Source organism: Flavobacterium akiainvivens (assembly GCF_001278115.1).
GTDB lineage: Bacteria > Bacteroidota > Bacteroidia > Flavobacteriales > Flavobacteriaceae > Flavobacterium > Flavobacterium akiainvivens.
Genome location: NZ_LIYD01000005.1, coordinates 1,118,222 through 1,233,564, shown reverse-complemented (window position 1 = coordinate 1,233,564; position 115,343 = coordinate 1,118,222). Strand labels below are relative to the sequence as shown.

Below are 115,343 nucleotides of genomic sequence, written 5' to 3'. Positions count from 1 at the left end.
GACGTTAACGAGGCCTATACGGTTTCGCTAATAGAAGGCCTTACTAATGCCGGTTATAAAATAGACCAGGACCTGGTAACGGCTTACACCCCTTATGTAAAAGAGGTAGTGGCTAAAGAAATGAAGCGCCGCGAAGAAAACGGCGGCTTGCTTGCCGTGCCGCAACGCCTTATAGAAATGCACCTTGATGCCGGTATGGTTGCCCAAAAAGCTAAGACTGATGCCGCTGCCATTATTACCATAGGCAGGAACTCCGGCGAAAATGAAGACCGCCATATAGAAAATGACTTTTACCTGGGACAGGATGAGATACAGATGATCAACTCGGTATCTGAGGCGTTTCATGCCGAAGGTAAAAAGGTTATTGTTATTATGAACATAGGTGGTGTAATAGAAACCTTTAGTTGGAAAGATAAGGTAGATGCCATACTACTGGCGTGGCAGCCCGGCCAGGAGGGTGGTAACTCGGTTGCTGATGTGCTGAGTGGTAAAACCAACCCATCGGGCAAGCTTACCATGACATTCCCGGTAGATTACAACAACCATGCATCGGCAGATAACTGGCTTGGCCTTCCTGCAAATAACCCTACAGATGTATATTACAAAGAGGGTATTTATGTGGGCTACCGTTACTTTAATACATTTAAAGTTAAGCCGTCTTATGAGTTTGGTTTTGGCCAGTCTTACACCACGTTTGAATTCAGCAACCTTAACCTGAGCGCTACTACCTTTAAAGACGAGGTAAAGGTTACCGTAACGGTTAAAAATACAGGCAAGGTAGCCGGTAAAGAGGTAGCCCAGTTATACCTTACTGCCCCTGCACAGCTTGAAGATAAGCCGGCCCTTGAGCTTAAAGGCTTTGCCAAGACAAAGGCCCTTAAACCGGGCGAGCAGCAAACCCTCACGTTTGTACTTAAGGCAAAAGACCTGGCATCGTTTATAGATGCACAAAGTGCATGGGTGGCCGAAAAAGGTACCTATACGGTTAAAGTAGGTGCTTCATCTGAAGATATAAAGCTTACCAAAGACTTTACTGTGGCAACCGATATTGTTGCCGAAAAAGTGCACGATACCTTTAAGACCGAAGAGGGTTTTAAAGACCTTGAAAATAAATAATTGTTTCTTGTTTTTTTACAGATCCAGCCCTCTTTATGAGGGCTGTTTTTTTTAAGGGAGGTGGCAGGTTTTAATGCACCGACAGTTTTTTGAGCATTTCGGTGGAAATAGGGTCGGCATAGGTGCCAAAGGCGTTTACCATAACCCCTTTAATATTGTACGTGTCAGACTTAATGGCATAGACAATGTTTTCATCGCCGGGGTCGGTATCGCCCTCAAAGCGAAAGAAATATTCGATATTAAAGTCACCGGGAGACAAGGCCTGCCTGCCGCTGTTGTAGCGAATACAATCGTTATCAAGGTTAAAATCATAGTTAAACCCCTGTGTGTTGAGCCAGCTAAGGGCTTCGGTAACGGTGTCGAATGACGGCTGGATGTTTTGCATAATTTATAGTTTGTAATTATGCCTGCCTGATTTTTAAGGCAGGCATAATTGGTTGAAATTGTGGTGGTTATTTAAGCAAAAAGATACTTTTTAAGTTCGGCCGCAGCGTGTACAAAAAGTGATTTTGTTTGTGGCAGGTGTGCCAGCGGGTTCAGCAGGCCAAAGTCGTGTATCATGCCGTTGTAGCGTATGGTTGTGGCTTCAACACCCGCTTCGTCGAGTTTGCGTCCGAAAGCCTCGCCCTCTTCGCGCAGTACATCGGCTTCAGCCACCTGTATAAGTGTGGGTGGGAACTGTTTAAGCAGGTCGGCACCGGCGTTTATGGGCGATGCATATATTTCTTCGCGCTCAGCCAGGTTAGAGGTGTAGTGGTTGTACATCCACTTCATAAGCGGGATGGTAAGAAAACGGTCCTGGCCGTACTGCTGGTAGGTAGCGGTTTCAAAATCAGCGGCTACAATAGGCCAGAACATAATAATGTTCTTAAGTTTAGGGCCGTTATTTTCTATTGATTTTAAAGTGGTTACAGCCGTCATATTACCGCCCACGCTGTTGCCTACTATAGATAGCCTTGAACCGTCTACGTTGATTTCGGCACCGTTTTGGGCCACCCATTTGGTAGCGGCATAAATTTCGTTAACGGCCTGCGGATAATGCGCTTCCGGCGATGGGGTGTAGTTTACAAACACAGCTGCCGCGCCGCTTAGCACTACAAGGTCGCGCACCATGCGCCTGTGGGTGGGGTAGTCGCCCAGTACCCAGCCGCCACCGTGTATAAAGATGAAAACGGGCAGGGTTTCGGTGCTGCCTTGTGGCTTTACAATGTTCAGTTTTACGGTATAGCCGTCCTGGGTTATGGTTTTTTCAGATTCATCGATACCTGAGTAATCTACCGATACTGAGTTTTGAGCGCCTACAAGCACCAGGCGGGCATCTTCGGGCGACATGGTTTCAAGCGGGTCGCCACCGCCTGAATTAAGCGCAGCAAGAAACTGCTTGGTTTGCAGTGAAATGGCAGGGTCAATAGCTACAGGTACAATTTGTGGGATAAGGGTGGATGTGTTCATAAAGATTAAATTATAATGATTAATAGTTATGAACTATAAGCCAAGAAATGCGCCTTTTTTGTAACTGACTTATTTTTAGAAACTTGACTAATTGTGCCAAAAAAAAATTCACGATATATCGTGAATTTTACAAGGTGGTTTTATTTTATTTGGAGTTGAAGCCTTTTTTAATGCCCAGTTTCTGCATTCGTGAAGTTAGTGTTCCGGGCGGTATGCCCAGTTGTGCCGCCGCGCCATAAGTGCCCGATATGCGTCCGCCACACAGCCTTATTACATTTAGTATGTGGTCTTTTTCTACCTCCTCCAGGGTTTTAATGTGCTGTACAGGTGTGGGCTGGGGCTGCGCAAGCGCAGGTAAATGCTCTTCGGTAATGGTTTTAGAGGCCAGCAGCACGGCACGTTCCAGGGTGTGTTTCAGTTCGCGCACGTTGCCCGGCCAGGGGTATAATTCCATAAAATGCAATGCCTTGGCCGACAGTACCGGTGCTTTTTTGTTTTCTTTTTCGCAATAAGAAGTGATAAAGTGCTGGGCAAGTTCGGGCAGGTCGGCAATGCGTTCGCGCAAAGCAGGCAGCGTTATGGGGAAGATGTTAAGGCGGTAAAATAGGTCGGCCCTAAAGCGGCCTTCAGCAACTTCGGTATTGAGGTTCAGGTTGCTAGCGGCAATAATGCGCACGTTTACTTTTATGGTTTTGCTGCCGCCAATGCGCTCCAGCTCGCTTTCCTGGAGTACGCGCAATAGCTTTGTTTGCAGGTTGAGGGGCAGTTCGCCAATTTCATCAAGAAAGAGGGTACTGTTATTGGCCTGTTCAAATTTACCAATGCGGCGTGTTACGGCACCGGTAAAGCTGCCCTTTTCGTGGCCAAACAGCTCGCTTTCTATAAGGTTGGCAGGTATGGCAGCGCAGTTTACACGAATCATATCCTTACCACTGCGCGCGGAATTATTGTGTATAGCACCGGCAATAACCTCTTTGCCGGTACCGCTTTCGCCAAGGAGCAGCACGCCGGTATCTGACGGGGCTACCTGCTTAACCAAATTTATCACACTTTGCATGGCGGGGCTTTGGCCAATGATGGCAGCGTAACCGTTTGCAGTGTTTTGAGGTGTAGGGATGGCAGGATGCGATTGCGGAATGGCGTTGCCGTATTGGGCTATCTTTTCGGTAACCAGAATGTTAGATACCGTTAGCGCCAGCTGCATGGTGAGGCCACGCAGTAATTTCCTGGCATCGGGTGTAAAGCCGCGTGGGTTTTTAAAAAACAGGAACAGTACCGACGGATTGTTTTTATGGTAGTGCAATGGCAGGGCAACTGCCTCGCGCATCGCCGACTGCTTTTCGCGCAGCATAAACACCGGCAGGTTTTTGGCTGTGGCGCTAACCAGGTTAAATGCAATGGGTTCGGCAGATTGAAGGGTGGTGTTAAAATAACCGTCTTCCACTTTGTGGATGGCGCCTTTTAAATCGCCCTGTGCTTTGGGGTTATCGTGAAAAAAAATAGCGTAGTCTTTTTCGGCGGCATTGGTAGTGCAAATGGCAAAGGCATCAAAGCCAATGTGTTGTTTAAGCTGCTGTATTACGGGTTGTAAACTGTTGCGGTCAGTAACCTGAGATAAGGCTGTACACAAAGACAGTTGCAGCAGTTGCGCCCGTTCCCGTTCCTGCATGGCTTTTACAAGGGCATCGGCTTCGGGGTTTTTGTGCTGCATACAAATGGATTTTAAGGCACTGCAATTTCGTAAATTTAGTAACGAAATGCACTAATTCTTACAAATTATATTGCTGATTCAACAGCGTGTTTTTCAAGCTTTCCTGACGATATTGCCCAGTACACCCACAAACAAACGCACAGGCCAAGTGCCACCGCAGGATAGCCAAATGACAACCCGAACGCCACTACATAAACCGGAAGGCCGTACAGGTAGTTTAGCGTGATTTTTTTAATGGCACGGCTGCTTATGCCCGGGCGCAGCAGGGTTTTGTCTTTACCGGCAACATACCACAACCATAAGTAAGACAGGTTAATAAGTATAAAAAGCCCGGTGTAAAGTGCCACCACTACGTTAGCCGACGGCGTATTGAAAAAACGCGCCAGCAACCCGGTAGGATAGGAAACCGCCGAGGCAAAAAACAGTATGAGCCCGTTTATAAAGGTAATGGCGGTGTTGCGGCTGTAAATTTGCTTAAAAATTTTGTGGTGGTTTACCCACATTATAAAAATGCTGAAAAACGAAACCGTAAAGGCCAGGTAAGACGGCCATTGCGCCTTTAGGTATGCGGTAAGGGCATTGGCATCGGCAAGTTGCTCTTTTTCGGGTATGTGCAGGTCCAGCACCAGCAGCGTTATGGCAATGGCAAAAATGGCATCGCTAAAGCCCTCCATCCTTACGGTTTCCTTTTCCATTTTTAGTTGATTTACAGTGTAATAAATATCGATTTACGGGTTTTATGCTCCAGGTTACGGGTTTTGTGGCCCTTGCCTGTAGTGTCTTCCACCAGCAGTATATGGCCGGTGCCGAAGGTACGTTTTTCGCCCAAAGAGGTTTCAATTTCCACGCCGCCATCCAGCAATATAATGTATTGCCGCTGTGGTGCGTTATGAAAATCATAGTCATAACCCGGTGTTACTTCCCTGAAAATAATGCCTTTTACGGGTTCTTCATCCGACAGGAAACCTATATCGCCGTTGCTTTTTAGAGGGACAACACTATCTTCAAAATGGCTGTCGCCATGGGCATCGGCATAAACGCGGGTTATGTTGAATATACTTTCGGTATTCATTTTAAGCTTCTTTTAGCCAGATATCGGCAAATTCTTCCGGATGCCTTGTAAACTGGGCGTGCACATACGGGCATAGCGCCCTTACCTTAAGGTTGTTGTTACGGGCATAAGCCACCATGTTGTCCAGCAATTGTTTTGCATAGCCCTTGCCACCCTGGTTTTCATCGACCCCGGTGTGGTATACGGTTAGCAAATCGGGCTTAATGCTCACGGTCATTTCGCCAATTTTTGTACCCTCATCATACAGGTTAAAAGCGCCGTGGTTTTTTTCGTCGAGTTCTAATTTAATATCAGCCATAGTATTGTTTTTTAGCGGTTTAAGAATCTATCAGTCAGTAATATTCCTGCTGTATGCCCAGTTTTTTCATTTTGGCATACAGGGTAGTGGGGGGCATTTTAAGCAGTTCGGCAGCGCCACCGGGGCCAAACACCTTGCCGCCGCATTGCTTAAGCGCCTCCATTATATGCCCGCGCTCCATATCTTCCATAGAACGCAGCGGGCCACCTGCTGTTTCCTGCGTGGGTGCAGTTGTAGCAACCGTTTCCGCAATATCAAAACGCTCAATGTGGCTGCCCGGTGCCAGCAGCACGTTGCGCTCTATAAGGTGTTCCAGCTCGCGTATGTTGCCCGGCCAGCTGTAATCCTGCAATTGTTTAAGCGCCTGCGGGGCAATTCCGATAACGTCTTTTCGCGCCCTGGCGGCATATTTTGTAAGGAAGTGGCAGGCCAGTGCCTCAATATCTTCTTTGCGCTCCCTAAGTGGCGGCAGCGCTACGGGGAACACGTTGAGCCTGTAGTACAGGTCGAGCCTGAAACGCCCTTCTGCCACTTCTTTTTCCAGCGAACGGTTGGTGGCGGCAACTACGCGCACATTGATTTTAATAATGCCGTTGCCGCCTATGCGCTCTACCTCTTTTTCCTGTAATACGCGCAGCAGCTTAACCTGTGCTTCAAGCGGCAGTTCGCCTATTTCATCAAGAAAAATAGTGCCGTTGTGTGCCTGTTCAAACTTACCGGCGCGGGCGCTGTTAGCCCCTGTAAATGCCCCGCGCTCATAGCCAAACAGCTCGCTTTCTACAAGCGATTCGGGCAGGGCGGCGCAGTTTACCGTTATAAAAGCGTTGTCTTTGTGCTGCGAAAGCTCGTGCAGGGCATGGGCTATGCGCTCTTTGCCGGTGCCGCTTTCGCCCAGTATAAGTACCGATGTTTCGGTTGGGGCTACCACCTTAACCTTGTCTAAAACGCTTTGCAGCTTAGGGCTTTGGCCCACAATGCCGTCTATGCTTTTTGATGCGGGCTCTTTGCCCGAAATGCCTTTTTCTATACCGTAGCGGTAGCGGGCAATATCGAGCATTACCAGCAAATCCTTCTCCCTGAAGGGTTTTACCATAAAGCCGTAGGGCTGGGTTTCTTTTACGGCCTCCAGCGTGCTTTGATTGGTATTGGCCGATATGTATAAAAACGGTAGCTTTTGCTCAATCAGCTCCCATGCCAGGTCTATGCCGGTAAGGTCGCCTTTAAGCATAATATCCAACAGTACCCAGTCGGGCTTTTTATCGGCAATGCTTTTGCGTGCCTGCACTACGCTGGCGGCAATGCCCGTAACCTGGTAGCCCGCCCGTGTAAGCATAATTTTCAGGTCGTTAGCTACAATAAATTCATCTTCAACAATTAGTATCTTCTCTTTCATTTTGATGGATTCTTTCAAATTATGCTGCGGTATCAGGCAGTTGCTGTTTAGGTGTAAAGGTTATTATTACGGCCAGGCCGTTGTTGTTTTCAAGTTTAAAATCGCCATCGAGCTGGCCGGTAAGCCCCATCATGAGGTTCATGCCCAGGCTTTCGCGCTCCTGGTCTTCAAAACCATCGGGCACACCCACACCGTTATCGGCAATAATAAGGCGGTAGCAGTCGTTGCCCAGGTTTTTGAGCGATATGCTAACCTTGCCTTTTTCCCTGCCGGGGAAAGCATATTTTATGGCATTGCTTATGGCCTCGTTAAGGATAAGCCCCAGCGGAACGGCCTGTGCCACATCGAGCTCAACCCTATCTGTATCAAGCTTGAATTTAATCTTCCGCTCGTGATCAAAGCTTTCCTTAAGGTAGTTGACCAGCTCAAAAATGTACCACGACATATCTATGGTACTCAGGTTCTCAGTCTGGTACAGCTTCTGGTGGATGAGCGACATGGCCTGCATACGGTGCTGGCTGTTTTGTATGGCCAGCAGGGCATCTTCGTTATCAAGGTAGGCGCTTTGGGTATTGAGCAGGCTTATAACAATTTGCAGGTTGTTTTTAACCCGGTGGTGAATTTCTTTAAGCAGCCATTCTTTTTCTTCTACAAGGTGCTGTAAAACCGTGTTCTTGCGGTTAATCTCGGCCTGTTGCGCCTCGAGTATGCGGTTGTTGCGCTGTTTGGTGCAATACCTGCTGTACAGCAACCCAAGTATAATAAACAGTATTACAAGGCTGGCAATAAACACATAGCGCACAATTACCTCGTTATTAATGCGCTCGTTTTGCAGCTCGCTCTGCTTTTTAAGCAGCTTTATGTTTTTGTCTTTCTTTTCGGTTTCATACTTAAGCTGCAAATCGCCTAATTCTTTAGCACTGTTAATGTTAAAGAGTGAATCGTTTAGGTTTTTAAACTCTTTTAAATGTGCTATGGCACCCATGTAATTTCCTGTAGCCGAATCGGCCTGATAATGCGTCATTTCGAGTTCGGCCAGGTTGTACAGGTCGTTGTGTGTGCCAGACAGTTTATGCAATTCGTCAAGGTAGGTATAGGTTTTATCGGCCTGACCGGTTTGTATAAGGTACTGTATAATGGCATAGTACACCTTTTCTTTTTCGATGTGGTTTTTGCGCTTGCCGGTACTGCATTTAAGCAGCTGGTCATAATACGGTTTTGCCCTGTTGAACTGCTTTAGTTTGCAATAGGTTAATACATACATAGAGAGGTACTCTACATTACAGTCGTTACCCGGGGTGTATTTAGGGCCGTTGTTTAGTATATCCAGGGCTTCTTTAGCTTTACCCCTTTCGAGCAGGCCCCTTGCCGTGTTTATTTTAATAGCGTAAACGCCTTCAGTATCGTTGCTTTTTTGGGCCTGTTCAATGGCCTTTTTGTAGTATTCTATCGATTTATCATGATAATTAAGCTCAGAATATATGGTGCCGATAAGGTTGTACAAAATGCCCAGCCACACCTGGTTTACATCTTCAGAGTCGGCTGTTTTTTCAGCGCCAAGGGCATAGCCAAGGGCTTCTTTATACTTGCCCTGAACCCTTAAATTAAGCCCGAGCATGGTATACTCATTAAACAGGTTGTTGTATTTAACCCTTTTCTTGATGGAAACCGCCTGCCGTGCATAGTCAATAGACACATCTATACTGTCTACACTATTATAAATTACCGATAGTTCGCACAGGGTTTGTGCATACTCTATGCTGTCTCCCACTTTTTTGTACAGCGACGCCGCCTTTTGAAAATAGCCCACTTTTTTTGGAAATGCTTCAAAAGGTTCGTTTAGCCCCAGTGTTTTATACGATTCTGCCTGCTGCTTTATGCGTGCAGCTTCTTGTTTGCCTAAGTTTTGGCTAAGGCAGGTTGCTGTAAAAAGCAGGGAGGCAAGCAGGATGTAAAACTTCATATACCGGTTTAATTAAACTTGTTTTTTAGACAGGGCATAGCACACAATCATGCATACACCGGCTGCCAGTACGGCTGCCAGGCCAAACTCGCGCCCTAAAAAGCCCCCTGCAAAACAGCCCGCCAGGAACCCCAATATGGTAACCGACTGCCTTTTGAGGCTTGATGCGGCTTCGGCCTTGTTATCGCCCACTAAAACGGCACGCAGGTCGAGTGATGCCTGGGTTACGTTGCCCGTCATCATGGTGGTGGGGCCGTGGGTGGCTTTTGCATATACCTTACCAAAGGCATTTTGCAGCCCCATGGCAAACACAATTATAAGCACTATTATGTACATAACCAGCGAATCCTGGTTTTGCAGGTGCAGGGCAAATGCCACTACGCCGGCTATGGTAAGCAGCACAGCCTCAATTAACAGCAGGTTGCTTTGGCCTGTTTTTTTAGACAGCCACCCGCCGCACATTACTGCCGCAATAAATACCGGAAAGGTAATCAATTTTATCCATGCATCTATGCTGGCGCCGGTTACAATCTGGTAGGCAAAAACAATAAAGTTGCCTGTAACGTGTGCCGAAAATATGTTGTGTGCCGCCACAAAGGTAACGGTATCGGCATAGCCTGCCACTATGGCCAGCACAAGGGTTATGGTGTTAATGTTCTTTTGGTCCATAGCTGTTATTTTAGGTGCGCGCGGAGCATCCACGCCATTTTTTCGTGGGTTTCCATAAGGCCGGTTATGTAATCGCTGGTGCCCAGGTCTTTAAGCGTTGCAGCATAACGGTTAATGTTTTCGCGCAGGTGAATCATAATACTCTCGTGGTCGGCCAGGAGCTGCCGGATGTAGCTCAGGCTGTCGTTTTTTTCGGGCGATGTTTCCGAAAGGTGGGTGAGCTCTAAATACTCTTTAAGCGTGCCGGGGGCGTAGTGGCCCAGCATCCTGATGCGTTCGGCAACGGTGTCTACAATATCGTCAAGCTGGGTGTACTGCTGCTCAAAGAACAGGTGCTTGTTGTAAAAATCAGGGCCTTCTACATTCCAGTGGGCTTTTTTGGTTTTGGTGTAGAGTACAAATTCATCGGCCAGGAGCTGGCTTAGCGAATGCGCCACAGCGGCCAGGTGTTCTGAATTAATTCCTATTTTGGGTTGCATGGTTGTGTTATAAAAGGGTTAGTATGTAAGTATCCAATGAATACGTACCCCCGCCAAGGGCCAGCATGAGCAGCAGGCATAGGGTGTACATAAAGGGCACGTCGCGCACTTCGGGGCTGTCGTGGCGGTGTACCACAAAGTAGCCTATGGCCGTTACGCCAATGGTGGGCAGTATGGCAAGGCGGGTACACAGCCCCAGCGCCAGGAATACCGGCACTACGGTATCTGAAAACGAGGCCACGCAGTTGTTTAGGGCATCGGGCAGGTGGAGGGGGTTGGGCACGTGCTCTTTTTCGCCGTTTTGCAGCCTGAACTTTTTAAGCCCGTGCACACGGAACAGCTCAAAGGCCAGCAGTACCCTGAAGGCCAGCAGCGCGGCGTTGTTAAACGGGCTGCCGGCATCTGAAGCTAATAACAGGTTTATAATATCCATAGGTTTATGTTTTAAAAGGCAAAGCACGAGCAGCCCAGTGCGCCCCAAAATGCCGTGTAGTTATTAACAGGAACGTTGCTAAGGCGGGCGGTATCGTGATTGTGGGCGTGCACATCGCAACTGCCGGAGCAGCTGTGCACCTGTGCCGTAATGCCTTTTTTGGCCTCGCTTTTAAACAGGTTGTGGCTGTGGTTGTGCCCACCGTGCGTTGCCGCGTTATAATAGCCGTTGTAGCTTTTAGTGGGCGACCAATCAGGCAATATGGGGATGTGTGGCGGTGAGTATGACTCAAAGTCGCCTTTGGCATATACAATCTTGCCGTCTACTACCGTCAGCTCAGCCTCAATGTTTTTAATGGCTTCGTCGCTTACGCTGAAGAAATCACGGTTTAGCACGGCAAGGTCGGCCAGCATGCCGGGCAGTATGTCGCCCTTTTTGTTTTGCTCCTGGCTGAACCACGCACTGCCGCGGGTGTAGAGCTCCAGTGCGGTTTCGCGGCTCAGGCGGGTATCGGTATACAGTTGCAGGCCGCCCACGGTTTTGCCCACGGTAAGCCAGTACATGCTTACCCACGGGTTGTAGCTGCTTACACGGGTAGCATCGCTGCCACCGCCTACGGGCACGCCCATTTCCAGCATTTTTTTAATGGGTGGCGTGCTTTCTGCGGCAGCGGCACCATAACGGTCAGTAAAATATTCGCCCTGGTAAGCCATGCGGCTTTGCACGGCTATGCCTCCGCCAAGGGCTTTTACACGCTCTATATTGCGCTCGTCAATGGTTTCGGCGTGGTCAAAAATCCACGGCAGGCCGTTGAACGGAACCTCCCTGTTTATCTTTTCAAACACATTTAAAAAACGGGTAATGCTCTCGTTATAGGTAGCGTGCAGGCGGAACGGCCAGCGGTTTTCTACCAGCAACCTGACTACCTTTTCAAGGTCGGCCTCCATGTTTTCGGGCAAATCGGGCCTTGGCTGTAAAAAATCTTCAAAGTCGGCTGCCGAAAACACCAGCATTTCGCCCGCACCGTTGTGGCGGTACATATCATCGCCCTGGTACAGTTTTACCGAATCTATCCATTCGCTAAAGTCTTCAAACTCGTTCTTGGGGCGTTGGGTAAAAAGGTTGTAGGCAATGCGCACGGTAAGCTGCTTTTTTTCGTTCAGCTCGTTTACCACCTGGTAATCATCCGGAAAGTTCTGAAAACCACCGCCTGCGTCTATCACGCTGGTAATGCCAAAACGGTTGAGTTCCTTCATATAATGGCGGGTAGAGTTAACTTGGTGCTCGTAAGACAGTTTAGGCCCTTTAGCCAGAGTTGAATACAGTATCATGGCATTGGGCGATGCAACAAGCAGGCCTGTAGGGTTGCCGTTGCTGTCGCGCTCTATATAGCCGCCCGGAGGGGCAGGGGTATCTTTAGTATAACCCACAGCCCTTAGCGCCGCTGCGTTTAGCAACGCCCTGTCATACAGGTGCAGGATAAACACGGGGGTATCGGGTGCTATGGCGTTTATTTCCTGCAGGGTAGGCATGCGCCTTTCGGCAAACTGAAACTCGCTCCAGCCGCCCACCACGCGCACCCATTGGGGTGCGGGGGTTATGTCTACCTGTTCTTTTAGCATGCGCATGGCATCTGCAAGAGAAGGTACGCCGTCCCACCGCAGCTCAAGGTTGTAGTTAAGCCCTCCCCGGATAAGGTGTATGTGAGAATCGTTTATGCCGGGCACCACACGCTTTTGCCTGAGGTCTATTATTTTGGTTGATGCTGTGCTAAAGGTCATGATATCGCTATCTGCACCTACAGCTATAAATTTGCCGTCTTTAATGGCCACAGCGGTAGCGCCCCTGTTTTCGGCCGCATGGGTGTGTATTTTTCCGTTGTACAGTATTAGGTCTGCTTTCATGGCGGTAGTTATTTAAGGTTGGTAATGGCTTGTTGTATGCCCTGCCCGGCTACCTCAAAAAAGGCAGGCCCGGCCAGCAGTGTTATTTTGTTAAGGGGCTTGCTGCTGCTCATGCCTTTATCCTTCAGCCACAAGTCAGTACGGTATGCCTCAATGGCACCTTTGGTAACATTTTCGGCCACAAGCGCTGTGGGCGAATCGATACCCGCATCTTTAATATCGCTGGCAAAAGAATAGCTGTCTACGCCCAGGCGCAGTGCCTCGCGGGTGGCAATGGCACCTATGCCCACCATTAGTTCTGCATTAAAAGTGTTGCGGTTGCCCAGGCCTATAAGCAGCAGCTGCCTGCCGCCAAGGGTGCCTGCGGGTGGGGTAATAAGCAGGGTTTCATAAGCGTGGCCTTCAAATTTGCCGCTTTTGCGGATATCTGTAATCAGGCCTTTAAGGGCTTCGTCAAGGTGTACCATGCCGTTTAGTGCGGCAGGCAGGGCAGGGGCGTTGTAAATATCACCCTCGGTATATTCAAACACGCAGGCTACCTGCAGGGGTGTGATTTGTGCAGAAGGGCCCTGCACCATGCCTTCTATGGCTATGCCGTTTACCGTGCCCCACACGGTGTGGGTGCCCAGGGCTGTGGTTTTAGTAGCGGTTTGTGCCAATGATGCAGCGGGCAACGTGAATGCTACCAGCGTACTAAGCAGCAGGCTGCGGAAAAGGTGTTGTAGTTGTTTCATAATTTTATAGTTTTTTGGTTAGAACATAAAGCCAAGCTGGATGTTAAAAAACACGCCGTCTTTAGCATTTGGGATGACATTATTTATAAAAGCGCCGGTTTTAAAATACTGTATACCGGTGTTGAGCGATGTAAAGCGGTTAACGCTGTAAGACAGGCTGGCAAGGTAGGCGGTGCCTATATAACGCTGTCGTGATGCTGAGCCTGGCAGGTTAAAATTGCCGCTGGGGCGGTACAGGCCATCGTTAAGCGAATAGCGCATGTTAAACACCACATCTGCCTGAAACTGCAACTGCGGCAACAGGTTAAGGGTGGCATAAGGGTGCAGGTCTATAAGGTTAACCGGCCCCACCTGCGGGCTAAAGCCAAAGTAGCCGCCGCGGGGGTAAAGCGGGTTAAAGGTTTGCAGGTTGTTATCTCCTGCATTGCGGTCGCCCGAAATGTAGTCGTTGCGCAGGTTGATGGTGGGGCTTAGGGGTGCATCTTCAAAAGAATAGCCCACATCTGCCGAGGCGGTCCAGGCGCTGATGCTGCCGCTGCCAAAGGTGCCAAACTGGTAGGCGGCCTCGAGGTTGTAAATAAAACCCCCGCCGTTTTTCCAGTAGCGGAACCCCAGGGTATGGCGCACCTCGCGGGCGGTGCCTTCTTCAAACTGTGCATTGCTGCGGTTTATGCCCAGGTAATACAAATCAAGGTTGCCCTGCCGGGGAATAATAATGGTGGCATAGCTGCCCCAAAGGTTAATGCTGCGGGTAGGCTTGTTATCAAAAGTGCCGGGGTTAATGGCATCGGCCATCATAACAAAGGCATCGGCCATAAAACGGGGGCTTTTATAAAACAGCTTGCCGCCGGTAAAGTACAGCCGTGCGTTAGGGCCTTCGCCAACCGATATAAGGCGGCCCGACCCATAGTTTATTTCCTGCCTGCCCAGCCTGAGCGTGAGGCTTTTGTCTTCTTTATGAAACAAAACCCCGTCTACAAACAGGTTTTGCAGGTTAAGGTGGTCTTCGTCTACCGGGCTTGAGCCGGTGCTGCTGCCGTCTTGCAGGGCACTCCTGAACTGGGTAAAAACCCGGAGCCTGTTGCCCAGGTGTACATCAAAATGCAGGTCATAACGTTGCAGTGCAAAGCTGTTGTGGCCCACGTTGTTTGCGCCCCAGTCTTCGTTATTAAAAGCAACAAACTCATAGCGCGCCTCGCCACCGGCTGAGGCATATAGGGCCTTGCTTGCCGAAAGCGGTATGTATTTTACCCCTTCATAAAAAGACCGTGCAGAATCGGCCAGGTAACCGTAATTTTCATCATAGCGCATCAGCCGGAAGCTTTGGGCATACAGGCAGTTGCAGGCAAACGCAATGATGGCTATGATGAATATTTTTTTCACGGTCAAAAAGGTTGATTTACTGGTGGTTTAGCAATGTGTGTGCATACTGTATGCCCAGGCCGTAAGCGCCGCCATATTTTTTCATAAGGTTGGTTACCGGCACATAGGTTTCCTGGCGTGCCCAGTCGCGTTGCAGCTCTAAAAGGTACTGTACGGCAGTTACCGGCTTAACACCTTCGTGAACCATGCGCTGCACGGCACGCTCGTGGGCTTCGGTACTTACATCGCCACAGGCATCGGTAATGACATAAACCTCATAGCCTTCAGACAGCGCCGAAAGGGCAGGGCCTACAATACATACGCTGGTCCACAGGCCTGCAAGTACAATTTTTTTCTTGCCGGTAGCCACAATGGCTTTGTAGGCAGCTTCGTCTTCCCAGGTGTTCATGGAGGTGCGGTCTATGTAGCCCGATGTAGCCTGCGGGTAAAATTCTTCGATTTCAGGGAACACAGGGCCTGAGAAGCTTTCTTCGGCAACGGTGGTAACAATAGTAGGCACGTTAAAGATTTTTGACGCCCCGGCAGTAATGGCCGTGTTAATGCGCAGGTCGTTAGTTGAGATGCTCTTGGTGGCAAATGCCATCTGGCCTTCAAAATCGATTAGTACCAGGGTGTGGTTGTCCGGAGACAGCAAGTTTGGAGATGGTTTCATAATTAATAGGTTTTTTAAAATTTATAATTGATGAAGCCAAAAAAGTGCCTTTTTGTTAAGTTGTTTGTTTTTAGTGTTTTATGTTTTTGTGCCAAAAAAAAATTCACGATATATCGTGAATTTACCGTTGCATTTCGGTAACATTGAAAATTTGGAGGTGTTTACCGCGGGTAAAATGGGTTTGCCAGACCTCCTCAAGCCGGTTTTTTAGCTTTTTGATGTATGCCAATTAGCGAGCAGCTAAAAATATGGTGTAAAAAAATGTGCAGACAGTAAAATGAAAGGGCGTTTCACACCGTGAAAATGAAATCCAAAAGTGAAAAATTAGCGCAGGAATTATCTAAATTAAGATTATTAATTGTGTATTGCCGTATTGATATATTTATCGGGATATTGGTGTGGGTTTTTGAGTAAAACGCCGTGATTTAGAATAATTGTTAGTTAATTGGCTTTAAAAAAATACATTATTGAAAAATATTTAATTAAAATTATTTAGTAAATAATTTATTTGGAGATATAATTGCTAATTTACTATATTTATGCAAAAATAATATATATGCAGATTTTAGCGTGCCCAAAATGCGGCGATAACCATATAGTAAAGAGTGGCATTGTTAACGAAAAGCAGCGCTACCTGTGCAAAAAGTGCCGGTACTATTTTACTGTTAACAAAATAGGAAAGAAGATTGATAACTATTATGTTACCAAGGCATTGCAGCTTTACCTTGAAGGCCTTAGCTACAGGGAGATTGAGCGTATTTTAGGGGTTAGCCACGTTACGGTTAGCAACTGGGTAAAGGAGTTTAAGGTTAAGAAGCCCTCGCACGGCGACTACCACCCCACTTACAAAATTTACAGCCATGCAGAGGTGGTAGAGCACCTTAAGAACAAAGATAACCTAAAGGGCGCAGGCATGATTATTACTGAGCTTGGCGATAAGTTTATGCTAATAAAATGGGAGCGTTTTAAAGATTAGCTATACCGGTTTACAGTTGTATATACTGTTATTTTTTCTATTCGTTTGGTTTTAAGAATTTGGCTGTTGTAAAACACTGACAATCAAAACAAACCATGCTCTATGAAACGAATTTCCTTACTGGCAGGTATCTTACTGCTATCGCTTAAGGGCTTTTCGCAAGGCTCTACGGAATACGGTTCGGGGTTAAAATTTAACCTAAACGAAGACGGTTCAAAGTATATGCGGGTTATTGCCTGGAACCAGATATGGCTGAGATCCAGCGAGATGAACCCCGGTACAATGATTAACGGCGAAGAAGCCACCACCAGTACTGATATTGGCAACCGCAGGCTCAGGGTACTGCTGTATGCCCAGATATCTAAGCGCTACATGGTGTTGACCCACTTTGGTATCAATAACCAGACCTTTGCTAATGGTGGTGCTGTAAGTACTACGGGTACAGGTGGTTATGGTGCCGGTAAAAAGCCGGGTATGTTCTTTCACGATGCCTGGAATGAATATGCTGTGGTGTTGCCTGGAGAGGCTAAGAACTTCAGCCTCAGCCTTGGAGGTGGCCTGCACTACTACATGGGGCTATCGCGCATTACCATGGCATCAACCCTTAATTTCCTGACTATTGACTCTCCCATACTAAGCTGGCCGCTTATTGAAAACTCTGACCAGTTTGCCCGCCAAATGGGTATTTTCGCTAAGGGTAAGTACGGTAAGCTGGAGTACAGGTTTAGCTATAACAAGCCATTTGCAACAAATATTACCCCGGCAGATGCGCTATCTCCGGATGCTGCTGTGGCTGTAGACAACAACGGAAACACCAAGTGGAGCAAGGCCGGATATCTTGAATATCAGTTTCTTGACCAGGAATCTAACCTGCTGCCGTATAAAGTGGGCAGCTATCTGGGCACCAAGAAAGTATTTAACGTAGGTGCCGGTTTTTACTTAGCTCCCGATGGTACACGAACCTCGGTTAACGGAGAGGTTGCAAAACACGACATTAACCTGTTTTCGGTAGACGTTTTTGCCGATATGCCTATTGGCAAGCCCGAAAACAAGATGGCGGTAACCGCATACAGCGTATTTTACAACTACGATTTTGGCCCTAACTACCTTAGAAACCTGGGTATTATGAACGTGGGTGTAGGTAACCCTGATTTTACCGGAAGCCCTGCAATGGCGGGTGCCGGTAACGCACAGCCTACTATAGGTTCGGGCAATATATGGTACACTCAGGCCGGTTTGCTGCTGCCCAATGCTAACGAAAAGCCTGTGGTGCGCATACAGCCGTTTGGGGCCTTTACCTACAAAAACTTTGAGGCACTTGAAAAAGCCAGTACCCAGTTTGATATAGGTGCCAACTTCTTTTTAGATGGGCACCATGCCAAAATTACCACCCAATACTCTACAAGGCCTGTGTATACAGCGCCTGACACCAAAACAAGCAAGGGCGAATTTATCCTTCAACTACAAGTATATCTATAACAAACACTTTACGCTAAAAACATTATGAGTGAAAAATCAACTAAAGGAATCTGGAAGGTTATAACAGCCTCATCCTTAGGAACATTGATAGAGTGGTACGACTTCTACATTTTCGGAAGCCTTGCCGTGGTTATCTCTACTAAATTCTTCCCATCAGATAACCCTACGGCGGCGTTTTTATCAACGCTGGCAACCTTTGCCGCAGGTTTTGTGGTAAGGCCTTTCGGGGCGCTGTTTTTTGGACGCCTGGGAGATATAATAGGCCGTAAGTACACCTTTATGGTTACGCTGCTACTTATGGGAGGTGCTACGTTTTTAATAGGCTGTATACCCAGTTATGAAACTATAGGCTTTATGGCACCGCTGTTGGTGCTGTTACTAAGGCTTTTACAAGGGCTTGCATTAGGTGGCGAATATGGTGGTGCCGCCACCTATGTAGCTGAACACGCACCAAAAGGCGAAAGGGGCTACTGGACATCGTGGATACAAACCACCGCTACATTCGGGCTTTTTATTTCGCTTATGGTAATCCTTATTACAAGGGGTTCGCTAAGTGAGGAAGCCTTTGACGAGTGGGGTTGGAGGGTGCCGTTCTGGATTTCGATACTAATGGTTATCGTGTCGTATATCATCAGGAAAAACATGCACGAATCGCCTGTATTTGCTAAGGCTAAGGCCGAAGGTAAAACCACTACCAACCCGCTAAAGGAGAGTTTTGGCAACAAATACAACCTTAAGTTTGTGCTTCTTGCCTTGTTTGGAGCCGCTATGGGCCAGGGTGTTGTGTGGTATACGGGGCAGTTTTATGCCATGAGTTTCCTTAAAACGGTAATGAATGTAGATTCTTCTCAGGTAGATGGCCTGTTGGGGCTTGCGCTGTTGTTTGGCACGCCGTTCTTTGTGGTGTTTGGCTGGCTAAGCGACAAAATAGGCAGGAAAACCATTATGATGCTGGGCATGCTTGCCGCTATATTGTTATACAGGCCTATATATGATGCCATGTACACCACTACCGATGTAGCACACAAAACAGAAATTACAGAGAAAACGGTTATCAACAAATCGGTAAAAGACCTGGGCGAAGGGAAAAGTGATTCAATCTATGATATTTCGAAGGAATATACCGACGGTACTAAGTTTAAACAGCTAAAAACCGTACATTTAGATAAAGGCCAGCCTGTTATGGTTGATGGTAAGGCTAAAACCGATGTAAAAACCACTGTTGAAATCAATGACTCTGACAAATGGATGCTGATATTCCTGGTGTTTATACAGGTGATTTTTGTAACCATGGTATATGGCCCTATTGCAGCGTTTCTTGTAGAGATGTTCCCTGTAAAAATACGTTATACATCTATGTCGCTGCCGTATCACGTGGGTAACGGTATTTTTGGTGGATTGCTCCCGGCAATATCAACCTACCTGGCTACAAATGCCAAGAATGCCGGAGATACTAAGTTTTATCTTGAAGGGCTATGGTATCCTATAATAATTGCCGCCATAAGCTTTGTAATAGGCATGGTGTATCTTAAGAGAAAAAATAATATTGACCACGATTAATTTACCTGAATATGAAAGCATTAAAAAGAATACTTGGCCTTGTATGGCTGGCCCTTGCCGCCGCTGCCGCATATTTTTGCATTATTGAGTTTGGTTTGCCTAAGTTTTCAACCGGCAAGCAGGACGACCTTGTGTTTGGCATAATCATACTGTTTGTGCTTACCCCACTTATTGTGCTTGGGCTGGGCACTTTTGGCCTCTACGCGCTTAAAGGCGAATATGATGATGTTTAATTAATTTATTTTCCATACTTTTCCATAGCCTCCTGCAAGGGGGCTATGGCATTTATATCTACATGAAAAAAAGGCACGAACAAAAACTTATCATACTGGCAATACTGCTGCTTATGGCGTTTAATATGCCACTGCTTCTTATTTTTGACAGCTCGCAGGCTGTTGGGGGCATACCGGTTATTTATGTATACCTGTTTTCGGTATGGCTTATTGGTATATTGTTGAGCCTTATAATAGTAAAAAGATATTATGAGTAGTGCTGTATTATTGCTAATCCTGTCGCTGTACCTGGCACTGCTGTTTTATGTGGCGCATTGGGCCGAGAAGAAAAATAACTCGCGGTGGACAAACAACCCTTATGTGTACACGCTTTCGTTAGCCGTATACTGCTCTGCATGGACGTACTATGGCAGTATAGGCGTGGCGGCTACTTCGGGGCTTAATTACCTGCCTACCTACATTGGCCCCATTATAGGCATACCGGCGTGGATTATCATCCTGCGCAAAATAATCAGGATATCGCGTATCAATAAAATATCCAGCATTGCCGATTTTATATCGCTCCGATACGGTAACAGCCGTTTTTTGGGCGCATTGGTTACACTAACCTGCCTTTTTGGAATAATACCTTATATATCGCTACAGCTTAAGGCTATTTCAGAAACTTTTCACGTGGTAACGCGTACCTCTGTACACTCAGATATTTTTAGTGATACCACCACCTATGTGGCTATAGCCCTGGCGCTTTTTGCATCATATTACGGCACACGTTATGTAGATGCTTCCGAGAAAAGGAAAGGTATAGTAACGGCTGTGGCGCTCGAAAGCCTTTTAAAACTGTTCTTTTTTGTGCTGGTAGGGCTGTATGTAACCTTTTTTGTTTTTGATGGGTTTGATGATATTTACAGCAAGGCATCTGTTTTAGAAGGATTTGCAGAGAAGAATACCATAGGCGGGTTGCCCCAGGCCATAAACTGGTTCTTTTTATGCATGACATCGTTGTTTGCTATTTTCCTGCTGCCCAGGCAGTTTCAAATGGGGGTGGTAGAAAACAACCGCGAAAACCATGTAAAGGTGGCGCTATGGCTTTTTCCGCTTTACCTGCTGTTAATCAACATATTTGTGTTTCCTATAGCGTGGGGCGGCAATATACTTTTTGAAGACACAACTGCCAATCCTGATACCTATTCGCTGCTTATACCCCAGTTTTTTGACAATACTACCATAACCGTACTGGTGTTTTTAGGAGGATTCTCGGCAGCTATATCCATGATTGTGGTAGCGTCAATCAGTCTTTCTACAATGCTGAGTAACAACATAATAATACCCTACGGATTTTGGGTACGTTGCGTTCGGGCAACCCGCAGGATAACACCAAGCGTATTGTAAACATCCGTAAGGTGGGCATTTTCAGCCTTATTATCATATCTTACTTTATTTACCGTATGGTAGCGTTAGACTACGGTTTGGTATCTATAGGGCTTGTGGCATTTGTAATTATATCGCAGCTGGCGCCGTCGTTTTTTGGGGCACTGTTCTGGAGGCGGGCATCAAGGTTAGGTGCTATATGGGGTATTATTATTGGTTTTACCGTGTGTACCTACACCATGCTTATACCCTATGTAACCGGTGCAGCAAACCCTAACGACCAGTTTGTAACCAAGGGCCTTTTTGGTATAGCCTTTTTAAAGCCGTTCGCACTATTTGGGCTTGATTACCTTAGCCCCATTGCACACGCCTTTTTTTGGAGTATGCTGGCCAATGTATTTACCTATATGGCGGTTTCGGTTAGTTTTAAGGGTAACTACCGCGAACGCAATTATGCCGAAATGTTTATAGATGTAGACAAGTACATCACCATGCATGAAAATGCCTTTATATGGAAAGGAACGGCTTATACATCAGATATTGTAAAGGTACTGAAACGCTTTTTGGGAGAAGAGCGAACGGGCAGGGCACTCAAGCTTTTTAATCAGAAATATGGGGTGGAAAACGACCAGGAACTGGCCGACGCCCGCCTTATTAAGTTTGCCGAAAACCTGCTTACCGGGCATATAGGTACGGCATCGGCTAAGATACTGATATCGAGTGTGGTTAAGGAAGAAAAGATTACCCTGCCCGAAGTACTGCGCATACTGGAAGAATCGCAGGAGAATATTAGCATAAACAAAAAACTTACCGAGACCTCAAGAGAGCTTAAGGCCGCCACAAACCAGCTGCAAATGGCCAATGAAAAGCTGGTGTGGAAAGACCGCCAGAAAGATGAGTTTCTGGATACCGTTACGCACGAGCTGCGCACACCCATAACCGCGATTAAGGCTGCCGGGGAAATACTGTATGACGACGATGATATTCCGGATGATATGAGGCGGCAGTTCCTTCAAAATATTATATCAGAGTCAGACAGGCTTAACCGTTTGATTGACAAGATTCTCGATCTTGAAAAATTTGAAACCGGCAAGCAAAAGATAAACATTGGCCTGTACAACCTTACCAATACTATAGTTAAAGCACTCGTGCCTTTGCAGCAGCTCATCCGGAACAAAAACATTACAGTAATTTTTGATGACAACAGCAGGGCAGAGGCAGAGTATGACGAAGACCGCCTGATACAGGTTATTACCAACCTGATTTCTAACGCCATTAAATTTTGCCCGGAAACAGAGGGCAGGATAAGTATTTCATTAGAAAATGATACTGAAGTTATTACAGCCACAATAAGTGATAACGGCAGGGGCATAAAGCCCGAAGATATAGAGAATATATTTGACAAGTTTTACCAGTCTACCAACCAGAATATTAAAAAACCTGTAGGCAGTGGGCTCGGACTGGCCATTACCCGGCAGATTGTAGAATACCACAAAGGTAAAATTTGGGCTGAAAACAGGGCTGAAGGCGGCGCAAGTATTATATTTACATTGCCTAAGCAGCAAAATGAAAAAGAATGAAAAAGATATTAATTGTAGACGATGAACCCAACATTGTAATGTCGCTTGAATATACATTCAGGAAAAATGGCTATGAGGTGTTTATTGCACGCGATGGGCAGGAGGCTTTAGACCTGTTGCAAAATAAAATACCCGACCTTATTATGCTTGATGTTATGATGCCTATGGTAGATGGTTTTGCTACTATTGAGGCTGTTAAGCAGGATGAAAGGTTAAACGGGTGTAAAGTTATTTTCCTGTCGGCTAAAAACAAGGAAAACGATATTGAAAAAGGCCTTTCACTTGGTGCTAACCTTTACATTACCAAGCCTTTCTCGCTTAAAAAACTGGTAGAGCAGGTTAACGGCCTGCTTGCAGAATAGTATATAGTATTTTAGCATAAATATATAGTATTATGATGGTAAAGCTTGTTATATTTACAATTCTATAACAAACAAAACAAACTGACAATGAGCTATTACCAGGTTAAAAACTTTGAAGAATACTTTAAGCACTACAATAAATCAATACGCGAGCCACGCAAATTTTGGGACAAGATTGCCGATGAAAATTTTACCTGGTACCAGCAGTGGGATAAGGTACTTGAATTTGATATGCAGGAAGCCGATTTTAAATGGTTTAGTGGTGCCAAGGTTAACATTGTAAAGAACTGCATAGACCGTCACCTGGCAAAAAGGGGAAACAAAACAGCCATTATTTTTGAGCCTAATAACCCTGATGAAGAAGCCCAGCACATAACCTACACGCAGCTTTATGAGCGTGTGTCTAAAATGGCTAATGTGCTTAGAGAACAAGGTATTAAGAAAGGCGACAGGGTATGTATTTACCTTCCTATGATACCCGAACTTGCCGTTGTGGTACTGGCCTGTGCAAGGATAGGCGCCATACACTCGGTGGTTTTCGCAGGCTTTTCGGCATCTGCAGTAGCGGCAAGGATAATTGATTGCGGCTGTAAAATGGTAATAACTTCAGACGGCGGATACCGCGGCAATAAAACCATAGACCTTAAAGGTATTGTAGATGAGGCACTTAAAACCTGCCCAACGGTAGAAAAAGTACTTGTTGCCAAGCGCACCAATGCTGATATAAAAATGCAGGAAGGACGCGACCAGTGGCTTCAACCACTTCTTGATGAGGCTGTTGCTAATAACGTGGCAGAGATTATGGATGCCGAAGACCCGTTGTTTATTCTGTATACTTCAGGTTCTACCGGTAAGCCTAAAGGTATGCTGCACACTACAGCAGGATACATGGTATATACGGCTTATACCTTTAAAAACATATTTGCTTATGAAGAAAATGATGTGTATTGGTGTACGGCCGATATAGGTTGGATTACCGGGCACTCCTATATACTGTACGGCCCGCTGCTAAACGGCGCTACTACGGTTATTTTTGAAGGAATACCATCGTATCCTGATTTTGGGCGTTTTTGGGAAGTGATTGACAAGCATAAGGTTACACAGTTCTATACTGCTCCTACAGCCATACGCTCACTGGCTAAAGAAGACTGGAAATGGGTAGATAAGCACGACCTTACATCATTAAAAGTAATAGGTTCGGTAGGCGAACCTATTAACGAAGAGGCATGGCACTGGTATAACGACCACGTAGGCAAAAAGAAATCGCCTATAGTTGATACCTGGTGGCAAACCGAAACAGGTGGTATCATGATATCGCCATTGCCTTTTGTAACCCCTACCAAGCCTACTTATGCCACCCTGCCATTACCGGGCATACAGCCGGTGCTTATGGATGAGCTGCGCAATGAGATTGAAGGCAACCAGGTGGTGGGTAGCCTGTGCATAAAATTTCCGTGGCCGGGTATGGCGCGCACCATTTGGGGCGACCACCAAAGGTTTAAGGAAACATATTTTTCGGCTTATCCCGGCAAGTATTTTACAGGAGATGGTGCTTTAAGGGATGAAGTGGGATATTACAGGATAACAGGCCGTGTAGACGATGTGGTTATTGTAAGTGGCCACAACTTGGGCACAGCGCCTATTGAAGATGCCATTAATGAGCACCCATCGGTGGCAGAATCAGCCATTGTGGGCTTCCCGCACGATGTTAAGGGCAATGCGCTTTACGGGTTTATCATACTTAAAGAAGCCGGTGCATGGCGTAACCAGGACAACCTTGTAAAAGAAATAAACGAACACATTTCCAGCCATATTGGCCCTATTGCCAAGCTCGATAAAATTCAGTTTGTGTCAGGGTTGCCTAAAACGCGCTCGGGTAAAATTATGAGGCGTATACTGCGCAAAATTGCCGAGGGCGACTTTAGCAACTTTGGCGATACAAGCACGCTGCTTAACCCTGAAATTGTTGAGGAAATCAAGAACGGTAAGGTGTAAATACAATACTATATTTTTTATGAATTGCCCTCAAAAAGTCTGACATAACTTGGGGGCATTTTCTATTTCTGTAAATCCTCATCATTAATTGTAAAGACAATAGTTCTATAACTATTTGATATATAATTTTTTAATCTGATATTTAAAATTCAACTTAAATAATAGTATTTAAATCAGGCGATATACTAATGTAGGTTCATTATCATTAATTATAATTTATATCAAAGGTTGGGTTTAATTCACGGTAGTGAGTTTTTATTATTTAATGCATAAAATGTTATAATCTTTTCTTAAAACAACCATAGCCAGTAAAATAAGTCGTACATTCGGTACATGGAATTAGGTTTAATTTAACAAGTATTCCGCTAACCAGTAAAATGACTTACAAACCGGCTTCTGCAATACCAAAAAACGATTACGAAAGGCTTGAAAAGCTTAAGGACTACCAAATCCTTGACACACACAGCGAAGACACTTTTGATAAGATTGCCCTTATGGCACTCCAGGTGTTTAATGCTGCCGGTGCGTTAATTACTTTTGTAGATAAAGACCGCGTTTTTGTAAAGTCTAACCTTAGCCCTATAAGCGTTAACGAACTGCCGCGAGAGCAGAGCATTTGTGCCCAGGCCGTGCTTGAAGATACTGTTACGGTTATTAATGATACACAATCGCTTATACTACCTGACGGAGAAAACCTGCTTGCCCTTGAAGAGGGGATACGTTTTTATGTGGGTGCACCGCTAAAATCGCCTGAAGGGTTTAATGTTGGCGCCCTTTGCGTGATTGATTTTGAACCGCGCGAGGAAGTAGCCGAACATCAGGTTGAAATGCTCAAGACGCTGTCTACCATTATAATAGATAAGCTTGAAAACCGCCTGCGCTACCGCAAATCGCTTGAGTCGCACATTAACCTTATGAATATAGTGCTGCATGAAATCAAGAACCCGCTGGCTTCTATAAAGCTGGCTAACGAGATTATCAGCAAAAACCCGGCTTCGTCTGAAAGGATGACCGAGAATATAAACTCTGCCGTTGTGCGCATACAGGCTAAGCTGGGCGACCTGCTCAAGCAGCAGGAGCTTGAAGATAAAGACCTTACGCTAAATATTGAAGAAGTAGACCTTACTGAAATGTTTAACCGCCTGGTTAACAATTTTGAGCTGCTGGCCAACCGTAAAAAACAGGTTATTGAGCTGTATGTAGATGAACGTCTGCCACTTATTGAGGCTGATAGGGTCAAAATTCTTGATATACTGCATAACTTGCTTAGCAATGCCCTTAAATATTCTTACCAGGGCAGTTGCATAAAAGTTTCGGCGCGCGAGGCCGGTAACTATGTGCATATTGAGGTAAAAGACGAAGGGCAGGGGCTTAACTTTAGCGATATGCAAAAACTGTTTACCAAGTTTGCCAAACTGAGCTCTAAACCTACGGGTAAAGAAACCTCTCACGGGTTGGGGCTGTCTATAACAAAATCGTTTGTAGAGCTGCATAAGGGTAATATTTATGCCATGAGCCCGGGTAAAGATAAGGGTACTACCTTTATTGTTTCGCTGCCATTTAAGCATAAAATGGAAGAAGAGGCAGAAGACTCTGAAAAATAACTCGCAGAATTTTATCAATCCGGCAAAAATCATTAATTTACAACGATTAAGTTAATGACCATGCAAACGCAAAAAGCCTTACTGAATGCCCCACAGCTTACAGGGGAAAAATCGCTGAAAACGCTTGTTGAAAACCGCACTATATATTCTCTTGAAAATTGTGAACTCAACCTGTTTGAAACCTATCAGGAGAGTGTTTTAGTCCCCCTTAAGTTTAACGACCTGGTAGTAACCAGTATGCTGCGTGGCAAAAAGGTAATGCACCTGTTTGATGACCCAGAGTTTGTATACCTTCCCGGTGAAACGGTTATTGTGCCCGGTAATGTAGAAATGAAGATCGATTTTCCGGAGGCTTCGCACCAAAACCCTACACAATGCCTGGCACTTGCCATTGATCATGATAAAATAGCCGAAACACTTAACTTTCTTAATGAGCGTTACCCAAAAGAAGGAAGCGACAGCTGGTACCTTAACCACGAAAATTACTTTTTTTATAACAATACAGAGTTGGCCGCCACGCTTAATAAACTCATTCGTGAGTGTATGGGCACATCGGTTACTAAAGATGCCCTTGCCGATCTTGCCTTACAGGAGCTTTTAGTGCGCATTGTGCAAACACAAACTGTACACGCTGCCCATGAGGGTAAGACTGACACCAACAGCGCCATTTATGCCATTGCCGAATTTATAAAAGAGAATATTACACAGCCCGTAAACCTTAAGGCTTTAAGCGAAAAGGCATGTATGAGTACCACTACTTTTTACCGCTACTTTAAGCGTGAATTAGGTATGAGCCCCATAGAATTTATACTTAACGAGAAAATTAAGCATGCCAAACGCCTGCTTAAAAACCCGGGCATACAGGTAAACGAAGTGTGTTTTATGGCAGGTTTTGATGATTGTAACTACTTTATCCGCCTGTTTAAAAAGCATGAAGGTATTACGCCAAAACAGTACCAGCTGCTTAATGCGGGATAATTTTCTATTCTTAATCGTAGATTTGGTAATTCGGTAATTTGTACCGATAGTCCCAACGAATGACCAAATTACCAAATAACCGAATCCCCTATTCAGCCAAATATGTGAGCGGCTCCAAATCCTTTGTTTCTTCTTCGGTAAATAGCCTTGATTCAATTAAAAAGCGTTTACCATAAGGTATTTCAAGCGAAAAGCTTGCACCCCGGCCATTTACCACATTTAAAGTAAGGTGTGTGTGCTGCCAGTATTCAAACTGGTCTTTACTCATCCAGAATTCACAGCCTTCTACAATGCCCAGGCACACATCGCTATACCCAAGCTTAAAGTCACCTTTTTCAAAGCACATGGGCTGGCTGCCGTCGCAGCAACCGCCACTCTGGTGAAACATGAGCTCGCCGTGGCGCTCTTTAAGCTGTGCAATCAAAGCTGCGGCTTCATCTGTTACATCAATCCTTTTATACATAGTTAAAAATTTAGCCGCCATAGCTATGCCATGGCGGCAGGTTTGCTATCCGTTTATATCTACAAGTATTTTAACCTGCGATGGGTTAGATACAAGTGCCTCAAAACCATCGGTTACAATATTGTCCAGCGTTATTTTCTGGGTTACAAGTTTTTCAACCGGCATACGGCCGCTATCAATAAGGCTTATAACCTGCGGGAATATATTTCTATAAGCAATAATTCCTTTAATGGTAATTTCGCGCACTACCTGTGCAAAAGCATCATGAGTTACGGTTTTGCCAAAGAGGGCCACCAGTACTGCTGTACCGCCGTTGCGCAGGCTTTGTATGCCACCGTCAAAACTGGCCTGTACACCTGCGGCATCAAGAAACACATCGGCACCTCCGTTAGTCAGTTCTTTAACCTTTGCAGGAACATCAGTATCCTTACCGTTTATAATATGGGTAGCACCTACCTCTTTAGCTTTTTCAAGGCGTTTTTCGGCAATATCTACCACAATAACGTTAGATGAACCGGCAGCTATTGCGGCCTGAACACATAACAGCCCAATAGGCCCTGCACCGTATATAATACATGATTGTCCTAAGGATAACCCACTTTGCAGCACGGCATAAACCGCTACGGCGGCAGGCTCTACAAGCGCTCCCTGTTCAAAACTCATGGTATCAGGAATTTTATGCACCATGTAGTCTTCTACTACTGTGTATTTAGCAAAACCTCCGTTAGATGTAAGACCCACAAAGCCCAGCGGCTCGCTAAGGTTGTATTCGCCATTGGCAATAAACGGGCTGTCAGGATTTTTGAAAAGAGGTTCTATTACTACCCTGTCGCCTGCTTTTACATTGGTAACGCCTTCGCCCACCTCGGCTACAATTCCTGAAAATTCGTGACCTAATGTAGTAACGCCCTGATGGCCGTTAAGCGAATAAGGTTTTTCTACAGGAATAAGCATTGGCCCGTGGGTATATTCATGCAGGTCTGAGCCGCAAATACCGGCAAACTGCACCTCTATTTTTACCTGTTTTTTACCTGTTACAGGAATTTCTGCCTGCTCAATCCTAATATCCTTTGCAGCATGCCATCGGGCAGCTTTCATTGTTTGTGTCATAATCTGTATAAAATTTAGTTATATGGCATAAAAAAGCAGGCCGCTCAAACTAAGCGGCCCGCACACGCTAAACAATATAATTAGAAAAACCCGAGTTTCTTTTTGTCGTATGATATAAGCATGTTCTTTGTTTCCCTGTAGTGTTCCAGCATCATAAGATGGTTTTCGCGGCCAAAGCCCGATTTTTTATAACCTCCAAATGGCGCGTGGGCAGGATAGGCGTGGTAGTTGTTTACCCACACACGCCCGGCTTTAATGGCGCGTGGCACCTGGTACAGCTCGTGTGCATCGCGTGTCCAAACGCCAGCACCAAGTCCATACAGCGTATCGTTTGCAATTTCAATAGCTTCTTCGGTAGTTTTAAAGGTGGTAACACATACTACAGGGCCAAATATCTCTTCCTGGAAAATGCGCATTTTGTTATGGCCTTTAAATATAGTGGGCTGAATGTAGTACCCACCTGCAAGGTCGCCCTCAAGCTTGTTTGCTTCACCACCTGTAAGTAGCTCTGCACCTTCTTCTTTGCCTATTTTTAGGTAAGACTGTATTTTTTCATACTGGTCGTTACTGGCCTGTGCGCCCATCATAACGGTAGTATCAAGCGGATGCCCGGTTTTAATAGCTTCAGTACGGGCAATAACGCGCTCTATAAATTTGTCGTAAATGTCTTCGTGTACCAGTATACGGCTTGGGCAGGTACATACCTCGCCCTGGTTAAGGGCAAATAATACAGCGCCTTCTATGGCTTTATCAAAGAAATCATCATCGGCATCGGCTACCGATTTAAAGAAAATGTTGGGCGACTTACCACCAAGTTCCATAGTGCTTGGTATAATGTTTTCGGCGGCATATTGCATAATAAGACGGCCTGTAGTGGTTTCGCCTGTAAATGATACCTTAGAGATACGTGGTGATGTAGCAAGTGGCTTACCGGCTTCTACGCCAAAACCATTTACAATGTTTACTACACCGGCAGGTATTACATCTTGAAGCAGTTCCATTAATACTATGATAGAAGTAGGGGTTTGCTCGGCGGCTTTAACCACGGTGCAGCAGCCTGCGGCAATGGCCGGTGCAATTTTCCAGGTAGCCATAAGCAGCGGGAAATTCCACGGGATAATCTGGCCTACAACGCCAATAGGCTCATGCAGTACAATACTAACTGTGTTTTCATCGTGCTCGCTTATGGTGCCTTCCTCAGCACGTATAACACTTGCAAAGTACCTGAAATGGTCTACACACAGCGGTAGGTCAGCCGCAAGTGTTTCGCGTATGGCTTTGCCGTTATCTACGGTTTCAACGGCAGCAAGGTACTCAAGGTTAGCCTCAATGGTATCGGCAATTTTATTAAGGATGTTGCTGCGGTAAGCGGGAGATGTTTTGCCCCAGGCTTTAAATGCCTCGTGTGCGGCATCGAGTGCAAGGTCTATATCTTCTTTGGTAGAACGTGCTGCTTTGGCAATAAAACTGCCGTCTATGGGCGATGTGTTATCAAAATATTCTCCTTTTACAGGGGGTACAAATTTACCGCCAATAAAATTATCATACTTATCTTTAAACTCCGGCCTGTTAGTTAACGTGCTCATAATTTTGAAAATGTTTTTTGTTTGTTTCTCAAAGTTATTACACTACATCGTTTTAGGAATAGCACAAATATTCCATTCAATAGCATTTTTTTGCCATATTGGTATAAAACAAAAATGCCTGCTTAATAATTTGAGCAGGCATTTTTTATTGTATGTATCTTTTATAAGAACAGCGAAAGTATATAGTAAACAAGTGCCGCCAATACAGCAGATACCGGTATGGTTAATATCCATGCCCACAGCAGGTTAACCGTTACACCCCAACGCACGGCGCTTACACGTTTTGTAAGGCCTACACCAATAATTGAACCGGTAATGGTGTGTGTTGTACTTACAGGTATTTTAAGGTGTTCTGTAAAGTAAAGCGTTAAGGCTCCGGCAGTTTCGGCAGCAACACCTTCAAAAGAGGTTACTTTGGTAATCTTAGAGCCCATGGTTTTTACAATTTTCCAGCCACCGCTAAGGGTTCCCATGGCAATGGCAGAGTAGCACGCCAGCGGAATCCACCCTGGCATCTGTCCTTCAACACCATCTTTTGGCAATACTACATTAAGCCATGAAGGCATGCTTTCCTGTGTTAGGCCGCTTGTATGTATATAAACCGCTACCGCAGCAGCAATAATACCCATAACTTTTTGTGAGTCGTTACCACCGTGACCAAGGCTAAATGATGCCGATGATAACAGCTGCATCCTCTTCAACCAGGTTTCAGCTTTGCTTAGGGTTAAACTGCTGAAAAACAAACAGAATGTACCAATTGTTAGTATAATAAAGGCTACAAGAAGCCATTTAATATTCTCAGGGTGAAGGGCTACAGCCCAAAAGTGCGACTGAAAACGCGGTTCTTTTATTTCTTCAAAACCTTCAAGCTTACAGGCTACAAAAATAATGGTGCCCAGCATAAGTGCACCTGTAAATAGCTTAGGGTAAATGCTTTTCTTAGAAGAGTTTAGAAGCCATATAGAGATAATATAAGAAGCAAGTGCACCTAAAAGCGGAGCCAGTACAATAAAGGCTACAATAATCAGTACACCCGATGGTAGGTGGCCGTCTTTACCGGGTGTATACCAGTTAACTACATCAAAACCGGCATGGGCAATGGCAGCGCCCGCAAAGCCGCCTATAAGCGTGTGCGATGAACTTGAAGGTATGCCCAGCCACCATGTAAGCAGGTTCCAGCAAATGGCTGCAATTACACCGGCAAGTATCACTACAAGGTTAATATCCATGGTGCTGGCGGTTTTGGCAACGGTATCGGCAACGCCAAAACCAAAAACCCAATAGGCCAGGAAGTTAAAGAATGCGGCCCATAAAACCGCCTGAAATGGTGTTAGCACCTTGGTAGCCACAACGGTAGCAATAGCATTTGCCGCATCGTGAAAACCGTTGATATAGTCAAATATCAGCGCCAGCACTATAATTACTATAAGAAGTGTAAACATAATAAAGTTGCTAAGGTTGTATTAAGAGTGCTTAACTACTATCGATTCAAGCACGTTAGCTACACCCTTGCATTTATCTGAAGCCGATTCAAGGGCAGAAAGCACCTCTTTGTACTTGATTATGTTTTTTGCATCAGTCTCATTTTCAAATATATCGGCAACAGCTTTGTCAAAAACGTTGTCTGATTTGTTTTCAAGCTTGTTGAGCCTCTTGCATATTTCGCCTATGCCTTTAAGGTTTTTCATACCCTCAAGGTCAGATATGGCAGCTTCAATAAGCTGGGCGCTTTCAAGGGTAATTTCGGTCATCTTGCGGATAGACTTGGTAATCTTTTCTACCTGATACAGCCTCATCCTGTTAGCCGCACCATACAGATAATCAGCTACATTGTCTATGGCTGTTATAAGCGCGTGCACGTCTTCGCGGTCAAACGGGGTAATAAAATTGCGGCTAAGCTCAAGGTTGGTCTTGTGGGCAATTTCTTCAATTATGCCTTCCAGTTCTTCAATTTTCCTGTAGTAAGGCTCCCTTTCGGCCTTTGGTACATTTACGGCTTCGTGAAGCGTTTGTGCCAGAACTACAAGGTTTTGAGCTGCCTGCTCAAATAATGGGAAGAATTTCTTATCTTTTGGTACAAGAAACTGAAAGATACTGTTTATAGACATTATATGTATATTTTGGTGCTGCAAATGTATGGGGCTAATGTTAAGAAATCATTAACTAATTATAAACTTGAGGTTACTAATGTTAAGGGCAGCTCTAATATTTTTTTAGTATCTATTTAAAAAAAATATCAAATTACAAAGAATTTCATATTTTAGCATAGCCAAAATTAGTGTAAATTTAAAATTATACAATCAAAATGGATATTAACTTCAATAAAAATGAAGACCATAATAAACTGCTGCTGTCTGACCTTAAGCAAAAATTTGCTAAGGTAAAGCTGGGCGGTGGCGAAAAACGCATTGAAAAACTGCACGCCGAAGGCAAGTTAACCGCACGCGAACGTATTGATTACCTGTTAGATAAAGATTCTAAGAGTATTGAGATAGCGGCCTTTGCCGGAGACGGTATGTATGCCGAACACGGTGGCTGCCCAAGCGGCGGGGTAGTGGTGGTTATAGGTTATGTGTCAGGTAAACAGTGTGTTGTGGTGGCTAACGATGCCACAGTTAAGGCCGGGGCGTGGTTCCCAATAACCGGTAAAAAGAACCTGCGCGCCCAGGAAATAGCCATGGAAAACCGCCTGCCCATTATCTATCTTGTTGATAGTGCGGGAGTTTACCTGCCCATGCAGGATGAGATATTCCCTGATAAAGAGCACTTTGGCCGTATTTTCCGTAACAATGCCATTATGAGTAGCATGGGTATTACCCAAATTGCTGCCGTTATGGGCAGTTGCGTGGCGGGTGGGGCTTACCTGCCCATTATGAGCGATGAAGCCCTGATTGTAGATAAAACCGGCAGTATTTTCCTGGCTGGCAGCTATTTAGTTAAGGCGGCTATTGGCGAAAGCATTGATAACGAAACACTTGGGGGTGCTACTACACACTGCGAAATCAGTGGTGTGACTGACTATAAAGCCAAAGACGACCGCGATGCCCTTGACACCATACGCAATATAGTTGATAAGATAGGTGCTTATGAAACAGCGGGTTACAGCCGTACTGAAGCCTTAAAACCTGCCCTTGAAGAAAAGGATATTTACGGAATACTGCCCAAAGCACGAAACGAGCAGTATGACATGATGGAAATCATCAAACGCCTTGTGGATAACTCTGATTTTGAGGAGTATAAGGCCGGTTATGGGCAAACTATTATTACCGGGTATGCCCGTATAGACGGCTGGGCTGTGGGCATTGTGGCCAACCAGCGCAAGGTGGTAAAAAGCAAGAAGGGCGAAATGCAGTTTGGTGGCGTAATCTACTCAGACAGTGCAGATAAGGCCACCCGGTTTATAGCAAATTGCAATCAAAAGAAGATTCCGCTGGTGTTTTTACAGGATGTTACAGGCTTTATGGTGGGCTCTAAATCAGAGCATGGCGGCATTATTAAGGATGGCGCCAAAATGGTCAACGCCGTGAGCAATTCAGTAGTGCCAAAGTTTACTATTGTGGTTGGAAACTCCTATGGTGCAGGTAATTACGCTATGTGTGGCAAAGCGTATGACCCCCGCCTGATTGCCGCCTGGCCCAGTGCTGAGCTCGCTGTTATGGGTGGTGCACAAGCCGCCAAGGTACTCCTGCAAATTGAAGCCAGCAGCCTGAAAGCCAAGGGGGAAGAGCTGACCCCGGACAAAGAAACCGAGCTGTTTGACCGCATTAAGGCTAAGTATGATGCCCAGGTTTCGCCGTATTATGCGGCTGCCAGGTTGTGGACCGACGCTATTATCGACCCGCTTGATACCCGTAAATGGATTTCTATGGGCATTGAAGCAGCCAACCATGCGCCGATTACAAAACCCTTCAATCTGGGTGTAATCCAGGTGTAAAAGTGCTTAATTTTTCACTTTTGGAGTTCAACATTCAGTTTGAAAGTCGAAGGTCAAAAGTCATAAAGTAGGGTTTTGGGACGTGAAAATCATAACGCAAAATAAAACCCCGGGATTTTGGTTCCGGGGTTTGTTGTTTTTTATGTTTTGGGTGCCGCTTTGAAATTTCAAAAAGTTGCTTTCGGGGTAAAATTCACGATATATCGTGAATTTTTTTTCGATGCCTGTCTAAATTGGTAACCCGTTTTTTGTCTTTTTTTATAAAAGTTGCCTCTGAAAAAATTCACGATATATCGTGAATTTGATATATGCAAATAATTGTCAGGCTTTTTTAGAACTTTTTTTAGTAACTGCTTTAGCTTCCTCTTTTCGCGACTTTATAAAATCACTTATTTCTTTAGCTTCTCTTTTTGTCAGGGGGGTACTTTCTATCACAAAATCTACTCCCTCCGGTTCTTTTATGTATCCCATCGAATTACTTTAAATTTGTTCAATTCCATAAATTGCTTGAGTTAAAATGACTTTAAGAGGCTGTAAGTTACCGTCAATTTCAGCTGAGCTTAATGCATTAAAATATCTACTACGATCTTCAATAATGATTTGATAATTAATTTTTAAAAGTTCCGCTACTTGCTGAGATAATAAAAATCTTGCTATTCTACCATTTCCATCGAGAAATGGATGAATAGTTAAGAAACTATAATGAAAATCTGTTATAGCATCAATGATAGTGCTTTTTTCGGAATCTTTAATTGAGTTATAATTATTATTCCATTTAGTTAAGAGATCTTGTAAATCTTTGGATATTTCTGAAGCTTTAGTAGCGACAAATCTCGCTTCAGACATTTTATTTCCTCCTATCCAAACGTCAACGGTTCTGAGTTGGCCAATGTGTGTAGATTTAGTCTCAAATAAAATTGCTTTATGAAAGAAACGTAAGTCATTAATAGTTAACTTGTCTGTTATAAAGTTGATAGTTGGGAATCTTAACTCTTTTTTATTTGATCGTTCATTATGTCCATTTAAGAACGAAAATGTACTCATTGTGGCCTCATAAATATTTTGGACCATTTTAAATGCTTTCTCTGATGGCTCCTTCCAAGCTTCAATTTTTTTTCCAATTGAATCAATAATGTAATCACTATTGTCTTTTAAAAGATCTTTAAGGTAAGTTCTTTGGTCAGAAAAAAAACTTAACTGTTCCTCCTTTGACATACTAATTCCTAAGTATTCTAATCGCAACCCAAATCCTATAGGAGAATCGAGAATAACTCTTATTCTTTCTACATGATAAATTATGGCGTTGCAAGATTCGTTGCCAGCTATAGATATTAATGTTTCTCTTTGAATGGGGGTTATTTTTTGATTAGTTAAAAAAATAATTCCATCAACTTTGTTTTTTTTAAAGCCTTCCAAGTCTGTCTTGAACTTCTTTTTTATGGCATTAAAATTATTTGGGGTGGTAGGAAAATATGTGGCACCAATATATTTCCATCCGTTCAATTCACAAATTATGTCTTTAGTACCATCTGGGCCGCCTAATGGGCTTTGTGGGTCGATAGAACTATAACCTTCTAAGCTTAGAAGATTAGCACAAAGCCTTTCAGCTTTTGTTTGTCCCTCTCTCCAATTACTTAGCATTATTTCTGTACTCATTGAAATTTTGATAAGAATATAAATATACAAAAAAACCTGCAACTTATCAGCTACAGGTTTCAATATCAAATAGAAAATCGTTAATCCTAATTCTCCTCCTCCTTCTGTCCCATCATCATCAGGTACGCCTTCAGGAACTCGTCAATGTTGCCGTTCATCACGCCATCGGTATCGCTGGTTTCGTAAGCAGTACGCACATCTTTAACCAGCTTGTAGGGGTGCAGCACATAGTTGCGAATTTGCGAACCCCACTCAATCTTCATCTTGTTGGCTTCAATCTCATCGCGCATGGCCTGGCGTTTCTTAAGCTCAATTTCATATAGCTGTGATTTAAGTAACTGCATGGCCTTGATTTTGTTATCAAGCTGCGAGCGGGTCTCCGAGTTTTCAATAATAATACCGGTAGGGTGGTGGCGCAGGCGCACCGCAGTCTCTACCTTGTTAACGTTCTGGCCTCCCGCACCGCTGCTTCGCATGGTTTCCCAGCTAATGTCAGATGGGCTTATCTCAATCTCAATAGTATCATCTGCCAGCGGGTACACGTACACCGATGCAAACGAGGTATGGCGCTTGGCGTTACTGTCAAACGGAGAAATGCGCACCAGCCTGTGCACGCCGTTTTCGCCCTTAAGCCAGCCAAAGCTGTAATCGCCTTCAAACTCAAGCGTCACGGTTTTAATACCGGCAACCTCGCCCTCCTGGTAGTTAAGCTCCTTCACCTTGTAGCCCTCTTTTTCGCCCCACATAATGTACATACGCATCAGCATACTGGCCCAGTCGCAGCTTTCGGTCCCACCGGCCCCGGCAGTAATCTGCAATACGGCGCTCATGCTGTCGCCTTCGTCGCTCAGCATGTTTTTAAACTCAAGGTTTTCTATGTGGGTAACGGTAAGGGTGTACTGGTTGTCAAGCTCTTCCTCACTAACGTCGCCTTCTTTATAAAAGTCATACATTATCTGGAGCTCTTCGGCCAGGTCGTTCGCTTTATTATAATCTTCCACCCATTTCTTCTTGCTGCGCAGCACCCGCACAATGGCTTCGGCCTGCTTGGCATTGTTCCAGAAATCAGGGGCAAAAGTCTTCTCTTCCTCGTTGGTTATCTCTATTAACTTCCTGTCAATGTCAAAGATACCTCCTCAGCGCACCAAGGCGCTCTATAATACCTTTTATTTGTTCGGTATTTGTCATAAAAACTGTAGTTTTGTATTAAGGTATCGCAAAAATAAGCGATATTTTTTAGTATATGGAAATTAATTTAGTCAGCGACACAGTTACAAAACCCTCGCACGAAATGCTACAGCAAATGTTCAGGGCAAAGGTGGGCGACGATGTATATAAACAAGACCCGACGGTTAATGAGCTTGAGGAAGCTGTAGCGGGCCTTTTCGGTATGGAAGCCGCGCTTTTCTTCCCCAGCGGCACCATGGCTAACCAGGCAGCTATAAAGCTGCACACCCAGCCCGGCGACGAACTTATTTGCGACAAATGGGCGCACGTATACAATTATGAGGCCGGCGGCCCGGCGTTTAACAGCGGCGTGTCGTGCAGGCTGATTGACGGCCACCGTGGCATGATAACCGCACAGCAGGTGCAGGATGCCATAAACCCGCCCGACTTTTACCACAGTCCGTTAACAACCCTGGTGTGTATAGAGAATACCACCAACAAGGGTGGGGGGGCGACTTATGATATCGAAACCCTGAAGCAAATTAAGCAGGTGTGTACCGATAATAACCTGAAATACCACCTTGACGGCGCCCGCCTGTGGAACGCCCTTGTGGCGCGCAAACAGCACCCCAAGCATTATGGCGAACTGTTCGATACCATTTCGGTGTGCCTTAGCAAGGGCCTTGGTGCTCCTGTAGGTTCGGTTTTGGTAGGCTCTAAGCCCGATATGAACCGTGCACTGCGCATCCGTAAGATTTTTGGTGGCGGCATGCGCCAGGCCGGTTATCTTGCCGCTGCGGGCCTCTATGCACTTCAAAACAACGTGGGCAGGCTGGAAGAAGACCACCGCCGTGCAAAACAGCTGGCGCAGGTGCTACAACACCTGCCATGGGTACAAAGTATAGAGCCTGTTGAAACCAATATATTGATATTCTCTGTACAGCCGCAATACAGCGAAGCCGCCATTATGGAAAAGCTGAAACAGAAAGGCATTTTTATCAGTTCGCTGGGCAAAAACAAGCTACGCATTGTTACGCACCTTGATTATAAAGAGGTTATGCACCAGTATGTGGTGGATACGTTGAGCAAGTTTACGTTGTAGTTTCAGGTTTAAGAAATTAGAAATTAGAATTCAGAAATTAGAATGAGCTTCACTCAGCTATAGTGAAACGCGGATTGGCCTTCGACAAGCTCAGGCTGACAATACGGATTTAGTTTGTTTTTTTTATTATATAACAGCAACCGTGGCATTCCCCTCCGAAGGAGGGGAATCCTCACTCAAACCCATCAACATGAAAAATATAGTAATAGCTACCGGTTTGCTTCTTTTTGCTTCCTGCTCAAAAACAAATGAAGAAATAATCACCACCCACCAGTGGAAGCACGGCGGCGGCTACCCGGCAGCGGGCGACTGGATTGATTTTTCGCGCGAAGCTGTTACTTTTTCTAACGATACGGTTTATCATAACAACACACCTGTAGCGGTGGCAGACAGTATTTCTACCCATTATGGCGAATACCGTTTGCACCTAAAATCGTTATCAGGCAAGGGTAGTGGCACTTATGTAGAAAAAGGGGAGAAGTAGTTAATTAGATGCTTTAGTGTATTTAATAAGTGTTGCTAACAACTCATCTTTAGAGGTAATCTTTTCTTTATGCCGGGTTTTAACAAGCGTTATTGTTACAGTAGCCTTAAAACTGTCATCTTCAGGCTCAATCCTCACTACCTCTTTATTGTTTGAATAAAAAGTAACCCGCTTTATCTCGCTGATTAACTGCATTTCATCAATACTCCCCTTCTGAAAAAAATAGGGTTCCGTGTACGATTCAAAAACGGTTTCCTGGGTTTTGTATCCTGATCCTTTGTACCTGCTTAATGTATATTGGTACAGTATCCTTTTATCTTCTTTAAAAAATGTAATTCGCTTTTTCTTTTTCCATCTAAGCGTTTGGTTTATAGTTCCGGTAGAGTTATAAATCATAAATCCTGAAGATGTTTCATGCAGGCTTAATTTTCCGTCATTATAATATTCGTTATGCTCAAACCCATTAATGTTTCCTGTGTAGGATTTAATAGTTCCGTTAGTATAATATTCTGTTTTAGACCATTTCTTTTTGTGCTTAAAATGCATTTCCTGTAGCTTTCCCAAGTTAGAATACATTTTGAGGAACCCATCTAACTGGCCGTTTTTAAATGTGCCTGTCTGCCGTATTGTACCATTAAAGTAATAATCGGTTACAAGTCCGTTCGCTTTTTCGCCACACGAAAAATATTCAGAAAATGGAGGGTTAGAAATATAAATCGATAAATTTAGTTTGGTCGTATAAAAAGTGTCCGTCCTTATTTCCGTATCATTAAATTTAATCGAAACGGGTGCCTCTTTAAAATCGTGATGCATTTGATACACTCCCGGTTCAGGTAGAGTTATGGTATCGTTATCTGTATTGGTATAGGTTTCACCTTTCCAGTCAGTGAGTTGAAAATATTCGTAGTCCTTATTGCCTGTGCATTGGTTTATCATAACCGGTACATACTTAATCTGGCTATAACCGGCGCTGCTTATAAGTAAGGAGAGGAGTATTTTTTTAAGCATTGTGAGAGGATATTTTTAAGCTGTTAAAGTAATAAAAAAGCAGATGTTTCCATCTGCCTTACTACATTCGAGTGAAGCTCATTCTAAATTCTAATTTCTGAATTCTGAATTTCCGTCAGAGTGAAGCTCAAAATCTGAAATCTAAAATCTTAATTCTGAAATTTAAAACATCCCCGGAATATTCGGCATGCCGTCTTTGGCAACAGCCGCAAGCTCGGTTTCGTTAACGTTTGTAGCTTTTTCAATAGCCTTGTTCAGTACTAATATAAGGTAGTCTCCCAGCTGTTCTTTATCTTCCAGCAGGCTGTCGTCTATGCTCAGGCTTTTTATGGCGCGGTTAGCCGTAAGGGTTACCTTTAGCAGGCCGTCGCTGCTTTGTTCATCAACTAAAACAGTATCAAGCCTTTTTTTGGTTTCTTCAATCTTTTTCTGGGTTTCCTGAAGTTTACCCATCATTCCCATTAAATCTCCAAACATTTTTATTAGGTTTAGTGTTAAATATTATTGCAAATGTATTAAATTGGCGTGTTATTTACCAACCCTTAAAAGAATGAAAAAGTGCTTACTTTTAAGTACAGTTTGTGTTACTTTTGCCGCACACGCTCAAAACAGCAAAACAGCAATGACTGAAAACATAGTTCCGCCGGTTGCAGCCATAAAGGCAAAGCAGCTGGAAAAACACGGAGACATCCGCACAGATAACTACTACTGGCTAAACGAAAGGGAAAACCCCGAAGTTATAGACTACCTTAATAAAGAAAACGAATATTACCAGAAAAGCACCGCCCACACCAAGCAGCTCCAGGAAGAACTATTCCAGGAAATGAAGGGCAGGATTAAGGAAGACGACTCGTCTGTACCTTATTTTTACAATGGCTACTGGTACATTACCCGTTTTGAAACCGGAAAAGACTACCCCATACACACACGCCGCAAAGGCAGCATGGATGCCAAAGAAGAAGTTTTGTTCGACTGTAACGAAATGGCCAAGGGGCACAGCTACTTTAACCTGGGCGGGCTAAACATTAGCGAAGACAACAAATGGGCGGCTTTTGGCGTAGATACCGTGTCGCGCAGGCAGTACACCATTCAGGTTAAAAACCTTGAAACCGGCGAGATACTGCCATTTAAGATTGAAAACACTACCGGCGGCTCTACCTGGGCAGGCGATAACAAAACGCTGTTTTACACCCGTAAAGACGAGGTAACCCTGCGCAGCGATAAAATTTACAAGCACAAACTGGGCGAAGACCCTGCCAAAGATGCCGTTATCTATCACGAGAAAGACGATACCTACAGCACCTTTATATATAAGGAGAAATCTAAAAAATATCTTGTAATAGGTTCAAGCAGCACCCTAACGAGCGAATACCGCATTTTGGATGCTAAAAAGCCCGATGGCGAGTTTAAAGTATTCCAAAAACGTACCCGCGGGCTTGAGTATGGCATTAGCCATTATGGCGATAAGTGGTACATTGTTACCAATAAAGACAAGGCTACCAACTTTAAGCTAATGACTACGCCCGAGGGCAAAACCGAAAAAGAAAACTGGGTAGACCTTATAGGCCACCGCAAAGATGTGCTGCTGGAAGACATTGATATCTTTAAAGACTACCTTGTAATAAGCGAGCGCAGCAACGGCCTTAACAAAATACGCATCCGCCCTTGGAAAGGCGAGGAATACTACCTGCCGTTTGATATAGAAACCTACACCTGCGGCACGGGCACCAACCCTGATTTTGATACTGATATACTGCGCTACAGCTACCAGAGTATGGCCACGCCTTCTTCGGTAATTGACTTCAATATGAAGACGAAAGAGAAGAAAGTGCTTAAGGAGCAGGAAATACTGGGTGGCAAGTTTGATAAAAACAACTATACCGAAGAGCGCATCTGGGCCACCGCACAAGATGGTACCAAAGTGCCTATTTCTATCGTATACCGCAAGGGAATCAAAAAAGACGGCAGCAACCCGTTCCTGCTGTATGCTTACGGTTCTTACGGCTATAGTATGGACCCATACTTTAGCAGTATACGCCTTAGCCTTTTAGACAGGGGCTTTGTATATGCCATTGCCCACATCCGCGGAGGCGAAGACCTGGGCCGTGAGTGGTATGACAACGGCAAGCTGCTTCAAAAGAAAAACACGTTTACTGATTTTATAGACTGTTCTAAATATGTAATAGCCCAGGGCTATACCTCGCCGCAGCATTTATATGCACAGGGAGGCTCTGCCGGGGGGCTTTTAATGGGTGCAATTGTTAATATGGCGCCACAACTGTACCACGGCGTTATTGCCCAGGTGCCGTTTGTAGACGTTATTACCACCATGCTCGATGACAGTATTCCGCTTACAACAGGGGAGTATGACGAGTGGGGCAACCCTAACGATAAGGAATATTATGACTATATGAAATCCTACTCGCCTTATGATAATGTAACCGCACAGGTATATCCTAATATGCTGGTAACTACCGGCCTGCACGACAGCCAGGTGCAGTACTGGGAGCCGGCCAAGTGGGTTGCGCTGCTGCGTGTTGTTAAAAAAGGTAATAACCAGCTGTACCTTGATACTAATATGGAGGCAGGCCACGGAGGCGCTTCCGGCCGATTTGAAGCCCTTAAGGAAGATGCCAAGGAGTTCAGTTTTTTACTAGATTTGGAAGGAATTAAAAACTAATTAAATTTTTTTTGTTAGCTTTGCAGGGTTTTAAGGTAGCTAAAAACCATAAGCAGGGCTACTTTGCTAACTTATTTTTTTTATGAAAGAAGAAATAAAAGCCTATAATAACGTATTGGAACTGATAGGGAATACACCCCTGATCAAAATCAATAAGGTTACCGAAGGGTTGAAAGGAAATTTTTATGCTAAAGTAGAAGCTTTTAACCCCGGACACTCCACTAAAGACAGGATTGCCCTTTATATAATTGAAGAAGCCGAAAAGCGCGGCATCCTAAAACCGGGAGATACCATTATTGAAACCACCAGCGGAAATACAGGCTTTAGCGTGGCTATGGTTAGCATAATTAAAGGTTATGACTGTGTACTTGCCGTAAGCTCTAAATCTTCTAAAGACAAGATTGATATGCTGCGCGCCATGGGTGCCAAGGTATATGTTTGCCCTGCAAACGTATCGGCAGATGACCCAAGGTCTTACTACAGCGTGGCCAAAAGGCTGCACGAAGAAACTAAAGGCTCTGTATACATTAACCAGTATTTTAACGACCTTAACGTAGACGCACACTACACTACCACCGGCCCCGAATTATGGGAGCAGACCAATGGTAAAATAACCCACCTTATTGCCTGTAGCGGTACTGGCGGAACCATTAGCGGTACAGCGCGTTTCCTTAAAGAAAAGAACCCTAACATCAAGATTTTAGGTGTTGATGCTTATGGCTCTGTACTTAAAAAATACCACGAAACCCGTGAGTTCGACAGCGAGGAAATTTATCCATACCGCATAGAAGGCCTTGGTAAAAACCTTATCCCTACGGCTACCGACTTTGATGTTATAGACAAGTTTATAAAAGTAAACGACGAAGACAGCGCCCACGCTGCACGCCACATAGCCAAGACCGAAGGCCTTTTTGTAGGCTACACCAGCGGTGCAACACTACAGGCTGCACGCCAGTATGATGAGGCAGGTGAGTTTGACGAAAACAGCAATGTGGTACTTATTTTCCCTGACCACGGTTCGCGCTACATGAGCAAAGTATTTAGCGATGACTGGATGAACGAGCAGGGATTTTTTGACAGCGTTAACCTTGAAGAAGCGCAGAAAATAGAATTTATAAAGTAATCGTACTTTATTAAAATATAAAACTCCGGGACACACAACCCGGAGTTTTTTTGTTTGTTGTTTTATGTAGGGGATAGGTAAAAAAATAGCCCCGGCAGAACGCCGGGGCTATTTGCATGAACGCTACATGCTTGACTACTACTTTGCCCCCAAAGACATTACAAATGTATGCCCATTATTAAAATTATAAAATACCTAATAATGGGTATTTTTCAATTAAAAAGCCACCCTGCTTGCACAAGATGGCCTTTTTTTAAACAACGTGTATGAAATTTTGGGCTACAGCATGGTAAATTCACCCTGTCCGCTGCGCATAAGGTCTTTAATTTTAGGGGTACCGCTAAAAACAATATTTCCGCTGCCGTTTATACGCCCGGTAAGCGCATGCCTGCAATTGGCTTCTATTGTGCCCGAACCTGATACACACGCTTTTACATCCTGTGCCGTAAGGTCATAAGCCATAATGTGGCCACAGCCAATAATTTTTGCGGTAAAGTTTGTGGCATTGCCGGTTACTTTTATTTCGCCCTGGCCCAGCAGGCAGGCCTCAACGTTTTCAGTGCTTGTTTTAAGCTTTATACTGCCGCAACCGTCTATAGATACCCTTACGTCATTTTTAATGGCTTTATCGGCCTCTATATGCCCCGTGCCCACAAGGTCTATGCGGTTAAGGGTAGTAAAAGGTACTTTTATTTCTACTTTCTGGGTTTGGGGCAGGGTTTTGCCTTCTGCAAGTTCAATAACAAGGGTGCCGTCTGTTACGGTAGTGGTAATTAGCGCCAGCATTTCGTTTTCACCGCTAAGGCTTAATGTGCCGGGTGTCCCTGTGGTAAGGATAACTTTAAAAGGGCCGTTTACCTTAAGGTTTTCATAAGTGCCCACCTGCCTTTCGATTTTGGTTTTGGTGGGGTTGCCCAATGTGCGGGCCGTTGCGGGCAGGGCAATGCATACCCATGCCGCTAACAAAAGTGCTGCTTTTTTCATAATGTCCGTTTTTTGATTTGATGATTAAATGATGATTGATGATTGGGTAGTGTTATGCCATAGCCAGGTGTTTGGTTTGTATTACAGACGTTTAAATCAGGCAAAAGGTTGCACAGGGTTGATTAAGCCCCTTACAGCCTTGTAAGGCTAATATCGCCATAGGCAGAATCTACTGTTAGCTTTGCCGACCCACTGCTGCGGTGGTAGCCCTTAAAGTAGCTGCTGGTGCTGGCCTGTTTCTTTTCCTGTATGGTAAAGTTTTGTGTGCCGTTAACATCGCCATAGGTAACTTTAGCGCTAAAATCAAACGCCCAGGCGGCATCATACCTAACATTAATATCGCTATACCCACCGGATATGGTTACCTGTTTAGCCTCTTTGGTTATACGGTCCACTTTAATATCGCCGTAGCTGGTGCTGTAGTTTAGCATCTCGGTAAGGGTGCCTATTTTTACATCGCTGTAAGTGGCCCTGCCGATAATTTCCTGTGCACTATCTATCTTAATATCGCCGTAAGATGTTTTAAGGTCAAGCCTTTTTACACTGCCCAGCTTAACCTCGCTGTATTCGCCGCTTAAAATAAGTTCATCGCCTACAGTTTGTATTTTAAGGTTGCTGTATTGTGCGTTTATTTTGGTAAGGCCTATATAGTCTATGCTTACGGCATCGCTATATTGCAGGTTAATTTCATTTTTGCTTCCGTTGAGGCGGTCTATGTTCAGGTTGCCATACTGCACTTTTAACACAGCCCTGCCGTCCATCTTGCCCAGTATAACGTTGCCATACTGGTTGGTAATATCAGTAGTGCCCTTACGCGGAATTTTAATGGTATAGTTAATCTCCATACTCACCTTGCCCGAAAAGTTGCCTATCTGGGTTTTTGCGGCTACTTTGGCGGTGGTGGCTTCAAAATTAACATCAATGCTGTTAAGCCTTTTGTCTATCTGGTCCTGTTTATCGCCGCTTACCTTTATAACAACGTCTATAGCGGTTTGGTTTTGGTCCCAGGTGGTTACATACACTGCGCCGTATTTATTGGCAACATCCAGCGCGGCTGTGGCGCTTACGTTAAAGCTTTTGCTTATTTTTTTCTCTTTGGTATACTTGCCTTTATGTTTGCCATCAGCCAGCGCCACCATAGGGGCAAGTAGTAACAGCAGGGTGATTTTAAGTATTGTTCTCATTGTAGTTTTCCTTTATTTTTTTGATGTTTTCAATCCTGTTCAGCACCTGTTCTAAAAACGAGATGCGCGTTTGCAAATTGGTAATCATGGCATGCAGCAGCTGCTTGCTTTCGCCTTTCATTTGCAGCTCTTTTAAAAGCTTGTCATAATCGGCTTCCAGCTGGTTCATGCGTTGCAGGGCATCCTGCACCAGCTTCTTGGTTTCTGGGCTGTCTTCCTTTTCTACCCTGGCCAGTTCTTTTTCTATAATAGATGCAAAATACATCTGGGCCTCTTTAGCCTTAGGCGACATTTTATTTAACGCCATATCTTCTTTGGGCTGCGCCGGCAGCATAAAGAAGATAGTACCCGCAATAAGTACAACAGCTGCCGCTACAGACATTGCAATCCTTAATGGGAAACGTTTTTTCTTTTTGCGCTCCAGGCGGTTTAAAAAGCGGTCTTCGTGGCCGTCGTGGGGTTCTGCAGTATCCCACTGACCGTTTAGCCCGTTAAAAAGCTCATCTAAATTGTTCTCGTTCTTCATGCTTCACTCAGTTTTTTAAGCAGGGCATCTTTGGCCCGGCTTATGGTGGTGCGGCAGTTACCTGCGGTAATGCCTAAAATTTCAGATATTTCTTCCTGGTCATAGCCTTCTATGTACAGCAGGGTAAGCACTACCCGGTAGCTTTCGCGGAGGCTTTGTATGGCCGCCAGCGCCTGTTGTGCCTTAACCTGCTGAAAGTCTATAACCGCTTCCTGCTTGTAATTATCGTCTTCTGTTTTGTACAGTACAGTATCAATCGCATCCATGTCGTTGCGGTTTTGTTTTTTGTACTGGTCTATGCTGTGGTTTAACACAATTTTTTTGAGCCAGGCCCCAAAGGTTACCTCACCCTTAAACATATCCAGCTTGGTAAACGCTTTTAGGAATGCTTCCTGCATTACATCTTCTGCCCAGTGGCTGTCTTTAACAATACGCAGTGCTGTGTTAAACAGCGGCTTATAATAGCGGTTATAAACCTCAAACTGCGCGTTGCGGCTGCCCTGTTTGCAGAGTGCAATTAGTGTATCGATATCCTGTGTTGCGTTTGCCAATTGGTTATTTGGTTTGATATAATGACGGGGGAAGTTAGGGAATGTTACAGTTGCCGGGGAAGAATTTAAGATTTTTGATTTCAGATTTCAGATTGAACTTCACCCAAACTTCTATTTAAGGTATTAAATTATTGATTTTTAATTTTTTATGAAGCAAATAAAAAAAGACCATCCTTTCGGATGGCCTTGATATTTTTAAGCATGAGTGAAGTTCATTCTAATTTATTCCTGAGTGAAGTTCAATCTGAAATCTAAAATCTGAAATGGATTACTCTTCGCTCTCCTGCATAGTGTGGTACACGTTCATTACGTCGTCGTCTTCCTCAATTTTTTCAAGAAGTTTTTCAACATCGGCTACCTGCTCAGCAGTAAGTTCTTTAGTAACCTGTGGAATCCTTTCAAAACCAGACGACAGGATTTCTATGCCTCGGGCTTCAAGTTCTTTTTGTATGGCGCCAAAGCTTTCAAAAGGGGCATACATTAATATACCGTCTTCATCGGCAAAAATTTCCTCAACGCCAAAGTCTATCATTTCCAGCTCCAGTTCTTCTACATCCTGGCCCTCAGCCGGTATACGGAAGTTACAGGTGTGGTCAAACATAAACTCTACCGAGCCCTGTGTGCCCAGTGCACCGTTGCACTTATTAAAATAACTGCGTATGTTAGCCACCGTACGGTTGTTGTTGTCTGTAGCTGTTTCGATAAGAATGGCAATACCGTGTGGTGCATAGCCTTCAAACAAAACCTCCTTAAAGTTGGCCGTGTCTTTGTCTGATGCTTTTTTAATGGCACGCTCTACGTTATCTTTAGGCATGTTGGCTGCCTTGGCGTTTTGTATAACCGCCCTTAGCCTTGAGTTGGTCTCAGCATTAGGGCCACCCTCTTTAACGGCCATTACTATATCTTTGCCTATGCGCGTAAAGGTTTTGGCCATAGCCGACCAACGCTTCATTTTTCTGGCTTTCCTGAATTCAAACGCTCTTCCCATAATTGTTTTTATGTTTGCGGCAACAAAAATATAACTATTCGTTGTTTTTGCAAAACATGGCGGCCTTTAGTTTGATTTATAATTATTGATATCGTTAAGCACTTTAAGGCTCTCAAAAATATACGGGTCCTGGCGTATGGTTTTTATCTTGGCATCGTTCATGCTTTTGTAAAAAGCATCTTGGTTTTGAGTATCCTGCGTGCCAATAGTGTTGTTTACATTAAAGCTGTTTTCGGCCTGAAGCTTATCGGTTATTTCTTTCCAAAGCTTGTCCATGGTGTGGGCATTATCATACACGGTTTGAAAGTTAATGGCTACGGGCTTGCGTTCGCGTTTGTAAAGCTCGTCTACACGTTTGTTTACATCGGCAATGCCGGTTAAAACGGGGTTGCTGCCAAGGCGGTTTTCGCTCAGGGTTACGGCCTGCTTAAGGGCTTCATCGGGCAGTTTGGCATAACGCAGCTTAATATCTATGCTGTCGTTTTTAATGGCCATGGGCATATCTTTTTCGCGCATTAAAAGGCTGTTTAGGGCAAACGGCAGCTCAATATCAGGAATAATGCCGCTGTACTGGCTGCTTTTACCGGTAACGCGGTAAAACTTATCTATGGTAACTTTTACAAAATCAGTCTGCTCCTCATTAAGCGGAAGTATGGTTTGCATGGTGGCCTTGCCCACAGTAGGGCTGCCCACAATCACGGCGCGGTTATAATCCTGCATTACGCCGGCAAAAAACTCGCTGGCGCTGGCGGTGTAGCCGTTTACCAGTACCACCATGGGGCCGTCATACAGCATACCACGGTTATAGTCGCGCACGGTGTTGTAGGTTTTGGTACGGTCTGTCATTACAGATATGGGCCCGAAGTTAATAAACATACCCGCCATGCGGATAACCTCATCCATACTGCCGCCGCCGTTGTATTGCAGGTCTACAATAAGCCCCGATATTCCTGCTTTTCTAAGCTTTGCCAGCTCTTTTGCCACGTCATCGGCACAACCGTCACCTTCTTCGCCATTATCAAAAGCGGTGTAAAAGCTGGGTATTTTTATGTAGCCGGTTTTTTCTTTTCCTTCGCCCAAAACATAGCTGTACACACTGTGGTCGTCAGCCTTCATTACTTTTTTCTCAAGGGTAACGTCATACTGTGTGCCGTCGTTTTTGCGCAGGGTAAGGCTAACCGTTTTATAGGTATCGCTGTATATTATGTTGCCAATGGTTTCCATCGAGGCGCATGATACCGTATATTCCGTTCCGCCCGATTCGAGCTTTATAATCTTATCGCCCTTGGCTACTTTTTGGGTGTCATAAGCCGGGCCGCCGGGCACAACCTCATCTACTACCACTTCTTCGCTGTCGTTTTGGCTTACATACAGGCCAAGCGACAGGTTGCTGGTAGAGATAGTGCTTACAAACGATGCCTTTTCGTTATAGTTGAAATAGGTGGAATGTGGGTCGAAATACGAACAAAACGCCGAATAGAAGCGGTTATACATGGCATTTTCAAACCCTTCAGATGGGGTAAGCAGTGTATTAACACGGCACAGGTAGCTGTCTATCACCTTGTTTTTTGATGTGGGGAAGAGTTTATCAACCAGCTTTTGAAGCGAGTCTTTATTAGTACCCATACGTGCTATGTCTTCCAGCACATCATAAGTAATGCGTTTGCGTAGGAACCCCTTTATGCGCTCTGCGTCTTTAATGTAAGGAAATGCTTTTTTGGAGTAGTACAGGCTGTCTTTACCGGCATAGGGCATAGGGGCAGCGGCTATTTCTTCAACCAGGATTTTATTGCGTTCAAGCGCCTTTTTGTAGGTAACTACAAAGTCGTTAAAAAACGAGCAGTCGTTATTAAGTATGTAATTGTCAATGCTGTATTTGTGTTTGGCAAGTACCTCGGCCTCTTCCTGCAGGAACAGCACGTGGTTTTCGTCAAGCTGGTCCATAACGGCATTATAAATGTAAACCGAAAGGCTGTCGTCTACCGCTTTGGGCTGGTAGTGGCGCTCCTGCATAACCTGGTTAATGCGGCTAAAAGTGGTACAGGCCTTTGTGGCATCCTGCGCCTGGAGGGTAAGTGAACATAACAGGATAAAGGCAAGGAGCTTTTTCATATAGCAATGCGTAATTTTTGACACAAATTACAGCTATTGCCGCGAATTATCAAGTTAATGCCTCGTGAAAATTAATGGTATGTTATAAAAAAGCCACGAATTACACTAATTGCACAAATCCTGATTTAAAATTTGTGATAATTAATGTAATTCGTGGCAAATATTCTTGCTGAAAGCTAACTGCTAATCGCTGAAAGCTTTGCTTACTTCTTATAAAACGGCAGCTTTACCACCTGTGCGGCTACGTCGTTTTTACGGATGCGGATAAATATATCACTGCCTTCGCCTGCAAGGGCGGCAGGAACATAGCCCAGGCCAATGCCTTTGTTTAGCGATGGCGCCATAGTACCCGAAGTTACTATACCAATAATATTTCCTTCAGCATCTACAATTTCATATCCGTGGCGTGGAATACCCCTTTCGGTAAGCTCAAAGCCTACCAGTTTGCGGGTTACACCGGCTTCTTTCTGTTGCTTAAGTGCTTCAGAATTGGTAAAGTCTTTTGTGAATTTGGTAATCCAGCCCAAACCGGCTTCAAGCGGCGAAGTTGAGTCGTCTATATCATTACCATAAAGGCAGAAGCCCATTTCAAGGCGCAGGGTATCGCGGGCGGCAAGGCCAATAGGCTTAATGCCATAAGCGGCACCGGCTTCAAACACCCTGTTCCAAACCTGCTCCACATCGGCATTTTTAACGTAAATTTCAAAACCACCGCTGCCGGTATAGCCCGTAGCTGAAATAATAACATCCTTAACACCGGCAAATTCGCCAATTTCAAAATGGTAGTATTTAATAGCGGCAAGGTCTACCGGGGTAATGGCCTGCATGGCCTCCATAGCCATAGGGCCCTGTATGGCAAGCAGTGAGTATTCTTCTGAAGCATTGTGCATTTCGGCACCCACAGTATTAAACTGCGATATCCATGCCCAGTCTTTTTCTATGTTGCTGGCGTTTACAACCAGCAGGTATTTTTCGTCGTTTACTTTGTATACAATAAGGTCGTCTACAATACCGCCCATTTCGTTAGGCAGGCAGCTGTACTGCGCACGGCCATTAGTCAGGGTAGCAGCATCGTTACTGGTTACCTTTTGTATAAGCGCCAGTGCATTGGGGCCTGTAATAAAGAACTCACCCATGTGCGAAACATCAAACACACCCACGCCATTGCGAACGGTTTCGTGCTCTATGTTAACGCCTTCATATTGAACCGGCATATTATACCCGGCAAAAGGAACCATCTTGGCACCAAGGCCTTCGTGTATGTGCGTAAGCGCAGTATTTTTCATTTTTGGCTGAAATTTAGTTTTCAGGCGCTAAATTATTGAAAAAAATGTAAACAAGGAGTGGGTATTTTGTGAATTAGTTTTATATATCAAAAGGTGTGTTGCTTAATGTATGATCAATCAGAAAATCATTTTGTTGCTGGTACCATGCTAAAGCTACAGGGAAATTTAGACCTCTCCTTGTAATTTTTCCTAATGGAATCTCAAGTATAAAATCTTTTGGCGTAGAAATATTCATTATACTAAAGAATTGAGGCCTTGGCCAAAAATCATCATCTCTAACTGATGAAATAAGTATGTCATAACTACCTCCATTAGAGTCAAAAAACACTTTAAAATCATTTATTATAATATCCGTGTCAGTTGGGGAATTAATTATAATTTTTATTTTTTTTCCATATTTATTTGATCCTTCCAATACAACCCTGAAGTCTGAAAATGGTATTGGTAATGTTCCTGCAATTATTCCGAATCCGGCCCTTATTAATCTTTGGGCTAAACGATAAATTGTCTCACTTTTTCCTACCGACTGTGCGCCGCCTATAAGTAAACATTCCATAATTTCTAACTGTTTGCCTTCATACTCGCCATTAATCCCCTTACAAACCGTGTACCGCCAAAAAGTATGGCACCCCAGGCTACAACATATTTGCCACCGCCGCTGGCTGCACTATAGGTAGCTGCGGTAACAATAATGCCACCCACACACCACACGGCGCCCCAAAGCATGTCTTTATTGGCTTTTGCCTTATAAGCATTGGCAACTTCAGTTTCTACAGATTCTGCCATAATAGCGGCCTCGCTTTCGGGCATGCCAAGATTCATCAGGGCTGTTGTTACCTCATAGCGGTTTTTATCCTGGTTAATCATAAGGTTGGCAGCAAAATTATAACACTGGTCATAATTCATTAGGGTCGCCATTACCTGAGGTTCAAGAGGGGCAGACTGCACATTGGGTGTTTGAGGAGTGTTTTCCATACTATTGGTTTATTGGTTGTTGGGGTTAAAAATAATAAAAAATTAGTACTATTTTAGGGTTGCCACGAATTTCACGAATTCTCACAAATTATTAATGTACATTCGTGAAATTCGTGGCAAAATACTACCCAAACAAAAACGCTTTCAGTTCTTCATAACTGCTAATGGTATCCGCTTTTTTCTCGCCATACAGCACCGCCTGTATTTGTTCCGGAATTTCAATCTCAATACCTAAATTATCGGTAATACTATCCGCAAACTTAACCGGGTGCGCCGTTTCAAGGAACACGCCCGTGTAGCCGGGATTTGCCTCCATAAATTGTTTCAGGCCCAGGTAACCCACAGCCCCGTGCGGGTCGGCCATGTAGTTGTTTTCGGTGTACAGCTTTTTAAGGGTTTCAATGGTTTGGGCATCGGTAAACGGGTAGGAGGTAAGTTCGTTATCTAAAGCGCCAAACTCATTGCCAAACAGCTCAAGTATGCGCACAAAGTTGCTCGGGTTGCTCACGTCCATAGCGTTGCTCAGGGTTTCGATGGTTTTGTGGGGCTCATAGGTTTGCGAACCCATATAGCGGGGAACAGTGTCGTTAGCATTGGTAGATGCCACAAAGTGTGCTATAGGCAGGCCAATTTTCTTAGCCATCATACCTGCACAAATGTTACCAAAGTTACCGCTGGGCACGCTTACCACTACGGGCTTGCCGTGTTTGCCCAGCTCTTTATAAGCAAAGAAGTAGTAAAACATCTGCGGCAGCCAACGCGCAATGTTTATTGAGTTGGCTGAAGTAAGGTTCACGCCCTTAAGCCCCTCGTCAAGAAAGGCCTGCTTTACCATGTCCTGGCAATCGTCAAACGTGCCCTTTACTTCCAGCGCGCGAATGTTTTGACCCAGAGTAGTGAGCTGTTTTTCCTGAACGTCGCTTACCTTTCCACTCGGGTAGAGTATGACCACATCTATGCCTTCAACACCCAAAAAGCCACTGGCAACCGCCCCGCCGGTATCGCCGCTTGTGGCGACCAGAATGGTGATTTTCTTGTCTTCGCCCTGCGTGAAATAATTCAGGCAGCGCGACATAAACCGTGCGCCCACGTCTTTAAACGCCATGGTAGGCCCATGAAACAACTCAAGGGAATACACATCATCATCCGCCTTTACAACAGGGAAAGGAAACGACAGGGTTTCGGCCACAATGCCGCGGATTACGCTTTCAGGAATCTCATCGCCCACAAACGGCGCAATGGCACGGTAGGCTATTTCTTCGTTACTAAAACTATCCAGGTTATTGATAAAATCGGCGTCAAGCTGCGGAATGCTTTCCGGGAAGTACAGGCCCTTATCGGGCGCTATGCCGGTTATGGCGGCTTCTTTAAACGTGGTTTTTATATGGTGGTTGTTAAGGCTGTAGTATTTCATAATATCTTAATTCCTGTTGGGTTAATGGGTGATACATGCACGTCAAACGGCACGCTGGTCTGGAGCATTATGGCGCTCATGGCATCGGCGGCTTTAGCGGCGGTTTCTTTGCCCTTACTTAGCGCGAAGACCGATGGCCCCGAGCCCGATATGCCCCCGCCAAGCGCCCCGGCTGTTTTCGCGGCCGCTTTGAGTTCGTCAAACTGAGGTATCAGTATGCTGCGTATGGGCTCTACCAGCTCGTCGTGCAGGCTGCGGCCTATTAAACCGTAATCGCCGGTGTACAGCCCGCTGATGAGCCCGCCCAGGTTGCCGCATTGTATGGTGGCTTTTTTAAGCGGGATGTTTTCCTTTAGTACCGACCGCGCATCCTTGGTCTTCAACTCAATATGCGGGTGGATAACCGTTACATACAGTTCGTTGGGTGAGGGTATGGTAATGATATCCAGCGGTTCGTAACTCCGCACCAGGGTAAAGCCGCCCAAAAGGGCAGGGGCTACGTTATCGGCATGGGCGCTGCCGCTGGCCAGTTTTTCGCCCTGTATGGCAAAGTGCACCAACTCTTTATTAGTTAATGGCGCTCCCAGAAGCTGGTTAATGCCAAATACCGCACCTGCCGCACTGGCTGCACTGCTGCCTATGCCGCTGCCCGCCTTGATGTTTTTAACAATGCGAATCTCAAAACCGCAATCAGGCTGTAGGTGTGCCAGCAGGGCCAAAGCCGCTACGCCTGCCACGTTCTTTTCGGCTTCGAGGGGCAAGTCAGTACCCACAATCTCTGTAATGCGGATGCCCGGCTGTGCGGTTTTGGTTATGGTCATTTCATCGCCCACACTCTCCAGGCACAGGCCCAGCACGTCAAAACCACACGAAACGTTGGCTATGGTAGCAGGCGAGAATAGTTTTATTTGGTTCATATTAGTTTTGGCCTCACCCCAGCCCTCTCCAAAGGAGAGGGAGGAGCTACACGAGGTGTTTTGATTGCTAATTAGTTCTGTCAGGCTGTATACCCGTTCACGGCTCCCCTCTCCTTTGGAGAGGGGTTGGGGGAGAGGCGTTTATCGGTTTCCAATCCTGATTACATCTGCAAAAATACCCGATGCCGTTACATCTGCTCCGGCTCCTGCGCCTTTAATAATCAGTGGCTGGTCTTTATAGCGGTCGGTATAAAACAGCACAATGTTGTCTTTACCCTCAAGGTTGTAAAACGGGTGCGATTGCGGAATGAACTGCAGCCCTACATTTGCCTTCCCGTTTTCAAACGACGCCACAAACTTAAGCCTGTCGCCCTGTGCCGATGCTTTGGCATAAAGCGCATTAAAATGCGCGGCGTTGTCTTTAAGCGACTGTACAAAATCATCGTTGTTAGTGGTAGCCATACAGGCATCCGACAGGAAGGATACGGTGGCAATATCATCAATTTCAAAGTCGTAACCGCTTTCGCGGATGAGTATTACCAGCTTGCGTTTTACATCTATACCACTTAAATCAATTTTTGGGTCGGGTTCTGTATATCCCTCTGCCATAGCCTGTTTTACCACGTCAGCAAAAGCATTACTTTCATTAAAATTATTAAAGATAAAATTCAGGCTGCCCGAAAGTACCGCCTGTATTTTGTGCACCCTGTCGCCACTCGCCACCAGGTTTTTAAGCGTGTCAATAATAGGCAGCCCGGCACCTACGTTGGTTTCAAACAAAAACGGTGCATTGTATCGGCGGCTCAGGTTTTTGAGCAGCTTGTAGTTTTCATATTCACCCGAAGCAGCTACCTTGTTGCAGGTAACCACAGCAATGCTGTTGCGGAGAAAGTCGGCATAGGTGGCGGCTACGTCATGGCTGGCGGTGTTGTCTACAAAAATGCTGTTGCGCAGGTTGAGCGCCTTTATTTTGCTTATGAAGCTGTGGGCATCAGTAGCTACACCATTAGATAATTGTTGTTTATAATTTTCAAGCTCAATGCCTTCTTCGTCAAAAAACATCTGGCGGGAGTTGGCAAGGCCGGCAATGCGTACATTGAGATGCAGGTTATCGCGCAGGAATTGCGACTGGTTGTGTATCTGGCTTATGAACCTGTCGCCCACGTTGCCCACGCCCATAACAAACAGGTTGAGCTGTACCACGGCTTCCTCAAAAAAGGTTTCGTGCAGGGTGTTGAGGGCTTTTTTAGCATCTTTCTTGTCGATAACGGCAGAGATGTTCCGTTCGCTGGCACCCTGTGCTATAGCGCGTATGTTGATGTTGTTTCGCCCCAGCGAGCTGAACATACGCCCGCTGAGCCCCTGGTGGTTTTTCATGTTTTCGCCCACCACGGCAATAATGCTCAGGCCGTATTCGGCAATGGCGGGGTATATTTTTTGCTGCTGTATCTCAAAGTTGAATTCGGTGTCAATAGCGGCTTTTGCCTTGTGGGCTTCGGCTTCTAAAATACCAAGGCATATAGAATGTTCGCTTGAGGCTTGGGTAATAAAAATAACGTTGATGTTCTCTTTACTTATAACCTCAAACAGGCGCTTAGAAAAGCCCGCCACGCCAACCATACCGGGGCCTTCAAGGGTTATGAGGGTAATATCGTCTACATTGCTTATGCCGCGTATGGGGTTGCTGCTCTTCACTTCCGGCACTTTGCTCACGGTACTGCCGTGGGCTGTGGGCTCAAAGGTGTTTTTTATGTGCAGGGTAATGTCTTTGTTGAGAATAGGCTGAATGGTAGGCGCGTAGAGCACCTTGGCGCCAAAATGCGACAGTTCCATAGCCTCTTCAAAGGTGATGTAGGGTATGGGTTCGGCCTGTTTTACCAGTTTGGGGTTGGCGGTATAGATACCGTTTACGTCGGTCCATATTTCAAGGGATGGCACTTCCAGTGCGGCAGCTACAATGGCAGCGGTATAGTCGCTACCACCACGGCCCAGGGTAGTGGTATAACCGTCTGCCGACTGCGCTATAAACCCGGGCATTACATTTATGGAATGGTTATCGGCTTCAAAATAGTTAAAGATGAGGGTATTTGTTACCTCAAAATTAACCACCGCCTTGCCAAAACGGCTGTTGGTCTTGATCAGCTCACGGCTGTCGGCCAAAGCGGCATCTTCGCCCTGGGCTTTTAGCACTTCGCTTATGATGTAAGACGACAGTACTTCGCCAAACGACAGTATAAGGTCTTTGGTACGTTCAGATAGTTCGCCCAGCAGGTAACAGCCATCCAACAGTGTTTCCAGGCGGTTGAGTTCGCGCTTGGCATGGCTCAGCACGCTGCTTTGGCCCGTAACCGGCACCAGGCCTTTAATCGTATCTATGTGGCGGGTTTCTACCTGTTGCAGTACGGCTTTATAGTCTTCGTTTTTTTGGCTGGCGCTAACGGCGGCTGAAAGAAGCAAATCAGTAACCCCGCCAAGGGCTGAAACCACTACAATTACGGGTTCTTTTTCTTTCTTTTCCTTAATGATATCAAGACAGCGCGATATGTTTTGGGCATTGGCTACAGAGGTTCCGCCAAATTTTATAACGTTCATATGCAATTTTGTTTGGCCACGAATTACATGAATCAATACTGGTGCTTCGGGGCGGTTTATTTAGCCACTAATTACACTAATTATCACAAATTCATTAGTGTAGATTTGTGAAATTCGTGGCTTACAATATTATTTTTCGGTTAAGTAAAGCAGTTGCGGGTTATTTTTAAAATAACCGCAGGCGCGTGGATTATATGTAAATGATTATACCCCGAATGGGGTGGTGGTTGTACCTGTAATAATAATGGCAGCAGCGCCGCAGGTTGCGGTGCAGGAAGTTAAATATTTGTTGCTGATTGCCATCATATACTTACAAATATAATAAATTTACATAGCGGGCAGCCGTAGCAGTGGCTTTTTGCGGAATTTTTACAAACACAACTTTTATACTGTAAAATGAAGATTTTCGACACAATAAACATACGTGAGGCTGATAAAGTCACAATTTTAAACCAGGGGCTTACGTCGTTCCAGCTTATGGAACGCGCTGCAAACGAGGTGTTTTTGTGGATAAAAAAGCACAGGCCCGATAAGGAGACTACCTTCCATGTGTTTTGCGGGCAGGGCAATAACGGCGGCGATGGCCTTGTAGTGGCCCGCCTGCTACACGAAGCCAACTATCCGGTGTGGGTAGATATTGTAGCGCAAGCCGGTACACCAACGCCCGACTTTGAAGCTGCCCTGCAAAAAGTAAAAGAGGCTGATATGGAGTGCAACCTGAATGCCAACTATACGTATGAAAAAGACAAGCTGGTATATATCGATGCGCTTTTTGGTACCGGCCTGAGCCGCGACCTGCACCCCGAAGTGGTAAAGGTTATTGAGCGCATAAACGCCTGCGACGGCAAGGTACTTTCAATAGATGTTCCGAGTGGTATGTTTATGGATAAGACTACAGCCGTTGCTGTAGAGAGCCATGTGGTGCTCACGTTCCAGTTCCCCAAATTGGCATTTTACCTGCCGGGCAACAGCCGTTTTATCAACAAAATTGCCATACTGGATATTGGCTTGGATAAAGACTATATTGCCAATACGCCTACATCATATTACCTGTCAGACTGTCCCTCCATATTGCACCGCTACCGCCCCGTAAGCCGTTTTGCGCACAAGGGTACGCAGGGGCATGCCCTTATTATTGGCGGCAGCTACGGTAAAATGGGCGCGGTGGTATTGGCTGCCAAAGCCGCATTGAAGTCCGGCTGTGGGCTGGTAACGGCCTACATACCTAAATGCGGGTATGATATTATGCAAACGGCTTTCCCGGAGGCTATGGCGCTTACGGAAGGGCAGGAGCATATTACCAAAATTGGGTTCGATATGCAGCCTAAAGCCATTGGTATAGGCCCGGGCATAGGCCAGCACGAAGAAACCCAACAGGCGCTGCACGATTTCCTGAAGCTGAACAACACACCGCTGGTGGTAGATGCCGATGCACTTAACATACTCTCCTATAATAAAGAATGGTTACCGCTTTTGCCCGAAAATACCATCATGACCCCGCACCCCAAAGAGCTGGAACGCCTTATGGGCAGTTGGAATAACGATTTTGACAGGCTCGAAAAGATGAAAGCATTCGCCTCAGCGCACAACCTGATACTGGTGGCAAAAGATGCCCATACCATGGTGGTGCACGGCGGTACTGTACACATTAACACCAGCGGCAATGCGGCATTGGCTACGGGCGGCACGGGCGATACGCTTACCGGCATTATAACAGGGTTGCTGGCGCAGGGCTATAACGCGGTTGATGCGGCCATCTTTGGCGTACACCTGCACGGGCTTACGGCCGATGTGGCAGTTGAGCACACGGGAATGCAGGCTTTTACGGCAAGCGATGTTGTTACTTATATGGGCAAAGCCTACCTGCATATTGAGGCAGAATTGCATAAAAAATGAAAAGTTACTAAAAATCTTGTTTTTTAGTTGCTAATTAGTGAATTTTGGACTTTCAAAATGCACTCCCTGTATGGACACTATACATTATATAAGCAGCGATATCTTATCCCTTGAAATTGTGAACGATATCCTCTCGCAGGATAAAAAGCTTGCCCTTAGCGAAGAGGCACGTGCCAACATTGAACGTTGCCGCACCTACCTTGACAACCGCATGGAAAAGCAGGAAACGCCTATTTATGGCATAAACACAGGGTTTGGGTCGCTTTATAATGTAAAGATAGACAACAGCAACCTGAGCCAGTTACAGGTAAACCTGGTAAAAAGCCACGCCTGCGGCACGGGCGATGAAGTGCCCCAGGAGATTGTAAAAATCATGCTGCTGCTTAAAATACAGTCGCTTAGCTACGGCCATAGCGGTGTACAGCTTGCCACGGTTGAAAGGCTTATCGATTTCTACAACAACGAAATTTATCCTGTAATATATACCCAGGGTTCGCTTGGCGCTTCGGGCGACCTGGCACCGCTGGCACACCTTTCGCTGCCGCTGATAGGCGAGGGAGAGGTGTATAGCGACGGTTTCCGCCAGCCTGCCAAAAAGGTTTTGGAAAGGGAAGGTTGGGAACCTATTGTGCTAAAAAGCAAGGAAGGCCTGGCGCTGCTTAACGGCACGCAGTTTATGAGTGCCTATGGCGTGCACGTGCTGCTGAAGTCCATCAAACTCTCTTACCTGGCCGATGTTATTGGTGCGGTGTCTTTAGAGGGCTTTGACGGGCGTATAGAGCCATTTAACGAGCACATACACATGGTGCGGCCCCACAAGGGCCAGATTGTTACCGCACGCCGCTTTAACGAGCTTTTGCAGGATAGCGAAATCATAGCCCAGCCTAAAAAACACGTTCAGGACCCGTACAGCTTCCGTTGTATACCGCAGGTGCATGGGGCGACTAAAGACACGATTGACTATGTTAAAAAGGTTTTCAGGACCGAAATCAACTCGGTTACCGATAACCCCAATATATTTATTGACAGCGACGAGATTATCTCAGGCGGTAATTTCCACGGGCAGCCGTTAGCGCTTACGCTCGACTTTTTAGGTATTGCATTGGCCGAACTGGGCAGTATTTCCGAAAGGCGTACCTACCAGCTTATTAGCGGATTGCGTGGCCTGCCGCCATTTTTGGTAAGCAACCCGGGGCTTAATTCGGGCTTTATGATTCCGCAGTACACCGCCGCCAGCATTGTGAGCCAAAACAAGCAGCTTGCCACCCCGGCGAGTGTAGACAGCATAGTATCAAGCAACGGTCAGGAAGACCACGTGAGCATGGGTGCCAATGCGGCTACCAAAGTTCTGAAGATTGTAGAGAACCTGGAGCGTATTTTAGCCATTGAGCTTATGAACGCCAGCCAGGCTATTGAGTTCCGCCGCCCGCTAAAGTCGAGTGATTTCCTTGAAATGTTTATTAAATCATACCGCGAAGAAGTTCCGGTGGTTACCGAAGACCGTATCTTGCATTATGACATAGAAAACACACTGGCTTTCCTGTCTAACCTTCAAATAGATGAATCGGTAATAGAGTAGTTTGTAATTAACCTGCTTTATCAAATTTTTGTTTGAGCCAGCGTGCAAAGGGTTTTTCTATAGCTATGTGTATGCCATAAGAAAACGCTATCATAAAGACGGTTGTAATGCTTAAAAGCACATATTTGTTAACCTGACCGCCAAAATTGTTGAATATAACATATCCTATGTTTTGATGTATAAGGTATAGGGGATAGGTTAATACACCAATTTTAAGCATTACCGGCTTGTTTAAAAATTCAAGCTTTTTGGTGCTTATAAGGTATAGTATAATGTAGCACACGGCTATAACGGAAGTAGTTACTGTTGCAGAAAAATGTGTTTTATAGTAAGCACTCAGTTCTCCGGCATAAGTGGCGGCATTTAGTGCGCTAAGCAACAGGCATAATAAAACGCCTGCCAGGTAATATGCTTTTTGGCCTTCGGTAAATATTTTAAAAAATAACATACCTGCAATAAAGTAAGGGCTATAATCAAGGGCAAAAATAAAATAGATAGCTTTTAAAGGCAGTAAAGTGGTAAAATCTATTATATGGGGCAGGCATGATAGCGCCAGCCAACCGTATATAAGGTAATTAAGGTCTATTTTTTTACGGTAGTTTGCAACAATAAAAATGGCAATAAGAATATAAAACTTTATTTCTACCATTAGTGTCCAGTATACCCAGTCTATATGATCTACACCTACAAAACGCTGAAACATAGTGAGGTTTACCAGGTATTGCGGAAATGTGACAGCAAGGATGGACTTACCCCATAATGCCAATACAATAAAAGTAACGGTAAGGCAAAACCAGTAAGCCGGATAAAGCCGTACTACCCTTGACTTTAAGAATGCTGCCAGGCTTGGTTTTTTAATTGAAAGCACAATTACAAAACCACTAATCAGGAAAAAAAAGTCGACACCAAGGTAGCCGTACCTGAAGATGTTTCCCATTTCCGGAAATGATGGGCCCGAATAATCTTGTAAGGCTGCCCCCCTGAACGTATAGTGGAATAATAAGACACTAAGAGCTGCAATAAACCGGAATATATCTATTTCGTAAAGCCTTTTTTGTGAAGACATATTGATGAGGAATAAAATGTTTTAGTGGCCAAAAATAGGTAAATACCTTTTAACTCCCGATTTCCTTTTTGACTTTAACAGGCAGTTTCCCATAAATTAAATTATAGGCAGATTGGGCATACTGTTGCCACTCTTTTTTGGTGAGCCGTTTAATATCATCAGTATATACCCATTTGTAGCGTGCCAGATAGGCAGCAGGGGTAAAACCCTCACGCTGGGTGAGTATTTCAAAATCATCATCGGTTGCTTTAAATGATGCCGTTGGGGGTACCGTATCGGGCGAGGTAATGATAAACATTTTGCCGCCTACGTTAAAACACAGGTGATTATCCCATTTTATATCGGTAGTAACGCCCGGAAACGCGTTGCATATTTGTTGCAGGTCTTCTAAGGTCATATCAGTTTAAGTTATAACATTTAGTACATACTGATAGTGTTAATTTGTGCCCCAACAGGTACGGCAAATATCCTGTCAGTTAGTTTGTGGTAGTCTTTTGGCTCAAAAGGCAGGTGGCCCATGGGCTTTTTATGCATATCTACCACAATATGGCTGGAACTGGTTAAAAACGATTCACGGTAAAAAATTATAACGCTGTCGCAGTCTACAAAGTTTGTAAACGGGTCTTCGTCGCGGTCAAAAATAACATCAGCCTGCTGAAATTTGAACTTATGCCTTAAAAGGCGCTTTTCTTTTTTAGTGAGCCCCATATCATCAAGCGTGAGTTTTTTTCCGGTAATAGCAGTATCGGCATATTGTTTAAACAGCTTTTGCGAAATGCTAAGCAGCTCACTTTCATGAACTATTGCCTTTTGAATGGTTTTGCGTTCTATATTGCAGGCACAGGCCAGCACGGCGGCAAGGGCTAAAAACAGGATCTTTTTCATAAAAGGTATTCGTTTTTAAGTAATGCATAGAGTACAGAGTCTTCCAGGATACCGTCAACACAATAATGCTGGCGCAGCACTCCTTCTTTTGTAAAGCCGTAACGTTCCAGCAGCCTGCGCGATGGGGTATTTTGCGGGGCTATAAGCGCCTCAATACGGTTAAGGCGCATTTGGTTAAAGCCATAGCTAATAACAGCGGCCAGTGCCTCGGTCATAAACCCCTGCTGTTTGTAGGCATCGCTGGTTAGGTGGTAGCCCAGTTCGGCACGGCTGTGTACGGCATACCAGTTATGATAGCCACACATTCCCATAACGGTGCCCGTTGCCTTATTAACAACCTGAAACGTGAGGATGGAGGTACGGTGCGTTGTAAGCCCTCCTGTAAATTTAGCTTTCTCTTTTTGGAGGCCTTCAGCATCTACCCCAAGAAAATCCATAAGCTGCGCATCATCCATAGTGGCATAGATGTGGGTATAGCTTTCAGGGGTTAATTTGCGCAGGCGCAGGCGGGGAGTGGTGTGTTCTTCAAACTCCATTTACAGGTTGGTTTTTTGCTTTATTGCTTACAAATATAAGTGCTATGCTGTTGATAACGAACAGGTAGTAGCCAAATTTTACCTGGTATAAATGTTCTATTGAATTATCTCCCACAAAAAGGAACAGGCTGTACAGTATAATAAATACTATATTGATACACGAGCCTATAAAAGCCGCTTTTATTTTTTTGAGCAATGCCAATACAAACAGGATTAATGAGGTTAGTACTGACAGCAGAAAGAATACTACAAACCAAAATGCTGAATCTTTTAAATCTTTGCTGTCAATTTCGCCTTCTTGTGTAAAAGCGCCACCATAGATATGGCATATTTTATAAGCGTTAAATATCCATTCTTGGCGATGTTCTTCAAGATATTCCTGTTTTTGGGCTTCTCTTTCCTTTATTGCAATCTCATCAATTTTGGGTGGTGTGATTTCTCCGGTAATGCTGTCGGGCTCAGCAGATGCAGCCTCTTTAACCATTTTAGGTATATCTTCATCGCTACACATCTGGAAAAAAGGGCAAAAGAAAATGAGGAAACTAAGCCCGGCAAGGATGCGGAGGGTGTTGGTCGTTTTCATATAGCAGGGTTTTTAAAGGTAAGGTTCGTCTTCTTTTTGTTTATAAGCTTTACGGCTGTATACCATAAGAGCTATCGTGTTGGAAATAAGCATTAAATAGCCGTAGCGCAGCATTGCCAGCAATACCATGTAAACGGGTAATAATACAAGTATCCACATGGCAAGCAACACCAGGTTTATGGCCGAAAACCAAAACACATTGGCAAAACTGCCGCGTAGGGCAAAAAATAGTATTGCAACTGACAGTATAACAATAATCAGGAAGTGCGCCGTGAGGTTACTGTATTCATCTGTAACGGGGCTGCCTATACCGGCCAGGCGGTAGCCGCTGTAGGTGTTTTCTTTTTTCTCTGCCAATAGTTGCTGCGTGGTTTTTTCCTGGGTGGGCTGCCTGCTGAAACTGGGTAAATTAAAACTGCACTTTTCAAAAAATGGGCAAAAAAATATCAGGAAGCTAAGCCCGGCAAGGATGCGTGTGGTGGTGGCAGGTTTCATAGCTAAGGTGGTTTACAGGTATAACGCTGTTTTTCTTACAATTATTACTCTGCCGGCCGGGTTACTACATCGCCCTGTTTAAGGTTGCTGCCGTTGTAGCCCTCGTAATAATCAGCGGGTACCGACTCAAGCCAGTCGGCAGTATCTACGGCCTTAAGCACATTAAAATGCAGGTGCTGAATACTGGTCCATCCGGTGCGGCCTGCAAGGGCTATGGGTTGGCCGGGTTCTATACGGTCGCCCATTTCAACCAAAACGCTGTTGTGCTTAAGATGTGCATATTGCAGGAAACGGTTGTTGGCCGGGTCATAAATGGTAATGAAATTGGCATAATCACGCCATTTTTTATCGGCTCCGCCTTCTTTGTAGTCTTTAACAATGCCCACTACATAACCTTCTGTGGCTGCGCACACGGTATCGCCTTCTTTAAGGGAAAAATCTACCGCACAGCGCGAATAAGCATCAGAATGCGAAAACGAGCCGTTGTAGGCCTGTATTACCGTATAGCTCCTGCCGGGTAAAAAGGGCAGGCTGAGCTTGTTGTTTTGGAGTTCTTCATTTGGGTCGCCCAGGCCTTTAGATACCCGCAGGGTTTTTGCGTGCTGCGCCAGTGCAGGTATTTTAATAAGGGTATCGCCGTTGTAGTGCAGCGTTACAAGGCTGTAGGGCTTTAGTTTCTGGTTAAAGGCGGCATCTGTACTGCTTAGCTTAAACCGTAGCGGGCAACGCAGCGGGTTGTGCAGGTACACACTAAGGGTATCGTTATCAAAATTAGCCCAGGAATCGTCCTGCCATTGCTGTAGCTTTGTTTCGGGCAGGCGGGCGCAGGATAAGGTTAGCAGAGAGAGGGCAAATGCCAGGCAAATGCGAAATACGTGCATACTATTTTGTGTTGTTATAAAGTATTATACCCGATAGCCAGCTATCTCTAAAAAACATAACTACCCGCTGGCCATAGCTGTTTTGGGCAATGGGCTTGCCACCAGGCTGTGGCTTAGCGCCCGAAAGCTCACCTTCAAAAATCCATTCAAGGCGCTGGGTATCTCCGGTAACCGATTCTTTGTCGGGCTTGCTATACAGGGCAAGGGCAAGGCCTTTGTTGGTTCCTCTTGAAAAACCCTTATTGGTTATAAAATAATTATCACCACCTATACAACGTTTGTAATTCTCTACGAGCATATCGGTAGTAAAATACTGTTTTATTTCATTTGCCAGCAGTTCAGGCTCAACGGTTTTAAAATCAGGCGTAAATAACAGGCAGGTGGCTGTTGCATTTTTTAGGGGGAACTGTACAATAGCCAACATGATTGACTCATACACTTTCACGTTTGGATTTGTTGTATTTACCCTGAAGACTTCAGCATCTGCATCAAGCGGAAAGGCATCGGGTATAAAATATCCGGCTTTTACATTTTCATATCCGGGAGATAATTTTTCAATTAGGGTTTTAATGCGAAGCTGCAAAACCGGATCAGGGCCAATAGCCGCCCCTTTTGATTGCATTACTTTAGAAGCCAGCGCCTGGCTTATGCTTACAGCTTCGCCCATAAGGCTTCCTTCAGACGGGCTCCATATTGTGCCGCTGCCTGTGCGTGAAAAAAAGTAATGGTTTTCGCCGTCAGATCCTAACAGCCTACTTTCGGGCACTTCAACCCGGCTTGTAATTTTTTCGTACAGAAGTTCAAGTAGTGCGCCAATTTGCGGGTCTATTTCGCAGGTATACTGTTTAACCTTAACCTGGCTTCTTTCTTTAGAATACCAGATGTTTTCTTCGGCAATAACATAGGTGGCACTATATTTTTCGTCATCCTGAGAAATATTTAAAACATTCTCCGGGAAAAAAGAAGGCATGGTAAGCATACGGGCTATTTCCTTATCGGGCAACCCGTTAAACAGTTTTTCCCTTACTGCAGAATAATATTCATACCGATAGTCAGGAAGCCCAAATATGGATTCGCAGGGTTTTAACCTGCTTTGTGCATTGGCTGTTAAAGGAAGAAACTGTACTGTAAAAATGAGGAGGAGTACAATATGCTTCATTTATTCTCATCTTCATATTCTACCACAAAAACCTCGTCTATACGGCGAAATTTAGGGTTGTTTGCCGATGTTACACGCTGAATGTATGAGTTTTCTTTGGTTTTTGTAATGGTTACGGTTATGGTGCCAGCCTTTAGCGTGTCTTTATTGCGGGCGGCGGTGGCAGCGGTAGGGGTAACGGTGTAGGTACAATCGTCAATCCACACAATGTTAAAGTCATACACCTCTTCGGCATCCTCCATTTTTTCAGTCTGTACATTATCCTTACGGATTATAATACACACCTTTTTAGTGGCGGGGTCGGTTAGCTTAAACGTGCCGTTTTTAAACAGGGCGCAGTTTTTTTGCGCCAGCCCCAGCAAGGGCAACGATAAAAGCAGGCATAGTGAGATTTTCTTTAACATGGCGGTGATTTTTATTGTAGGTAAGGGTAAATGTAAGCAAAAATTACAAAACAGGTCTAAGAAAAGTGTTAATCAAGGTGCTGGTCTATCATTTTAACGGCAACTTCCTTAAGGTCGTCATACTTAAAACCGTCATTAAATCCCAATCCAGAATTGTAGTGGGCACCGCCCTTACTGGCGCACAGCATATAGGTAGTGCCTCCCAGTTCTACAGAAACGGGCGAGTACTCGTTCTGCACCGTCATAACCACCTTAGAGTTGCTGTCGTGCACATAAAACACCTGTTTGTTAAAAATGTTGTTTTTTGGCCCCTCTTCATAGCGCTCAAACACCATAACGCGGTGCCCTTTGTGCATAAACTGGTCAAAACAAAACATATCGCTTAGCGGGGTGCCTTTAAGTTTACCTGCCTTGTGAGCCTCATACAGCATTTTTTTATACGGCTGGGCCTTGTCAAATTGTTTGGTGCTGTAATATACCTGCATTAGTTTTGAATAGGTAGGATAATCATCGGGCTTTGCCTCAAGTACCTTTTTAAAGACGGGTTCGGCCTTATCGGGCCTGTTGGCAAGGTATTCCAGGAGCCCTATGTTAAAGAGTACATCTACATATAAAGGGTCTTCGCCGGGTATTTTTTCAGATGCTGTATAAAAAGCCTTTAGCGAATTTTCGGAATCGTTAAGTTCGTTATAAATGGTAGCAACCCTGTAATAAGACCTGGGTTGGCAACCGGGTAGCTGTGTGGCCTGTTTATAGGCTTCCAGTGCCGGTTTTAACTGGTTGAGCTTGTGGTAAACATCGCCCAGGCCGCTATAAAACAAAGGGTCCTGCTTGCGTTTAAGGGCTTCTTTAAAGTTGGCTATGGCATCGTTATAATTGCCCATGTAATACAGCGTGGAGCCTTTTATAAAATAGGCACCTTCATACTCAGGGTCTTTTTTAATGGAGAGGTCCATAAACTTAATGCTGTTGGCATCGTCTTCGGTCATGTAATACGACATACCTACAAAATACAGGCCTTGTGCCGAGAGGCTTTCACGGTTTGCATACTGCGATATTATTTGCTGATACTGGCCGTTTTCGTAAAGTTTAATAAGTTCAGCCTCGCTATCCTGAGCAAAAGAAGACAGTGCAACGGCCATAATAGAAATTGTGTGGAGATTTTTCATAATGCTTTGTATTGGTTAGTACAAGTATAATGAAAAAAAGTGTTCAGTGTTCAGATGGCAGGATGATTTGCCCCAGGCTTTAGTCGGGAGTGCTTAATATTAAGCCCTGCCTTTAAACAGGCTGATAACAATAAGCAATGCGCCCACGCCAAGCAGCACCCCGCCCACAAGCCTCATTTCAAAGGCACCGGGCCAGTGCATTATTTTAAACATATAGCCTACAAGGTTTGTTACTATACCTATTCCGCCGGTAATGGCACCGGCTATAACTAATCCTTTTTTCATGTTTGTTTGATTATTCCCCCTGGCTAAAGCCAGGGGCAAATTATGCTCAATGGCTAAAGCCAGGGGCAAATCATGCTCAATGGCTAAAGCCAGGAGTATAATAAATTGCCCCGCCTTAATGGCGGGGCATATTTTCATTTGTTTTTCATCTGGGGTGTTGATAACCGAGGGCGTTGATAAATTACCGAGGGCGTTGCCCCCGGCTAATGTGCGCGACCCCTTCAGGGTCGTATGGGGTTGTTGTAATTTTTATTCCCCCGGGCGATGCCCGGGGCTTTGAAAAGTCTGACCCTTTCAGGGTCGGATGTTTTGTTGTGAAGCCAGGGGCAAATTATCCTGAGTTTTAACGGATAGAACTTTCAAAAAAACTATGAACCATGAACCATAAACAGCCTCCGGCTATTTCCACTTAAAGTTCTTCTCGATGGCTTTAATCATTTCACCTGCAATGTCTTTTTGGGTAGCGCCCTCTATGCCCTCAAGGCCGGGAGAGGAGTTAACCTCAAGCAGCAGCGGCCCCTTGCTGGAGCGTATAATGTCTACACCTGCCACTTTTAGGTTCATGGCCTTGGCAGCGCGTACGGCAATTGATTTTTCTTCTCGGGTAGCCTTAATAACGCTGGCAGTGCCGCCCAGGTGTATGTTGGCACGGAACTCGCCCGGCAACGCCTCACGCTGAATAGTGGCTACTACCTTGCCGTTTACTACAAACAGGCGCAGGTCTTTGCCGTTTGCCTCTTTAATAAATTCCTGTACCAGTATATTGGCATTAAGGCTCTTAAAAGCATTTATAACGCTCTCTGCCGCTTTTTTGGTTTCGGCAAGTACCACGCCTTTGCCTTGTGTGCCTTCTAAAAGCTTAATGATTAGCGGAGAACCGCCCACCATATTAATAAGGTCGTTAGTATCAAGCGGGGAATTGGCAAAGCCGGTGGTAGGTATATCAAGGCCGCTGTTAAGCAGCAGCTGTAGCGAATAAAGCTTGTCGCGGCTTTGGCTTATAGCCGATGACGAGTTAAGGCAAAACACCTTAAGCGCCTCAAAATGGCGGGTAAGGGCACAGCCATAAAACGTCATGCTGGGACGTATGCGCGGAATAACGGCATCAAAATCGTTAAGCACACGGCCGCCACGGTAGTGTATCTCGGGTTTATCGGCATCCAGCTTAATGTAGCAGTGCTTCAGGTTGAGGAAGTGCATTTCGTGCCCGCGCTCTTCGCCGGCCTGTATAATGCGGCGGTTGCTGTACAGCTCCGGGTTGCTGGCCAAAAGGCCTATGCGCAGGCCGCGCTTAATTTCGCCTTCCTTCTCATAGTATTCTTTTAGCTTTTCCTGTGTAGGCTGGCCCAGCAGGTATTTTTGTTCGGGGTCTACCAGTACACGCCCGCTCATGGCCTCGCGGCCCAGCAGCATACGGAAACCCATGCTGTCGCGGTTGGTAAGGGTAACTTCAACCTCCCATTCCTGGTCGCCCACCTGCAGGTTGGTGCTAATAACATAACGCTGCTCACGGAAACCGCTGCTGCTCTTAACCACGCGCTTATCTACAAGCGGGGCCTGGCAGTGAATCACGGCGCGGGAGTTGTTTTGTATGGGGTTGATGTCAAACTTTACCCAGCTGCCGCCGTCTTTTTCAAACGGTATGATGTTAATGGCGTGAAGGGCAGATGTTTTGGCGCCGCTGTCTACGCGTGCCTTAATGGTTGGGATGCCAAGCGCGGGGAAAGAGCACCATTCTTCGCTCCCCACAATAACTTTATCGAGCATTTTAAAAACAGATTACCAAACTAAGGTACGCTTTTTTTGATTTGTGCAAAGAGGGCAGGTTATATTTAGCAAAAAAATAATATAAGACCGCAGGCGGGGTTTTTGAGTTGAGAGTTAGGAGTTGTTTTAAAGTTTTGGAATGCTCAACCCCCAACCTTCAACTTTTTTGAAACACCTTTAGCCAATTTCAAACTCCGAAAGTGAAATATTAAGCATTTTTTGCTAAAATTCTGTGAGATAAATACCCGTACTATTTTGTCATAAATATTGAGGTATTTGTATAAATGAAAAAGACCCGTGGGTGGAAGCCCCTGGGTCTTTAATGCTATTAATCCATAACATGATTAATAACCCTGCAAATGTAGGGCTATAGTACTTTAGTTCCTAATTAAAAAGCAATTACTTTACAATTAGCTCATACTTAGTTAATAAGCCTTTGAGCCCCTCCTGGCTAAAGATTGCTTTTTTAAGCTTATTTTGTTCAGGGTCAATGGTATAATTATATGCGGTGGAAAAGTCGGCTTTGTTGGCTTTGGTGTCTATAAACACTGCTTTATGCAGGTTGCAGTTGCTAAACACCACACCGGTAAGGTCGGCATTCATAAAGTCTACGGCTACCATACTGCAATTGTCAAAATGGGTACCGGGCAGCTTTAGTGTGTAGAACTTGCTGTAATCCAATATGCTATCTTTAAAACTGAACTTAAACAGCAGTTTGTCTACCATAGCAAAGTTAACACCGGTAAAGTCGCAATGGGTAAACTGTACATCCCTGAACGACACATAGTTAATTTTAGACTGGGCAAAATTACATCCGGTAAACACACAGTCTATAAAGGCTACTCCGGTAAAATCGGTTGCTGTAAAATCGCAGTCGGTAAAGGTACAGCGCTCAAAATCATGGTATTGTATTTCGTTTTCAAGAAAGTAAGAACCGTCGTATTCTTTGCCGATGATGTAAGCCGCCATAAAAAAGTATTTTGGGCAAAGGTAGTTTAATTGAGGGTTTGGAAGTAGGCCAAATTTATTACATCCGGGATAATGTTAATAGCTGTATCAAAAAAACAGATTTTTAATATTCTGATAATTAAATGGTTGGTTTGTTTTGTTCAGCATTTTAGATTGTAAGAGCCTACTAAAATTTTGTTAATAAACTATAAGTGTTTTGCAATAAAGTATAACAATTGTCAGGCGCAAATTGATACTTTTACACAAACATTAAGGGACGGCCTTAGTACCTTCTTAAAATTAGCTTCGAACCCTCATTTTTTGAAATATTATCCGTCCCACCCTACACACCCCTAAACTTATCGCATTACCCCCTCTCACTATAGAGGGGTTTTTTGTTTTTTAACGGTTTGTTAATCATGGTTTTACAATTTATACAGTTACGATTTTTTACTTTGTAAAAAATGAAGGTGTATGAAACCGATACGTTTTAAGTTTTTCGCTTTAATAAAAGAATGGCTTTTTATAAGGGCAATGCATTCTTTTTACCTTCATTAACAGAGAGTTAAATGGAGGAATTTGATAAGCCCCTTAGCGCTGCAAGCTTTGGGGGAGATTTTGAGTGGGGTGTTTCTACCGCCGCTTTCCAGATAGAGGGTGCTCATGATGCCGATGGTAAGGGGCTGTCTATCTGGGATGTATTTACTTCGCAAAAGAGCCGCGTAAAAGATGGCCACCACGCGCAGCAGGCCTGCGACTTCTACAATTGCTATACCGATGATATTAAGCTTATTAAGGAACTTAATATCCCTAATTTCCGCTTTTCGATAAGCTGGTCGCGCATTATGCCTACCGGCCATCATCCTGTAAATCAAAGTGCTATAGATCATTATAACCGTGTGCTCGATGCTATGGAAGCGCAGGGTATTACCCCCTGGATAACACTTTACCATTGGGATTTGCCGCATGAGCTGGAGCTTAAGGGCGGATGGACCAACCGCGAATGCATTAGCTGGTTTGGTGATTATGTGGAGGTTATAGCAAAACACTTTGGCCACAGGGTTAAAAACTGGATGGTTATGAACGAGCCTTCGGTGTTTACCGGTGGGGGCTATTTCCTTGGCATCCATGCACCGGGCAAGAGGGGGCTGACCAATTTTCTTCGGGCGGTGCACCATGTTACCCTGGCTACGGCTGCCGGTGGCAAAATACTGCGTGATTTGATATCTGATGGGCATATAGGTACCACATTTTCATGTACTTATATTGAACCGGCTACCCAAAAGCTTAAAGATATTGCTGCTGCCAAACGGGTTGATACACTGCTTAACCGGGCGTTTATAGAGCCTATTTTGGGCCTTGGCTATCCTGAAACAGAACTACCTGTCATAAAAAAAATGGCGAAATACATACTGCCAGGCGATGTTGAAGCCGCGGCCTTTGATTTTGATTTTATTGGTATTCAGTGCTATACGCGTGAGGTAGTAAAACATTCATTCTTTACGCCTTATGTGGGTGCTGCGCTGGTAAAGGCCGAAAAGAGGGGAGTGCCCACTACCGAAATGCACTGGGAGGTGCACCCGCCGTCTATTTACCACATGCTTAAGCGGTTTGATGCTTACAAGGGTGTGAAGAAAATACTGGTTACCGAAAACGGATCGGCATTTCCTGACGAGGTGGTAAACGGGCAGGTAAAAGACCCCAAGCGCGAAGCTTATCTTAAAAGCCATTTGCGCCAGGTGCTAAAGGCTAAAAATGAAGGGGTTAACGTGCAGGGCTATTTTGTGTGGACACTGACCGACAATTTTGAATGGGCCGAAGGCTACCACCCGCGCTTCGGACTGATACACGTAGACTTTGATACACAGGTGCGTACCATTAAAAATTCCGGTAAATGGTATGCTGATTTCCTTAAAGACATAAAAAAAGAAGATGAAGATACTTTATGCTATTCAGGGCACGGGCAACGGGCACCTGAGCAGGGCGCTTGATGTTATACCCTGCCTGCAAAAGCACGGTGAGGTTGATTTGGTGGTAAGCGGCATTCAGGGCGATTTAAAGCTGCCGTATGCCGTTAAATATGAGCTGAGGGGTATGAGCTTTATCTTTGGTAAAAAAGGCGGTGTAGACCTTTGGAAAACGTTGAGGCGTGCTCACCTGCGTAAGTTTATTAAAAGTATTAAGCAGCTCCCGGTAGAGGATTACGACCTTGTAATCAACGACTTCGAACCCGTTTCGGCATGGGCGTGCTACCTTAAAGATATAAAGTGCATAGGCCTTAGCCACCAGGCGGCGGTGCTTAACCAGGCTTTCCCGTTGCCGGAACACACAGATTTTACAGGCAAGCTTATCCTGAAGCAGTATGCCCCGGTGACTGATAAGTATGGCTTTCATTTTAAGGCGGTTGACAACAAGATATTTACGCCGGTTATCCGTAGCCAGGTGCGCAGCTTACAGCCTACTGATAACGGCCATATAACGGTTTACCTGCCTGCCTATGATGATAAGCGACTGATAAAGAGCCTTTCGGTTTTTCCTGATGTAAAGTGGGAAGTATTCTCTAAACACAACAAAAAGAGGTCGGTACACAAAAACATCACCATAAACCCTATTAATAATGAATTGTTTACGGCCAGTATGGCATCGGGTAGCGGGGTGTTGTGCGGTGGCGGGTTTGAAACCCCTGCCGAAGCCCTGTTTTTAGGGAAGAAACTCCTGGTTATACCCATGAAAAGCCAGTATGAACAGCAGCTTAACGCCGAAGCCCTGCGCAGTATGGGGGTGCCGGTTATTAAAAGCCTTAAGGAAAAATACCTGCCTATTATTAAAGAATGGCTGGATAATGGCAAAGTGATACCGGTTGATTACCCTGATATTACACAACAGGTTGTAGATATGGTAATTGAAAGGCATGGTAAATAGGCAGTTTGTCATTTCGACCGAAGTGGAGAAATCTCAATTTATTAAAGATTCTTCCACTTCGCTGCGCTTCGGTCGAAATGACAAACTGCCCGTAAATATTGGATTTAAAGCGTTTCCAAAAGCTCATCAAGGTTGCTTAACCCCATACTGAAGCCTTCTTTAAAGCCCATCTCAACTATTTGGTTCAGGCTTTCTTCGCTGTCAAAGGTTATCTCGATTTTTACATCGGTACTGTTTCCGGCATCGGTAAACGTATTAAACCAACTCATGCTTGGAAAATCAGTATTTGGCGTACCCTCTTCATCGCAAAAGGCATCTTTGGCAGAAAAGCTGTTTTGGGTGTCAATGGTTTTATAATCGGCACGGCACCAGTGTTTTTCGCCTTCAGGGCCTACCATGGCATACAGCCAGTGGCCGCCTTCGGTAAAGTCCATTTCCTTGGTTTCGGCTTTCCAGGGTTTGGGCGCCCACCACTGGTCCAGCAGGGTGCTTTCGGTCCAGGCGCGCCAAACTTTTTCCTTAACCGCATTAAATGAGCGTGTTACTACCAGTTTGGTAGCACCGTCCTGTGCAATTTTTGTTTCGTTTGTCATGATGTATTGTTTTTTATAGGTTTGATAATAAGTCGTCTAACTGGTCAAAACGGTTAGCCCACAGCTTGCGGAACGGCTCAAGAAAGGCATCAACCTCCTTCATTTTGGTAACTTCAAGGCTGTAATGAATCTCCCGGCCTGATTGTTCGGCTTTAACCAGCCCGCATTCCTGCAATATGTTTATGTGCTTGCTTACAGCCTGCCTGCTGGTTTCAAACTGTTCGGCAAGGGCATTGGGCGTCATGGCCTGTGTGGCAAGCAGCATGAGTATTCCCCTGCGGGTAGGGTCGGCAATGGCCTGAAAAACATCGCGTCGTGGTTCTGTCATAAAAATAAGCAACTATATGGTTGCGAATTTAAATAAAAGAAACCATATAGTTGCAAATGAAACGTTAATAATTTTAAATTGTTGATTTAAAGGATTATTCCCTTAAAATTTTTTCCATTTTTTTGCCCTTTGCCAGCTCGTCTATCAGCTTATCCAGGTAGCGTATTTGCTGCATGAGCTTATCTTCTATGTCTTCCACGCGGTAGCCGCATATAACGCCGGTAATTTTAGATACGTTGGGGTTTATTTGCGGTGCCTGAGCAAAAAAGGTTTCAAAGTCGGTTTTATCATCAAGTACCTTTTGCAGTGCCTGCTCATCATATCCGGTAAGCCAGTAAATTATGGCGTGCACTTCTTCTTTGGTGCGCCCTTTTTTCTCTGCTTTGGCTATGTAGTGCGGGTATACGCCAGCAAAAGACATCTTATATATTCTTGTGTTACTGTTCATTTTGTACTGATTCAAATTACTAAGGTAGTAAAATCTGCTTAACCCTGAAATCGATTCTACGACTGACAAAAGTGCAGCCCTACAGGCATATATTTGGCTATGGCCTGTTTGGCATAATTTTTTCAACTGTAATAACCGAATTGACAATTTAATTCGGTATATTCAATAATGGTTAAAAAAGCAGGTTTTGGCGGCGGGTGCCACTGGTGTACCGAAGCGGTGTTTGCATCGCTAAAAGGCATACACGCAGTAGAGCAGGGGTGGATAGCTTCTACCGGGCAAAACAGTGCATTTTCTGAAGCTGTGGTGGTTACATACGACAGTACTATCATTGATTTTGAAAACCTTATTGCCATACACCTTTACACCCATAGCAGTACATCGCAACATAGTATGCGGGGCAAATACAGGTCGGCCATATATACTTTTACCGATGCCGATACCCAGCCTGCCATTAACGCCTTAAATGCCCTTGCGGCCGACTTTGATGCACCTGTAATCACTCAGGTATTGCCCTTTGCCGCTTTTGAAAAGAGCAGGGAAGCGCTGCTGGATTATTACTACACCAATCCTGAAAAGCCCTTTTGCGAATTGTACATAAACCCCAAGCTGCAAGTGCTTATGCAGCGGTTTAAGGGCGCTGTAAACCGGGATAAACTACAACATTTAAACAGGGCTGATGCCCAACCGCTATAAATTATGGAAACAACAAATAAAACAGCATATTCTATACTTGAACTGGCTATAGTATCTGACGGTACAACAATAGAAGAAACGCTTAATAATAGTGCCGACCTTGCCCAAAAGGCTGAAGAGATGGGCTACACCCGTTTTTGGCTGGCAGAACACCACAACATGATTCACGTGGCCAGCGTGGCAACATCAGTCCTTATAGGGCACATAGCAGGGAAGACCAAGACCATACGTGTAGGCTCCGGCGGTATAATGCTGCCCAACCATTCGCCGCTTATTGTGTCAGAACAATTTGGCACCCTTGGCAGGCTGTATCCCAACCGCATAGACATGGGCCTGGGCCGTGCGCCGGGAACCGACCAGCTTACCGCACACGCCATACGCAGCGACAGGATGCAGGCCGTACATAATTTTGGGGGCGAGATTGAGCAGATACAACGGTATTTTTCTGAAGATAACGAATGGGCACAGGTGCGTGCCGTGGTGGCCGAAGGGGTTAACGTACCCATCTATATTTTGGGCTCAAGCCTTGACAGTGCCCATTTAGCTGCAAAAATGGGATTGCCTTATGCCTTTGCCAGCCATTTTGCCACATCATTGCTGCATGAGGCGTTAGACATTTACAGGAAAGAGTTCCAGCCGTCTGAATACCTTAGCAAGCCCTACACCATTGCCGGGGTAAATGTTATTGCCGCCGATACCGATGAGGAGGCCGAAAGGAATTTTACATCGCTGGTGCGTATGTTCCTGAGTATATTAACGGGTAAACGCGAGCCGTTGCAGCCCCCTATGGAAATGACCGATGAGCTTATGATGGTGCAGCACAACCCCACACTGCGCGATATGATAAAATATTCTTTTGTGGGCAGGAAAGAGGCAGTAGCCAAGCAGCTGAACAAGTTTATTGAGGTTACAGGCGTAGATGAAGTTATGGTAGTATCTAATATGTACAGGCACGAAGACAGGCTGAAATCATACAAAATACTTTCTGAGATTTTAACCGAAGATACTGTAAAGGCTTAATAAGCGTTTGAAATAAAAACCCCCTCTTGCTTTTTAAAGGCCCGAGGGGGAATTACACAAAATGATATTTAAAACGTACTAAAAACTTTATTCTTTACCGGCCAGCTTGTATGACGAAGCGGCACTATAGGTATTGCCATACATATCTGTAGCCTTAATTTCAATTTTATGGTTGCCCTCTGCCAGGTTGTGCGGCAGCTTGCCTTTCCACAGGTGCATACAATCTTCGGGGTCGTTACCGCGCCTGCCCGATAGTATTTTTTCTGTGGTATCCCATTCCATTATGGTTTCTGTATAAGTAGGGTCGTGCTTGGGGTTATAATCCATATCCTTCCATTCGCCGCCGTCTATACGGTACTGTACTTTATCGCCCTCACGGCCCATAAAGAAGTTGGCATACACAAACGCCTTGTTTTTTTTAACCCTGCTTACCAGCTTTGGCGCAAACACCTCAATCTGGTAGTCTTTTGGCTTGCCTGCCACTTTGTAGTCTACCTTGTAGGTATTGCCTGTAAAGTGTATAAACGCATACCCTTTAGGCGTACCGTCGCGCATGGTGCTAACGGGTATTCCCTGTTCATTTAGCTGCCCGCTGTACCAGTCGCCCGATGTTGTGCCCATGTTGTAGTGGTGGTGCGGGGTGTCCTGCTGCCAGCCCTCCTTACGGGTAAAGAAGTCCTGCTTTTGCAGATGCGTGTGTGCCGAAAGCGACAGCGTGTACGGAAAATCCTTTAGGATTTCAAACAGCCTGGTACGGTCTTCATCGCGAAAAGCGTCATCCCATGGCTCACTTAGCGGAATGTGCATGGCCAATACAATAAGCCTGTCTTTAGGCACCTGCTTCAGGTCGTTTTCTATAAAGGCAAGTTGGCTTTGGCTAAAGCCGCCCCAGTAGCCTTCGTTATCGCGGGGATCCGGGTATATAACATCATCCAGCACAATAAAGTGGGTTTTGCCATAATTAAAGGCATAGTTGGCAGAGCCAAAGCTGGCTTCATAGCTTTCATCGCTATACGTATCATCGGTAGCATCAAAGTTAAGGTCGTGGTTGCCAATAAGGTTGTACCACGGAATGCCTACTTTTTTTACCGCCTGTATGTAAGGGTTAAACAGGGTAGGGTCGTTACCCACAAGGTCGCCCATACTAAGCCCGAACGCCACATTTTTTATACCCTGAACCTCGGCCACCACACCACGGGTAAAATAGTCTATCTCGTCCATGTTGTAAGCCTGTGGGTCGCCAAACAGGAGTGCTGTAAAGTTATCGGGCTCGGTTTGCTGCACAAGCCCAAAGTTTATTTCTTTGGGCAGGTTGCCGGTAGGTGCCACCCCCGTGTGCTTGAGCTTAGGCGAACCCTGCGGCTTGTGTATGTAATAAAACACCGGCTGGTTATTTGGGTTGGTGTTTATTTTGTACCCGGCAGGCTTAATAACGCTTATAATGTTATCTGTACCTACAGTTAGTGCATACGCCCCGTTGGCATCGGTAGTTACTACATCGTGGCCGTTTGTTACGGCTACGTTTGCAATACCTTTTTCGGAACGGTCTTTTTTGCCGTTGCCGTTGGCATCGTTATAAATAAAACCTTTTGCGGTTGTTTGCGCCGATACAGATGCCGCAATGAGCAGCATCCCTACCGGCCATAAAAGTTTTTTCATGGTTTAGTTGTGTTTTAGTCTACATCCCACCAAACATGGGTATTAATATTGTCCTGGCCACCCAGCAGCTGTATGCCCTCCAGGTAATTGGCGTTGTTAAAGGTATTCTGGTCTACCGGGTAGGTAAAGCGCGCCGGCATAACCGCGCCGTTTTGCATGGCGGTTGTAGTAGGCAGCTGCGGAAGCCCGGTGCGGCGGTATTCTGACCATTGCTGGTAATCGGTAAAATACAGGGCGTAATACTTTTGCAGCATAATGCGCTCAAGGGTACCGTTGTAGGCAGCGTCTTCATCATCAAAGAAACCTTCGGGCACCGTGCCGCCCATATGCTGTATGGCAGCTGTAACACCGTTTGTGTAGTAGGTATCGGCACCGGTAATGTAACCGCGCTGGGCAAGCTCTGCTTTAATGAATTCAACCTCGGCATAGCTCATAATAAATATCTTCATAGGGTTTGTAACCTGTGTGATATTAAAGGTAGATGCCTCATATTGGAACTGCGAATCGGGCCCGGCATATCCGCTTGGTATGCCCACATAGCCTATGTTTTGCGGTGGCGTGCCAAGGTCTGTTGCCTGTGTGCCAATGATAGGGCGGCGGGGGTCGTTAGTGCTGTTTAGGTTGTCTACAAAAAATGAAGCCAGCTTAACACCCAGCCTGAAATCCTGCGGGCGGCTCCACGGCGATACCAGCGGGGCAACACCGGTAACGTTTAGTATGGCGGCATCGGCATTGCTGGTAAATACGGGGTACACTGTAGGGTTGTTTACCATTTGGGTAAGGGTGGCCCAGGCATTGGTTTCCGGCCTGCCCGATACCCGTAGCAGCAGCCTCATGCGTAGTGAATTGGTAAACTTTTGCCATTTGGCTACGTTATTGGCATATAAAATATCTGAAGCATAAGGCATAACCTGAGATGTGTTGTACAGCGTGTTGGCAGTTTCAAGGTCCTGCAATATGGTTTCATAAATATGCTGTTGCGAATCATAAGCAGGGTAGTAAATGCCCTCTTCGCCACGTACGGCCTCTGTCATGGGCACAGGGCCAAAAACATCGGTAAGGTTGCTGTATACCCATGCGTTTAGCGTTAGCGCAACGGCAAGGTAGTTGTTGTCCTGTGCGGTTTCGGCGGCGGTGCGCATTTCGCGGATATTTGCCAAAATGCGGTAGTAGCCGTTCCAGGCGGTGTTGCCTATGTTAGGGCTTACATCATAACGGTGCAGCCCGCCCGAAACACTGGGGTAAGGCAGCGATACCTGCATAAGGTTAAACGTTACCGAATAAGCCTGGTTAGCATTTTGCGATGCGGCATCATATATAATAGGGTTAAGCAGGGTGCCCGGGCTTATTTCAGAAATAAGGTTGGGGTCCTGGTTAAGCTCATCAAAATCGCCTGTACAGGCTGCCATAGTTACTGCGGCAAGTGCCAGGGAAAATATCTTTTTCATTGCTGTTGTTTCTTAAAGGTTTATTTTAAGGTTAAAGCCATAGGTGGCTGGAGACGGCATCTGGCCCATTTCTACACCCGGCAGCATTACGTTTCCGTTTAGTGCGGCAGTTTCGGGGTCGTAAATAGGGAAGTCTGATATTACGGCAAGGTCGCGGCCAAAAACCGACAACTGTATGCCCTGTATGCCACTCCTGCCCAGCCACTTTTTAGGCACGTTGTAACCAATGCTCATTTCGCGCAGCTTTATGTATGAAGCGTCAAAACTGTTACTCTCAATGTTAGCCCTGCGGTAATAACGGCCGTAATAATCGGCTATGCCTACCTCTGTAGTGTTTGGAGAGTAGGTACCATCTGTGTTAAGTACCACACCGTTGCCTACTACCGTACCGGTTTCGCGGCCCATGTAGGTACTGGTTAATTTACCCTGCTCCATTAGCTTATGGTGTGTTTGCGAATAGATAATACCGCCATACTGGCCGTCTATGGTAATGCCCACATTAAAGTTGCCTATGGTAAAGTTGTTTACAAAACCGGCTTTCCAGTCGGGGCTGGCATCGCCTATGTACTGAATTTCATCGGGGTAGGCAGGAAGGCCCGCATCATCATATACAATGTTCCCTTCAGGATCCCTTACAAAGCCATAACCGTAAATGGCCGTTGTAGTGCCGCCCACTTTTGCAATGATGCTTGCCGTACCGGCCGAACCTATTTCCTGCTGGCCGTCTATACCGTCTGCCAGTTCCATAACACGGTTCCAGTTGCGCGACCAGTTAAGTGTGGTAGACCATTTAAAGTTTTCGTTATCAAAAATCTTTCCGCCCAGTACAAGCTCTATACCGCGGTTGCGCACATCGCCCGAGTTTAGTATGGCAGAGCTGTAGCCCGTGCTGTAATCAAGCGGTACGCGTATAATCTGGTTGCGGGTGCTGCTTTCGTATACCGTAGCGTCAAGGCTAAGGCGCTTATCAAGCATGTATACCTCAAAGCCGGTTTCGAAACTGCTGGTAATTTCCGGCTTAAAGTGTGCGTTGTACAGCACTGTAGGCGCTGTGGCACTGCTTGGGAAATCGCTCTGGCCGTAGTATTTGTTGGTTTGGTAGGGTGCGGCATCGTTACCCACCTGCGCAAACGAGAAACGGTATTTAAGATAGTCTACAGCGTTATCCATATTAAACATATCCGACAGGATAAAGCTGGTGTTAACCGACGGGTAGAAGAACGAACGGTTTTCGGTAGGCAGGGTGCTGCTCCAGTCGTTACGCCCGGTAACGTCTATAAACATCATGTCTTTATAGGATAGTGATGCAAGTCCGTAAAGGCTGTTTACATCATAATTGCTGTCGCCCATTTTTACAAGGGGTGCATTTACACCGTTTGTAAGCTTGTACACATCGGGCACTACAAGGCCTTCTACAGCGGCTTCTATGCTGTGGTAGCGGTACCTTAGCGCGTTACCGCCAAAAGATGCGTTAAATGAGAAGTCTTCGCCAAATTTATCTTTATAGCTTAAGAGGAAATCAGTGTTTATTTCCTGCTTGTACACATCCTGTGTGTTGAAATAACCCCTTGCATAGCGGTTTATGCTGTATGGCCTGTGCTGTTCCCTTGTTTGGTTATAGGTATTTAATGAGCCCCTTACCATAAGGTCGAGGTTAGAGCTTAGCGTAATGTTGCTGAACAGGCTACCCACAATCTGGCTGCTTTTAAGCGAGTTTGTAGCCTCATAAGCAATAAGGTAGGGGTTATCTATGTACGAACTGTAAGGGTTAATCTGGTCAAGGTTTTCCTGGCCGTTCATCCATATGGGCCTGTACCAGTCCAGGTTTACGTTAGGGTTCTGGAAAATCATGAAGTAGGCAATAGACCCGTTATTATAACCTGTACTTGGCAGGTTATCGCTATAGCGGTTGTTGTAGTTAACGCTGCTGCCTATTTTAATCCTTTCAGATATCTGGTAGTTGCCGTTAATGGCTGCGGTTATACGCTCAAAACCGGTGTTAGGCATAATCCACTCGTTTTTCTGGTGGCCTAAAGATGCCCTCATAGAGCCTTTTTCGTCGCCGCCCTGTAATGATATGTTGTGGTTTTGGGTTATACCGGTTTCCCAGAAGCCCTTGCGGTTATCTTTATAAGGCCTCCACTCGGTACGGGTAGGCCCCTGGCCCTGAACGGTTGGGTCGTACTGAAAAAACTGTTGCCCGTTAAACGCAGGCCCCCATGCGCTGCTGGTAGAACCTGTGTTAGGCCCGTCTTCAGATGCGCCATACGAGTAGTAAGGGTCGCCGTTTTCATCAAATGAGCTGCCGCCGCCCTGGCCGTAGCCGTACTGGTAATCAGGCCAGCGCTGAATAACATCTATAGTAGTGCCGGTGTTTAGCGTTATGCCAAGCCCTTTTGCTTTTTTGCCTGATTTTGTGGTGATGATAAGCGCACCGTTTGCCGCACGGAAACCGTATAGCGCCGTAGCGCCCGGGCCTTTCAGTACGGTAACACTTTCAATATCATCAAGGTTGAGGTCGCTTATACCGTTACCGTAGTCAATAGGCGAATCCTCACCCATGTAGGCCGTTGGCGAACCCGAGGTGGTCATTTCGCTGGTTACCGGAACGCCGTCTACCACTACAAGGGCATAGTTGTTTTCGGTAACAATAGAGCGGTTGCCCCTTAGTATAATTTGCTGCGAGTTTAGCGGGCCCGAACCTGATGAGGTTATGTTAAGGCCTGCTACCTTGCCCTTAAGTGCGCTGCTCCAGTTGTTGGGCGTGGTTTGCTGCAGGCTTTCTGACTTAATGGTTTGCTGTGCAAAGCCCAGGCGCTTTTCTTCGCGCTTAATACCCAGGGCGGTTACCACCACCTCGTTAAGCTCATTGGCGGTAATTACCATTTCTACCTTTACATTAGTGCCTGCATTGGCCACAACTTCCTGGTTTTCATATCCCATAAAAGAAATAACCAGTATGGCAGGCGCCTTGCTTACGGTAATGCTGAAGTTACCGTCTATATCTGTAGTAGTGTTGTTTTGCGTGCCTTTTTCTACCACGCTGGCGCCCGGCATGGGGAAGCCCGTTTCGTCTACCACATTACCCTTAATGGCCTGCTGCGGTATTGCAGTACCGGCAGACACGGTTATGGTATTGTTGAAACGCTTAAATTTAAAGCCCGAGGCTTTGTTAATCTGGCTGAGTACAGCATCTATACCCTCATATTTTTTATTAAGGGTAAAACGCTGCGGGTTGCCCGACACCTTATCATCATAAATAAAGGTATAAGACGTAACTTTTTCGATGGCCGAAAATACTTCGGTAATACTGGCGTTGCTAACATTTAGTGTAAACTCCTGTGTGTAGCTGCCCGTTGCAGGCGCCGCCGAAAGCTGCAGGCACATTAAAAAAGTGCCTATGGCATAAAATACTTTTTTCTTTTGCAGAAAAGAGAGAAAAAATTGTAGTTTAGTGTTCATTTTACTGGCTATAAATTATAGGTATTTGTAGTCTTTACATAGCCCGCGCCTGTTGCAGCAGTTGCGGGTTTTTTGTTTTTAGTTAGTACTGTTTTTTCTTATAACATAGTGGTTTTTAGAAGGGTTAGTAATAGTTAATTGCTTTAAAAATGCTATACTTACCAAAATGCTGTCCAGTTTTTCGTCTTTAAACTTGCCCGAAATGGTAAGGCCTTTAAGGCTGTTATCTTCAAAATCTATGGTGGCATCATACCAGTTTTCAAGAATTTGAGCGGTTTCAAGCAGGGTTTTATGCTCCAGCACTATGGTATTTTGGGTCCAGGCAATGCCGTTATTGTTGTCAGACTGTGTAAAAACAAAATCGTGGGCAGCGTTGCAGGCCACCTGCTCGTTTTTAACCAGGTCTATTTTTTTGCCGTCGGCATAGCTAACACGCACCTTGCCGGTAAGCACGCTAACCTTGGTATCGGTCTCTTTATAGGCATCTATATTAAACGATGTGCCCAGTACGCGCACATTAACATCATTAGCTGCCACAATAAACGGCTTAAGCGTATCGCGGTGTATTTTAAAATAGCCTTCGCCGGTAAGGGTTACATTACGGGTATCATTAAACTTTTCAGGATAGGTAAGGCTGCTGTTGGCATTAAGCACCACAACGCTGCCATCGGGCAGGTGCAGTTCTTTCTTCTGGCCCTTGCCGGCAAAGCAGGTAATCATTTCTACCTGTTGGGCTGCCAAAAAGTAAACCGCCAGGCCGGTAGCTATTACCAAAACCGCAGCGGCGCGCCATAAATGGGTAAACCTGTTTTTGCGGCGTTTAAGCTGCGGATGTATACGGTTAAGTAGTTGTTGTTCTTTTTCGGTATAAAAAGAGAGGGGCAGGTTTGCGGTGCTGTTTTCGGCAAGGGCGTCAAACAGTTGTTCGGCCAGTTGCTTTTCTTGTGGGGTGCATTCGTTGCGGGCATATTTTTCTGCCAGCGCTATAAATTGGTCTTTATTCAAAATGTGATCTTTTACCTCTAAGTCACATTTTTTGGAGGTATCCGGTAGTGGTTTTTGGTGAATTGATGTTTTGTTAACAACAGCAAGGTTTAGTTAACACTACAAAAACAGGCCCATAACAATAAAGGTAATATTCCAGGTGCCTATGTTGTTTTTAAGCAGCCTGAGCGCATGGGTAATGTGCTTTTCTACCGTGTGGACCGATATGTTTAGCCTTTGGGCAATTTCGGCATTAGAGCAGTTTTCAAAACGGCTCAGCATAAACACCTCGCGGCACTTGGGCGGGAACTGCTGTACCTTTTCCATTAGGTTTGCCTCAAGCTGCTTATACTCAATATCGTCTACGGTTGCGGTGGGTGCGCCAATGTTTTCTATAATATCAAGCTGGGCCCTTTCAAACTTAAGGCTCCTTATGTGGTTTGCTATGCGGTATTTTACCGCCCTGAGCAGGTAGGCTTCCAGGTTTAGGATGTTGCTTTGCGGCGCGTTGTTCCACAGGCTTATAAAAAGTTCCTGAACAATGTCTTCGCACACCTCTGCCTCATTAAATATTTTGTAGGCATAGGCAAAAAGGCGTTTCCAGTAGCGATGAAACAGTACATCAAAAGCGTGCCTGTCTCCCTGCTGCATGCGTTTTTGCAGTTCAATATCCGGTAAGTCTTTTACGTGTGTTTTCATGCGCCTCAAAACCTTTACAAATGAAAAGAAGCGCAGAAACGAAAACAAAAGTGCGGGTTTAAGTTTGTGTTAATTTAATAGTCAATTTTTAATTGCTAAAAGAAATTAAAACCGATAAACCGAATTGAATTAGTTTTGATATTTCACACCGTAAATTCAAACTCCAAAAGTGAAATATTAAGCGTTTTCAGTTGTACAATTCGGACATTGGCCTTACAGCTCATCTCCAAATTTAGGATCGAGGATATCTGTAAATGCATTTTTAATAGTACCGTCGGCATTAAGTATAATTGTTCGGTTAATCTTATTAAAAACCCATTTATCTTTAAGTTCGCGGTAGTCAACAGCCCTTAGCTGGATATCTGAAACAAAGGGCTCTGAAGCCATAACACGCTTCCACTCAGCATCTTTGTCAACATTTATAGCTATAAACTTTACATCAGGATGCTTTTCTTTAAGCAATGCCACATGGTTGTGCACGTTTTGCAAATGCGCACGTGCACAGCTGGTCCAAAAGAATATAACGGTCTGTTTATCAATATCTTTGCTTAAATCTACAGGCTTGTTGTTAACGTCTACAAGGCCAACGGCAGGCAGGCGGGGGCCTTCCTTAAGTTTTTTGGTAGCAATACTCATCTTCCTGATTTCGTTGTCTTTACTGCGGTCAGTAGAGAGCTGCATGTAGCGTTCCAGGAACTTCTGGTTGTTGAGTATATTCTGGTCTTCAAGCAAATAATTAAACGCTATGCTGTTGAGTATCTGATTTTTAACGGATGGTTCTTTAAAGATTGAGTCGGCTATATTAAGCTTTTCGATGTTATTAACCAGGGCGTCTTCCTTAAGGTTACCATTTTTAAAGTTACGGGTAATAGCCATGTTGCTCAGCATGGAATTAAGGTAGCGCAAAAATGGCGAAAAGGTGGTGAGGCGCTTATCGTTAAAATTTATAGTCTTACGGTAGTTGTAGTAATCGGTTGGAAGCGAGTCTTTTATGTTATTTCCGGTGCGCCTTACGTGTATGTAAGGGTAGTATTCCTTACGGGAATAATAGCTGAAATCTGTACGGGATTTGGCATAGAAATCAAAATCAGCACTCCACTGTATGTCTTTTTTGCTCTTTTCGTAAAACGCTTTTTTCTTAGAGTAAACCGAGTCTATAGCTTTCATAAACTCCTTGTAACCAAGGTCATAAAGGTCGTAAGCGTTATGGCGGTCTGCATCGTTCATTGTGTACAGCTCCATCATAAAGTTGTTTTTGCGCTCGCCACGGCCGCTAAATACTACCGAGCGGTCAAAATCATCTGAGTTAAATGTTACAGTAAGGCTGTCGTTTTTATCGAAGTAAATGTACTGGTAATCAGGTTCATGCCTAAAGCTGTACATGCCTGGTGTAAGGGAATCAAACTTTATTGAAAAGCGATTTTGCTTATCTAAAGGTATGGTGTCCAGTACTTTATTGCCCCTGCTGAATAAAACGTATGGTACTTTAGGATTGGTTACCTGCCCGCTGAAGTATGCAGTATAGCCATCATCTTTGCCGCATGACGCGAATAAAGATAAGAGTAGCAGCAGAATGCCGGTGCGGTGCAGGTGTAGCATTTAGGTGATTTTGTACTTTGGCAAAAATATTTGTATTCACTGCTGTGTGCTGTTAAAATACAGTTAAAATAATTATTAAAAGCATATTAGGTCTATAATTAGGTTACTGGCTATAATTTACTAATTTTGCGAAAAATTTTTTTAGATGCTTACAGTTTCAAATTTATCGGTACAGTTTGGCAAACGCATATTGTTTGACGAGGTAAATACCACGTTTACACAGGGCAACTGCTATGGTATAATAGGTGCTAACGGGGCAGGCAAGTCTACGTTCATGAAAATACTTGCAGGAGATATGGACCCAACTTCGGGCCATGTTTTCCTTGAGCCGGGCAAGCGCATGAGCGTGCTGAACCAGAACCACAATATGTTTGACGAATTTACAGTGCTTGAAACTGTAATGATGGGCAACAAAATGCTGTATAGTGTTAAAAAAGAGATGGATGAAATATACCTGAAGCCTGATTTTAGCGATAAAGATGGCGAAAGGGTAGGCGAACTCCAGGTAATTTTTGAAGAAATGAACGGCTGGAATGCCGACAGCGATGCCGCTACAATGCTTAGCAACCTGGGTATAGGGGCAGAATATCACTACACCCCAATGGGCGATATGGATGGTAAGCTTAAGGTGCGTGTGCTATTGGCCCAGGCGCTTTTTGGCAACCCGGACGTGCTGATAATGGACGAACCTACCAACGACCTTGACTTTGAAACCATTTCATGGCTTGAAAATTTCCTTGCCAACTACGATAATACGGTAATTGTAGTAAGCCACGACCGTCACTTCCTTGATGCGGTATGTACACATATATCTGATATTGACTTCGGTAAAATGAACCAATACTCTGGTAACTATACATTCTGGTATGAATCGAGCCAGCTTGCAGCAAGGCAACGCGCCCAGCAAAACAAGAAGGCAGAGGAGAAAAAGAAAGAACTACAGGAGTTTATTATGCGTTTTAGCGCTAACGTGGCCAAGAGTAAGCAGGCTACCAGCCGTAAAAAAATGCTTGAAAAACTTAAGGTCGACGATATTAAGCCGTCAAGCCGCAGGTATCCGGCCATTATATTTGATCAGGACCGTGAGGCTGGCGACCAGATTCTTAATGTTAAGGACCTTAGCGCCAGTACCGAAGGTGAACTGCTGTTTAAGAATGTAGACCTTAACATGGCTAAAGGCGATAAAATTGTGCTGTTTAGTAAAGACAGCCGCGCTACTACTGCCTTTTATGAAATATTAAACGGTAACCAAACGGCTGATACAGGTACATTTGAATGGGGTATTACTACTACACAAAGCTACCTTCCGGCAGATAACCACTCGTTTTTTGAAAATGACCTGACACTTGTTGACTGGTTGCGCCAATGGGCTAAAACTGAGGAAGAACGCGACGAGGTTTATGTACGCGGTTTCCTTGGTAAGATGATTTTTAGTGGTGAAGAGGCCCTAAAAACCGGCAGGGTACTATCGGGAGGTGAGAAAGTGCGCTGTATGCTTAGCCGAATGATGATGCTTCGCGCTAACGTGCTAATGCTTGATGAGCCTACCAACCACCTTGATCTTGAGAGTATTACTGCATTTAACAACTCGCTTAAAAACTTTAAAGGTTCTGTGCTGTTTACAACACATGACCACGAGTTTGCCCAAACCGTGGCAAACCGTGTGATTGAAATTACTCCAAATGGTGTTATTGACCGCTACATGACCTTTGATGATTATCTTGATGATGAGAAGATAAAGGAACTAAGAAAGAAGATGTATTCATAACAAAAATCCCGCTTTAAAAGCGGGATTTTTTTATTCTTTAGATTTTATAAAGTCAGTAATAAGGTAGGTAATAAGCTTGCCTGTGGTATCATGCTGCGGGTCTATATTTCCCTCACAAATGTGCAGGTAGGCCGCATTTTGCAGTTTGCCAAAGTAGTGTACAAACTGGCGTGCTTTTTCTACACTAAAACCTGTAGGTGTACCTTTTGTTGCAATAACATCCTGTAAAGCACTAAGGTCAAGTTCAATACCAAAAGAGTTGTTGGCTATAAATCCCTGTGCAAGTGCCATTTCTTCGCTAAAATGTTTTTCTTTTCTTATAGCAATTTGCTCATAAGTGTTAAACTGAACCCTTTCGGTATGCTTTTTAATATTTTCTAAAACTCCCTTACTGGTGTAGTTTTCGTGCAGGCCAAATACAAAATAATTTTTAAGGAAACCGTCTTCAAAAGCATAGCTAAAGCCATTGCTGCTGTGGCGGCCTTCCATAATCTTAAAATCAGTGCTGCTGTCAAAATTAATGGCATTTACAGCCTTTCCTTTAGCCAGTGCCAGCCCTTTTATATTGCCGTAAGCATTGTTTTGCCCACCTCCCACAATAATTGGGTATTTACCGGCTTTTACAACCTGGCACACCACGTGAGATACGTCTTTGTCTATTTTTTCAACAAGGGACATAAGCTCCTTGCGCTGCTCCTTATCTTTTGGGTTAAGGTTTTCGGCTGCGGCCATTTTATCGGCCACATCAATATGCCCTAATACCAGTATCCTGCCCGCTTTGTTGTATTTATTGTGGTGCAGGTTTGCAAGGCTTTTAAGCGTACTTTCCCAAACTTTTGCCGCGCCGGGACGCCCAAAATTGGCACGTATGCCAATATCTTCCGGTATGCCAATAAGCACAAATTCAGCCTCAGAAGCCCTTAAAAAAGGGATAATATCGGCTGTTTTAGGAATAATTTCCATACGCTCGCCAAATTTTACCTCGCCACTGCGCAGTAAAGTGTATTTAGTGAGCTCATTTTCAGTAAACCTTATAATATTTTCCATGTAATAAAGTTGCAGCCAAAAATAGCATATTCTTTTAATTTTACGTTAAAAATAAATACGAGTATCAAAAAACGCATAAATTTGACAAAAAAATATTACAAGTATGGAGAACCAAAAAAGTAATTCGAGCTTAAAGGCTGTAATCATTATCCTGTCTATTTTATTAGTAGGTAGCCTTGCCTGGATGTACAAGATGAGTACTGACAGCGAAAAAACAGAAACCACCTTACTATCAGAGAAAGATCAATTAATAAAAGACCTGGAAAAGGCCAAAGCGGACTATGACCTGGCTATTGCCGATAATTCAGGGCTGAAGGAAGAGCTTATTGCCGAGCGTGCAAAGATTGAAGACCTGCTTAACAAAGTTAAAAAATCTGAAGGAGACGTTGCTACACTTAAAAAGTACAAAAATGACTATGTGCGCCTAAAGCGTGAAATGGATGGCCTGATAGCCGAAAACGACAGACTTAAAGGTGAAAATGCAAACCTGACTGTACAACGCGACAGCCTGGGCAACGAGCTAACCAGCAGCAGAGCTTATAATGACAGTGTAGTGGGGCAAAATAATGTTCTTAGTGAAAAAGTTACAAAAGCAGAAAAACTGCAGATACTTAATGTTAAGACTAATGCCTACAAGCAAAGAAGTTCTGGTAAACTGGTAGAAACTGAAAAAGCGAGAAGGGTAGATGTTATTGAAATTGCATTTACTATTGTAGCTAACGAAGTTGCAGCCAGTGGAAACAAAACCTACTACATTCAGGTAATTGACCCTAAAAACAATGTAATAGGCGATAAAGGCACCGAGATTTTTGGTGAGTACAACCTTACATACAGCTTTATAACCAATGCTATTTATGAAAATAAAACATTAGAGGTTAAAGAAAAGATATCAGGTAAGGATTTTGAAAAAGGCCTGTATCATGTAAATGTATTTGACAAAGGTACTAACGTTGCCAGCACAACATTTACACTTAAATAATAATAAACCTAAGTATACTCGAAGAGCCGCTAAACAGCGGCTCTTTTTATTTTAAAATGGATTTGTATTTATTTTTAAAATCAAATGTTTACAGCAATTTTCCTGCTATAATTACACTGTCAATTAAATTAGAACCAAAGGAATACGGCAGCTCATAAAACGAATTTATGGGTTTGGTAATAATAACGCTGGCTTGTTTGCCTATCGTAATACTGCCGTGGGTTTTGCTAAGCCCCATGGCATAAGCGCCGTTTAGTGTTGCAGCGTTAATAGCTTCTTCGGGCGTCATTTTCATTTTAATACAGGCCGTGGCTACCACAAGGTTCATGTTGCCGCTGGGCGTAGTGCCGGGGTTAAAATCGGTTGCCAGTGCTAAAGGCAGCCCCGCATTAAGCATGCGGCGTGCAGGGGTGTAGGGTATACTAATGAAAAACGAACAGGTAGGCAGCGCTACCGGCATGGTCTCGGTACTTTTAAGGGCCTCAATATCTTCATCGTTTACCACTTCAAGATGGTCAACACTCAGAGCGTTATGTTTTACGCAGGCAGCAATGCCATTTATAGCAGTAAACTGGTTAACGTGTATCTTGGCACGCAGGCCATATTTTTTACCTGCTTCCATAATACGTTCGGTTTCTTCAACAGAAAAATACCCGGTTTCCAAAAAGGCATCAATATAATCGGCCAGGTTTTCTTTGCCTATTGCCGGAAGCATTTCGTTTACAATCAGGTCTATATAACCGGAATGGTTTTCTTTAAATTCGGTAGGAAAAGCATGTGCGCCAAGAAATGTAGCTTTTATAGCAACCGGATATGCTTCGCGCAGGCGTTTTATAACGCGCAGCATTTTAAGCTCTCCTTCAACAGTAAGCCCGTAACCTGATTTAATTTCGATAGCCCCGGTGCCCAGTTGCATTACTTCTTCAAGGCGGGTGCGGCTTTGCTCAAACAATTCGTCTTCGGTAGCTTCATTAAGCCTTTTAGCCGAATTTAAAATACCGCCGCCACGGTTTGCTATTTCCTCATAGCTCAGGCCATTTATACGGTCTACAAACTCCTGTTCACGATTGCCGGCATATACTAAATGGGTGTGGCTGTCGCACCAGGTGGGTAGTACGGTCTTTCCGGTAGCGTCTATTATTTCTGCATCAGCATACTCAGGGCAGGTTTCCATTCTGCCAAAACCGGTTATTAAATCATCTTCAATAAGCAGCCAGGCATTTTTAAGTGATGGCAGTTCAGCCATTTCGGCACCGCTGAGTTTGGTTACGCCAGCTTCGCGAATTTGCAGTAATTCTTTTATATTGGTAATAAGGATAGCCATAATTAAACTTTTGGTAAAAATAGCATCCATTTTAAAAAACTCCTATATTTAAGGTACACAAAAAACGGTTTTTAGTGAAAAGGATTAAATACCAGCACGTGCGCAACGTGAAGCCCTATGATTACCAATACACCGGCGAGTATACCGCTGAACCTGTAAAAATGCAAATGTTTGTTTTTGATGAAGAGGGTTATGAAGAATACAAAAACGTATCATTTGAACGGGTAATAAAAGAATGTACAGATGAACTTCAGGAAGGAGATGTTAAATGGCTGAATGTTCACGGATTGCATGATGTTACCTTAATTAAAAGTATAGCCGAATTATTGCAGGTTGAGCCTTTTATTGTGGGTGATATACTCAACACATCACGCCGCACACGCATTGAAGAACTGGGCGATGTATTGTTTTTCAGCATTAAATCAGTACTGCCTCAGGATGATTTCAGTGCGGTTAAAACGGAGCAGGTAAGCTTCTTGTTAAAGGGTGATACTATAGTTTCGTTCCAGGAAAAACGCAGCGATTACTTTAGCCACATCCGCGAGCGCATTCGCACCGGCGGCGGTATTGTGCGTAAAAAAAAGAACGACTACCTGCTATACATGATGCTCGATGCCATTATGGAAAACTATTTTATTACGGTAGAAAGCTATGAAGAGCGTATAGAAAACCTGATAAGCCAAAGCAAGATAAATCCTAAGCTTGATGTAATTGCCGGTATAGAGAAGACCAAAGATAATCTGGTGTTCCTAAAACGGGCCATTATGCCGCTGCGTGATGCCCTTTTTAGCCTTAAAAGTGCGCGTGATGAAGACGAATATGAAACCATACGCAAAACATCGCACAGCTTTTTTGCACGGCTGCACCAAAAATGCCTGGAACTGCTGGACCAGTTGGAGTATGACCTGGCTTCGCTGGACAGTGCCAGCAACTTCCATTTTTCGGCGCAAAGCCAGCGCATGAACCAGATTATGAAAACCCTTACTATTTTCTCAGCCATATTCCTGCCCCTTACCTTTATCGTGGGTGTGTATGGTATGAACTTTGAACACATGCCCGAACTGAAAAGTGTTAACGGCTATTATGTGGTGTGGGGCATTATGGGGGCAATATCATTGGCTATGGTTATTTATTTTAAAAAGAAAGACTGGTTTTAGTATATGAAGAATTTTAAGAGCGACCTATCAGGTAAGGATTTTCCTGAAAAAGAAAAGGTATCGGCAGAGTTTGTGCGTAAGCCTATTATTGACCTGATAAAGAAAGATGCACCACAGTTTAACGATTCTTGTAGCTTGTCTATGAGTGAGTTGAATTTTTATCGCGAAAAATATATTACTGATTTTTTGCAACAGGAACTGGGCGAGCTTGACGATATGGAGAAAAAGGTAGTACAATCGCTTAAGGATAAATCGCTTGTAAGCGATAATCCTGACGATGAAGACCCTAACCTTACTCTGGGGCAGCGTGTGGCCGATAAGGTTGCAGCTTTTGGTGGTAGTTGGACGTTTATACTCTCGTTTATATTCTTTTTACTGGCATGGATAGGTATTAACGCTTTCTTTCTGGCAAATAAGGGGTTTGACCCGTATCCGTTTATATTACTAAACCTCATACTGAGCTGTGTGGCGGCACTACAGGCACCCGTGATTATGATGAGCCAAAACCGCCAGGGCGAAAAAGACCGTGAAAAGGCGCAGAACGACTACATGGTTAATCTTAAAAGCGAACTCGAAATCAGGCTGCTACACGAAAAGATTGACCATCTTATACTGCACCAGGAACAAAGCCTGCTTGAAATTCAGCAGGTACAGATTGACATGATGAACGACATCCTGAAAAAGATTGACAAGTAATGACCTTTTTAACAAACTAAGGTTGAGCCATACAACAAACCTCTAAGCCTTTAATAGGCCGAACTTTGTCTGTATAATTAAAACTAAAAATCATGGAAAAAGTTTGGTTTATTACAGGAAGCTCACGTGGCCTTGGCCGCAGTTTAACCGAGGCCGTATTGGCATCGGGTGATAAGGTAGCCGCTACGGCACGCAACATTAGCCAGTTGGATGGCCTTGTAGCAAAATATGGCGAGCAGTTATTACCCGTACAATTAGATGTGACCGATTACAGCCGCGTGTATGATGCAGTGGCTGAGGCTGTGGCACACTTTGGAAAAATAGATGTATTGGTAAACAATGCGGGCTTTGGTATAACCGGCGCTACAGAAGCTTTTACCGATGAGCAGGTGCGTAGCCAGCTGGAAACCAACCTGTATGCCGTTATTGAGGTTACCCGAGCCGTACTGCCTTATATGCGCAAACAACGCAGCGGCAGGATAATGCAGGTAAGCTCAATAGGGGGCAGGATGGGTACCGCCGGGGTAAGCATTTACCAGGCGGCAAAATTTGGCGTAAGCGGTTTTAGCGAATCGCTGGCGCAGGAGGTTAAAGAACTGGGCATTTTTGTTACCAGTGTTGAACCGGGCGGTTTCAGGACAGACTGGGCCGGAGACAGCATGACCTACGCCCCACGCATTGAAGGGTATGACCTGGTAAACAGCAGGGCCGACTTTTTTAAGGGAGGCAGTTTTGTGCCTGTGGGCGACCCTGATAAGGCTGCAAAAGCTATGGTAGATTTGGCCAATCATGCTGAGCCTCCCGTACATTTAATTTTGGGCAGCGAAGCCATAAGGATGCTGGCCAATATGGAAGAACTGAGGGAAAAGGAAAAACAGCAGTGGATGGCCGTAAGCCTTAGCACTGACCATACCGATAACGAAGGTGATTTCTTTAATTCGGAGTTTACGAAGTCGTACCTGAACCGATAATTTAGCAAGCTTGGGTCTCATTCTGAGCGCAGCGTAGCGGAGTCGAAGAATCTCTTGTCATTTTGGAGATTTCTCCACTCCGCTGCGCTCCGGTCGGAATGACAAATAGCCATATTTTAGCTTTTAAAACACGCAATAATCTGATAGGCTACCCTAAGCGCCTCGGTAGCATCTTGTAATGTTACCACGGGCTGGGTGTTGTTGTTTATGGCATCGGCAAAGGTTTCAAGCTCGTCTAAAATGGCGTTGTTTGCTGCCACATCGGGGTTTTCAAAGTATATCTGCTTTTTAACGCCCTCTGCATTTTGCAGCACCATGTCAAAATCGCCTGGCACCTCGGGGGCATCCTTCATTTTAACCACTTCGCACACCTTGTCTAAAAAGTCTACCGATATATAAGCATCTTTCTGGAAGAAACGGCTTTTGCGCATATTTTTAAGCGATATGCGGCTTGCGGTAAGGTTTGCCACACAACCGTTTTCAAACTCAATACGGGCATTGGCAATATCGGGCGTATCGCTTATTACGCTCACGCCGCTGGCATTAATTTGCTTAACGGGGCTTTTAACCACACTCAGTATTACATCAATATCATGAATCATAAGGTCGAGCACCACGGGTACATCGGTCCCGCGCGGGTTAAACTCTGCCAGGCGGTGGGTTTCTATAAACATAGGGTTGTTTATATTGGCCTTAGTGGCGCTAAACGCCGGGTTAAAGCGCTCTACGTGGCCTACCTGGCCCTTAACGCCATGCTTTTCGGCAAGGGCTATAATTTCTTCGGCCTCTTCTACAGTGTTAGATATGGGCTTTTCTATAAAAATGTGCCTGCCGGCTGCAATAGCCTCCTTGGCGCAATCAAAGTGCGAAAGGGTGGGGGTAACAATATCTACCACATCTACGGCAGCAATAAGTTCAGTTATGGTATCAAACCTGCGGTAACCAAATTCGGCAGCCACCTTTGCGGCATTGTCGCTGTTTGGGTCAAAAAATCCCACAAGTTCGTATTTATCAGACTGGTTGAGCAGGCGCAGGTGTATTTTACCTAAGTGCCCCGCGCCAAGAACGCCAACTTTTAGCATAAGGTTCTAAATTTTATAACAAAAATAGCATTATTTACTTACCAATTGCAAACCCCTGAGCCTAAAACATACAGCATTTTTTACGCCTTAACACTTACGGCAGACTTGCATTGTATGGGGTTTGTTTGTTATTTTTACCGAAAATCAACAGCACGAATTTTGAAAGACACCGCCAAACATCAGGGACTTCGTAATCAATTGGTAAGCGTTTTGCAACAAAAAGGCATTACCGATAAAAATGTGCTGGAGGCTATTAAAAAAGTGCCCAGGCACCTGTTTTTAAACTCAAGCTTTGAAGATTATGCCTACCAGGATAAGGCGTTCCCCATTGGGGCGGGGCAAACCATAAGCCAGCCTTATACCGTGGCCTACCAAAGCCAGCTGCTTGAAGTACAAAAAGACCACAAAGTGCTGGAAATAGGTACCGGTAGCGGCTACCAGACGGCTGTGCTGTTTGCTATGGGCGCCAAGGTGTACAGCATTGAACGCCAAAGTGAGCTGTTTAAATCAACCAGCGTGCTGCTGCCCAAGCTGGGCATACGCCCCAAGCACCTTACCTTTGGCGATGGTTACAAGGGCCTGCCCAATTTTGCCCCGTTTGACAGTATTATTGTTACGGCCGGTGCGCCGCTTATACCCAAGCCGCTTATGGCACAGCTAAAAATAGGGGGCAGGCTGGTAATACCCGTAGGTGGCGATGGCGAGGTGCAGATTATGAACCTGCTTATCCGCAAAACAGAAACCCAGTTTGAAAAGCATGAGCTGGGCGAGTTCAGGTTTGTGCCGCTGCTGGAGAATAAGAATTAATTACAGGCTCATCAAATCAATTTTCACTCAACAGCCGATATAGTTATTTGGTATAAGGCATCGGTAGTGGCCGTAAAGTTTACGGTAATACCGTTTTTGCTATCGGCCAGGTAGTATGCCGTAGAAACCAAAACCGGTTGTAAAAGGGGGGTGTTGTCTTCGGCCTTGTTGTATGAATTGGCCCCATTAAAGGGTATCTCACATATTTTTACGGTAAATTCTGTAGCTTGCGGGTTTAGTGTGGCCAGGTTGTTTATGCGCACACTGTAGGTGCCCGTTACCGGTGCATAGTCTAACGGCCACTGGTTGCTGTAGCCTACCAGCACCTGTGCGGTATTTGTAGCAACGGTATCCGGGTAAGGCTGTATTTTGCTGCTGGCTATAACATGGCTTGCGGGTTCTGTATTGCTGCTTTTTACCCTGAAGGGAACACCATCGGCATAAAGCCTGTATACCCACCATGCCGACTTTGGTTTGTTTTCGTTGCCGGGCAGCGGGTTGCATTCATTACTTAGGTTTACATAATGCTCGCTGTCATATCCTATGGTAAAAAGGTCGTTAAAAGAGGCATCATCACAGGAGCCGAGTTCGCACGGGGGTACGCCAATGCCATCTGCCATATTTCCCTGCTCATCGGTATTTGTAGTGTGGTAAAAACAGGTTTTGCAGGCATAATCTACCCCGGCATCTTCTAAATTCTGTAAATAACCGGCAATTTCCGATGGGCGGTTTTTATCGGCCGGCCATATAATTTCATTAATTTCTATAGACTGCATATTGAGCGATGCATATTTGGGGTTTTCCATAAAGTGCTCCCTAACAAAAGCCACGTGGTCCTGCAATTTGCTAAGGGGCTTAGATTCTGCCGGATACCATATTTCATGCCAGGTAATAACATTAACCTCAAGGTTGTTTTCAAGGCAATAGTCAAAAAAGGCGGTCATTTTTTCTTCAGAAAACCAGGCAAAGCTTGGCCCTGCTATTTGCGCCGTGCTGCCTATTTTAGAATCAAGAAGCGCCTGGTAGGTAACTTTATACGTTTCAAAAAAATCAGAGAGCTGCCATTTAGAGTATTCGTTTTCGGGCTCGTTCCAGCATTCCCACACTATGCCCGGCCGTATGTTACCATTATTGTATCCCCAATCAAACATTTTTGCCAGGTAGTCGGTATAAGTAGGGTCCAGGTAGGGCCTGGGGTTGTACATATCTATTTGCCCACTATTGTCATTGTCCTTTTGTTTCCAAAGGTCAGATACTATTAAATGCACCCTGCCGGCAAGCTTGTATGATTCGTCATAACGCTCAGTAAATGAGGTGCGCATAAGCTTGGGCTGCAATTTTCTGACATCTTCGCGGTTGGGATACTTCGGGTTTTGGAGCCCCCCTAAAAAACCGGATAATGATTTTGCCTGTGCAGGCTGGTTTAGGTTAACGGTAACATAATCTACAACGGGTAGTTTTGGCGCATGGCGGGTTTGGGAAATGCAATGCAAAGCGATGAGGCAAAAAAGTACAGGGAGCCATTTTTTCATGAAGAAATTTTTAAACAACGTTTTTACAAAAATAAAAGCCAAAAACTATACCTGAAAATTAAGTTTAGTTTTTGGCTTATAAAAGCACTTTTGCTGTTATTGTATTTCACACCGTAAAAACGAACTCCAAAAGTGAAATATTAAGCACTTTTTGACCTTCGGCTTTATGATTTTCGACTTTTGACGGAGTGATTATTTGTACTCTTTTTTAATGCGGTCGAGGTCGCGTTTTGTGTCGCGCTCTTTCATGGTTTCGCGCTTGTCATAATTCTTTTTACCGCGGCAAAGGCCAATTTCAAGCTTGGCAAGGCCTTTTTCATTGGTAAATAACCGCAGTGGTACTATGGTAAGCCCTTGATTTTGAACGCTCTTTTCGAGGCTTTTCAGTTCGCGGCGGTTCAGCAGGAGCTTGCGTTCGCTTTTTGGGGCATGGCTAAAGCTGCGGCTATAGGCATATTCCTCAATGTTGGTATTAATGGCAAAAAGCTCGTGGTTCTGGAACTCGCAAAAGCTCTCGGCTATAGATGCCTTGCCCAGGCGGATAGACTTTATCTCGCTGCCTGCCAGTACTATACCTGCGTTGTAGCGCTCAAGAACTTCATAGTCAAAGCGGGCGCGCCTGTTTAATATGTTAACTGTTTTTTGCATAAGGACTGCAAATGTAATGACAATATATTGATGATGCAATATGGTTAAGAAACCCTTTACAAATAAGGGCTTGTGGCAATGTTAACTATTGGCATACAGCAAATTTGGCTATTTTTGCACTATGGAAAATGAACATGCAAACAACCCGCTACACGGCATTACCCTAAAAAAGATAGTGGAAGACCTGGTGGCTTTTTATGGCTTTGATACTCTGGCTGAGCTGATTAACATAAACTGCTTTAAAAAAGACCCATCGGTAAAGTCGAGCCTTACGTTTTTGCGCAAGACCGAGTGGGCCCGGAAGCAGGTAGAACAGCTCTACATTAAAACACTGCCTAAGTTGTAGTTATGCCTCTGCCACACCCCTCCACTTTTTAATTGAGATGGTTAGAAAGTACATATAAACTATTATAAATAAGAGGTTTACATAAAACATTTCGGGAATGTGGTCATCCAGCCAGTGTGCAAAAGTGTAGGGTCTTTTCTCGGCAGGCAATTCATAGTATTGATTGCTGTTAGTAACAATAATCATTGATATTAATGGTACTACACTGGTAAAGAGCCATATACAACAGTTCAGCATGATATCTGATATGCCTTTGCCTTCTTTACCCGTTGTTACTGAAAAATAATAGACGGCTGCCCCGGCAGTAATCATAAGCCACATAACAGCATAAGAAGTGCCTGAACTAAACATTATCGCAAACAACCCTACCAACATTAATCCCACAAATATTGATACTAAGGCAATTAGCCAGCTTCGCCCTGATGTTACCCTGAATGAAAAGATAAGCAACGAGAAGCTAAAACCGGCCATGAGGTATAGTATAACGCTCTTATAATCAATAAACGGTGTATACTTAGCCTCATACATTTTTTCATAATTATACCTCAACTCACCATATGGTACATGATGTTTTAGGTCAGTTTCAATATACTGGTTATAACTGGTGCTTACGCCAACAGCATAATTTTCAGATGGTAACGGCGGCTGCCTGAAACGTATATATTTATACTTCTTGAAAGTAGGCGGATTGTACACATAGTTTGTCCATTCTTCGCCGGATATATTACTTTTTAGGTTGTGGTCAAGGCCAATTTTAATAAATTCATTAAGAAGCTTTACCACAGAGTCGCGCCGGCCATTTATAAGCCATGATTTAATCCTTTGGTTATTAACAGAATCTCTGTTTTTATAAGATACATTACGTTGACGCATCATAATGCCATATCGATAACTGCCAAAACCATCAATGTTCTTTTGAAGCAATGATGCAGGTTGCGACTTGTCTTGAGGTATAGCGTTCTCTACAACAACATTTGTATCATTTTCATCTACATAATCATCATAGAGCGTGGCATCATCTGTAAATAGTGATACCATACTTATTACATCAAGCCTGTGCTGTAATTCTTTATCACTTAAATACGCAGTTTTGCGTACATCAAGCCCCCACATATAACTGGCTGTATAAAAGCAATTTAATACACAGATAACCAGTATTATAAGCCATTCTTTATATAATGCATTATTATTTTTAGGGTAAAAAGACTTGAATGCATTGTTCCTGAAATAATATACCAACCATAAAATCAGCACAATAACACTTAGCAATACACTAAAAAATATAATGACGGGAGAATCATTATCAAAATTATAGCCGTACCTGCTCTGGTTAAAGTCGAGTCCGCCTTTGGCAAAGCCCACTAAAAACAGCAGAATATTTAAGGCTATGGTTATGGCCAGCATGGGTACTACTTTTATATTCCAAAGCAGGGGATGGCGAAGGAGGAGATGGTTTTGTATCTTGTTGAACATCAGCTTACAATTTAGGAAACAAAGAAACGACGGGTTGAGTTTGATATATTGCGGAAGTAAACAATTGGTATATTTTGTGATATAACTTCCTGTAGAAAAGCATTTTGGGTGGTTTCGCCCTTAAAAGTAGCTATGTAAGTGCCACCGTTAAACTGTAGCCCTTCAAGGCCAAGCGGTTGCAATGCTTCGCTAAGGCGGCTTTGGCTCCATTCACTTTCAAATTCTATTACAAGTGGTTTAAGTTTAGCAGGCTCAATGCTTTCATTTTCAACAACCTGATTTGGAGTGTCGTGTAGGTTTTTCTGCACTCCCTGTTTAAGGAATATTACCTGGTCGCTGGTTTTTTCTACCTCATACAGCTGCTGCGAACTCAAAACGATACCAATAGGCCTGAATGGCGACTTTGCAATGGCCCTGAAGTCTTCCAGCACCGTTTGCTGCGCCAGGATATCAAGGTTGGCGAGAGGCTCGTCTATAAGCAGTATTTTGGGTTTGCGGAGCAGCATACGCGCCAGTTCAAAGCGCATTTTGTAGCCCGATGACAGGCTCTTCCAGCTGTGCTGACGGAATTTTCTGAGCCCAAGCCGTGCAATAATCAGCTCAACAACCAAATGGTTTTCTTCGGGCTTATACCCGTATGATGCAGCTGTAAACACAAGGTTTTCATACATAGGGCCGCGCCAGGTATCTGTACGCTGTGGTATATATACCAACCTGGTACGTAGGTCATATAAATCCTGATACTTAAAGTTGTAGTTGATGTTTCCGCTTGTGGCATAAAGTTCACCGCACAGCAGGCGCAGCAGCGTGGTTTTTCCGTTGCCGTTTTCGCCTACAAGGCCTATAATGTCACCTTCATACAACTCGAGGTTTACCGGGCCAAGGGCAAATGCCGACGGGTAGTATTCTTTCTTGACATTTTTAACTTCAAGTATTTTTTCCCTCGGTTTTATAGTACGTGTGGAAAGTGTAACATATAAATCATCAAGCAGGCTGTCCAGCCATGCTTTGGCTTCTTCGGGCGAAGGGCTGGCATCGAGCCGGTTAAGTAAGTCATTAGCCTTACGGTAAAAGGAGATGTCTTCTGTATCGAGCGTAAAATCAATAATCCGTTTTAAGGCTACTGCATGGTCTCCAAAGCGCAACAGGTCGCGCACTTCATCAAAGTGTTTCTGGATTTGGTTCATTGGTTATTGGTAAGTACCCAAATATATTAAAGAAACCAATGCGCTGAAATAAAAAATCTTCCGGGATGGAAGATTTTTCTATGCTTTAATTTTAGCTAACAGGCTTATTCTGTTACTTCAATTGTTTTTATAATGGGTGATCCATCGTTTTGTGTCAAAAAGTGTAATATGTAAGTGCCCGGTACAGAAGCTTTAAATTTATAAGGTTTTGTAACCGATGTAGTTGTTTCGTTGCAATTACACCCGGTATAATCTACCGCTGCTGCAACTCTTCTTGGAAACGTGGTGTTTAGCTCGGCAAAGTCATAAAATACACCGCAGCTGTTTACTATGGGGAAGGTAACCATAAATTCTACCTCTACATTAACCTGGGTAGTTGCCGGGCCTACTACCGCTGTAGCGGCCATGTATGCCCTGTTAAAGCAATAATTGTCGTCGTTATTAATGCTACAGCCCTGTAATATAAATACAGCGCCGGCAAAAAATAAAAGTTTAGTTATTAAGGTTTTCATACTATTTGGTTTTATGAGTAGATGTAAAAACCACCAGGGGGTTGCGTTATAGTTTTTTGCCCTTAAGAATTTCTATTGTAAAGGCGGCTGTAAAGGTTTCATTTTCAGGTAAAATAATGATGCCCTCTTTTTCTTTAAAAATGCCATTGCTATTAGTAGCATCACTATAACCCTGCCATGGTTCTATACAAATAAAAGGTGCGTCTTCTTTTGTCCAGATACCCAGGTGCGGAAAATCTGTAAAGTTTACTTTAAGGACAGGCTCGTTATCTTTGGCAATTGTTATGGCATTAGATGTTAGTGTTTTAAAAATAAGGGCATCATTAGCAAATAACCCATAATTTAGGGGTAGCACATTGCCATTTGTGGCTATTTCAATTGATGTGTTGCCAATCAGGTCGTTTTCAAGCTGTGTACTTGCCAGGGGTTCTTCTTTTTCGAAAACAAGGCTGTAGCTTTCAAAATTTCCCGGTAAAGCAAAAGCAGGGTGTGCACCTATAGAAAAGGGCAGGGGTTCAGCTCCTTTATTTATAACATTATATTTTATTTCAAGTGATTTTTGGTTTAACGTATACACCAGTTGCAACTCAAAATCAAACGGATAGACTTTTTTAGTTTCTTCGTTTGACGAAAGGCTGAACGTTACACTATTCTCGTTTTGCCCTTTAACGGTAAAAACGTTATCTCTTGCAAAGCCGTGGCGGCTAAGTGCATAAGGCTGGCCGTTGTACAGGTAAGAATTGTTTTTAAGCGTACCCACAATAGGAAAGAGCACCGGACTGTGCTTGCCCCAGTATTTGGCATTGCCTTCCCAAATATATTCGGTATTGTTGTTTTTTAATGAATTAAGCTCTGCACCTTTAGGGTTTATTGTAGCCGTAAGAATGCCGTTAGATAGGGTTATATTTTCCATTTACCTGGGTTGATTTTTGCTGCGAATATACGGAATATGCCTACAGCAATACTTCTTTTTTCTCGGCGAGCTCTTTTATTCTGTGCGAGGCAGTATCGCTAAAGCGAAGGCTGTCTTTATAATAGGCATCACCCTCAACCAGTATGGCAAAATCGCCAATTTCAGTAGTAAGCCAGGTATGCCCGTCTTCATCAGCAGAAATTCGGTATGTATACCCTACAGTAGTTACTTCCTCTTCCCATGTTGGCATATAGAGTGAGTACCCAAGCGCCTTATTCATTTCAAACAGGGCTACACTAAGGCGTGACTGGGGGTAGTTGAGAACCGTTTCAGGGCTTATTTCATAATCGCCAAAATCTTCAGGCAGGCTACCCCACTGGCGAATGTATTCCGGCTTTGTGAGTATTTGCCAAACCCTTTCAGGTGAGGCGTCTATTTTAATGCTTTGTTTTGCTATAAGTGATTTCATAATGGTAATTTGTTGGTTATTATAAAATTACCATATCATTTGCTTATATCACAACGGTTTAACGTTACTTTTTGGTTGCACTTACCATACCTGAACCCAATCGGTATAAGTATTTTCACCACATACACCTCTTACGTATATATCCTTTGCAGAATAATTTGATAAAGGTAGGCTAGGGCTGTCTGTTGTTATAATCGTGCCGCTTTCTAATGGCTGGCCTTCTGGTACAATTACATACTGCCATTGGGCATAATCATAGCTGCCATTCCACCACCATATATAAACATTTCCACCACCTGATATTGTAGACTGGATATTATAGGGTTTAAGGCAATGATAATCTTCAATATTTATTTCAACAGGCTCTGTCCATCCTCCTTTTTTTCCGTCTTCACATACTGTCCGGAAAGAAACACTATAAGTTCCCGGTGCAATCCCTCTTTGTATCAAATCATATAATGGCCAGAGTTGCCTGGGTATTTCTGTTATTTTACTTTCACCGTTTTCGCTTACAAACCTAATTTGTAATGTATAGCTCATATCGGTCATGTCTGTAGTGATATCACGATTTAATATAGCCCCATTAATTGAGATTGAGTTTACAGTTAGTGGTTTATCGCAAATTTCATTAATTATAATTGGTATAATATTAGTCCAGTTGCTATTACCATTACTACCGTCACTACAGGGAGTACGCAGGTAAAGGCCATAGTTACCGGGAATTAAACCGGCCTGGCTAAAATCTACCTCATTATTATTTACAGGTAATATAATGCCGTCATTTGGGTTACCGCTAAGTGTAGTTATACTTGCTTCTGTAGCAATATCAGAGCTTTCACTGTAGCTTAAAAGTATTGTATTGCCATCCTGTTCATAAGACTGAAGCGAAATTGCTACGCCACAATTGTTAACCTCATTCTCATTATCATCGGCACAACTCATAAAGAGCAGGAACGTTGCTAAAATGGTAGTATATAATGATATGGTTTTCATAACTGCTTTTTAAAGTTTAAGATTAAAATACTTTTGCCCAGTCAGTATAACTGTTTTCTCCGCATACACCTCTAACATATAAATCTTTATTAATTGAAGTTGATAATGTTAGAATAGAACTTCCTATTGTAGGCTGTATTGTTCCGGTTGAAATAAGTTCTTCTTCATTTATATATACAAATTGCCATTGATTATAATCAAAGTATCCATTCCAATAGACCTCCACATTTGCTGATGTATTATATACAAAAAAATCAACAGGTTTGACACAACGATACTCAACTATATTGATTTCGATGCCTTCAGACCATACAGTTTTACTGCTGCTGTTGCATGTTCCTCTTAAAGAAAAAACATAGTTACCGGGTTCTATATCTATAGTGTTTAAAAATATTGCGCCATTAGGTATGTACATCTCAGTTATATATTCTTCACTACCATTTCTTTTAAATCTCGCTTCAAGAGGAAAATCAACAGAGCCATCTATAAGGAAATCAAAATCAAATAAAGTACCATTTTGAGAAGGCGAACTTACAATAACAGTTGCGTCACACACGCTATTTATATGGATGGGAATTGGATATGCCCATTCACTCTTGCCACCATTGCAAATGCTCCTGACATAAAGCCCATAATTACCGGGAAGTAACCCTGCCTGGCTAAAGTTGATAGTATCATTTTCTGCCTGAAGTATTATGCCTTCATCAGGATTGGCATTACCTGAAGTTATACTTGCTTCTAATGTAGTTGCAGAACCTTCGTAATCAATAATTAGTTTATAACCGTCCTGTTCATAAGATTGTAGGGTAACGGTATCGCTACACTGTGTATCATTATCGGCACAAGCGGTAACCATAAACAAGACTATAAGTACAGAAAATAAGGAGAAGATTTTCATGGTAGGTTTGTTTCCCGAAATATAGGAAATACCCCTTTTAATTACAATATCTTAAAAAAATATTTCAGGCTTTGCTGTCATCGCGGGTACTGCGCACAAGGCCTACACCGGCTATAAAAAATATAAGGCCCAGTATGCCATATATTACTGTAATTTTTATGGTTTGCGCACCGGTTTCGGTATTGGCAAAAATATAGGCGGCATATATAAGGCCCACAATGCCCAATATGGTGAGTGCCGCGCCAAAAATGCGTTTAAGGTTCATAATCAGTAGTTTTGGTTATTACAAATTTCTGATTATTTTAAATTTAAGGGTGTGAGTTTTTAAAAAGATTAACATGCTAAGTGAAATAATTTTATAATTTTTCCACAAAGTCTTATTTTGTTGATGTTCCCGATAAGCCTGTAAGTTTGGTACTGCTAAAGTTTTCTTAACAAAAAGTTATTTACTCACAAAGTTCTGTTGGGGTACAATTTTAATGCTGAAATTTGGTTTGATAATAAACAGGATTGTTTCACCTCCTTACCACTTTTACTATGAAACTGCTTTACATTATGCTGGCTACCTTTGGCGGTTTGTTTGCCGGGTACATGGTGCTTAACAACTTTACGTTTGACAATATAAGTTTTAGCAACTACCTGATTAGTACATTATTTATACTACTTATGTGCTGCCTGCTGGCAATAGGGCTGGGGGTAATAGTTAGCTACAGGAGAAAGAATTCAGATAAAAATGTAATGACCATCCGTCAATACTACCAATATAAAGATATTAAAGGCACCCGCTGAACACACGGGTAATGCCTTATATGTGAAACGGGGTTAGCTCAAAGTGAGTAACCCCGTTTTTATTTGCCGTAAAAAACCGCCCTTAAAAGGCGGTTTCAGTATCTAAATAAGCAGTTCAGTTGTTTTCAACCAAATCAGTCTGATTACGGAAAACCAATTGGCCGTCAAAGCTGTCGAGCAGTATAATACTGTCAGTAGTAACCTTACCACTTAATATTTGCTTGCTCAGTTCATTCATAACCTCTTTCTGAATCACACGCTTAACCGGGCGTGCACCAAAATCAGGGTCGTATCCTTTTTTAGAAAGGTAGTCTATGGCCTCCGGTGTGGCATCGAGCGTAATGTTTTGCTGCGCCAGGAGCTTTGTAACACTCTTAAGTTGCAGGCCTACAATTTCATGAATGTTAGCGCTGCTAAGCGGGGTAAACATTACAATATCGTCTATACGGTTTATAAACTCCGGCCTTACGGTTTGCTTTAGCAGGCCAAGTACTTCAACCTTTGCAGCCTCAATGGCGGCTTCCATATTGCCTTTAAGGTTCTCAAACTTCTCCTGAATAATATGGCTGCCCATGTTGCTGGTCATGATGATGATTGAGTTCTTAAAATCAGCTACACGGCCTTTGTTATCGGTCAGGCGGCCTTCATCCAAAACTTGCAATAATATGTTGAAGGTATCCGGGTGTGCTTTTTCAATTTCATCCAAAAGTACCACACTATATGGCTTGCGGCGCACGGCTTCAGTAAGCTGGCCACCTTCATCATAACCCACATATCCCGGAGGAGCACCCACAAGGCGGCTCACGCTATGGCGCTCCTGATATTCGCTCATGTCTATACGGGTCATGGCGTTTTCATCATCAAACAGGTAGGAGGCGAGGGCTTTAGCAAGTTCAGTTTTACCCACACCGGTTGTACCAAGGAATAGGAACGAGCCTATAGGTTTCTTCTGGTCCTGTAGCCCGGCACGGCTGCGGCGTACGGCATCGCTTACCGCCTCAATGGCTTCTTCCTGGCCCACAACGCGTTTGTGTAACTCGGCTTCAAGGTTAAGCAGTTTTTCGCGTTCGCTTTGCAGCATTTTGGTTACCGGTATGCCTGTCCATTTCGCTACCACCTCTGCAATATCCTCATGCGTAACTTCTTCTTTAATAAGACTGTGGCCTTTTTGTGTTTCGGCAAGCTGCTGCTCCATAGCCGCAAGCTTTTCCTCAGCTTCCTTAATTTTGCCGTATCGGAGTTCGGCTACCTTGCCGTAATTGCCTTCACGCTCGGCACGTTCGGCTTCCAGCTTAAAGTTTTCAATATCAGTCTTGGCTGCCTGAATGTTATCCACCACATCCTTCTCGCTTTTCCAGCGGGCATATATTTCGTTGCGCTCTTCCTTAAGGTTGGCAAGTTCCATGCCCAGCGATTTCAGCTTGGGCTCGTCATTCTCACGCTTAATGGCTTCAATTTCAATCTCCAGCTGCATTATTTTGCGGTCCAGCACATCAAGTTCTTCCGGCTTGGAATTGATTTCCATACGCAGCTTAGAGGCGGCTTCATCCATAAGGTCGATCGCCTTATCCGGAAGGAAACGGTTGGTAATATAGCGTTGGCTAAGCTCTACGGCAGCTATAATGGCATCGTCTTTAATGCGCACCTGGTGGTGGGTTTCATATTTCTCCTTAATACCGCGAAGGATGGAGATGGCACTTTCGGTATCGGGCTCATCTACCATTACCTTTTGGAAACGCCTCTCCAGCGCCTTGTCTTTCTCAAAATATTTCTGGTACTCGTCGAGCGTTGTGGCACCTATGGCACGCAGTTCGCCACGGGCAAGGGCAGGCTTTAGTATGTTTGCGGCATCCATAGCGCCATCGCCACCACCGGCACCCACAAGGGTATGTATCTCATCTATAAAGAGTACAATATCGCCCTCGGCAGAAGTAACTTCCTTTACAACCGATTTAAGCCTTTCTTCAAACTCGCCTTTGTATTTGGCGCCGGCAATCAGTGCACCCATATCAAGCGAGTACACCACCTTATTTTTAAGATTTTCAGGCACATCGCCCTGGATTATACGGTGTGCAAGGCCCTCGGCAATGGCGGTTTTACCCACGCCGGGCTCACCCACAAGCATAGGGTTATTCTTGGTGCGGCGGCTCAAAATTTGCAGCACACGTCGAATTTCCTCATCACGGCCAATAACCGGGTCGAGTTTGCCGTCGTTAGCCAGCTGGTTCAGGTTCTTGGCATATTTGTTAAGCGAATTGTAGGTTTCCTCGGCACTCGCCGAAGTAACGCGTTCGCCCTTGCGTAGCTCTTCAATGGCTGATTTAAGGCCTTTTTCGGTAACGCCCTGATCTTTTAAAATCTGGGCTACCTTGCTTTTTGTGTTGAAAATACCCAGCAGCAGGTGCTCAATGCTCACAAACTCATCGTTCATTTTGCGGGCAATGTTGCCGGCCTCGTTTAGCGCGGTAGATGCATCACGCGAAATGCCCATTTCGCCGCCCTGTACTTTAGGGAAGCTTTGCAGTGTGCTGTCTAATATTTGGGTAAACAACCCCAGGTTTACGTTGAGTTTCTTCAGTAAAAACGGGGTAACATTCTCATCAACCTCCAGGATAGCTTTCACGATGTGTTCGTTCTCTATCTGCTGGTGGCCCAGGCCCTGGGCTATTTGTTGTGCCCTTTGTATGGCCTCCTGTGATTTTATAGTAAAATTGGCAAAGTTCATATCGTAATTTGATTATTTTTGAAATGTAACAGGCAATTTTAATTCCAGTCCGTAAAATCCGACAAATAGTCTGATTATGATGCAAATAGCGCAATATAAACCGACAAATTGTCTTAAATCAGTAACAAAATGAGTCTTTTTGGTAATTTATTCGGTAATTCTGACAGTAAAGGTACAACAGGTTCAACCTTTAAGTGGAATGATTTAACACAACTAAAACAGTTGGATGATGTGGTCGCAGAATCGGCCACGCAGCCTGTTATTATCTTTAAGCACAGCACACGCTGCCCCGTAAGCCGTATGGCGCTGAGGAATTTCGAAAACGAATATGCCATTGATGCCGATAACGCCAAGCCGTATTTTCTTGACCTGATAGAACATCGTGATGTAAGCAACGAAATTGCCACACGTTTTAATGTTGTACACCAAAGCCCACAGGTACTGGTTATTAAGGATGGTAAATCAGTGTATGATGAATCACACGATGCTATTGATGCAGGCGTGGTAAGGGGGAAGGTTTAATAGCGGGGAATTTTTGACCTGTAACGTGCAATAATATCGTGTTCAGGACAATTGAATTTATAAAAATACAGATAGTTGTATTTATTATCAGAAGTAATAGTGTCAATACCAAAGTAAGAAGGCAGGAGCTCTGCAGATATTAGAGTATATTTTCCGTTTATTTTGGTAATAATTGCACGTGTAGGCTGATAACAATGGCCTGAAGCAAGACACGGCATAATGTGGTATTTTATAATACCGTCTTCATGATTATCGTTATTGAGATGATACCTGTAAAGGGTATCATAGTATGCACACATTTGATTTCCTTCTTCATCCTGATAGCCTGTTTCAAGATTATGTATGCCTTTTGCTGCATAATATTCTTCGAGTACTTTTTGTGCTATAGCTTCAGTAAGTATGCTATTGCCTTTAGGGTTTGTAAAATTAAGGCTATCTATAACAAGTAGCGTATCTATAACCTTAACGGAATCCTTAACAGTACCGGCTGTTTTTGTAGCCAGTAGTGCCGGTTGCTCTTTTTTAAAGGATAGTGCCGTTAAGATTATGATAAACGTGAGGAGAAAGCTTTTCATTATATTACAACGGCATCAGGTGTAAGTTCTTCTTCTTCAAATCCGTAATCTAAGAAAATTGACCTTACCATTTGTACTGCCTCATACTTGTTATACGTGCCGGGGTTTCGCCTTAGTTTGGTATAATTAGTTTCAACAAGGCTGTTTACCAGTTGTCTTATGGTTTTGTAACCAAATTTAGAGTTTACTTTAGTGCTTATGTAAAGCACTGCAATAGCAATGGCAATTCCATATATAAACTTCCAGCTAAAAAAAAGGCCTATAAGCGATGCAATTATTACAATTGCTACAGGCCACCCTATATATGCCGGCAAAGCAAAAATATAGAAATCAAAGCCTAACAGTTTCCTTACTTTATTTACAGATTGTTTCCTGTTTTGTTTGCCAAAAATATCTTCCAGCAGGGCATCAGGCATTATGTTTTCTTTTTCAGTGATGCCTGCTGTAACTAAAGCCTCCCTTAGCTTATAAAAAGCCTGTTGCGACGTACAATCATCTATATGCTGTAAGGTAATCCTGTTACTAATGCAATCAACCAGTTGACCATAGGTCATACCATCAAAAAAGTCCTCTTTTTTAAATTCAAAACCAAATGAGTTTTGAATTTTGATAAGGATATCATCCAAGTCATCCGGGTCAATGCCTAAATGGTTTTTCATAGCTGTGGTTTTGCTTACCCAAATATAGCTATTTTAGCTGTTGTTCCATTTTCTTTCTTATCTCCTCCAGGCACAAATTATTAATGCTGCCCTCGTGGGTGTGCTTTGTAGCCTTTGGCGATACAAACGTGCCGTTCTCTACCTGTTCGCCTACAATTTTATAAGCATCGCGGAAAGGCATGCCTCCTGTAACCAGTTCATTAAGTGCATCTACCGTAAAGAGGTAATCGTATTTTTTATCGTCTAAAATATGCTCGTTGACCTTGATTTCCTTTACGGAATAATGCGCCATTTCCAGGCATGATTTCAGCGTTTGCAGGGCAGGGAAGAGGCCTTCTTTCAATAATTGGAACTCCCTGTGGTAGCCGCTGGGCAGGTTGTTGGTTATAAGCGTAAGTTCATACGGCAATGCCTGTATCTTATTACACTTGCCGCGGATAAGCTCAAAAATATCAGGGTTCTTTTTGTGCGGCATAATGCTGCTGCCGGTAGTTAAATGCTGCGGCAGGCTTATAAAGCTGAAATTCTGGCTCAGGTACAGAGTAATGTCCATAGCCAGCTTGCTCAGCGTTCCGGCTACCGATGCCATTGCAAAAGCAGTGGTTTTCTCGGCCTTGCCACGGCTCATTTGTGCAGCAACAGCGTTGTATTTAAGGGTTGCAAAGCCCATTTCCTGCGTGGTAAATGTACGGTCTATTGGGAACGAGCTGCCATATCCCGCCGCCGAACCCAATGGGTTTTGGTCTACCACCGTTAGCGCGGCATTCAGCATGGTAACATCGTCAATCAAAGTCTCTGCGTAGGCCGAAAACCACATGCCAAAAGACGACGGCATAGCCACCTGAAAGTGCGTATAGCCCGGCAAGAGTACGTTTTCATACTGCTTGGCCATATCCATAAGCAGGTTGAATAATTCGCTTGCCTGGCTTTTTAGGGTCAGTATTTCGGCTTTAAGATACAGGTGTACATCGGTCAATACCTGGTCGTTACGCGAGCGTGCGGTGTGTATTTTTTTGCCGGTATCGCCCAGTTTTTCAATAAGCAGGTATTCTACCTTGCTGTGTACGTCTTCAAAACTGTCTTCTATGGTAAAGTTACCGGCTTTTATATCGGCCAGGATGTTTTGGAGTTCTGCAACCAGTTGCGCTGCCTCATCATGGGTCATTAAGCCCACTTTCGCCAGCATTTTAGCCTGCGCCATAGAGCCCAGCACGTCATACTCGGCCAGTACAAGGTCGAGTTCGCGGTCGTTGCCCACAGTAAACAGGTCGGTTTTCTTATCAGTTGGTATGCCTTTATCCCAGAGTTTCATTTTTTCTTTTTTTTGCCACGAATTACACTAATTTTCACAAATTAATTAGTGGATATTCGTGAAATTAGTGGCTTAAATCATTCAGTTTCAGCGGCAGCGTTTTCTGCTACAGTTATATTCAGGAAGCCGGAAAGTATTTTTATGTACAATGCAACACCCTCTTCAATTTCATGTACATATATAAATTCATCGGCGCTGTGTGAGCGTGGCGAATAGCCCGGCCCCAGCTTTAGCGACTGGCAGCTGAGTACCGACTGGTCGCTTAGCGTAGGCGAACCATAGGTTGTCCTGCCCAGTGCCACACCGGCCTGAACCAGAGCATGGTCTTTATCTATATGCGATGAGTTAAGGTGCAGCGAACGTGGGTTAGCGGTTACCTTATCTCCAAATTTGGCAGCCAGCTCAGCCCTTATGATTTCAAGGACTTCAATATTGGTATAGCAATCGTTTACACGCACGTCTACCACAAGGTTACATTCAGCGGGGATAACATTGTGCTGCTTACCGGCACTTATGCCTGTAACGGTCATTTTCATGGGGCCCAGCACTTCGCTAACCTTTTCAAAACGGTAATCACGGAACCACTCCGTCACGGGTATGGCGTTGTAAATGCTTACATTATCGTTAGGATGTGCAGCGTGACCCGGTGTACCGTTAACCACTACATCAAGTACCAACAGGCCTTTTTCGGCAATGGCAAGCTGCATTTCGGTAGGTTCGCCTACAATGGCCAGTTCCAGCTGTGGCAGGTGTTTCAGTACGCTGTTAAGCCCTTTAGGACCACTGCTTTCTTCTTCCGCAGAAGCCACAATAACAAGGTTGTAGGGCAGGTTTTCGGCCTCATACAGGTATGTGAACGTAGCAATGAGCGATACCAGGCAGCCGCCGGCATCGTTACTGCCCAGGCCAAATAACTTACCGTCTTCAACTGTTGGCTCAAGCGGGTTGCGGGTATAGCCCTGGTTGGGTTTTACTGTATCGTGGTGCGAATTGAGCAGCAGCAACGGTTTGCCTGCTTCAAAGTTTTTATTGAATGCCCAGATGTTGTTGTTTTCCCTTTTAAAAGGGATATTATTGTTATTGAACCACGCCTTTATAAGCAGTGCCGTACCTTCTTCTTCAGATGAAAAAGACTGTGTGGCAATAAGCTGCTTTAGCAGGGCAATGGCCTCTTGTGTAAGTGTTTGTATGGTTTTGCCGGTCATGCAAAATAGTTTTGTGTTATGGCGTAATGAGCGTATAATCGCTACCGCCTTTAATCATTTCAGGGCTGCCGATGCCTATGGACGTAACGCCCCGGTTAAGGGCATTAAAGCAGTTTTCGAGCTTGGGCAGCATACCTGAGTGTATGGCGCCTTGCTCGCGAAGTTCCTGATAGTTTTCAAAAGTAAGGTTTTTTATAACGGAATCCTCATTTTCCACATCGGTCAGTACGCCTTTTTTCTCGAAGCAGTACAGCAGCTTTACATCAAAATGGGCGCTGCACGCCACAGCAAGTTCTGCGGCAATGGTATCGGCATTGGTGTTAAGCAGCTGGCCTTTACCATCGTGTGTAACGGCACAAAAAACGGGGACTATATTCTGTAAAAGCAGCACTTTAAGCAGCTCATCGGCTACTGAAATTACATCGCCCACAAAGCCGAAATCTACAGCCGCATTTTTACGTTTTTCAGATAAAATAAGGTTGCCGTCTGCCCCGGTAAAGCCTATAGCGTTATTGCCAAGAGATTGTAACTGTGCCGTAATATCTTTATTGATGAGCCCCGCATAGGTCATTACCGCTACATCAAGCATGGGCTTATCGGTAATACGGCGGCCTTCGTGAAAAACAGCGGTTATGCCCAGCCCCTCGGCGGTTTTGGTAGCAATTTTGCCACCGCCGTGCACCAGTATCTTATAGCCTTCCACAAGGGCAAAATCAGCCAGGAACGCTTTTAATGCATCAGGGTTATCTATTACATTGCCGCCTATCTTTACAACGGTAAGCTGTGGCTTATTCTGCATTTTCTAATATTTTAGTCAATATGGCCTGTGCCGACCACGTGCGGTTGTTAGACTGCGGTATTACGATAGAACTGTCGCTATCCAGCACGGCATCGGCCACAATCATATTGCGGCGCACGGGCAGGCAGTGCATGAATTTGCCGTTATCAGTCAGTGCCATTTTTTCGGGTGTAACCGTCCACGATGGGTCTTTGCTGGTTATTTTGCCATAGTCTATATAGCTGCTCCAGTTTTTGGCATAAATAAAATCGGCATCCTTAAAGGCTTCATCCTGGTTGTGGGTAATGGTAACACCAGCGGTAAACTCGGGGTTGAGCTCATAGCCCTCAGGGTGTGTGATGATAAAATCAACATCGGCCTTTTTCATCACTTTTACGAATGAATTGGGCACGGCATGTGGCAACGCTTTGGGGTGGGGTGCCCATGTAAGTACCACTTTGGGGCGCTCTTTGGTTTTAAACTCCTCAATGGTAAGGGCATCGGCCACAGCCTGAAGCGGGTGCTCTGTACTGCCTTCAAGGCTTATAACCGGCACCGACGCATATTTTTTAAACGCGCTGATAACATATTCTTCTTCATCTTTCTCTTTATCTGTCAGGGTAGGGAAGCTGCGTATGGCAATCACATCGCAATATTGCGAAACTACCTGCGCGGCTTCTTTAATATGTTCGCTGGCAGCGCCGTCCATCACCACGCCATCTTCAAACTCCAGTGTCCAGCCTTCAGTATTCAGGTTCATGACGATAGGGTGCATGCCCAGGTTAAGGGCTGCCTTCTGGGTGCTTAGCCTGGTGCGTAAGCTGGGGTTAAAAAACAATAACCCAAGGGTTTTATTTTTGCCCAACTGCTGGTTGGCATAAGGTGCTGCCTTAACGGCTTTCGCTAAGGCTACAAGGCCTTTAAGGTCTTGTATATCATCTACCGAAGTGAAGTTTTTCATTGTTTAATTATAAAGGTTCTCAGACGCTATTTTTAGAGAAATTAAATAATCAGTATTAAATTCTATTACCCGAATTTTTTTAAGTTTAAATACACGTTCTTCCGTCCACCTTGCCTTAGTATCTAACCATTCAAGTGTAAGTGTTTCCTGGTCTATAGATAGTAACCTGCCAGGATAGGTTGATGTTTCAGATTTTTTATATAATGAAAATATTCCAAATCTGTTATTTAAAGCTTCAATAAGGCTTACAGTATCGGTTAAAGGCAAT

The 115,343-nt window shown here is 44.4% G+C and carries 112 protein-coding genes (2 of these 112 running past the window's edge); 32 read left to right on the top strand and 80 right to left on the bottom strand.

The annotated features are described in order from the left end of the window. On the top strand, nucleotides 1–1,116 hold the 3' portion of the coding sequence (locus AM279_RS05645; protein ID WP_054406776.1) for a beta-glucosidase family protein. Its footprint begins 1,248 nt before the window's first position; 1,116 of the gene's 2,364 nt are visible here — the last part of the coding sequence; the start codon falls outside the window, past its left edge; its stop codon occupies nucleotides 1,114–1,116. 70 nt (nucleotides 1,117–1,186) lie between these two features. Here the strand turns inward: AM279_RS05645 and AM279_RS05640 are convergent, their stop codons facing one another. From AM279_RS05640 to AM279_RS05570, 15 genes are all read right to left on the bottom strand, one after another. Then, a complete protein-coding gene (locus AM279_RS05640) occupies nucleotides 1,187–1,501 on the bottom strand; it encodes a hypothetical protein (RefSeq protein WP_054406775.1) in 315 nt (104 codons plus the stop codon). Nucleotides 1,502–1,572: 71 nt separating this feature from the next. Further along, the gene (locus tag AM279_RS05635) at nucleotides 1,573–2,568 is read right to left on the bottom strand and encodes an alpha/beta hydrolase (protein WP_054406774.1); all 996 of its coding nucleotides are present in this window, start codon (nucleotides 2,566–2,568) and stop codon (nucleotides 1,573–1,575) included. 145 nt (nucleotides 2,569–2,713) lie between these two features. Further along, a complete protein-coding gene (locus AM279_RS05630) occupies nucleotides 2,714–4,279 on the bottom strand; it encodes a sigma 54-interacting transcriptional regulator (RefSeq protein ID WP_054406773.1) in 1,566 nt (521 codons plus the stop codon). Nucleotides 4,280–4,344: 65 nt separating this feature from the next. Further along, entirely contained in the window at nucleotides 4,345–4,974 is a 630-nt protein-coding gene (locus AM279_RS05625; protein ID WP_054406772.1) for a TMEM175 family protein, read from the bottom strand. Between the two features lie 11 nt (nucleotides 4,975–4,985). Next, a complete protein-coding gene (locus AM279_RS05620; RefSeq protein ID WP_054406771.1) occupies nucleotides 4,986–5,351 on the bottom strand; it encodes a cupin domain-containing protein in 366 nt (121 codons plus the stop codon). 1 nt (nucleotide 5,352) lies between these two features. After that, nucleotides 5,353–5,649: a GNAT family N-acetyltransferase gene (locus AM279_RS05615; protein ID WP_054406770.1), complete on the bottom strand. Its 297-nt coding sequence runs from the start codon at nucleotides 5,647–5,649 to the stop codon at nucleotides 5,353–5,355. Nucleotides 5,650–5,683: 34 nt separating this feature from the next. Further along, the gene (locus AM279_RS05610; protein WP_054406769.1) at nucleotides 5,684–7,042 is read right to left on the bottom strand and encodes a sigma-54-dependent transcriptional regulator; all 1,359 of its coding nucleotides are present in this window, start codon (nucleotides 7,040–7,042) and stop codon (nucleotides 5,684–5,686) included. 19 nt (nucleotides 7,043–7,061) lie between these two features. Then, a complete protein-coding gene (locus tag AM279_RS05605; protein WP_054406768.1) occupies nucleotides 7,062–9,005 on the bottom strand; it encodes a tetratricopeptide repeat-containing sensor histidine kinase in 1,944 nt (647 codons plus the stop codon). A gap of 12 nt (nucleotides 9,006–9,017) precedes the next feature. Then, entirely contained in the window at nucleotides 9,018–9,674 is a 657-nt protein-coding gene (locus tag AM279_RS05600) for a YoaK family protein (protein WP_054410151.1), read from the bottom strand. Nucleotides 9,675–9,679: 5 nt separating this feature from the next. Beyond that, nucleotides 9,680–10,153 carry a Dps family protein gene (locus AM279_RS05595; protein WP_054406767.1) on the bottom strand — a complete coding sequence of 158 codons (474 nt, stop codon included), beginning with the start codon at nucleotides 10,151–10,153 and terminating at the stop codon, nucleotides 9,680–9,682. A 7-nt stretch (nucleotides 10,154–10,160) separates the two neighbouring features. After that, on the bottom strand, nucleotides 10,161–10,586 hold the full coding sequence (locus AM279_RS05590) for a DoxX family protein (protein WP_054406766.1): 426 nt from the start codon (nucleotides 10,584–10,586) through the stop codon (nucleotides 10,161–10,163). 11 nt (nucleotides 10,587–10,597) lie between these two features. Then, nucleotides 10,598–12,490 carry an amidohydrolase gene (locus tag AM279_RS05585; protein WP_054406765.1) on the bottom strand — a complete coding sequence of 631 codons (1,893 nt, stop codon included), beginning with the start codon at nucleotides 12,488–12,490 and terminating at the stop codon, nucleotides 10,598–10,600. An 8-nt stretch (nucleotides 12,491–12,498) separates the two neighbouring features. After that, nucleotides 12,499–13,224 carry a M17 family peptidase N-terminal domain-containing protein gene (locus AM279_RS05580; RefSeq protein WP_054406764.1) on the bottom strand — a complete coding sequence of 242 codons (726 nt, stop codon included), beginning with the start codon at nucleotides 13,222–13,224 and terminating at the stop codon, nucleotides 12,499–12,501. Between the two features lie 18 nt (nucleotides 13,225–13,242). After that, complete coding sequence (locus AM279_RS05575) at nucleotides 13,243–14,607, bottom strand: alginate export family protein (protein WP_236688496.1); 1,365 nt, start codon at nucleotides 14,605–14,607, stop codon at nucleotides 13,243–13,245. Between the two features lie 16 nt (nucleotides 14,608–14,623). Then, nucleotides 14,624–15,259 (bottom strand): hydrolase, encoded by a 636-nt coding sequence (locus AM279_RS05570; RefSeq protein ID WP_054406762.1) that lies wholly within the window; start codon nucleotides 15,257–15,259, stop codon nucleotides 14,624–14,626. 556 nt (nucleotides 15,260–15,815) lie between these two features. On the opposite strand from AM279_RS05570, the gene AM279_RS05565 reads away from it, so the two are divergent. The 11 genes from AM279_RS05565 (at nucleotide 15,816) to AM279_RS05520 (ending at nucleotide 27,394) form a co-directional block, all read left to right on the top strand. Next, nucleotides 15,816–16,235 (top strand): IS1/IS1595 family N-terminal zinc-binding domain-containing protein, encoded by a 420-nt coding sequence (locus AM279_RS05565; RefSeq protein ID WP_054406761.1) that lies wholly within the window; start codon nucleotides 15,816–15,818, stop codon nucleotides 16,233–16,235. 102 nt (nucleotides 16,236–16,337) lie between these two features. Continuing rightward, nucleotides 16,338–17,714, top strand: coding sequence for a hypothetical protein (locus tag AM279_RS05560; protein WP_054406760.1), 1,377 nt, complete (start codon nucleotides 16,338–16,340; stop codon nucleotides 17,712–17,714). A gap of 24 nt (nucleotides 17,715–17,738) precedes the next feature. Further along, nucleotides 17,739–19,274: an MFS transporter gene (locus AM279_RS05555; protein ID WP_054406759.1), complete on the top strand. Its 1,536-nt coding sequence runs from the start codon at nucleotides 17,739–17,741 to the stop codon at nucleotides 19,272–19,274. Nucleotides 19,275–19,285: 11 nt separating this feature from the next. Then, the gene (locus AM279_RS05550) at nucleotides 19,286–19,507 is read left to right on the top strand and encodes a DUF6814 family protein (RefSeq protein ID WP_054406758.1); all 222 of its coding nucleotides are present in this window, start codon (nucleotides 19,286–19,288) and stop codon (nucleotides 19,505–19,507) included. Between the two features lie 62 nt (nucleotides 19,508–19,569). Further along, a complete protein-coding gene (locus AM279_RS05545; protein WP_054406757.1) occupies nucleotides 19,570–19,764 on the top strand; it encodes a hypothetical protein in 195 nt (64 codons plus the stop codon). Beyond that, complete coding sequence (locus AM279_RS20875) at nucleotides 19,757–20,896, top strand: SLC5/6 family protein (RefSeq protein WP_236688495.1); 1,140 nt, start codon at nucleotides 19,757–19,759, stop codon at nucleotides 20,894–20,896. The genes AM279_RS05545 and AM279_RS20875 overlap by 8 nt, the downstream gene beginning before the upstream one ends. Then, the gene (locus tag AM279_RS20870) at nucleotides 20,845–22,455 is read left to right on the top strand and encodes an ATP-binding protein (protein ID WP_236688494.1); all 1,611 of its coding nucleotides are present in this window, start codon (nucleotides 20,845–20,847) and stop codon (nucleotides 22,453–22,455) included. The genes AM279_RS20875 and AM279_RS20870 overlap by 52 nt, the downstream gene beginning before the upstream one ends. Next, nucleotides 22,452–22,817 carry a response regulator transcription factor gene (locus AM279_RS05535; protein ID WP_054406756.1) on the top strand — a complete coding sequence of 122 codons (366 nt, stop codon included), beginning with the start codon at nucleotides 22,452–22,454 and terminating at the stop codon, nucleotides 22,815–22,817. Before AM279_RS20870 ends, AM279_RS05535 begins: the two co-directional genes overlap by 4 nt. Nucleotides 22,818–22,904: 87 nt before the next feature. Beyond that, nucleotides 22,905–24,812 (top strand): acetate--CoA ligase, encoded by a 1,908-nt coding sequence (gene acs, locus AM279_RS05530; protein ID WP_054406755.1) that lies wholly within the window; start codon nucleotides 22,905–22,907, stop codon nucleotides 24,810–24,812. Between the two features lie 377 nt (nucleotides 24,813–25,189). Continuing rightward, complete coding sequence (locus tag AM279_RS05525; protein WP_054406754.1) at nucleotides 25,190–26,416, top strand: GAF domain-containing sensor histidine kinase; 1,227 nt, start codon at nucleotides 25,190–25,192, stop codon at nucleotides 26,414–26,416. A 60-nt stretch (nucleotides 26,417–26,476) separates the two neighbouring features. After that, nucleotides 26,477–27,394: an AraC family transcriptional regulator gene (locus tag AM279_RS05520; RefSeq protein ID WP_054410149.1), complete on the top strand. Its 918-nt coding sequence runs from the start codon at nucleotides 26,477–26,479 to the stop codon at nucleotides 27,392–27,394. Between the two features lie 88 nt (nucleotides 27,395–27,482). On the opposite strand, the gene AM279_RS05515 is transcribed toward AM279_RS05520, so the two are convergent. The 5 genes from AM279_RS05515 to AM279_RS05495 all read right to left on the bottom strand — a co-directional run bounded on the left by AM279_RS05515 (nucleotide 27,483) and on the right by AM279_RS05495 (nucleotide 32,661). Continuing rightward, the gene (locus AM279_RS05515; protein ID WP_054406753.1) at nucleotides 27,483–27,857 is read right to left on the bottom strand and encodes a DUF779 domain-containing protein; all 375 of its coding nucleotides are present in this window, start codon (nucleotides 27,855–27,857) and stop codon (nucleotides 27,483–27,485) included. Nucleotides 27,858–27,902: 45 nt separating this feature from the next. Then, complete coding sequence (locus AM279_RS05510) at nucleotides 27,903–28,967, bottom strand: 2,3-butanediol dehydrogenase (RefSeq protein WP_054406752.1); 1,065 nt, start codon at nucleotides 28,965–28,967, stop codon at nucleotides 27,903–27,905. Nucleotides 28,968–29,047: 80 nt separating this feature from the next. After that, nucleotides 29,048–30,553 carry an aldehyde dehydrogenase family protein gene (locus AM279_RS05505; RefSeq protein ID WP_054406751.1) on the bottom strand — a complete coding sequence of 502 codons (1,506 nt, stop codon included), beginning with the start codon at nucleotides 30,551–30,553 and terminating at the stop codon, nucleotides 29,048–29,050. Between the two features lie 161 nt (nucleotides 30,554–30,714). Further along, a complete protein-coding gene (locus AM279_RS05500; RefSeq protein WP_054406750.1) occupies nucleotides 30,715–31,995 on the bottom strand; it encodes an inorganic phosphate transporter in 1,281 nt (426 codons plus the stop codon). 21 nt (nucleotides 31,996–32,016) lie between these two features. After that, nucleotides 32,017–32,661 carry a DUF47 domain-containing protein gene (locus tag AM279_RS05495; protein ID WP_054406749.1) on the bottom strand — a complete coding sequence of 215 codons (645 nt, stop codon included), beginning with the start codon at nucleotides 32,659–32,661 and terminating at the stop codon, nucleotides 32,017–32,019. 197 nt (nucleotides 32,662–32,858) lie between these two features. Between AM279_RS05495 and AM279_RS05490 the strand changes: the two genes are divergently transcribed. Beyond that, nucleotides 32,859–34,487 (top strand): acyl-CoA carboxylase subunit beta, encoded by a 1,629-nt coding sequence (locus tag AM279_RS05490; protein WP_054406748.1) that lies wholly within the window; start codon nucleotides 32,859–32,861, stop codon nucleotides 34,485–34,487. Between the two features lie 321 nt (nucleotides 34,488–34,808). Here the strand turns inward: AM279_RS05490 and AM279_RS20745 are convergent, their stop codons facing one another. The 3 genes from AM279_RS20745 to prfB all read right to left on the bottom strand — a co-directional run bounded on the left by AM279_RS20745 (nucleotide 34,809) and on the right by prfB (nucleotide 37,331). Further along, the gene (locus AM279_RS20745; protein WP_162838290.1) at nucleotides 34,809–34,958 is read right to left on the bottom strand and encodes a hypothetical protein; all 150 of its coding nucleotides are present in this window, start codon (nucleotides 34,956–34,958) and stop codon (nucleotides 34,809–34,811) included. Between the two features lie 9 nt (nucleotides 34,959–34,967). Further along, complete coding sequence (locus tag AM279_RS05485) at nucleotides 34,968–36,143, bottom strand: Fic family protein (RefSeq protein ID WP_054406747.1); 1,176 nt, start codon at nucleotides 36,141–36,143, stop codon at nucleotides 34,968–34,970. A gap of 86 nt (nucleotides 36,144–36,229) precedes the next feature. Beyond that, nucleotides 36,230–37,331, bottom strand: a protein-coding gene (prfB, locus tag AM279_RS05480) for a peptide chain release factor 2 (RefSeq protein WP_143090333.1) whose coding sequence is annotated in 2 segments (ribosomal slippage) — nucleotides 36,230–37,267 and nucleotides 37,269–37,331 — 1,101 coding nt in all. Because the reading frame shifts where the segments join, the coding sequence is not laid out codon by codon here. Nucleotides 37,332–37,386: 55 nt separating this feature from the next. Here prfB and AM279_RS05475 point away from each other — a divergent pair. Then, nucleotides 37,387–38,412 carry a threonine aldolase family protein gene (locus tag AM279_RS05475; protein ID WP_054406745.1) on the top strand — a complete coding sequence of 342 codons (1,026 nt, stop codon included), beginning with the start codon at nucleotides 37,387–37,389 and terminating at the stop codon, nucleotides 38,410–38,412. A gap of 190 nt (nucleotides 38,413–38,602) precedes the next feature. After that, a complete protein-coding gene (locus tag AM279_RS05470; protein WP_054406744.1) occupies nucleotides 38,603–38,896 on the top strand; it encodes a hypothetical protein in 294 nt (97 codons plus the stop codon). Here AM279_RS05470 and AM279_RS05465 read toward each other — a convergent pair whose 3' ends face one another. Then, nucleotides 38,897–39,904, bottom strand: coding sequence for a toxin-antitoxin system YwqK family antitoxin (locus AM279_RS05465; protein WP_054406743.1), 1,008 nt, complete (start codon nucleotides 39,902–39,904; stop codon nucleotides 38,897–38,899). A 162-nt stretch (nucleotides 39,905–40,066) separates the two neighbouring features. Then, a complete protein-coding gene (locus tag AM279_RS05460; protein ID WP_054406742.1) occupies nucleotides 40,067–40,381 on the bottom strand; it encodes a YbaB/EbfC family nucleoid-associated protein in 315 nt (104 codons plus the stop codon). Between the two features lie 73 nt (nucleotides 40,382–40,454). Here AM279_RS05460 and AM279_RS05455 point away from each other — a divergent pair, with 73 nt between their 5' ends. Continuing rightward, a complete protein-coding gene (locus AM279_RS05455; protein ID WP_054406741.1) occupies nucleotides 40,455–42,584 on the top strand; it encodes a S9 family peptidase in 2,130 nt (709 codons plus the stop codon). A gap of 82 nt (nucleotides 42,585–42,666) precedes the next feature. Beyond that, entirely contained in the window at nucleotides 42,667–43,707 is a 1,041-nt protein-coding gene (locus tag AM279_RS05450; RefSeq protein WP_054406740.1) for a PLP-dependent cysteine synthase family protein, read from the top strand. A gap of 279 nt (nucleotides 43,708–43,986) precedes the next feature. Here the strand turns inward: AM279_RS05450 and AM279_RS05445 are convergent, their stop codons facing one another. The 12 genes from AM279_RS05445 to thrA form a co-directional block, all read right to left on the bottom strand. Then, nucleotides 43,987–44,691, bottom strand: coding sequence for a head GIN domain-containing protein (locus tag AM279_RS05445; protein WP_054406739.1), 705 nt, complete (start codon nucleotides 44,689–44,691; stop codon nucleotides 43,987–43,989). 131 nt (nucleotides 44,692–44,822) lie between these two features. Continuing rightward, nucleotides 44,823–45,875: a DUF4097 family beta strand repeat-containing protein gene (locus tag AM279_RS05440; RefSeq protein ID WP_054406738.1), complete on the bottom strand. Its 1,053-nt coding sequence runs from the start codon at nucleotides 45,873–45,875 to the stop codon at nucleotides 44,823–44,825. Continuing rightward, nucleotides 45,859–46,401, bottom strand: a complete 543-nt coding sequence (locus AM279_RS05435) for a hypothetical protein (protein WP_054406737.1) — start codon at nucleotides 46,399–46,401, stop codon at nucleotides 45,859–45,861. Before AM279_RS05435 ends, AM279_RS05440 begins: the two co-directional genes overlap by 17 nt. Continuing rightward, nucleotides 46,398–46,952 carry an RNA polymerase sigma factor gene (locus tag AM279_RS05430; RefSeq protein WP_054406736.1) on the bottom strand — a complete coding sequence of 185 codons (555 nt, stop codon included), beginning with the start codon at nucleotides 46,950–46,952 and terminating at the stop codon, nucleotides 46,398–46,400. The genes AM279_RS05435 and AM279_RS05430 overlap by 4 nt, the downstream gene beginning before the upstream one ends. 268 nt (nucleotides 46,953–47,220) lie before the next feature. Further along, on the bottom strand, nucleotides 47,221–47,940 hold the full coding sequence (locus AM279_RS05425) for a YebC/PmpR family DNA-binding transcriptional regulator (protein WP_054406735.1): 720 nt from the start codon (nucleotides 47,938–47,940) through the stop codon (nucleotides 47,221–47,223). 66 nt (nucleotides 47,941–48,006) lie between these two features. Continuing rightward, nucleotides 48,007–50,052: a S41 family peptidase gene (locus AM279_RS05420; protein WP_054406734.1), complete on the bottom strand. Its 2,046-nt coding sequence runs from the start codon at nucleotides 50,050–50,052 to the stop codon at nucleotides 48,007–48,009. Nucleotides 50,053–50,255: 203 nt separating this feature from the next. Beyond that, entirely contained in the window at nucleotides 50,256–51,338 is a 1,083-nt protein-coding gene (gene gcvT, locus AM279_RS05415) for a glycine cleavage system aminomethyltransferase GcvT (RefSeq protein ID WP_054406733.1), read from the bottom strand. A gap of 79 nt (nucleotides 51,339–51,417) precedes the next feature. After that, on the bottom strand, nucleotides 51,418–51,894 hold the full coding sequence (locus tag AM279_RS05410) for a hypothetical protein (RefSeq protein ID WP_054406732.1): 477 nt from the start codon (nucleotides 51,892–51,894) through the stop codon (nucleotides 51,418–51,420). A 5-nt stretch (nucleotides 51,895–51,899) separates the two neighbouring features. Then, entirely contained in the window at nucleotides 51,900–52,313 is a 414-nt protein-coding gene (locus tag AM279_RS05405; RefSeq protein ID WP_054406731.1) for a hypothetical protein, read from the bottom strand. A gap of 124 nt (nucleotides 52,314–52,437) precedes the next feature. Further along, nucleotides 52,438–53,727, bottom strand: a complete 1,290-nt coding sequence (gene thrC, locus AM279_RS05400; RefSeq protein WP_054406730.1) for a threonine synthase — start codon at nucleotides 53,725–53,727, stop codon at nucleotides 52,438–52,440. After that, a complete protein-coding gene (locus AM279_RS05395; protein ID WP_054406729.1) occupies nucleotides 53,724–54,644 on the bottom strand; it encodes a homoserine kinase in 921 nt (306 codons plus the stop codon). Before AM279_RS05395 ends, thrC begins: the two co-directional genes overlap by 4 nt. Before the next feature lie 141 nt (nucleotides 54,645–54,785). Continuing rightward, nucleotides 54,786–57,236 (bottom strand): bifunctional aspartate kinase/homoserine dehydrogenase I, encoded by a 2,451-nt coding sequence (gene thrA / locus AM279_RS05390; RefSeq protein WP_054406728.1) that lies wholly within the window; start codon nucleotides 57,234–57,236, stop codon nucleotides 54,786–54,788. 396 nt (nucleotides 57,237–57,632) lie between these two features. Here thrA and AM279_RS05385 point away from each other — a divergent pair, with 396 nt between their 5' ends. Together AM279_RS05385 and hutH are read left to right on the top strand one after the other, a co-directional pair. Then, nucleotides 57,633–59,132 carry a bifunctional ADP-dependent NAD(P)H-hydrate dehydratase/NAD(P)H-hydrate epimerase gene (locus AM279_RS05385; RefSeq protein ID WP_054406727.1) on the top strand — a complete coding sequence of 500 codons (1,500 nt, stop codon included), beginning with the start codon at nucleotides 57,633–57,635 and terminating at the stop codon, nucleotides 59,130–59,132. A gap of 70 nt (nucleotides 59,133–59,202) precedes the next feature. Next, a complete protein-coding gene (gene hutH / locus AM279_RS05380; RefSeq protein ID WP_054406726.1) occupies nucleotides 59,203–60,711 on the top strand; it encodes a histidine ammonia-lyase in 1,509 nt (502 codons plus the stop codon). Between the two features lie 7 nt (nucleotides 60,712–60,718). On the opposite strand, the gene AM279_RS05375 is transcribed toward hutH, so the two are convergent. The 13 genes from AM279_RS05375 to AM279_RS05315 all read right to left on the bottom strand — a co-directional run bounded on the left by AM279_RS05375 (nucleotide 60,719) and on the right by AM279_RS05315 (nucleotide 70,910). Further along, on the bottom strand, nucleotides 60,719–61,777 hold the full coding sequence (locus AM279_RS05375; protein ID WP_054406725.1) for an acyltransferase family protein: 1,059 nt from the start codon (nucleotides 61,775–61,777) through the stop codon (nucleotides 60,719–60,721). Nucleotides 61,778–61,826: 49 nt separating this feature from the next. Further along, on the bottom strand, nucleotides 61,827–62,174 hold the full coding sequence (locus tag AM279_RS05370) for an MmcQ/YjbR family DNA-binding protein (protein ID WP_054406724.1): 348 nt from the start codon (nucleotides 62,172–62,174) through the stop codon (nucleotides 61,827–61,829). Nucleotides 62,175–62,194: 20 nt separating this feature from the next. After that, nucleotides 62,195–62,662, bottom strand: a complete 468-nt coding sequence (locus AM279_RS05365; protein ID WP_054406723.1) for a hypothetical protein — start codon at nucleotides 62,660–62,662, stop codon at nucleotides 62,195–62,197. Further along, entirely contained in the window at nucleotides 62,659–63,198 is a 540-nt protein-coding gene (locus AM279_RS05360) for a GNAT family N-acetyltransferase (RefSeq protein WP_054406722.1), read from the bottom strand. Before AM279_RS05360 ends, AM279_RS05365 begins: the two co-directional genes overlap by 4 nt. Next, nucleotides 63,188–63,781, bottom strand: a complete 594-nt coding sequence (locus AM279_RS05355; protein WP_054406721.1) for a hypothetical protein — start codon at nucleotides 63,779–63,781, stop codon at nucleotides 63,188–63,190. Before AM279_RS05355 ends, AM279_RS05360 begins: the two co-directional genes overlap by 11 nt. Before the next feature lie 12 nt (nucleotides 63,782–63,793). Then, nucleotides 63,794–64,276 (bottom strand): hypothetical protein, encoded by a 483-nt coding sequence (locus AM279_RS05350; protein ID WP_054406720.1) that lies wholly within the window; start codon nucleotides 64,274–64,276, stop codon nucleotides 63,794–63,796. Between the two features lie 44 nt (nucleotides 64,277–64,320). Then, nucleotides 64,321–65,157 carry a M23 family metallopeptidase gene (locus AM279_RS05345; RefSeq protein WP_054406719.1) on the bottom strand — a complete coding sequence of 279 codons (837 nt, stop codon included), beginning with the start codon at nucleotides 65,155–65,157 and terminating at the stop codon, nucleotides 64,321–64,323. Between the two features lies 1 nt (nucleotide 65,158). After that, nucleotides 65,159–66,316 (bottom strand): hypothetical protein, encoded by a 1,158-nt coding sequence (locus AM279_RS05340; RefSeq protein WP_054406718.1) that lies wholly within the window; start codon nucleotides 66,314–66,316, stop codon nucleotides 65,159–65,161. Beyond that, nucleotides 66,313–66,720, bottom strand: coding sequence for a hypothetical protein (locus tag AM279_RS05335; protein WP_054406717.1), 408 nt, complete (start codon nucleotides 66,718–66,720; stop codon nucleotides 66,313–66,315). Before AM279_RS05335 ends, AM279_RS05340 begins: the two co-directional genes overlap by 4 nt. Nucleotides 66,721–66,788: 68 nt before the next feature. Beyond that, nucleotides 66,789–67,889, bottom strand: coding sequence for a tetratricopeptide repeat protein (locus tag AM279_RS05330; protein ID WP_054406716.1), 1,101 nt, complete (start codon nucleotides 67,887–67,889; stop codon nucleotides 66,789–66,791). Nucleotides 67,890–67,988: 99 nt separating this feature from the next. Then, a complete protein-coding gene (locus tag AM279_RS20465; RefSeq protein WP_143090332.1) occupies nucleotides 67,989–68,174 on the bottom strand; it encodes a hypothetical protein in 186 nt (61 codons plus the stop codon). A 399-nt stretch (nucleotides 68,175–68,573) separates the two neighbouring features. Then, on the bottom strand, nucleotides 68,574–69,941 hold the full coding sequence (rimK, locus tag AM279_RS05320; RefSeq protein ID WP_054406714.1) for a 30S ribosomal protein S6--L-glutamate ligase: 1,368 nt from the start codon (nucleotides 69,939–69,941) through the stop codon (nucleotides 68,574–68,576). Between the two features lie 399 nt (nucleotides 69,942–70,340). Next, nucleotides 70,341–70,910: a pentapeptide repeat-containing protein gene (locus AM279_RS05315; RefSeq protein WP_054406713.1), complete on the bottom strand. Its 570-nt coding sequence runs from the start codon at nucleotides 70,908–70,910 to the stop codon at nucleotides 70,341–70,343. Between the two features lie 548 nt (nucleotides 70,911–71,458). Here AM279_RS05315 and AM279_RS05310 point away from each other — a divergent pair. Continuing rightward, a complete protein-coding gene (locus AM279_RS05310; RefSeq protein ID WP_082344184.1) occupies nucleotides 71,459–72,880 on the top strand; it encodes a GH1 family beta-glucosidase in 1,422 nt (473 codons plus the stop codon). Further along, nucleotides 72,822–73,811, top strand: a complete 990-nt coding sequence (locus AM279_RS05305) for a glycosyltransferase family protein (protein ID WP_054406712.1) — start codon at nucleotides 72,822–72,824, stop codon at nucleotides 73,809–73,811. The genes AM279_RS05310 and AM279_RS05305 overlap by 59 nt, the downstream gene beginning before the upstream one ends. A gap of 104 nt (nucleotides 73,812–73,915) precedes the next feature. On the opposite strand, the gene AM279_RS05300 is transcribed toward AM279_RS05305, so the two are convergent. From AM279_RS05300 to AM279_RS05290, 3 genes are all read right to left on the bottom strand, one after another. Continuing rightward, complete coding sequence (locus tag AM279_RS05300; protein ID WP_054406711.1) at nucleotides 73,916–74,404, bottom strand: SRPBCC family protein; 489 nt, start codon at nucleotides 74,402–74,404, stop codon at nucleotides 73,916–73,918. 13 nt (nucleotides 74,405–74,417) lie between these two features. Then, nucleotides 74,418–74,732 carry an ArsR/SmtB family transcription factor gene (locus AM279_RS05295; RefSeq protein WP_054406710.1) on the bottom strand — a complete coding sequence of 105 codons (315 nt, stop codon included), beginning with the start codon at nucleotides 74,730–74,732 and terminating at the stop codon, nucleotides 74,418–74,420. A gap of 94 nt (nucleotides 74,733–74,826) precedes the next feature. Next, nucleotides 74,827–75,180: a DUF2200 domain-containing protein gene (locus tag AM279_RS05290; RefSeq protein WP_054406709.1), complete on the bottom strand. Its 354-nt coding sequence runs from the start codon at nucleotides 75,178–75,180 to the stop codon at nucleotides 74,827–74,829. 168 nt (nucleotides 75,181–75,348) lie between these two features. On the opposite strand from AM279_RS05290, the gene AM279_RS05285 reads away from it, so the two are divergent. Both AM279_RS05285 and AM279_RS05280 read left to right on the top strand, forming a co-directional pair. After that, nucleotides 75,349–75,876: a peptide-methionine (S)-S-oxide reductase gene (locus AM279_RS05285; RefSeq protein ID WP_054406708.1), complete on the top strand. Its 528-nt coding sequence runs from the start codon at nucleotides 75,349–75,351 to the stop codon at nucleotides 75,874–75,876. 3 nt (nucleotides 75,877–75,879) lie between these two features. Beyond that, nucleotides 75,880–76,896, top strand: coding sequence for an LLM class flavin-dependent oxidoreductase (locus AM279_RS05280; protein WP_054406707.1), 1,017 nt, complete (start codon nucleotides 75,880–75,882; stop codon nucleotides 76,894–76,896). A gap of 87 nt (nucleotides 76,897–76,983) precedes the next feature. Here the strand turns inward: AM279_RS05280 and AM279_RS05275 are convergent, their stop codons facing one another. From AM279_RS05275 to AM279_RS05250, 6 genes are all read right to left on the bottom strand, one after another. Beyond that, complete coding sequence (locus tag AM279_RS05275) at nucleotides 76,984–78,555, bottom strand: calcineurin-like phosphoesterase C-terminal domain-containing protein (RefSeq protein WP_054406706.1); 1,572 nt, start codon at nucleotides 78,553–78,555, stop codon at nucleotides 76,984–76,986. 14 nt (nucleotides 78,556–78,569) lie between these two features. Continuing rightward, complete coding sequence (locus AM279_RS05270; RefSeq protein ID WP_054406705.1) at nucleotides 78,570–80,003, bottom strand: SusD/RagB family nutrient-binding outer membrane lipoprotein; 1,434 nt, start codon at nucleotides 80,001–80,003, stop codon at nucleotides 78,570–78,572. A 12-nt stretch (nucleotides 80,004–80,015) separates the two neighbouring features. Beyond that, a complete protein-coding gene (locus AM279_RS05265) occupies nucleotides 80,016–83,465 on the bottom strand; it encodes a SusC/RagA family TonB-linked outer membrane protein (RefSeq protein WP_054406704.1) in 3,450 nt (1,149 codons plus the stop codon). A gap of 78 nt (nucleotides 83,466–83,543) precedes the next feature. Beyond that, a complete protein-coding gene (locus AM279_RS05260) occupies nucleotides 83,544–84,470 on the bottom strand; it encodes a FecR family protein (protein ID WP_054406703.1) in 927 nt (308 codons plus the stop codon). A 99-nt stretch (nucleotides 84,471–84,569) separates the two neighbouring features. Continuing rightward, a complete protein-coding gene (locus AM279_RS05255) occupies nucleotides 84,570–85,148 on the bottom strand; it encodes an RNA polymerase sigma-70 factor (protein WP_054406702.1) in 579 nt (192 codons plus the stop codon). A 213-nt stretch (nucleotides 85,149–85,361) separates the two neighbouring features. After that, entirely contained in the window at nucleotides 85,362–86,747 is a 1,386-nt protein-coding gene (locus tag AM279_RS05250) for a TlpA family protein disulfide reductase (protein WP_054406701.1), read from the bottom strand. Between the two features lie 145 nt (nucleotides 86,748–86,892). Between AM279_RS05250 and AM279_RS05245 the strand changes: the two genes are divergently transcribed. Beyond that, nucleotides 86,893–88,515: an ABC-F family ATP-binding cassette domain-containing protein gene (locus AM279_RS05245; RefSeq protein WP_054406700.1), complete on the top strand. Its 1,623-nt coding sequence runs from the start codon at nucleotides 86,893–86,895 to the stop codon at nucleotides 88,513–88,515. A gap of 30 nt (nucleotides 88,516–88,545) precedes the next feature. Here AM279_RS05245 and AM279_RS05240 read toward each other — a convergent pair whose 3' ends face one another. After that, entirely contained in the window at nucleotides 88,546–89,562 is a 1,017-nt protein-coding gene (locus AM279_RS05240) for a formimidoylglutamase (RefSeq protein WP_054406699.1), read from the bottom strand. A gap of 103 nt (nucleotides 89,563–89,665) precedes the next feature. Here AM279_RS05240 and AM279_RS05235 point away from each other — a divergent pair, with 103 nt between their 5' ends. Next, entirely contained in the window at nucleotides 89,666–90,541 is an 876-nt protein-coding gene (locus AM279_RS05235) for a hypothetical protein (RefSeq protein ID WP_054406698.1), read from the top strand. Between the two features lie 88 nt (nucleotides 90,542–90,629). Here AM279_RS05235 and hutI read toward each other — a convergent pair whose 3' ends face one another. Further along, nucleotides 90,630–91,865, bottom strand: coding sequence for an imidazolonepropionase (gene hutI, locus AM279_RS05230; protein ID WP_054410147.1), 1,236 nt, complete (start codon nucleotides 91,863–91,865; stop codon nucleotides 90,630–90,632). A 74-nt stretch (nucleotides 91,866–91,939) separates the two neighbouring features. Here hutI and corA point away from each other — a divergent pair, with 74 nt between their 5' ends. From corA to AM279_RS05215, 3 genes are all read left to right on the top strand, one after another. Then, a complete protein-coding gene (gene corA, locus AM279_RS05225; protein WP_054406697.1) occupies nucleotides 91,940–93,022 on the top strand; it encodes a magnesium/cobalt transporter CorA in 1,083 nt (360 codons plus the stop codon). Between the two features lie 3 nt (nucleotides 93,023–93,025). Continuing rightward, complete coding sequence (locus AM279_RS05220) at nucleotides 93,026–93,718, top strand: DUF1003 domain-containing protein (RefSeq protein WP_054406696.1); 693 nt, start codon at nucleotides 93,026–93,028, stop codon at nucleotides 93,716–93,718. Nucleotides 93,719–93,810: 92 nt separating this feature from the next. Next, complete coding sequence (locus AM279_RS05215) at nucleotides 93,811–94,689, top strand: oxidoreductase (protein ID WP_054406695.1); 879 nt, start codon at nucleotides 93,811–93,813, stop codon at nucleotides 94,687–94,689. A gap of 116 nt (nucleotides 94,690–94,805) precedes the next feature. Here the strand turns inward: AM279_RS05215 and AM279_RS05210 are convergent, their stop codons facing one another. Next, nucleotides 94,806–95,771 (bottom strand): Gfo/Idh/MocA family protein, encoded by a 966-nt coding sequence (locus AM279_RS05210; RefSeq protein WP_054406694.1) that lies wholly within the window; start codon nucleotides 95,769–95,771, stop codon nucleotides 94,806–94,808. A 159-nt stretch (nucleotides 95,772–95,930) separates the two neighbouring features. On the opposite strand from AM279_RS05210, the gene AM279_RS05205 reads away from it, so the two are divergent. Then, nucleotides 95,931–96,578, top strand: coding sequence for a protein-L-isoaspartate(D-aspartate) O-methyltransferase (locus AM279_RS05205; RefSeq protein ID WP_054406693.1), 648 nt, complete (start codon nucleotides 95,931–95,933; stop codon nucleotides 96,576–96,578). Nucleotides 96,579–96,601: 23 nt separating this feature from the next. Here the strand turns inward: AM279_RS05205 and AM279_RS05200 are convergent, their stop codons facing one another. Together AM279_RS05200 and smpB are read right to left on the bottom strand one after the other, a co-directional pair. Continuing rightward, entirely contained in the window at nucleotides 96,602–98,110 is a 1,509-nt protein-coding gene (locus AM279_RS05200) for a glycoside hydrolase family protein (RefSeq protein WP_143090331.1), read from the bottom strand. Nucleotides 98,111–98,302: 192 nt separating this feature from the next. Then, nucleotides 98,303–98,758 (bottom strand): SsrA-binding protein SmpB, encoded by a 456-nt coding sequence (smpB, locus tag AM279_RS05195; RefSeq protein WP_054406691.1) that lies wholly within the window; start codon nucleotides 98,756–98,758, stop codon nucleotides 98,303–98,305. A gap of 121 nt (nucleotides 98,759–98,879) precedes the next feature. On the opposite strand from smpB, the gene AM279_RS05190 reads away from it, so the two are divergent. Then, entirely contained in the window at nucleotides 98,880–99,104 is a 225-nt protein-coding gene (locus AM279_RS05190; RefSeq protein ID WP_054406690.1) for a VF530 family protein, read from the top strand. Here the strand turns inward: AM279_RS05190 and AM279_RS05185 are convergent, their stop codons facing one another. The 8 genes from AM279_RS05185 to AM279_RS05150 all read right to left on the bottom strand — a co-directional run bounded on the left by AM279_RS05185 (nucleotide 99,105) and on the right by AM279_RS05150 (nucleotide 105,814). Further along, on the bottom strand, nucleotides 99,105–100,577 hold the full coding sequence (locus tag AM279_RS05185) for a hypothetical protein (protein ID WP_143090330.1): 1,473 nt from the start codon (nucleotides 100,575–100,577) through the stop codon (nucleotides 99,105–99,107). A gap of 11 nt (nucleotides 100,578–100,588) precedes the next feature. Next, nucleotides 100,589–101,764, bottom strand: coding sequence for an ABC transporter ATP-binding protein (locus AM279_RS05180; protein ID WP_054406688.1), 1,176 nt, complete (start codon nucleotides 101,762–101,764; stop codon nucleotides 100,589–100,591). Nucleotides 101,765–101,868: 104 nt separating this feature from the next. Further along, nucleotides 101,869–102,276 carry a hypothetical protein gene (locus tag AM279_RS05175; RefSeq protein ID WP_054406687.1) on the bottom strand — a complete coding sequence of 136 codons (408 nt, stop codon included), beginning with the start codon at nucleotides 102,274–102,276 and terminating at the stop codon, nucleotides 101,869–101,871. A gap of 46 nt (nucleotides 102,277–102,322) precedes the next feature. Then, nucleotides 102,323–103,189, bottom strand: coding sequence for an aldose 1-epimerase family protein (locus AM279_RS05170; protein ID WP_054406686.1), 867 nt, complete (start codon nucleotides 103,187–103,189; stop codon nucleotides 102,323–102,325). A 40-nt stretch (nucleotides 103,190–103,229) separates the two neighbouring features. Further along, nucleotides 103,230–103,658 carry an SRPBCC domain-containing protein gene (locus AM279_RS05165; protein WP_054406685.1) on the bottom strand — a complete coding sequence of 143 codons (429 nt, stop codon included), beginning with the start codon at nucleotides 103,656–103,658 and terminating at the stop codon, nucleotides 103,230–103,232. Nucleotides 103,659–103,739: 81 nt separating this feature from the next. Beyond that, complete coding sequence (locus AM279_RS05160; protein ID WP_054406684.1) at nucleotides 103,740–104,651, bottom strand: hypothetical protein; 912 nt, start codon at nucleotides 104,649–104,651, stop codon at nucleotides 103,740–103,742. Nucleotides 104,652–104,673: 22 nt separating this feature from the next. Beyond that, nucleotides 104,674–105,549, bottom strand: coding sequence for a hypothetical protein (locus AM279_RS05155; RefSeq protein ID WP_143090329.1), 876 nt, complete (start codon nucleotides 105,547–105,549; stop codon nucleotides 104,674–104,676). Between the two features lie 64 nt (nucleotides 105,550–105,613). Further along, nucleotides 105,614–105,814: a hypothetical protein gene (locus tag AM279_RS05150; protein ID WP_054406682.1), complete on the bottom strand. Its 201-nt coding sequence runs from the start codon at nucleotides 105,812–105,814 to the stop codon at nucleotides 105,614–105,616. A gap of 272 nt (nucleotides 105,815–106,086) precedes the next feature. On the opposite strand from AM279_RS05150, the gene AM279_RS05145 reads away from it, so the two are divergent. Continuing rightward, entirely contained in the window at nucleotides 106,087–106,338 is a 252-nt protein-coding gene (locus AM279_RS05145; RefSeq protein ID WP_054406681.1) for a hypothetical protein, read from the top strand. A gap of 115 nt (nucleotides 106,339–106,453) precedes the next feature. Here the strand turns inward: AM279_RS05145 and clpB are convergent, their stop codons facing one another. Next, the gene (gene clpB / locus AM279_RS05140) at nucleotides 106,454–109,063 is read right to left on the bottom strand and encodes an ATP-dependent chaperone ClpB (protein WP_054406680.1); all 2,610 of its coding nucleotides are present in this window, start codon (nucleotides 109,061–109,063) and stop codon (nucleotides 106,454–106,456) included. Between the two features lie 129 nt (nucleotides 109,064–109,192). On the opposite strand from clpB, the gene ytxJ reads away from it, so the two are divergent. Further along, nucleotides 109,193–109,585: a bacillithiol system redox-active protein YtxJ gene (gene ytxJ / locus AM279_RS05135; RefSeq protein ID WP_054406679.1), complete on the top strand. Its 393-nt coding sequence runs from the start codon at nucleotides 109,193–109,195 to the stop codon at nucleotides 109,583–109,585. Here the strand turns inward: ytxJ and AM279_RS05130 are convergent. The 7 genes from AM279_RS05130 to AM279_RS05100 all read right to left on the bottom strand — a co-directional run. Next, nucleotides 109,582–110,160: a hypothetical protein gene (locus AM279_RS05130; protein ID WP_054406678.1), complete on the bottom strand. Its 579-nt coding sequence runs from the start codon at nucleotides 110,158–110,160 to the stop codon at nucleotides 109,582–109,584. The genes ytxJ and AM279_RS05130 overlap by 4 nt on opposite strands. Beyond that, nucleotides 110,160–110,819 (bottom strand): hypothetical protein, encoded by a 660-nt coding sequence (locus AM279_RS05125; protein WP_054406677.1) that lies wholly within the window; start codon nucleotides 110,817–110,819, stop codon nucleotides 110,160–110,162. The genes AM279_RS05130 and AM279_RS05125 overlap by 1 nt, the downstream gene beginning before the upstream one ends. A gap of 28 nt (nucleotides 110,820–110,847) precedes the next feature. Continuing rightward, a complete protein-coding gene (argH, locus tag AM279_RS05120; RefSeq protein ID WP_054406676.1) occupies nucleotides 110,848–112,131 on the bottom strand; it encodes an argininosuccinate lyase in 1,284 nt (427 codons plus the stop codon). Nucleotides 112,132–112,208: 77 nt separating this feature from the next. Beyond that, on the bottom strand, nucleotides 112,209–113,336 hold the full coding sequence (locus AM279_RS05115) for a M20 family metallo-hydrolase (RefSeq protein ID WP_054406675.1): 1,128 nt from the start codon (nucleotides 113,334–113,336) through the stop codon (nucleotides 112,209–112,211). A 16-nt stretch (nucleotides 113,337–113,352) separates the two neighbouring features. Next, complete coding sequence (gene argB / locus AM279_RS05110) at nucleotides 113,353–114,135, bottom strand: acetylglutamate kinase (RefSeq protein WP_054406674.1); 783 nt, start codon at nucleotides 114,133–114,135, stop codon at nucleotides 113,353–113,355. Then, the gene (locus AM279_RS05105) at nucleotides 114,125–115,075 is read right to left on the bottom strand and encodes an N-acetylornithine carbamoyltransferase (RefSeq protein WP_054406673.1); all 951 of its coding nucleotides are present in this window, start codon (nucleotides 115,073–115,075) and stop codon (nucleotides 114,125–114,127) included. Before AM279_RS05105 ends, argB begins: the two co-directional genes overlap by 11 nt. 3 nt (nucleotides 115,076–115,078) lie before the next feature. Further along, nucleotides 115,079–115,343: the 3' portion of a hypothetical protein gene (locus AM279_RS05100; protein WP_054406672.1), read on the bottom strand. Its footprint extends 263 nt past the window's final position; the window shows 265 of its 528 coding nt (coding positions 264–528); its start codon lies beyond the right edge, outside the window; its stop codon occupies nucleotides 115,079–115,081.

Excerpts from the sequence above, each read along its gene's own strand:
- AM279_RS05640 (WP_054406775.1), bottom strand. The coding sequence starts at position 1,501 with ATGCAAAACATCCAGCCGTCATTCGACACCGTTACCGAAGCCCTTAGC.
- AM279_RS05635 (WP_054406774.1), bottom strand. The coding sequence starts at position 2,568 with ATGAACACATCCACCCTTATCCCACAAATTGTACCTGTAGCTATTGAC.
- AM279_RS05630 (WP_054406773.1), bottom strand. The coding sequence starts at position 4,279 with ATGCAGCACAAAAACCCCGAAGCCGATGCCCTTGTAAAAGCCATGCAG.
- AM279_RS05625 (WP_054406772.1), bottom strand. The coding sequence starts at position 4,974 with ATGGAAAAGGAAACCGTAAGGATGGAGGGCTTTAGCGATGCCATTTTT.
- AM279_RS05620 (WP_054406771.1), bottom strand. The coding sequence starts at position 5,351 with ATGAATACCGAAAGTATATTCAACATAACCCGCGTTTATGCCGATGCC.
- AM279_RS05615 (WP_054406770.1), bottom strand. The coding sequence starts at position 5,649 with ATGGCTGATATTAAATTAGAACTCGACGAAAAAAACCACGGCGCTTTT.
- AM279_RS05610 (WP_054406769.1), bottom strand. The coding sequence starts at position 7,042 with ATGAAAGAGAAGATACTAATTGTTGAAGATGAATTTATTGTAGCTAAC.
- AM279_RS05605 (WP_054406768.1), bottom strand. The coding sequence starts at position 9,005 with ATGAAGTTTTACATCCTGCTTGCCTCCCTGCTTTTTACAGCAACCTGC.
- AM279_RS05600 (WP_054410151.1), bottom strand. The coding sequence starts at position 9,674 with ATGGACCAAAAGAACATTAACACCATAACCCTTGTGCTGGCCATAGTG.
- AM279_RS05595 (WP_054406767.1), bottom strand. The coding sequence starts at position 10,153 with ATGCAACCCAAAATAGGAATTAATTCAGAACACCTGGCCGCTGTGGCG.
- AM279_RS05590 (WP_054406766.1), bottom strand. The coding sequence starts at position 10,586 with ATGGATATTATAAACCTGTTATTAGCTTCAGATGCCGGCAGCCCGTTT.
- AM279_RS05585 (WP_054406765.1), bottom strand. The coding sequence starts at position 12,490 with ATGAAAGCAGACCTAATACTGTACAACGGAAAAATACACACCCATGCG.
- AM279_RS05580 (WP_054406764.1), bottom strand. The coding sequence starts at position 13,224 with ATGAAACAACTACAACACCTTTTCCGCAGCCTGCTGCTTAGTACGCTG.
- AM279_RS05570 (WP_054406762.1), bottom strand. The coding sequence starts at position 15,259 with ATGAAACCATCTCCAAACTTGCTGTCTCCGGACAACCACACCCTGGTA.
- AM279_RS05565 (WP_054406761.1), top strand. The coding sequence starts at position 15,816 with ATGCAGATTTTAGCGTGCCCAAAATGCGGCGATAACCATATAGTAAAG.
- AM279_RS05560 (WP_054406760.1), top strand. The coding sequence starts at position 16,338 with ATGAAACGAATTTCCTTACTGGCAGGTATCTTACTGCTATCGCTTAAG.
- AM279_RS05555 (WP_054406759.1), top strand. The coding sequence starts at position 17,739 with ATGAGTGAAAAATCAACTAAAGGAATCTGGAAGGTTATAACAGCCTCA.
- AM279_RS05550 (WP_054406758.1), top strand. The coding sequence starts at position 19,286 with ATGAAAGCATTAAAAAGAATACTTGGCCTTGTATGGCTGGCCCTTGCC.
- AM279_RS05545 (WP_054406757.1), top strand. The coding sequence starts at position 19,570 with ATGAAAAAAAGGCACGAACAAAAACTTATCATACTGGCAATACTGCTG.
- AM279_RS20875 (WP_236688495.1), top strand. The coding sequence starts at position 19,757 with ATGAGTAGTGCTGTATTATTGCTAATCCTGTCGCTGTACCTGGCACTG.
- AM279_RS05535 (WP_054406756.1), top strand. The coding sequence starts at position 22,452 with ATGAAAAAGATATTAATTGTAGACGATGAACCCAACATTGTAATGTCG.
- acs (WP_054406755.1), top strand. The coding sequence starts at position 22,905 with ATGAGCTATTACCAGGTTAAAAACTTTGAAGAATACTTTAAGCACTAC.
- AM279_RS05525 (WP_054406754.1), top strand. The coding sequence starts at position 25,190 with ATGACTTACAAACCGGCTTCTGCAATACCAAAAAACGATTACGAAAGG.
- AM279_RS05520 (WP_054410149.1), top strand. The coding sequence starts at position 26,477 with ATGCAAACGCAAAAAGCCTTACTGAATGCCCCACAGCTTACAGGGGAA.
- AM279_RS05515 (WP_054406753.1), bottom strand. The coding sequence starts at position 27,857 with ATGTATAAAAGGATTGATGTAACAGATGAAGCCGCAGCTTTGATTGCA.
- AM279_RS05510 (WP_054406752.1), bottom strand. The coding sequence starts at position 28,967 with ATGACACAAACAATGAAAGCTGCCCGATGGCATGCTGCAAAGGATATT.
- AM279_RS05505 (WP_054406751.1), bottom strand. The coding sequence starts at position 30,553 with ATGAGCACGTTAACTAACAGGCCGGAGTTTAAAGATAAGTATGATAAT.
- AM279_RS05500 (WP_054406750.1), bottom strand. The coding sequence starts at position 31,995 with ATGTTTACACTTCTTATAGTAATTATAGTGCTGGCGCTGATATTTGAC.
- AM279_RS05495 (WP_054406749.1), bottom strand. The coding sequence starts at position 32,661 with ATGTCTATAAACAGTATCTTTCAGTTTCTTGTACCAAAAGATAAGAAA.
- AM279_RS05490 (WP_054406748.1), top strand. The coding sequence starts at position 32,859 with ATGGATATTAACTTCAATAAAAATGAAGACCATAATAAACTGCTGCTG.
- AM279_RS20745 (WP_162838290.1), bottom strand. The coding sequence starts at position 34,958 with ATGGGATACATAAAAGAACCGGAGGGAGTAGATTTTGTGATAGAAAGT.
- AM279_RS05485 (WP_054406747.1), bottom strand. The coding sequence starts at position 36,143 with ATGAGTACAGAAATAATGCTAAGTAATTGGAGAGAGGGACAAACAAAA.
- AM279_RS05475 (WP_054406745.1), top strand. The coding sequence starts at position 37,387 with ATGGAAATTAATTTAGTCAGCGACACAGTTACAAAACCCTCGCACGAA.
- AM279_RS05470 (WP_054406744.1), top strand. The coding sequence starts at position 38,603 with ATGAAAAATATAGTAATAGCTACCGGTTTGCTTCTTTTTGCTTCCTGC.
- AM279_RS05465 (WP_054406743.1), bottom strand. The coding sequence starts at position 39,904 with ATGCTTAAAAAAATACTCCTCTCCTTACTTATAAGCAGCGCCGGTTAT.
- AM279_RS05460 (WP_054406742.1), bottom strand. The coding sequence starts at position 40,381 with ATGTTTGGAGATTTAATGGGAATGATGGGTAAACTTCAGGAAACCCAG.
- AM279_RS05455 (WP_054406741.1), top strand. The coding sequence starts at position 40,455 with ATGAAAAAGTGCTTACTTTTAAGTACAGTTTGTGTTACTTTTGCCGCA.
- AM279_RS05450 (WP_054406740.1), top strand. The coding sequence starts at position 42,667 with ATGAAAGAAGAAATAAAAGCCTATAATAACGTATTGGAACTGATAGGG.
- AM279_RS05445 (WP_054406739.1), bottom strand. The coding sequence starts at position 44,691 with ATGAAAAAAGCAGCACTTTTGTTAGCGGCATGGGTATGCATTGCCCTG.
- AM279_RS05440 (WP_054406738.1), bottom strand. The coding sequence starts at position 45,875 with ATGAGAACAATACTTAAAATCACCCTGCTGTTACTACTTGCCCCTATG.
- AM279_RS05435 (WP_054406737.1), bottom strand. The coding sequence starts at position 46,401 with ATGAAGAACGAGAACAATTTAGATGAGCTTTTTAACGGGCTAAACGGT.
- AM279_RS05425 (WP_054406735.1), bottom strand. The coding sequence starts at position 47,940 with ATGGGAAGAGCGTTTGAATTCAGGAAAGCCAGAAAAATGAAGCGTTGG.
- AM279_RS05420 (WP_054406734.1), bottom strand. The coding sequence starts at position 50,052 with ATGAAAAAGCTCCTTGCCTTTATCCTGTTATGTTCACTTACCCTCCAG.
- gcvT (WP_054406733.1), bottom strand. The coding sequence starts at position 51,338 with ATGAAAAATACTGCGCTTACGCACATACACGAAGGCCTTGGTGCCAAG.
- AM279_RS05410 (WP_054406732.1), bottom strand. The coding sequence starts at position 51,894 with ATGGAATGTTTACTTATAGGCGGCGCACAGTCGGTAGGAAAAAGTGAG.
- AM279_RS05405 (WP_054406731.1), bottom strand. The coding sequence starts at position 52,313 with ATGGAAAACACTCCTCAAACACCCAATGTGCAGTCTGCCCCTCTTGAA.
- thrC (WP_054406730.1), bottom strand. The coding sequence starts at position 53,727 with ATGAAATACTACAGCCTTAACAACCACCATATAAAAACCACGTTTAAA.
- AM279_RS05395 (WP_054406729.1), bottom strand. The coding sequence starts at position 54,644 with ATGAACCAAATAAAACTATTCTCGCCTGCTACCATAGCCAACGTTTCG.
- thrA (WP_054406728.1), bottom strand. The coding sequence starts at position 57,236 with ATGAACGTTATAAAATTTGGCGGAACCTCTGTAGCCAATGCCCAAAAC.
- AM279_RS05385 (WP_054406727.1), top strand. The coding sequence starts at position 57,633 with ATGAAGATTTTCGACACAATAAACATACGTGAGGCTGATAAAGTCACA.
- hutH (WP_054406726.1), top strand. The coding sequence starts at position 59,203 with ATGGACACTATACATTATATAAGCAGCGATATCTTATCCCTTGAAATT.
- AM279_RS05375 (WP_054406725.1), bottom strand. The coding sequence starts at position 61,777 with ATGTCTTCACAAAAAAGGCTTTACGAAATAGATATATTCCGGTTTATT.
- AM279_RS05370 (WP_054406724.1), bottom strand. The coding sequence starts at position 62,174 with ATGACCTTAGAAGACCTGCAACAAATATGCAACGCGTTTCCGGGCGTT.
- AM279_RS05365 (WP_054406723.1), bottom strand. The coding sequence starts at position 62,662 with ATGAAAAAGATCCTGTTTTTAGCCCTTGCCGCCGTGCTGGCCTGTGCC.
- AM279_RS05360 (WP_054406722.1), bottom strand. The coding sequence starts at position 63,198 with ATGGAGTTTGAAGAACACACCACTCCCCGCCTGCGCCTGCGCAAATTA.
- AM279_RS05355 (WP_054406721.1), bottom strand. The coding sequence starts at position 63,781 with ATGAAAACGACCAACACCCTCCGCATCCTTGCCGGGCTTAGTTTCCTC.
- AM279_RS05350 (WP_054406720.1), bottom strand. The coding sequence starts at position 64,276 with ATGAAACCTGCCACCACCACACGCATCCTTGCCGGGCTTAGCTTCCTG.
- AM279_RS05345 (WP_054406719.1), bottom strand. The coding sequence starts at position 65,157 with ATGCACGTATTTCGCATTTGCCTGGCATTTGCCCTCTCTCTGCTAACC.
- AM279_RS05340 (WP_054406718.1), bottom strand. The coding sequence starts at position 66,316 with ATGAAGCATATTGTACTCCTCCTCATTTTTACAGTACAGTTTCTTCCT.
- AM279_RS05335 (WP_054406717.1), bottom strand. The coding sequence starts at position 66,720 with ATGTTAAAGAAAATCTCACTATGCCTGCTTTTATCGTTGCCCTTGCTG.
- AM279_RS05330 (WP_054406716.1), bottom strand. The coding sequence starts at position 67,889 with ATGAAAAATCTCCACACAATTTCTATTATGGCCGTTGCACTGTCTTCT.
- AM279_RS20465 (WP_143090332.1), bottom strand. The coding sequence starts at position 68,174 with ATGAAAAAAGGATTAGTTATAGCCGGTGCCATTACCGGCGGAATAGGT.
- rimK (WP_054406714.1), bottom strand. The coding sequence starts at position 69,941 with ATGCTCGATAAAGTTATTGTGGGGAGCGAAGAATGGTGCTCTTTCCCC.
- AM279_RS05315 (WP_054406713.1), bottom strand. The coding sequence starts at position 70,910 with ATGGCGGCTTACATCATCGGCAAAGAATACGACGGTTCTTACTTTCTT.
- AM279_RS05310 (WP_082344184.1), top strand. The coding sequence starts at position 71,459 with ATGGAGGAATTTGATAAGCCCCTTAGCGCTGCAAGCTTTGGGGGAGAT.
- AM279_RS05305 (WP_054406712.1), top strand. The coding sequence starts at position 72,822 with ATGAAGATACTTTATGCTATTCAGGGCACGGGCAACGGGCACCTGAGC.
- AM279_RS05300 (WP_054406711.1), bottom strand. The coding sequence starts at position 74,404 with ATGACAAACGAAACAAAAATTGCACAGGACGGTGCTACCAAACTGGTA.
- AM279_RS05295 (WP_054406710.1), bottom strand. The coding sequence starts at position 74,732 with ATGACAGAACCACGACGCGATGTTTTTCAGGCCATTGCCGACCCTACC.
- AM279_RS05290 (WP_054406709.1), bottom strand. The coding sequence starts at position 75,180 with ATGAACAGTAACACAAGAATATATAAGATGTCTTTTGCTGGCGTATAC.
- AM279_RS05285 (WP_054406708.1), top strand. The coding sequence starts at position 75,349 with ATGGTTAAAAAAGCAGGTTTTGGCGGCGGGTGCCACTGGTGTACCGAA.
- AM279_RS05280 (WP_054406707.1), top strand. The coding sequence starts at position 75,880 with ATGGAAACAACAAATAAAACAGCATATTCTATACTTGAACTGGCTATA.
- AM279_RS05275 (WP_054406706.1), bottom strand. The coding sequence starts at position 78,555 with ATGAAAAAACTTTTATGGCCGGTAGGGATGCTGCTCATTGCGGCATCT.
- AM279_RS05270 (WP_054406705.1), bottom strand. The coding sequence starts at position 80,003 with ATGAAAAAGATATTTTCCCTGGCACTTGCCGCAGTAACTATGGCAGCC.
- AM279_RS05265 (WP_054406704.1), bottom strand. The coding sequence starts at position 83,465 with ATGAACACTAAACTACAATTTTTTCTCTCTTTTCTGCAAAAGAAAAAA.
- AM279_RS05255 (WP_054406702.1), bottom strand. The coding sequence starts at position 85,148 with ATGAAAACACACGTAAAAGACTTACCGGATATTGAACTGCAAAAACGC.
- AM279_RS05250 (WP_054406701.1), bottom strand. The coding sequence starts at position 86,747 with ATGCTACACCTGCACCGCACCGGCATTCTGCTGCTACTCTTATCTTTA.
- AM279_RS05245 (WP_054406700.1), top strand. The coding sequence starts at position 86,893 with ATGCTTACAGTTTCAAATTTATCGGTACAGTTTGGCAAACGCATATTG.
- AM279_RS05240 (WP_054406699.1), bottom strand. The coding sequence starts at position 89,562 with ATGGAAAATATTATAAGGTTTACTGAAAATGAGCTCACTAAATACACT.
- AM279_RS05235 (WP_054406698.1), top strand. The coding sequence starts at position 89,666 with ATGGAGAACCAAAAAAGTAATTCGAGCTTAAAGGCTGTAATCATTATC.
- hutI (WP_054410147.1), bottom strand. The coding sequence starts at position 91,865 with ATGGCTATCCTTATTACCAATATAAAAGAATTACTGCAAATTCGCGAA.
- AM279_RS05220 (WP_054406696.1), top strand. The coding sequence starts at position 93,026 with ATGAAGAATTTTAAGAGCGACCTATCAGGTAAGGATTTTCCTGAAAAA.
- AM279_RS05215 (WP_054406695.1), top strand. The coding sequence starts at position 93,811 with ATGGAAAAAGTTTGGTTTATTACAGGAAGCTCACGTGGCCTTGGCCGC.
- AM279_RS05210 (WP_054406694.1), bottom strand. The coding sequence starts at position 95,771 with ATGCTAAAAGTTGGCGTTCTTGGCGCGGGGCACTTAGGTAAAATACAC.
- AM279_RS05200 (WP_143090331.1), bottom strand. The coding sequence starts at position 98,110 with ATGAAAAAATGGCTCCCTGTACTTTTTTGCCTCATCGCTTTGCATTGC.
- smpB (WP_054406691.1), bottom strand. The coding sequence starts at position 98,758 with ATGCAAAAAACAGTTAACATATTAAACAGGCGCGCCCGCTTTGACTAT.
- AM279_RS05190 (WP_054406690.1), top strand. The coding sequence starts at position 98,880 with ATGGAAAATGAACATGCAAACAACCCGCTACACGGCATTACCCTAAAA.
- AM279_RS05185 (WP_143090330.1), bottom strand. The coding sequence starts at position 100,577 with ATGTTCAACAAGATACAAAACCATCTCCTCCTTCGCCATCCCCTGCTT.
- AM279_RS05180 (WP_054406688.1), bottom strand. The coding sequence starts at position 101,764 with ATGAACCAAATCCAGAAACACTTTGATGAAGTGCGCGACCTGTTGCGC.
- AM279_RS05175 (WP_054406687.1), bottom strand. The coding sequence starts at position 102,276 with ATGAAAACCTTAATAACTAAACTTTTATTTTTTGCCGGCGCTGTATTT.
- AM279_RS05170 (WP_054406686.1), bottom strand. The coding sequence starts at position 103,189 with ATGGAAAATATAACCCTATCTAACGGCATTCTTACGGCTACAATAAAC.
- AM279_RS05165 (WP_054406685.1), bottom strand. The coding sequence starts at position 103,658 with ATGAAATCACTTATAGCAAAACAAAGCATTAAAATAGACGCCTCACCT.
- AM279_RS05160 (WP_054406684.1), bottom strand. The coding sequence starts at position 104,651 with ATGAAAACCATATCATTATATACTACCATTTTAGCAACGTTCCTGCTC.
- AM279_RS05155 (WP_143090329.1), bottom strand. The coding sequence starts at position 105,549 with ATGAAAATCTTCTCCTTATTTTCTGTACTTATAGTCTTGTTTATGGTT.
- AM279_RS05150 (WP_054406682.1), bottom strand. The coding sequence starts at position 105,814 with ATGAACCTTAAACGCATTTTTGGCGCGGCACTCACCATATTGGGCATT.
- AM279_RS05145 (WP_054406681.1), top strand. The coding sequence starts at position 106,087 with ATGAAACTGCTTTACATTATGCTGGCTACCTTTGGCGGTTTGTTTGCC.
- clpB (WP_054406680.1), bottom strand. The coding sequence starts at position 109,063 with ATGAACTTTGCCAATTTTACTATAAAATCACAGGAGGCCATACAAAGG.
- ytxJ (WP_054406679.1), top strand. The coding sequence starts at position 109,193 with ATGAGTCTTTTTGGTAATTTATTCGGTAATTCTGACAGTAAAGGTACA.
- AM279_RS05130 (WP_054406678.1), bottom strand. The coding sequence starts at position 110,160 with ATGAAAAGCTTTCTCCTCACGTTTATCATAATCTTAACGGCACTATCC.
- AM279_RS05125 (WP_054406677.1), bottom strand. The coding sequence starts at position 110,819 with ATGAAAAACCATTTAGGCATTGACCCGGATGACTTGGATGATATCCTT.
- argH (WP_054406676.1), bottom strand. The coding sequence starts at position 112,131 with ATGAAACTCTGGGATAAAGGCATACCAACTGATAAGAAAACCGACCTG.
- AM279_RS05115 (WP_054406675.1), bottom strand. The coding sequence starts at position 113,336 with ATGACCGGCAAAACCATACAAACACTTACACAAGAGGCCATTGCCCTG.
- argB (WP_054406674.1), bottom strand. The coding sequence starts at position 114,135 with ATGCAGAATAAGCCACAGCTTACCGTTGTAAAGATAGGCGGCAATGTA.
- AM279_RS05105 (WP_054406673.1), bottom strand. The coding sequence starts at position 115,075 with ATGAAAAACTTCACTTCGGTAGATGATATACAAGACCTTAAAGGCCTT.